The sequence below is a fragment of the Gemmatimonadota bacterium genome (assembly GCA_030747075.1).
Taxonomy (GTDB): domain Bacteria; phylum ARS69; class ARS69; order ARS69; family ARS69; genus ARS69.
Genome location: JASLLL010000011.1, coordinates 1 through 82,053, shown reverse-complemented (window position 1 = coordinate 82,053; position 82,053 = coordinate 1). Strand labels below are relative to the sequence as shown.

Annotated in this window: 67 protein-coding genes and 1 pseudogene; 39 read left to right on the top strand and 29 right to left on the bottom strand. The window is 64.9% G+C overall.

What is annotated here, in order from left to right; genetic code table 11:
- Positions 1–108: 108 nt before the first annotated feature.
- From QF819_05615 to gltA, 4 genes are all read left to right on the top strand, one after another.
- Positions 109–1,239 (top strand): bifunctional chorismate mutase/prephenate dehydrogenase, encoded by a 1,131-nt coding sequence (locus QF819_05615; protein ID MDP6802640.1) that lies wholly within the window; start codon positions 109–111, stop codon positions 1,237–1,239.
- Positions 1,236–2,384: a pyridoxal phosphate-dependent aminotransferase gene (locus tag QF819_05610; GenBank protein ID MDP6802639.1), complete on the top strand. Its 1,149-nt coding sequence runs from the start codon at positions 1,236–1,238 to the stop codon at positions 2,382–2,384. The genes QF819_05615 and QF819_05610 overlap by 4 nt, the downstream gene beginning before the upstream one ends.
- A 232-nt stretch (positions 2,385–2,616) precedes the next feature.
- Positions 2,617–3,507 carry a sulfide/dihydroorotate dehydrogenase-like FAD/NAD-binding protein gene (locus QF819_05605; GenBank protein ID MDP6802638.1) on the top strand — a complete coding sequence of 297 codons (891 nt, stop codon included), beginning with the start codon at positions 2,617–2,619 and terminating at the stop codon, positions 3,505–3,507.
- Positions 3,504–4,985: an NADPH-dependent glutamate synthase gene (gene gltA, locus QF819_05600; protein MDP6802637.1), complete on the top strand. Its 1,482-nt coding sequence runs from the start codon at positions 3,504–3,506 to the stop codon at positions 4,983–4,985. Before QF819_05605 ends, gltA begins: the two co-directional genes overlap by 4 nt.
- A gap of 83 nt (positions 4,986–5,068) precedes the next feature.
- Here gltA and QF819_05595 read toward each other — a convergent pair whose 3' ends face one another.
- Positions 5,069–5,746, bottom strand: a complete 678-nt coding sequence (locus QF819_05595; GenBank protein MDP6802636.1) for a hypothetical protein — start codon at positions 5,744–5,746, stop codon at positions 5,069–5,071.
- A 183-nt stretch (positions 5,747–5,929) separates the two neighbouring features.
- On the opposite strand from QF819_05595, the gene QF819_05590 reads away from it, so the two are divergent.
- The 3 genes from QF819_05590 to QF819_05580 are packed head-to-tail and all read left to right on the top strand — an operon-like array spanning position 5,930 to position 9,930.
- Positions 5,930–7,711: an SLC13 family permease gene (locus tag QF819_05590; GenBank protein ID MDP6802635.1), complete on the top strand. Its 1,782-nt coding sequence runs from the start codon at positions 5,930–5,932 to the stop codon at positions 7,709–7,711.
- A 15-nt stretch (positions 7,712–7,726) separates the two neighbouring features.
- Positions 7,727–9,139 (top strand): aminotransferase class V-fold PLP-dependent enzyme, encoded by a 1,413-nt coding sequence (locus QF819_05585; protein ID MDP6802634.1) that lies wholly within the window; start codon positions 7,727–7,729, stop codon positions 9,137–9,139.
- Positions 9,103–9,930 carry a class I SAM-dependent methyltransferase gene (locus QF819_05580; protein ID MDP6802633.1) on the top strand — a complete coding sequence of 276 codons (828 nt, stop codon included), beginning with the start codon at positions 9,103–9,105 and terminating at the stop codon, positions 9,928–9,930. The genes QF819_05585 and QF819_05580 overlap by 37 nt, the downstream gene beginning before the upstream one ends.
- Here QF819_05580 and QF819_05575 read toward each other — a convergent pair.
- Both QF819_05575 and QF819_05570 read right to left on the bottom strand, forming a co-directional pair.
- On the bottom strand, positions 9,882–11,072 hold the full coding sequence (locus QF819_05575; GenBank protein MDP6802632.1) for a hypothetical protein: 1,191 nt from the start codon (positions 11,070–11,072) through the stop codon (positions 9,882–9,884). The genes QF819_05580 and QF819_05575 overlap by 49 nt on opposite strands.
- Before the next feature lie 22 nt (positions 11,073–11,094).
- Entirely contained in the window at positions 11,095–11,535 is a 441-nt protein-coding gene (locus tag QF819_05570; GenBank protein ID MDP6802631.1) for a hypothetical protein, read from the bottom strand.
- 163 nt (positions 11,536–11,698) lie between these two features.
- Between QF819_05570 and QF819_05565 the strand changes: the two genes are divergently transcribed.
- From QF819_05565 to QF819_05555, 3 genes are all read left to right on the top strand, one after another.
- A complete protein-coding gene (locus QF819_05565; GenBank protein ID MDP6802630.1) occupies positions 11,699–12,463 on the top strand; it encodes an RNA methyltransferase in 765 nt (254 codons plus the stop codon).
- An 89-nt stretch (positions 12,464–12,552) separates the two neighbouring features.
- Positions 12,553–14,691 carry a tetratricopeptide repeat protein gene (locus QF819_05560; protein ID MDP6802629.1) on the top strand — a complete coding sequence of 713 codons (2,139 nt, stop codon included), beginning with the start codon at positions 12,553–12,555 and terminating at the stop codon, positions 14,689–14,691.
- 86 nt (positions 14,692–14,777) lie between these two features.
- A complete protein-coding gene (locus QF819_05555; GenBank protein ID MDP6802628.1) occupies positions 14,778–15,383 on the top strand; it encodes an HNH endonuclease in 606 nt (201 codons plus the stop codon).
- 19 nt (positions 15,384–15,402) lie between these two features.
- Here QF819_05555 and QF819_05550 read toward each other — a convergent pair whose 3' ends face one another.
- The 16 genes from QF819_05550 to QF819_05475 form a co-directional block, all read right to left on the bottom strand.
- On the bottom strand, positions 15,403–17,082 hold the full coding sequence (locus QF819_05550; GenBank protein MDP6802627.1) for a glutamine--tRNA ligase/YqeY domain fusion protein: 1,680 nt from the start codon (positions 17,080–17,082) through the stop codon (positions 15,403–15,405).
- A gap of 341 nt (positions 17,083–17,423) precedes the next feature.
- Positions 17,424–19,658, bottom strand: a complete 2,235-nt coding sequence (locus QF819_05545) for a TonB-dependent receptor (protein ID MDP6802626.1) — start codon at positions 19,656–19,658, stop codon at positions 17,424–17,426.
- A gap of 1 nt (position 19,659) precedes the next feature.
- Entirely contained in the window at positions 19,660–20,472 is an 813-nt protein-coding gene (locus tag QF819_05540) for a class I SAM-dependent methyltransferase (protein ID MDP6802625.1), read from the bottom strand.
- A gap of 32 nt (positions 20,473–20,504) precedes the next feature.
- On the bottom strand, positions 20,505–21,929 hold the full coding sequence (locus tag QF819_05535) for an MATE family efflux transporter (protein ID MDP6802624.1): 1,425 nt from the start codon (positions 21,927–21,929) through the stop codon (positions 20,505–20,507).
- The gene (locus tag QF819_05530; protein MDP6802623.1) at positions 21,907–24,336 is read right to left on the bottom strand and encodes a sigma 54-interacting transcriptional regulator; all 2,430 of its coding nucleotides are present in this window, start codon (positions 24,334–24,336) and stop codon (positions 21,907–21,909) included. Before QF819_05530 ends, QF819_05535 begins: the two co-directional genes overlap by 23 nt.
- Complete coding sequence (locus tag QF819_05525; protein MDP6802622.1) at positions 24,333–24,644, bottom strand: hypothetical protein; 312 nt, start codon at positions 24,642–24,644, stop codon at positions 24,333–24,335. The genes QF819_05530 and QF819_05525 overlap by 4 nt, the downstream gene beginning before the upstream one ends.
- A 369-nt stretch (positions 24,645–25,013) precedes the next feature.
- Positions 25,014–25,637 (bottom strand): hypothetical protein, encoded by a 624-nt coding sequence (locus QF819_05520; protein MDP6802621.1) that lies wholly within the window; start codon positions 25,635–25,637, stop codon positions 25,014–25,016.
- 116 nt (positions 25,638–25,753) lie between these two features.
- Positions 25,754–27,649, bottom strand: a complete 1,896-nt coding sequence (locus tag QF819_05515; GenBank protein ID MDP6802620.1) for a GNAT family N-acetyltransferase — start codon at positions 27,647–27,649, stop codon at positions 25,754–25,756.
- Between the two features lie 155 nt (positions 27,650–27,804).
- Positions 27,805–29,040 (bottom strand): glycosyltransferase family 4 protein, encoded by a 1,236-nt coding sequence (locus QF819_05510; protein MDP6802619.1) that lies wholly within the window; start codon positions 29,038–29,040, stop codon positions 27,805–27,807.
- Positions 29,037–30,140 carry a glycosyltransferase gene (locus QF819_05505; GenBank protein MDP6802618.1) on the bottom strand — a complete coding sequence of 368 codons (1,104 nt, stop codon included), beginning with the start codon at positions 30,138–30,140 and terminating at the stop codon, positions 29,037–29,039. The genes QF819_05510 and QF819_05505 overlap by 4 nt, the downstream gene beginning before the upstream one ends.
- Positions 30,137–31,120: a glycosyltransferase family 2 protein gene (locus QF819_05500; protein MDP6802617.1), complete on the bottom strand. Its 984-nt coding sequence runs from the start codon at positions 31,118–31,120 to the stop codon at positions 30,137–30,139. The genes QF819_05505 and QF819_05500 overlap by 4 nt, the downstream gene beginning before the upstream one ends.
- A complete protein-coding gene (locus tag QF819_05495; GenBank protein ID MDP6802616.1) occupies positions 31,117–32,514 on the bottom strand; it encodes an O-antigen ligase family protein in 1,398 nt (465 codons plus the stop codon). Before QF819_05495 ends, QF819_05500 begins: the two co-directional genes overlap by 4 nt.
- Positions 32,515–32,520: 6 nt before the next feature.
- Positions 32,521–33,414: a sulfotransferase gene (locus QF819_05490; protein MDP6802615.1), complete on the bottom strand. Its 894-nt coding sequence runs from the start codon at positions 33,412–33,414 to the stop codon at positions 32,521–32,523.
- Entirely contained in the window at positions 33,411–34,625 is a 1,215-nt protein-coding gene (locus tag QF819_05485) for a GNVR domain-containing protein (GenBank protein MDP6802614.1), read from the bottom strand. Before QF819_05485 ends, QF819_05490 begins: the two co-directional genes overlap by 4 nt.
- A 9-nt stretch (positions 34,626–34,634) precedes the next feature.
- Positions 34,635–36,182 carry an SLBB domain-containing protein gene (locus QF819_05480; protein MDP6802613.1) on the bottom strand — a complete coding sequence of 516 codons (1,548 nt, stop codon included), beginning with the start codon at positions 36,180–36,182 and terminating at the stop codon, positions 34,635–34,637.
- 70 nt (positions 36,183–36,252) lie between these two features.
- Positions 36,253–37,443 (bottom strand): helix-turn-helix transcriptional regulator, encoded by a 1,191-nt coding sequence (locus QF819_05475; GenBank protein MDP6802612.1) that lies wholly within the window; start codon positions 37,441–37,443, stop codon positions 36,253–36,255.
- A 247-nt stretch (positions 37,444–37,690) separates the two neighbouring features.
- Between QF819_05475 and QF819_05470 the strand changes: the two genes are divergently transcribed.
- From QF819_05470 to QF819_05460, 3 genes are read left to right on the top strand one after another with little or no spacing between them, the layout of a single operon-like run.
- The gene (locus QF819_05470) at positions 37,691–38,191 is read left to right on the top strand and encodes a hypothetical protein (GenBank protein MDP6802611.1); all 501 of its coding nucleotides are present in this window, start codon (positions 37,691–37,693) and stop codon (positions 38,189–38,191) included.
- Complete coding sequence (locus QF819_05465; protein ID MDP6802610.1) at positions 38,184–38,390, top strand: hypothetical protein; 207 nt, start codon at positions 38,184–38,186, stop codon at positions 38,388–38,390. Before QF819_05470 ends, QF819_05465 begins: the two co-directional genes overlap by 8 nt.
- A 52-nt stretch (positions 38,391–38,442) precedes the next feature.
- Positions 38,443–40,278, top strand: a complete 1,836-nt coding sequence (locus QF819_05460) for a DegV family protein (protein ID MDP6802609.1) — start codon at positions 38,443–38,445, stop codon at positions 40,276–40,278.
- Here the strand turns inward: QF819_05460 and QF819_05455 are convergent.
- The gene (locus QF819_05455; protein ID MDP6802608.1) at positions 40,275–41,072 is read right to left on the bottom strand and encodes a DUF72 domain-containing protein; all 798 of its coding nucleotides are present in this window, start codon (positions 41,070–41,072) and stop codon (positions 40,275–40,277) included. The two genes, QF819_05460 and QF819_05455, sit on opposite strands and share 4 nt — an antisense overlap.
- On the bottom strand, positions 41,065–42,402 hold the full coding sequence (gene hflX, locus QF819_05450; protein ID MDP6802607.1) for a GTPase HflX: 1,338 nt from the start codon (positions 42,400–42,402) through the stop codon (positions 41,065–41,067). Before hflX ends, QF819_05455 begins: the two co-directional genes overlap by 8 nt.
- Before the next feature lie 239 nt (positions 42,403–42,641).
- Here hflX and QF819_05445 point away from each other — a divergent pair, with 239 nt between their 5' ends.
- Positions 42,642–43,925, top strand: coding sequence for a right-handed parallel beta-helix repeat-containing protein (locus QF819_05445; GenBank protein ID MDP6802606.1), 1,284 nt, complete (start codon positions 42,642–42,644; stop codon positions 43,923–43,925).
- A 94-nt stretch (positions 43,926–44,019) separates the two neighbouring features.
- Here QF819_05445 and gyrA read toward each other — a convergent pair whose 3' ends face one another.
- From gyrA to dnaA, 6 genes are all read right to left on the bottom strand, one after another.
- Positions 44,020–46,473: a DNA gyrase subunit A gene (gene gyrA / locus QF819_05440; GenBank protein ID MDP6802605.1), complete on the bottom strand. Its 2,454-nt coding sequence runs from the start codon at positions 46,471–46,473 to the stop codon at positions 44,020–44,022.
- 48 nt (positions 46,474–46,521) lie between these two features.
- Positions 46,522–48,483, bottom strand: coding sequence for a DNA topoisomerase (ATP-hydrolyzing) subunit B (gene gyrB / locus QF819_05435; protein ID MDP6802604.1), 1,962 nt, complete (start codon positions 48,481–48,483; stop codon positions 46,522–46,524).
- Between the two features lie 13 nt (positions 48,484–48,496).
- Entirely contained in the window at positions 48,497–49,018 is a 522-nt protein-coding gene (locus QF819_05430) for a DUF721 domain-containing protein (protein MDP6802603.1), read from the bottom strand.
- A 130-nt stretch (positions 49,019–49,148) separates the two neighbouring features.
- Positions 49,149–50,291 carry a DNA replication and repair protein RecF gene (recF, locus tag QF819_05425; protein MDP6802602.1) on the bottom strand — a complete coding sequence of 381 codons (1,143 nt, stop codon included), beginning with the start codon at positions 50,289–50,291 and terminating at the stop codon, positions 49,149–49,151.
- Between the two features lie 41 nt (positions 50,292–50,332).
- Entirely contained in the window at positions 50,333–51,451 is a 1,119-nt protein-coding gene (gene dnaN, locus QF819_05420) for a DNA polymerase III subunit beta (protein MDP6802601.1), read from the bottom strand.
- Between the two features lie 380 nt (positions 51,452–51,831).
- Positions 51,832–53,232 (bottom strand): chromosomal replication initiator protein DnaA, encoded by a 1,401-nt coding sequence (gene dnaA, locus QF819_05415; protein MDP6802600.1) that lies wholly within the window; start codon positions 53,230–53,232, stop codon positions 51,832–51,834.
- A gap of 612 nt (positions 53,233–53,844) precedes the next feature.
- On the opposite strand from dnaA, the gene rpmH reads away from it, so the two are divergent.
- The 20 genes and pseudogenes from rpmH to QF819_05315 all read left to right on the top strand — a co-directional run bounded on the left by rpmH (position 53,845) and on the right by QF819_05315 (position 72,883).
- Positions 53,845–53,979, top strand: a complete 135-nt coding sequence (gene rpmH, locus QF819_05410; protein ID MDP6802599.1) for a 50S ribosomal protein L34 — start codon at positions 53,845–53,847, stop codon at positions 53,977–53,979.
- A gap of 17 nt (positions 53,980–53,996) precedes the next feature.
- Positions 53,997–54,398, top strand: coding sequence for a ribonuclease P protein component (rnpA, locus tag QF819_05405; GenBank protein ID MDP6802598.1), 402 nt, complete (start codon positions 53,997–53,999; stop codon positions 54,396–54,398).
- Positions 54,395–54,604, top strand: coding sequence for a membrane protein insertion efficiency factor YidD (yidD, locus tag QF819_05400; GenBank protein ID MDP6802597.1), 210 nt, complete (start codon positions 54,395–54,397; stop codon positions 54,602–54,604). The genes rnpA and yidD overlap by 4 nt, the downstream gene beginning before the upstream one ends.
- A 22-nt stretch (positions 54,605–54,626) precedes the next feature.
- Positions 54,627–56,375 carry a membrane protein insertase YidC gene (gene yidC / locus QF819_05395; protein MDP6802596.1) on the top strand — a complete coding sequence of 583 codons (1,749 nt, stop codon included), beginning with the start codon at positions 54,627–54,629 and terminating at the stop codon, positions 56,373–56,375.
- 3 nt (positions 56,376–56,378) lie between these two features.
- Positions 56,379–57,740, top strand: coding sequence for a tRNA uridine-5-carboxymethylaminomethyl(34) synthesis GTPase MnmE (mnmE, locus tag QF819_05390; protein ID MDP6802595.1), 1,362 nt, complete (start codon positions 56,379–56,381; stop codon positions 57,738–57,740).
- Positions 57,741–57,747: 7 nt separating this feature from the next.
- Positions 57,748–59,574, top strand: coding sequence for a tRNA uridine-5-carboxymethylaminomethyl(34) synthesis enzyme MnmG (mnmG, locus tag QF819_05385; GenBank protein ID MDP6802594.1), 1,827 nt, complete (start codon positions 57,748–57,750; stop codon positions 59,572–59,574).
- Positions 59,571–60,212: a class I SAM-dependent methyltransferase gene (locus tag QF819_05380; GenBank protein MDP6802593.1), complete on the top strand. Its 642-nt coding sequence runs from the start codon at positions 59,571–59,573 to the stop codon at positions 60,210–60,212. The genes mnmG and QF819_05380 overlap by 4 nt, the downstream gene beginning before the upstream one ends.
- Before the next feature lie 595 nt (positions 60,213–60,807).
- Positions 60,808–61,590, top strand: a pseudogene (locus QF819_05375) (AAA family ATPase).
- An 80-nt stretch (positions 61,591–61,670) separates the two neighbouring features.
- Positions 61,671–62,561 (top strand): ParB/RepB/Spo0J family partition protein, encoded by an 891-nt coding sequence (locus QF819_05370; GenBank protein ID MDP6802592.1) that lies wholly within the window; start codon positions 61,671–61,673, stop codon positions 62,559–62,561.
- A gap of 140 nt (positions 62,562–62,701) precedes the next feature.
- The gene (locus QF819_05365) at positions 62,702–63,460 is read left to right on the top strand and encodes a peptidoglycan DD-metalloendopeptidase family protein (GenBank protein MDP6802591.1); all 759 of its coding nucleotides are present in this window, start codon (positions 62,702–62,704) and stop codon (positions 63,458–63,460) included.
- Positions 63,461–63,566: 106 nt separating this feature from the next.
- Positions 63,567–63,977, top strand: coding sequence for a polymer-forming cytoskeletal protein (locus tag QF819_05360; GenBank protein MDP6802590.1), 411 nt, complete (start codon positions 63,567–63,569; stop codon positions 63,975–63,977).
- A 281-nt stretch (positions 63,978–64,258) separates the two neighbouring features.
- Positions 64,259–65,443, top strand: a complete 1,185-nt coding sequence (locus QF819_05355) for an isocitrate/isopropylmalate family dehydrogenase (GenBank protein MDP6802589.1) — start codon at positions 64,259–64,261, stop codon at positions 65,441–65,443.
- 83 nt (positions 65,444–65,526) lie between these two features.
- The gene (gene spoVG, locus QF819_05350; GenBank protein MDP6802588.1) at positions 65,527–65,823 is read left to right on the top strand and encodes a septation regulator SpoVG; all 297 of its coding nucleotides are present in this window, start codon (positions 65,527–65,529) and stop codon (positions 65,821–65,823) included.
- 197 nt (positions 65,824–66,020) lie between these two features.
- Positions 66,021–67,670, top strand: coding sequence for a thrombospondin type 3 repeat-containing protein (locus tag QF819_05345; protein MDP6802587.1), 1,650 nt, complete (start codon positions 66,021–66,023; stop codon positions 67,668–67,670).
- 35 nt (positions 67,671–67,705) lie between these two features.
- Positions 67,706–68,371 carry a flavin reductase family protein gene (locus QF819_05340; GenBank protein MDP6802586.1) on the top strand — a complete coding sequence of 222 codons (666 nt, stop codon included), beginning with the start codon at positions 67,706–67,708 and terminating at the stop codon, positions 68,369–68,371.
- Between the two features lie 30 nt (positions 68,372–68,401).
- Positions 68,402–68,902: a hypothetical protein gene (locus QF819_05335; GenBank protein MDP6802585.1), complete on the top strand. Its 501-nt coding sequence runs from the start codon at positions 68,402–68,404 to the stop codon at positions 68,900–68,902.
- Positions 68,903–69,455: 553 nt separating this feature from the next.
- Entirely contained in the window at positions 69,456–71,438 is a 1,983-nt protein-coding gene (locus tag QF819_05330; protein ID MDP6802584.1) for a S9 family peptidase, read from the top strand.
- Positions 71,435–71,995: an HD family hydrolase gene (locus tag QF819_05325; GenBank protein ID MDP6802583.1), complete on the top strand. Its 561-nt coding sequence runs from the start codon at positions 71,435–71,437 to the stop codon at positions 71,993–71,995. The genes QF819_05330 and QF819_05325 overlap by 4 nt, the downstream gene beginning before the upstream one ends.
- A complete protein-coding gene (locus QF819_05320) occupies positions 71,992–72,342 on the top strand; it encodes a Smr/MutS family protein (GenBank protein MDP6802582.1) in 351 nt (116 codons plus the stop codon). The genes QF819_05325 and QF819_05320 overlap by 4 nt, the downstream gene beginning before the upstream one ends.
- 85 nt (positions 72,343–72,427) lie before the next feature.
- A complete protein-coding gene (locus QF819_05315) occupies positions 72,428–72,883 on the top strand; it encodes a DUF2203 family protein (protein ID MDP6802581.1) in 456 nt (151 codons plus the stop codon).
- On the opposite strand, the gene QF819_05310 is transcribed toward QF819_05315, so the two are convergent.
- Entirely contained in the window at positions 72,880–74,709 is a 1,830-nt protein-coding gene (locus tag QF819_05310) for a sulfatase (protein ID MDP6802580.1), read from the bottom strand. The genes QF819_05315 and QF819_05310 overlap by 4 nt on opposite strands.
- 183 nt (positions 74,710–74,892) lie before the next feature.
- On the opposite strand from QF819_05310, the gene QF819_05305 reads away from it, so the two are divergent.
- Complete coding sequence (locus tag QF819_05305) at positions 74,893–75,720, top strand: fibronectin type III domain-containing protein (protein ID MDP6802579.1); 828 nt, start codon at positions 74,893–74,895, stop codon at positions 75,718–75,720.
- A 352-nt stretch (positions 75,721–76,072) separates the two neighbouring features.
- Positions 76,073–77,014, top strand: a complete 942-nt coding sequence (locus QF819_05300) for a PorV/PorQ family protein (protein MDP6802578.1) — start codon at positions 76,073–76,075, stop codon at positions 77,012–77,014.
- 16 nt (positions 77,015–77,030) lie between these two features.
- Here QF819_05300 and QF819_05295 read toward each other — a convergent pair whose 3' ends face one another.
- Positions 77,031–77,840: a UDP-2,3-diacylglucosamine diphosphatase gene (locus tag QF819_05295; protein ID MDP6802577.1), complete on the bottom strand. Its 810-nt coding sequence runs from the start codon at positions 77,838–77,840 to the stop codon at positions 77,031–77,033.
- 186 nt (positions 77,841–78,026) lie between these two features.
- Between QF819_05295 and QF819_05290 the strand changes: the two genes are divergently transcribed.
- The 3 genes from QF819_05290 to QF819_05280 all read left to right on the top strand — a co-directional run.
- On the top strand, positions 78,027–79,535 hold the full coding sequence (locus tag QF819_05290; protein ID MDP6802576.1) for a Do family serine endopeptidase: 1,509 nt from the start codon (positions 78,027–78,029) through the stop codon (positions 79,533–79,535).
- A gap of 24 nt (positions 79,536–79,559) precedes the next feature.
- A complete protein-coding gene (locus QF819_05285) occupies positions 79,560–80,420 on the top strand; it encodes an RNA polymerase sigma factor RpoD/SigA (GenBank protein MDP6802575.1) in 861 nt (286 codons plus the stop codon).
- Positions 80,421–80,633: 213 nt separating this feature from the next.
- On the top strand, positions 80,634–82,053 hold a 1,420-nt coding region (locus QF819_05280; protein ID MDP6802574.1), incomplete at its 3' end, for a formylglycine-generating enzyme family protein.

Below are 82,053 nucleotides of genomic sequence, written 5' to 3'. Positions count from 1 at the left end.
CTCCCCGCGCGCCAAGCACGCACGACCACCCCACGCTGGGCATCCCCGCGGCGATCGGTTAGCCTCCCCGCACGCCGGGCGCCGGTCCCCCCGGCCACCGGAGGCCCCATGACCCGCCCCGATTTCGAAGACGCGCTCTCGAAACACCGCCGGGAGATCCAGTCGCTCGACGGGGAGATCCTCCGCCTCATTGCGAAGCGCGGAGAGATCGCCCACGAGATCGGGATGCTCAAACGCGACGCCCGCATTCCGCTCCGGAACTACGAAGTCGAGTCTCGTGTCGTCACCCGTCTTCGGGACCGCGCCCGCGAGTTGGGGCTCGACGGGTCCGTCGGCGAGGAACTCGCCGTCTTCCTCATTCGCCGGGCGGTGGAAACCCAGTCCCCGCTGGTGGACAGCCTCCACGACGGCGACCGGCGGCGTGTGCTCGTCGTCGGCGGGTGCGGCGGCATGGGCCGCTGGGTCTCGCGCTTCCTCCATGTGCAGGGGCATACCGTTCGCGTCCACGACCCCGCCGATGCCGAAGGCGGGTTCCCGCGCGTCTCCACGCTGGCCGAAGGCGCCGCCTGGGCCGAACTCACGCTCCTCGCCGTCCCGATCGGCGCGACGGCCGCCGCGCTCCACGAGATCGCCTCCCACAATCCCCCCGGAGTGGTCGCGGAGATGTGCAGCGTGAAGTCACACCTTGTCGACGATCTCTCCGCGCTCCGGGAACGCGGCGTCCGCGTGGTTTCATTCCATCCCATGTTCGGTCCGGGAGCGCGTGTCCTCAGCGGCAAGCAGGTGCTCATCTGCCGCGCCGGCCACGCACGGGACGAAGCGATCGTGGAGGAACTCTTCACCGCGACAAGTGCGCAGGTGGTCCCCGTCGACCTCGCGGAACACGACCGCCACATGGCCGCGGTTCTCGGCATGGCGCACCTCCTCAATGTCGGTTTCGCCCGCGCGCTCGACCTCTTCGGGTTGTCGTTCGCGGAACTCGCCGCCGTGAGCGGCGTGACATTCCGTAGACAGGCGGGAACCACGCGCGAGGTCGCCTCCGAGAACCCGCGCCTCTACTACGAGATCCAGGAGCGCAACCCGCACACGAAAGAGGTTCTGCGGACGCTGATCGACGCGTTCGAGGAGATTCGCCGCTCCGTGGACGAAGGCGACGCCGCACGCTTCGAGGCGATCATGGACGCCGGGCGGTGCTTCTTCGAATCGGAAGGCTCCCCGCCCGCCGAGGCCGCGCCATGATCGAGGGACCGCCGCGCCGCGGCATCGATCTGGTGTGGAACGCGCTCCCGCCGAACGCCCCGCACAACCTCCTGGTCGGCGCTCCCTGCTTCGATCCGCCGGGCGAACTGCGCGACGCCCTCGCCCGGGCCGCGCGGGTCCGGAACTGGGATTACTCGAGCAGCCAGGGGTCGGCCGCGCTCCGCGACGCCATCGTCCGTCTGCGCGCGCGGCGCGGGGAAGAGTGGTCGCCCGGGCAGGTGTTCGTGACGCAAGGTTCGAAGCTGGCCGTGCTGGCCGTGCTCGGCACCCTCCTCCGGCCCGGCGACGAAGTCGTGGTCCCGACGCCGGGATACGGACCCTATCGCAGCGCGCCGCCGCTGGTCGGGGCCACCGTCATTCCGGTGCCGCGTTCGGCTCCCGACTTCGCGTTCGATGCAGACCGGATCGCGTCCGCCTTCACCCCGAAGACGCGGGCCGTCATTCTGTCGTCGCCGTGCAACCCCACCGGAGCCATCCTTCGCGCCGAAGAGGAACGCCGCCTCGCCGAGGCCGTCCGCGCGCAGGGCGCGTATCTGGTCATGGATCTCGCGTATGAGAACTTCCGCTATGCGGGCGGGCGCAACGAAGCGCCCCCGCCCTCTCCCGCGCCCGGCGCCGACGGCGACCCCGTCATTCGCATCCACAGCTTCTCCAAGACATTCGGCGTGTGCGGGTGGCGCATGGGGTACACGCTGGCCGACGCCGAACTCGTGCGTGCCTTCACGGCGTTCCAGGCCGCGCACCTCAACCCGCCCAACACGATCGTCCAGGATGCGCTCGTGTCCGCGCCGGAAGTGCCCGACTCGTTCCTTGCGTCGGCGCGGCAGTGCGTGCGGTCCCGCGTGGATGCCCTCCTCTCGGCGCTCTCCGACACCGCACTTCCCGCTCCGGACCCGGAGGGTGGATTCTGTCTCTTCGCCGACGCCACGGAGGCCATGCGTCTCACCGGCGCGGCGGACGCATTGTCCTTCTGCACGCGCCTCGCGCGGGAGGCCGGGGTCGGCTTCACCCCGGGGACGGATTTCGGCACGCCCGGCCATGTGCGCATTTCCGCCACGGGGCTTGCCCGACCCGCCGACGCGCCGGACCTCGCGGACCGACTCCGGCGGTTTCTTTCGGCATAGACCCCCCGGATTCGCGCGGGAGGCCCGGTCACCCCCCCGGCCGCCCGGGCTCTTCGCTCGCGCCGCCACGCCCCCTCCGCCCTGTTTCTCTCCTGCCCGGCTTGCCTTTGGCCGCGAAACGGATATCATCCGTGGACTGGATTCCCCACCTGCATGGTCCAATCGGCGCATGGTGAGAGGTGCGGGCCAGACACCGTCACCTCATGACGCATCGAACCAGGGAGCGTGAGCCGTGCCCAACAGGATCGTCACCGCCAGAGAGCTGGCGGAGAATGTGATGCTCTTCGAGATTGAGGCGAGACACATCGCCGAACGAGGACAGGCCGGACAGTTCGTGATCCTCCGCGTGTCCGACCGCGGCGAACGCATCCCGCTCACCATTGCCCATCGGAATCCGGAGCGCGGCACCATCACGCTGGTCGTGCAGCAGGTCGGAAAGACCACCGACGACATGAACCTCCTGCGCGAAGGCGACGAGATCCTCGACCTCGCCGGGCCTCTCGGCAAGCCGACGGAAATCCCCGACGGAGGCAAGACCGTGGTGTGCGTCGGGGGCGGAATCGGCATCGCTGTCGTATGGCCGATGGCTGAAGCGTTCCGTGCCGCGGGAAACCGCGTGGTCTCGGTGCTCGGCGCACGGGAGAAAGGCCTTCTCATTCTGGAAGACGAGGTCCGCGCCGTCAGCGACGACCTCATCATTACCACCGACGACGGATCCTATGGAAAGCACGGTCTCGTCACGAACGCGCTGCAGGACATGATCGACGCCGGAGAGAAGATCGACGAAGTCGTCTGCATCGGCCCGGTCATCATGATGAAGTTCGTCTGCAAGACCACCGAACCGCATGACATCCCGACGCTGGTCTCGCTGAACCCGATCATGGTCGATGGCACCGGAATGTGCGGAGCCTGCCGGGTCACCGTGGGCGGGGAGACCCAGTTCGCCTGCGTGGAGGGACCGGAGTTCGACGGGCACCAGGTCGACTTCGACGAACTGATGAGCAGGCTGGCCTACTATCACGAGGAAGAGGCCCTTGCCCGGGAACGCGGGCATCGGTGTCGTCTTGCGGCTCTCGCGGACAGACCGTCCGGCGCAACCGGCGAACAGGTGGGGACAGAATGACCGACAAGAAAAAGCCCGCGAAGCGAAAGTTCAACAAGTCGAAGAACAAGACTCCCATGCGGGAACAGGCTCCGGAAGAACGCGTGAACAACTGGCGGGAAGTCCCGCTGGGTTACTCGCCGGAAGAGGCCACGGAAGAGGCGCGACGCTGCATCCAGTGCAAGGACAAGCCGTGCATTCCGGGGTGCCCCGTGGGCATCGACATCCCCGCGTTCCTGTCTCTCGTCGCGGACTCAAACTACGAGGGCGCGCTCCGCAAGATCAAGGAGAAGAACTTTCTCCCCGCCATCTGCGGCCGCGTCTGCCCGCAGGAAGATCAGTGCGAACTGGTCTGCACGCTGAACAAGCCGAAGCAGGGCCGCGACCCCGGCGGGATCGGCCGCGTGGAGCGCTTCATCGGCGACTGGTCGCTCGAGCACGGCGTCGGCGGCACCCCAAGCGTCGCTCCCGCCACCGGGAAGAAGGTCGCCATCATCGGGTCGGGCCCGAGCGGCCTGACCGCCGCAAGCGATCTGATCCAGCTGGGCCACGAAGTGACCGTGTTTGAGGCGCTGCACAAGCCGGGCGGAGTGCTCTTCTACGGCATCCCCGAGTTCCGGATGCCAAAGGCCATTCTGGTTCGCGAGATCGAAGGCCTGAAGGAGATGGGCGTCGAGTTTGTCATGAACTATCCGGTCGGCAAGGCGGAGTCGCTCCACTCCATCCGCGACCGGTTCGACGCCACCTTCATCGGCACCGGCGCGGGGCTCCCCTGGTTCCTGGGCATTCCCGGCGAGAACCTCAACGGCGTGTACTCGGCCAACGAATACCTGACGCGCATCAACCTGATGGGCGCGTACAACTTCCCCGAGAACGACACGCCCATCAAGAATGTCCGAAGGGTCGCCGTGATCGGCGCCGGGAACACCGCGATGGACTCCGCGCGCACTTCAAGACGGCTGAACCCGGAGAAGGTCCACCTGATCTACCGAAGATCCCGCCTGGAGATGCCCGCGCGGATCGAAGAGATCCACCACGCCGAGGAAGAGGGCGTGGATCTCAACCTGCTTCACTCTCCGATCGAGATTCTCGACGACGGCCACGGCGCGGTCGGGGGAATCAAGTGCCAGGAGATGGAACTGGGCGAACCCGACGACTCCGGCCGCCGCCGCCCCGTCCCGATCGAGGGGCAGACCAAGGTCTTCGATGTGGACACGGTGGTCATGGCCATCGGGCAGGGTCCGAACCCGCTGCTGGTTTCCGACTGCCCGGAACTGGAGCGGGACGAAAGGCGCGGCACGATCATCGTCCACGCCGAGACGATGCAGTCATCGCTTCCGGATGTGTTCGCGGGCGGGGACATCGTGACCGGCGGAGCCACGGTGATCCTGGCCATGGGGGCCGGGCGGACGGCGGCGACGGCCATGCATCGCTACCTGACCACGGGCAACCCGGAAGCGCCCCCCGAGGAAACCGAAACGGCCGAATCGGAAGCCTGATTCCCGGCCGGGCTTCCCGCTCGCGGTGGAGCGCACGCACGATCCGGGTGTCGTTCTTCCGGGGTGCCCGCACGCCCGCAGACTCAGGCCGACCCGCTCCCCGCGTCGCCCGGGGGGTTCTGGCGGCTTCCGATTTCCCGCCACCACTCGTCGCGCTCCGTGGGCGGGCCATGGCTGGTGATCTCCGAGAGCACCGCGTCGAAGACATCGTGGAGCGTGAAGCCTCGCCGGAGTTCCCGGCGGAACATGCCCTGCGCGCGGCCTCCGCCGTCCGTCCCGGCTCCCGCCCCGATTCCGGTCGCGCCCTCCGCCGGGATCTCCATCACAAAGCGCGGTTTCAGGAGGATGGGCAGGTGGCCGATGCAGAATGTCGGGATGGCCTCAATGGAGTACGCCTCTTCCTCGCGGTGGTTCCGTCCCACGAGTACCGGGTTCAGGTCGAACCGATCCTCGATGGAGAGCCACTCCCAGCAGATCTCCAGATAGTCGAGGTCGCAGATCTCCTCGTCCGTCGCCGGGCGCTGCACCTCTTCGACGAAATCGTCCAGAAGTTCCGTGAACAGTGGGCGAAGAAAGTCGCGGTGCCGCTCCGCCAGCAGGAGAAGGTCTCGCAGCGTGACCGCATCGTGCGTGCGAACCGCCATCCTGAGAAACGACGGAAGCTCGTCCGTGACATCGCGCATGTGGCTGCGGCCCGTTGCCGAATCCCAGACCGGCGCGCGAAGCACCCCGCCCGGAAGCAGCATGGAATGGACACTCATCGGCCCCTCCTCCCCCGTTCGTCCACCCGGACCCCGGTCGCGGGCATTCTGCCCTCAACCCGCCCTGAATGCAAGGAGTCCCCGGCCCGCACTCCTCTCCAGTTGCGAAAATCGCCGCGCACCCCCATGCTCAACCCGCTTGTGGGGCTTCGCCCGCCACCCGTTCCCGGGGGGAGGTGACCGATGGACCAGTGGATCTTTCTCGCCATCCTGATCGGCGGCGTGGTGCTCTTTCTCACCCGCGCGCTCCCCTATGAGGCGACCGCGGCGCTCATCATCGCGGCACTCGCCGGCACGGGTCTCCTGACGCCCGCGGAAGCCCTCTCCGGCCTGTCCAGCCCCGCCACCGTCACGATCGCGGCCATGTTCATTCTCTCGGCCGGTCTCATCCGAACCGGGGCGCTGGAGTTTTTGGTGGAACTCCTCCGCCGGGGCGCACGCCGAAGCGTCATGCGCCTCGGTGCGTTTCTGGCGTCGCTGATCTCGCTGGCCAGCGCGTTTCTCAACAACACGCCCGTCGTCATCATGATGGTGCCGGTCACGCTGGAGTTGTCGCGACACTTCAAGATCAAGCCGTCCAAGCTCCTGCTCCCCGTCAGCTATTTCGCCATTCTCGGCGGCACCTGCACGCTCATCGGAACCAGCACGAACCTCCTCGTCCACGAAGCCTACCGGGCGCATGGCGGCCCCGGCTTCGGGATCTTCGAGTTCGCGCCGCTGGGACTCTGCTTCCTGGCCATCGGGTTGCTGTACATTGCGCTCTTCGCCCGGAAGATCCTCCCGAACCGCGCGCCGCTCGCGACGCTTCTGCCGGAAGACCGCGGCGCCACCTTCGTCACCGAACTTCTGGTCGGGCCCGCCGCCGATCTCGTCGCGTCCCCCATCCGCGATATCTTCCCGCCCGACTCCACCGATGTGCGCCTTCTGGAAATCGTCCGCGGTGAGCAGGTTCTCTTCGCCGGGCAGGCCATGGACGAGTCAGTGCAACCGGAGGACTCCCTCATTGTCGAAGGGACGCCCGCGGGCATCACGCACTTTATCGACCGGCACGGCCTGCGCGTGGCCAGCGTTGTGGAAGACGAGAAGCGCGTGGAGGTGCGCTCCATGGACCTTTCCATTGCGGAGGCGGTCGTGTTGCCGGATTCCCCCTTCGTGGGGGTGCAGGTGAGTCGACTCGGGCTCAACCGTCTCTACGGCGTCAAGGTCATGGCGATCCAGCGGCACGGGCGCCAGCACCGCTACCACATCCGCGGCATGCGACTTCAGGGCGGCGATGTCCTCCTCCTGCAGGCCGACCGGCGCGGCCTCGGGGCGCTTCGCGAGACCGGTTCCGTCATGGTCGTGGAGGGGGTGGACCGGATGGTCGTCAACGCCAGGCGCGCACCCATCGCCATCGGAACGCTGGCGATCGTGGTGGCGCTCGCCGCGTTGCATGTGGCACCGCTGTCCGTACTGGCGGTCGGCGGCGCCGGGGTGCTCATGGCCACGCGCTGCCTCCGCCCGCGTGAGGCGATGGACGCGCTCGATCCGCCGGTGCTGCTGTTGATCGTCGGGTCCATTCCGCTCGGTGTCGCCATGGAAAAAACCGGCGTTGCCGCATCACTCGTCGGTTGGACGATGGGAGTGCTCGGTCCCCTGGGACCGGTCGCCGTTCTCTCGGGCTTCTACGCCGTGACAAGCCTCCTCACCTCTTTTCTGTCCAACAACGCCACCGCGGTGCTCATGGCCCCGGTCGCCTTCGGAGTCGCCGAGGCGCTCGGCGCCGACCCGCGGCCGTTCCTTCTCGCCATCGCGTTCGGGGCTTCCGCGAGTTTCGCCACACCCATCGGATACCAGACAAACACCATCGTCATGGGGCCGGGCGGGTACACCTTCGCCGACTACATCCGCTTCGGGCTTCCGCTGAACCTCCTGCTATGGGTGGCGGCGACGATTCTCATTCCCGTCTTCTGGCCACTCTTCTAGCCCGCGAGGATCCTCTTGAAGCTGGACATTCGCTGGATTCGGGACGAGTTCCCCATCTGTCGACAGAAGTTTCCTCTGCCCGGACACGACGCCCCGCAGCCGATCCGCTACTTCGATCACGGAGCCAGCACGCACCCGCCGCGCGCGGTCATCGACACGCACCGCGAGTTTGTGGAGAAGTACTACTCCAACATTCACCGCGGGCACCACAACCTGAGCATGATCGCCAGCGACCTCTTCGACCGGGTGACGGAAACGGTCGCCGGGATGGTCGGCGCGGATCTCTCCGAGAAGACCGTCTTCCTCACGACGAACACGACCGCCGCGCTGGATCTCGCTTCTCACGCCGTGGCCAGTCTCGACGGCGTGGTGCTGACCACACTGTTGGAGCACCACTCGAACGACCTTCCTTATCGTGCGCGCGGGGAGACCCTCCTCGTCGGGGCGACTCCGGAAGGGGCGCTCGACATGGAGGACATGGAGCGGAAACTGACGAACCACCCGGTGAAGCTGGTCGCGGTGACCGGAGCATCGAATGTCTCCGGGTGGATGCCCGACATCCACGAGATCGCCCGCCTTGCGCACGAACACGGCGCGCTCATCTGTGTGGACGCGGCGCAGCTTCTGGCACACAAGCGCATCGACATGCGCCGCGCCTCTGACCCGGAGCACATCGACTTTCTCGCGGCGGCCGGCCACAAGGCCTACGCGCCGTTCGGGTCGGCGTTTCTCGTCGCGCCCCGCGACTTCATGGACACCGTGCCGCCGTATCTGCCGGGGGGCGGCACGGTGCTCGCCGTGACCCATGACGATGTCGTCTGGACCACCGGCCCGGATCGCCATCTCGGCGGCACACCCAACATTCCCGGCGCCATCGCCATGGCCCGCGCTCTGCGTTTCCTCCAGGACACGGGCCTCGATGCGGTGCGCGAACACGAACTGGATCTCACGCGGCGCCTCCTGGCCGGGCTTGCCGGGATCGACGGCGTGAATGTCCTCGGCCCCCCTTCCCCGGACGAACGCCTCGGGGTGGTCGGGTTCAACATCGACGGGATTCATCACGATCTCGTCTCCGCAATCCTCAACCACGAAGGCGGGATCGCCACGCGCAACGGGTGCTTCTGCGCGCATCCGTATCTGCATCATCTGCTGGGCCTGGACGATGTCGGCGATCTGGTCGACAGCCTCCGGCGCGGCGACGAAGACCCCCTGCTCCCCGGCGCGGTCCGCATCAGCATCGGGCTGTTCAATACGGAAGAGGAGATCGATCTTGCGCTGGAGTGGGTGGAGCGGATTCGTGACCGCAAGTGGTCCGGTTCCTACGACCTGGAGCGCGGGAACTTCTGTCGGCCGGTCTTCTTTCGCTTGCAGGGAGACGGACACCAGACCGAGTGCCCGACCTCAAGAAACGCGGGCGGTTCATCCTGACCGCCACGCCGCCCGGACTGGCGCGTCCGGAGTTCGATGCCATGGCCAAGTGGTACGACTTCGACTACGACCGCCGCGTCCGAAAGGACATCCCGTTTTATCTGGACTGCGCCCGTGAAGGCGGGAACCCCGTGCTGGAACTTGGCGCGGGAACCGGCCGCGTGACACGCCACCTGGTGCGGGCGGGCTTTGCCGTCACCGGGTTGGAAGTCTCCCGGCGAATGCTGGAACGAGCGCGCGTGCGCCTTTCCCGCCTGCGCGAAGCACGCGGATCCTGGACGCTTCTCGAAGGCGACATGGCAAAGACTGCGATCCGGAAGCGTTTTGCCACGGTCCTCGTCCCGTTCCGCGCATTTCATCATCTGTACACCGTCGACCGGCAACTCGCCGCCCTCCGCCTCATCCGCACGCACCTTCGCCCGGACGGGTTGGCCGTCATCGACCTCTTTCATCCGGACATCCCCGAGTTCGAGCGGCTCAACGGGCGACTCGTGGTCGCTTACGACCGCAAGGGTCCGGAACCCGGGACGCGCGTTGTCCAGCGGTTCCGCATGACTTGTGACTTTCCACGCCAGATGGGAGCCATCGACTACTACTGGGATGTCTATCAAGGCCGTCGCAGGCTTTCCCGAGACCATGCGCCCATGCGTTGGCGCTGGTTTCACCGGTATGAGTTCGAGCATCTTCTGGCGCGCGCCGGATTGCGGACGGCGCGGGTCGTCGGAGACTTTGACGGCCGTCCCTACGACTCCGATTCCGAAGAGATGGTCTTCTTCGTGAACCGCGCCTGAGCGAACACCCGGCGAACGCGATCCGGGCGAATCGGCCGCCACCCTTCCAGCCACGCAAACACGACCCGAAGCATGACCCACGCGGGCAGCACAAAGTCGATCGCGTAGCGGCCCACCCCACCCGTGCGCGGTTCCCATCGAAGCAGGAGCGCGCACGCCAGGTAGAGCGCCCCCGGGCCGGTGACGAGCGTTCGCCCGGTGGGAAGTGCGCGGCGAATCGCCAGCGTCACGGCAAGAAGCGCCGTAGAAAACACGAGCGCGGGAACGGCCAGTTCCTCGCGAAAGAGGTCCGGCGCGAAGGAAAGGCCCGCAACGAACGCCAGTGGCGCGTCGTGGAAGAACCACTCCCGGCGGCCCGCTGTGGAGGCGATCGTCTCCCCCGTGCGCCCGAGTGCAATCCCGAAGCCCAGCATCACAAAAGGCAGCCACAGCAGGAGCCTCGGAACCTGCCACGCCCCCCAAAGGAGCATCGTCGCAAGGACGAGTCGCCCGCTGACGCGCGCGCGACGCACCAGCAACAGGTAGACAATGGCCGCCGCCAACCCCAGCGCCCCCGATTCGCCCAGCACCAGAAGCGGATTGCGCCAGAGAACCCGCGCACTGTATTCCTGCGCCCACCGCAGGGGCGGCATGGACGAGTACACCACGCCGACAAGAAGCACCGAGACCAGGAAGATCGCGCCGACATTCGCGGGCGGTGCGCTGCGGAAGTCCCGAAGCGCCAGCAACGGGAACGGGGCGAGCGCCACGGCCAGCGGCACGAAAAACGGCAGCAGCGTCTTGCTGGAACCCGGGTCCGCAAGAACATCCGGAAGTGCCAGGACCGCCACACCCAGCGCCATGGCGGAAAGTGCGACCGGCGGGACCATTCCCCACAGGATCGCGTGGGGTGGGCGACGGAGCATTCCCTCGCCAAGGCGATGCCCGACCACTCCCAGGAGAACGCCGGTATGCAGCACGATCCCGGGCATGGTTCGCGAGAGAGTCTCGAACGAAAGAACTTCCGCGCCCGCGCGACCCAGAAGAACTCCCGCGCAGAGCGTGACGCCCGTGGCGGGGAGGCGAAGCAGTCGGGCGAGGGCATAGACCGCACCGCCCGATGCGGCCAGCACTACATAGAGGAGAATCCCCTGAAAGTCCAAGGCGGCTCCGCCGGAAAGCAGACTAGTAGTACGACTGGCTCTTCAGTTTCTGGTGTTCGAGTTCCATGCGCGCAAGCCTCGCGAACAGACGCTGCGCCTTCGGCGTGCTGGAACCCCTGGCCATGCCCTTGTAGAGACAGAAGAGGCACACATCCAGGTTGTTGGCCTGTTCCAGAACATCCTCCGCGGTGGCGTCCGCCTGGAACCTCAGCCCCTGGAGGTAGGTTCGCGGGTCTTCGATGTCCGTATCGAACTGCACCCATTCGTCGAGAGTGGCCACATGGTCCGGCGTTTCCTTCTCCATCGTGGAGAGCGCATCCGCGAGTGCCTGCTGGTGCTCGGAGAGAAAGTCGATGAGCACCTTCGCTCGCCCGTCTTCCACAGTGTCCTTCGCGTCGGCGAGACGCTGGCCGAACTCCGAGTGGAAGGTCTCGACCTTCGTCAGGATTTCTCGAATGGTCATGAACGGCATGCGTTCGCACCCCCCTGGTTTGCGGACGGCGGGGTCCGCCCACGGAAGCGGATTGTCGCACACCCCGCCCGGGGGCGCAAAGGGGACCGCGACAGTTCCACGCTCCGCACGCGGGTGCTACCATGTCCCGACCGTGCAGGAGTTCGGGGGGGCCATGAAGTCGAAGGTGGTGTTCATTCTCGCAGGAACGCGCTCCCCGGGGAATCTCGGGGCCGTGTGTCGTGCAGCCAAGGCCTTCGGCTTCCCCGAGGTACGCCTCGTGGACCCTCGGATGGATCCCGCGGACCCCGAGGCCGTTCGCCTCTCGCACGGCGCCGAGGATGTGCTGGAAGGCGCACGCGTCTGCGACTCGCTGCGCGACGCGCTGGACGGGTGTTCGCGAAGTTGCGCCACGACCGCCCGTCCGCGCGACTGGTCGCGGCCCGTACTCGATCCTGGGGCCATGGCGTCCCGCGCCGCCGATTCCCCTGCGCCACTCGGGCTTCTCTTCGGGCCGGAGGATCGCGGGCTCACGAACGAACAACTCGCGGCTTGCGACGAAGTCGTCTCCATCCCGCTCCCGAGCAATCCGGGAGCCACGCTCAGTCTTCCGCAGGCCGCCACAATCCTCGCGTCCGAACTGTCGCGCGCGTACGGCCACTCAACGATTCACCCCCCCGCACGGAGTGATCGAAGCGCGCGAGGGGCGCGTCCGTTGAACTCCGCGGAACGGAACGAACTCCTCGGGGAAGTGGAGTCCACACTGCGCGAAATCGGCTTCCGTCCCCGACCGAACGAGACGCGGTTTCGCGGATCTCTTCGCGACTTTCTCGCTCGCGCCGGCACGACCCATGGCGATCGTCTCCTTCTGCGATTCGTTCTTGCCCAGACCGGGAAGTGGAAGCGGCGCATCGCGGGGAACTCCGGGGAGTCTCCGTGAGTCGGAAGAGAAGGAAGCGCGAGGGACGACACCAGTCCGCCGGACCGACTCCACCCCGCCGGACCGCAATCCCCCGCGTCGGGCCGGGAGTGCTGCTCGTTCTGGGCTGTCTGGCGTTGTTCGCCCTGCATACGCATCTCTTCCGATTCACGCAGGACGACGCATTCATCTCCATTCGATATGCGCAAAACCTCGTGGACGGGCACGGCCTCGTGTTCAACCCCGGGGAGCGCGTGGAGGGATACTCCAACTTCTCGTGGACACTCCTTCTGGCGCTGCTTCTCCGCCTGGGCCTTCCCGTGACCACGGCGGCCTCCGCGCTGGGAAGCGCGTTCGGGGTCGCCACGATCGCGGTCGCGGCCCGGTTCGCGTGCCGCCTGGAAGGGCGCTGCGGTCCGGCCACAGTGGCGACGGCGGCGCTTCTGGCATCGAACACCGCGTTGGCGTTCTGGGCCGGGGCCGGGTTGGAGACCGCGCTCTTCGCTTTCCTGGTCACCGCGGGGCTGGAGCGGGCCTACGCGCCCGGGGTGTCCCGCCGTGGGCGCGCGCTGGCTCCCGCGCTTCTTGCCATGGCTTCGCTCACGCGCCCGGATGGGCCGCTTGTTTTTGCCGCGTGGATGGCCCTGCGTGCGCTCGACACCGCCACGCGCCGAGGCCCCTCGCGCGACGACCGCACCTGGCGGGGAGTCGTGTTCGATCTGGCCGTATTTGTCGCGGTCCTCCTTCCCCACGCCGTGTGGAAGTTCGCGTATTACGGCGACCTTCTCCCGAACACCTACTACGCGAAGGCCGGGTCGTCGGGAGAGTATCTGGCTCGCGGCGCGTCCTATGCCGTGGATTTCTTTCGCGCGCACGGCGCATGGGGAATCGCGCCGCTGCTCGCGCTGTGGGCCGCGCTTCGCGGAGGTCGAGATTCCATCGAAGCCCGGCTTCTGGCCGTCTGGGTGGTCTTCGCCGCTTACATCGTCCTCATTGGCGGCGATGTGCTCTATGTCCACCGGTTCTGGCTCCCCGTCCTCCCTGTTGGGTCCATCCTGACGGCTCTGGGAATCTGCCGCGCCGGGGAACTCCTCTCGCGGCGATTCGCGCCCGGGCGGCCACGCACCCCCGCGCTCGTCTCGGCGGCGCTTCTTCTCGTGATCGCCGGAAGTTCCTTCGCCATCACGCTCGCCCCGGTGCGCGACCGGCGAACGCAGGAACTTCTCTTCGTTCGGAGAATGCGCCAGAACGGCGAGTGGTTCCGCAAGCGCTTCGCGCCGGACTTCGTGCTTGCGACACCCACCGTCGGGGCTGTCGGGTATTACTCCGGCCTTCCGATCATCGACCTGCTCGGGTTGACGGACGCGGAGATCGCGCACCACCCGGACCCCATCCCCGGCCTCTCCGACACATGGCGCGAGATCAAGTACAACGCGGGCAGCGTTCTGGCTCGGCGGCCCGACGCGATTCTCTTCTCCACCGGCCTTCGTCCCAGTTCTGGAGCGGAGAAGGCGTTCTTCCTGTACGAAGAGTTCTTCCGCAGCTACTTCCCCTACTACTACCGGTCCACGCCGGGGCGCGTGAACATCGAGGCCATCTATCGCTTGCGGAGCGACGCTCCCGGCCCGGCCGACACATCGCGCCTCGCCTCCCCCGATCTGACCTTCGTCAACGAGTACTGCGACGGGCTTCTGGCCAACGGGGCAGGCCGGGGCAAGGAACGCGCCATCGAACACTTCCGAAAGTCGGACGAAGCCGCACCCGCCGCGTTTCTCTGGGCACGCGAATGGTGGGCGTCGGAGCGGGTCGACATGGGTGACCCGGCCGCGTTCCCTGTGCTCCGTGAGCTGGCAAGCCGTGACGAGCATCTCCTGATGGCGCAGTTGCGGATCGCGCAGAACGACCTTTCCAATCGGGAGTACGCTTCTGCCGAAGCGCGGTATCGTGCGGTGGCGGAGCTGGATCCGGACGACTCGCTCCCCTGGATCGGTCTTGCCGACACCTTTCGCCTGCGCGGCGATCCCGAATCCGCGCTTCCGTTCGCGGAGAAGGCCATACAGCTGTGGAATGTCGATCCGGCACATCTGGTTCTCTACGGGAATCTCTCGGCACAGCTTGGCCGCTTTGATCCCGCCGAGTGGGCGTATCGGCGAGCGCTGCTCGTCGACCCCCACTGCCGTCCGGCGATCGCGGGCCTCACGGCAGTGGCCACGGCGCGGGAGCACGCACGCAACCGGCCCGACCGGTAACCGGCCCGATTGCCGCGCACGCCCACTTTCACACAAGTGTGTTATACTGAGTCCGCATTGCACGCTCATCAGCGAACGGACAGAATATGAGCAACCCTTCCGCAGCGCTTGAACGGCCCGCGCTGGTACTCAACCGAAACTGGGTACCCATCCACCAGACGACGGGCCGCCACGCCCTCGTCCTGCTCTACAAGGCCGTGGTGCGTGCGGTGAACCCGGTTGACTGCTCGCTGCATCGCTTTGGGTCGTGGTCGGATCTTCGCGTGAGTGATGACGCCGCTGTGGTTTCGTCCGTGTCTTTCCGAATCATCGTCCCGGACATTGTCGTACTCGATTCGTTCTCGAAGATCCCCAGACGGCGCGTCCCGTTCAACCGCCGAAACCTCTTCGAGCGGGACCGGTCCACCTGTCAGTACTGCGGAAAGCACGAAGATCCGGAGACCATGACGATCGACCACATCCTTCCGCGTTCACGCGGAGGGACTTCTTCCTGGAAGAACTGTGTGATCGCGTGCGTGCACTGCAATCTGAAGAAGCGAGACCGCACCCCCAGAGAAGCCGGGATGCTCCTCGCCAGGACTCCGGTGCTTCCCACCTGGTCGCCGAAACTGCTCATGCGCCGGTTGCCGCGCCTGGCCTCATGGGAGCGCGTGATCGGTGAAGCTTACTGGAGCGTGGAACTGGAGCGGTAGGCTGCGCGGCGGAACGAACCTACGACGACGCCGACAGCTTCGCCCAGCTGTCACGAAGCGCGGCCGTCCGGTGAAACACGGGACTCCCCGGGCGCGAATCCACCGGGTCCGCGCGGAAGTACCCGTGCCGCATGAACTGGCAGGTGAAGCCCGGTTCCACTTCGCCGAGAGACGGCTCCAGCCTGCAGCCTGAGAGCGTCTGGAGCGAATCCTCGTTCAGGTGTTCCGTGAAGTCGGCATCCCCCGCGGTCGGGTCCGGTTCCCGGAACAGGCGGTCGTAGATGCGCACCTCGGCCTCCACGGATTGCGCCGCCGACACCCAGTGCAGCGTTCCGCGCACCTTGCGCCCGTCCGGGGACGCCCCCCCGCGTGATGCGGGATCGTAGGTGCAGCGAAGCTCCAGCACTTCCCCGGTATTCGGATCTTTCACGACTTCCCGGCAGGTCACGAAGTACGCGTGCTTCAGGCGCACCTCCTTCCCCGGTGCCAGTCGAAACCACTTGCGCGGCGCGTCTTCCAGAAAGTCCGTTCGCTCCACATACAGTTCCCGCGAGAACGGGATCTCCCGGCTTCCTGCCGCCTCGTCCTCCGGATTGTTTTCCGCATCGAGCATTTCCACCTGATCGTCGGGGTAGTTCTCGATCACGACTTTCAGCGGACGCAACACCGCCATGACGCGCGGCGCGGTGCGGTTCAGTTCTTCGCGCAGGCTGTTCTCCAGAAGCGCCATGTCGACCAGGCTGTCCCGCCTCGCGACTCCGATTTCCCCGCAGAAGTTCCGAATGGAACTGGCGGTATAGCCGCGCCGTCGCAAGCCGGAAAGGGTCGGCATTCGAGGGTCGTCCCATCCGGTCACATGTCCGCCGCTCACCAGTTCCGCCAGTTTGCGCTTGCTGGTCACGGTGTAAGCCAGATTCAACCGCGCAAACTCAATCTGGCGCGGGTGGTGCACGCCCAGCACTTCCAGAAACCAGTCGTACAGCGGCCGGTGGACCTCGAACTCCAGCGTGCAGAGCGAGTGCGTGACTCCTTCGATGGAATCCTCCAGCCCGTGCGCCCAGTCGTACATGGGGTAGACATGCCAGGCATCGCCGGTCCGGTGGTGCGGCGCATTTCGGATTCGGTAGAGCGGCGGATCGCGCAGGAGCATATTGGGGTGTGCCATGTCGATCTTCGCGCGGAGAAGGTGGGCTCCGTCGGGGAACTCCCCGGCCCGCATTCTCGCGAAGAGGTCCTCGCTTTCCTCCGCCGGACGGTCGCGATGCGGACTGTGCGTCCCCGGTGCCGTCACCGTTCCCCGCGTCTCGCGAATCTCCTCCATGCTCCGGCTGTCGACATATGCGTGCCCTTCGCGGATCAACCGAACCGCCAGTTCGTACATCTGCTCAAAGTAGTCGGATGCAAAGAGCGGGTCCTCGTCGCGCGCGAAACCAAGCCATCGGACATCGTTCACCATCGACTCGACAAACTCTTCCTCTTCGGAGATCGGATTGGTGTCGTCAAAGCGCAGCACACACCGTCCGCCAAACTCCTCCGCAATCCCGAAGTTCAGGCAGATCGATTTGGCGTGGCCAATGTGCAGATGACCGTTCGGCTCCGGTGGGAAACGCGTGCGCACACGATCACTCGCAAGCCCGTTCTCGATGTCCTTCGTGATGGCCGAGCGGATGAAGTCGCTGGCACTGTCCTGGCCGGTCATGTCACACGCCTCCGGGTGAGTGAAGGCGCGGAGCGTACGAACTGGACCCGGCGGTGTCCACCCCCGCAACCGCGCCACCCGCTACTGCTCCGCGCGGTTCCCCGGGGCGCGCCACTCCACCGGCGGAATCGGGCGCGGTGGCGTGGGGTGGGCACCGAGGCGAGTTCCGCAGCGCGCCGGGACCGGACGCGTGCCGCGTGTCTCCCGGCGAATCTCCCGGCGTGCGAGGACTGTCTGAGCCCGCGGGGTCCACCCCCGCCACTGCGCCACCCGCTACCGCGCCACCCGCTACTGCTCCGCGCGGTTCCCCGGGGCGCGCCACTCCACCGGCGACAGCTCCCCTATCGTCGCGCGGACAGCTCCAGCGTCAGCGTGCGCCCCGGTTGCGGGTACGCATTCGCTTCCGGGCGATCCGCATACCGCGAGTCCAGCACATTGGACACCGTGACATCCATCGTCCACCGGGCGCCCGCCAGGGGACGACCCATGTCCGTCCGCAAGCCAATATCCCACCGCGCATACCCGGGATGCCCGGCTTCGTCTCCGCCCACACCGGTTTCGCCCAGGAGCGTGGAGTACCACCTTTCGTCCACGCCTCCCGAGGGGGGCGTTTTCGCACTTCCAGCCCGCACCGATGCACGCGCCGTCATGCTCTTCCGAAGCCGCCATTCTCCCCCAAGCCGAAACTCTCCCGAAGGGATGTCGGGCAGTGGGTTTCCCTGGCCGTCCGCACCGTACACAAACGCATAGCCAGCCAGCACCCGCCCCGCGCCCCCGTCCGGAGTCCACGACCAAGCCGCTTCGACACCGGCCAGTCTCCCTTGTGTCCGGTTCTCGTGGCGAAGCGTGTCTCCCGCGACATCGACCGGAAGTTGCACGATGAGGTCGTGCGCCAGCATCCCCCACACCGCTCCCTCCGCCGACCATGCACCGGACTCCCAGCGAAACCCCGTTTCCGCGGACCATGCGGTCTCGGGTTCCAGATCCGGGTTGGCCAGACGGTATCCGCCGGGTCTGTCCCCCTCGAACACCATCTCCGACAGCCTCGGAGCGCGAAACGACCGTGAAAGTCCCGCGGTCCCGGTCCACGCGGGAGCAAGCGGCCACACCACCGACGCGGTGAGACTGGGCGCAAGCCAGGTGGCGTCGTCCCTGTCGCGGGCTGCCCGCTTCGCAAGGTCCGCACGGGCGGCGAGCAGCACTTCGGTCGCGGGGTGCGGGTTCCACTTTCTCGCCGCGAAGACCCCCATGTCGGTGCGCGATCCGTCACGCACGAGGTCCCGGGTGGTCGCGCCTCCGGGCACGCCTCCCGCAAACGGAACCACCGTCTCGGCCGCATCGACATCCCTTCGAAAGAACGCGTCCAGCCCGCCCAACCACGCGCCACGCCCCTCCCATCGCTCTACAAGAACGGACGCGGAGCCATCCCACGATTCGTTTCGGAGGTGACCGGTCTGCGTGCGTGTTCCTTCGTCATCAAACCGTTCACCCCGGTTTGTGGTCCACGACCGATGAACGCCTCCGGCGATCTCCGTTCGGGAGTCGTTCTCTTCCCGTGCGAAGCGGCCGGAGATCTGCCGGTGCCCTTCCTCTTCGATGGTATCGAGCCGGTTGGGTTTCGTGGTGGAGCGCCCGACTTCATCCGCATTCGTGCAGATTCCGGCGATGCGAAGCGTCCCGCCCGCGACACTTCCCGAGACGATGCCCGCTCCGCCGGTGCTTTCCAGTCCGGAGTTGGTGGCGCGGCCAGCTGGATCGCCGCTGCCTGACGGAAAACGATAGTCCAGGGCGGTCCGCCGAAAAAGCGCGCAGGTCGCGGCCCACCCCGGGGTAATCGGCCCGCCGATACGCGCGGTCGCAAGCCTCCCCGCGAGACTTGTGGTGAGCGCGGCCCGCGCCTCCGCGCTCCATGCGTCCGGCGGGTCGGGCAGCCCTGCCCGGACCACGCCGCCCATGGCGCCGCTTCCCCACGCCACGCCCGCCGCACCTCGCACGACCGCAACGCTGCCGACCAGCGTTGGATCCAGAAAGCTCGCGCTTGGACCGACCCCCCGGTCTGAAGACTGGCGCATGCCTTCCAGCAACACGACCGACCGGCCGCGTCCCATCCCGCGAATCGTGGGGGCCGCCGTGAATCCATCCCGGCCGACCGCTCCCACGCCGGGCAGTTGCGCGACGGCCTGCGTCAATGACGGTGAACCCGCCGATGCCTCCCGCACGAAACCCGGACCGGGGCGATCCACGCGCGACATTGTGACCTCTCCGGTACGCCGGAGTCGATCCGCTTGAACGCTCACGGGTGCCATTCGAAACACCCGTGGCATGAGCGACACCTTGAGCGTGGTGCCGCAACGGGTCGCCTGAACGAAGGGCGCGTGATCGGGAGACCGAAACTCCAGAACGGGGTCACCCGCGCCGACGGTCACTTTGAACCGACCGTCGCCGGTCGTCGTCGCCAGTACCGTATCGCGGACCGCGTCCACGACCGCCACGCCACCGAGCGGCGATCCGCCTGTTTCGACCACTTGCCCGTCCAGCGTGCAGACCGCGACCACAACTCCCGCAAGAAGCAACATGTCATTCGCCCCCGGTGCGCCGGGCCATCATCACCAGGTCCGGGGAGCACTCGGGATCGTACGGCACCTCCGCCATTGTTCCGAATGCGGAGAAGTCCGAGAAGCCCGCCCGTGTGAGTGCGTCTTCCAGTTCGGCGCGCACCCAGCCCCGGTGCGTCACGCATCGCGCGGATCGCAACCGAACCGGCTCTTCCGAGTCGGGCCGCAGCGTCAGCGTCACCGGGTAGAAGTCCACGGTTCCGTCATCCTTCGGGTCGAGAAACCGCGCGAACACAATCTCCCCGTCCCCCTCCTCTTCCGGAAGGGGACGAAACCCCGGCGCAAGATCACGCACGCGCTTCTCCAGAATCCTGCGGTAGTTCAGGAGCTGGAACAGAAAGAGCCCCCCGGGCGCAAGAGCGGCGGCGATCCCCCGGAAGGTGGCCAGAAGCTCCTCTTCCGTGCGATGGAATGCCAGCGTGTTCCCGAGACAGATGGCCGCGCCAAACGGAGCGTCGGGGAGGCCGCCCGCTTCGGCTGCCGCACGCACTTCGAAGCGAAGCGAGCCGCCGCTTTGTGCGGCGCCCTCCAGTTCGAGCGCGTCGTCAATCATGTTCGTCGCGATGTCGATCCCGACCGCATCCCAGCCCTGCCCGGCGAAGTGCGCGGCGTGTTCGCCCGTTCCACACCCGACATCCAGGAGGCGCCGAGGCGAGGCCTGCCCCACGGTGGCGCTCAGAAAAGGTGCTTCTCTACGAATGCGTTCCGGCCATGCGATCACCCGACGGTACTCGGTGCGCTCGAATGTCCGGGATCGATCATCGTTCGGTGCCATCGGTTCTCCCTGTCAGGGGGCGGAACATTGTCTCACACAACTTCCGCTTCTGGAACCGGCCGAGGTTCCTCCACTCTCAGAACTCGCTTCCACGCGCCGCCTTGAAACCTTCTCGCGAAGAGAATCGCCTGGGAGAAGACCCACGCGCAGATCCCGATCCATCCGCCTTCCACGCCCAGCCCGAAGACATGAATCAGGACCAGCGTGACCGGGAGGAAGAAGAGCCACGAAGTCAGTATCCCGGCCTTCATGACGAATCGTGTGTCCCCCGCGCCGCGAAGCGCCCCGTTCAGCGTCACGCACACGCCGTCGCCCAACTGGAAGACCGCGCCCCACAGAAGAAGGCGTGCCCCCAGTGAGATCACTTCGGGGTCGCCGTTGAAGAGCGCAACCAAGGGCGTGCGGAAGGTCAGGAAGATCACTCCCATGAACGCCATGTACACCGCCCCGACCCGAACGGTCGCCCACCCTGCGCGTTCGGCAGAGTCATCGTCCCCGGCACCGAGGTACTTCCCCACCAGTGTCTGCCCGGCGGTTCCAATGCCGTAGCCGGGCATGAATGCGGCACGCACCACGGTCAGCGCGATCAGGTTTGCGGCCACGGGGGTGGGGCCCATGCTGGCCACGGTGAAGGTGAAGACCGTCCATGCCCCGACATCCAGCAACCAGTGGATGCCGCTCGGGAACCCGACCCGGACGGTCTTGCGAAGGTAATCCAGCCGGCTTCGGACAAAGTATGCGGGTGACGGGCGCCCACGCGCGCGCATTCGTGCCGCAATCAGCGCATTCGCCAGTGTGTGGGCCGCAGTGGCAATCACCGTTCCGAGTGCCGCCCCCCTCGCGCCCATGGCGGGAATCCCGGCGCGCTCCCATCCGAGAATCAGCACAAGGCTGATCCCGACATTCAGGGCGTTCTCGGCCACCGTCACAAACATGGGCGTCCGCGTGTCTCCGATGCCGCGGAACCATGCGTCCGAAGTGCGCGACAGGTAGAAGAACACGCACCCGATCATCCGGATGCGAAAGTACGCCGACGCCGCCGGGATGATCTCGGGCGTCGTTCCGAGAAGCTCGAAGAAGTAATCCGAACCGAAGGCGGTCAGGGCGGTCGGGATGGAGAACAGGAGCGCAAGATGAAAGCCCGCGGAACCGTAGGCGGCGGCCTTCCCGGCGTCGCCCCGGCCGGTCGCCCGCGCGACGAAGGTCTGCACCATGTCCAGTATTCCCAGAAAGAAGCACATCACGGTGAAGAGAAAGGTCATCGCGATGCCCACGCCGGCCTGCGCTTCGGTCCCGACGCGCCCCATGAGGATTGTGTCCGCCGTGCCGAGCAGCGTGATCGAGATCATGTTGATGACGGCGGGCCACGCGAGGTGAAGAACTTCGCGGGTGCGGCCTCGGGCTTCCGGGGGTGGAAGGGCGTGGGGCGGTGGGCTACTCGGCCCGCTTCCTTCCACGGACCCCCTCGATCTTCAAACGAGCCATCTTCTTGCCCAGCCCACGGTATGAGACGCCCAGTATCTCCGCCGCGCGTTTCCGAACGCCGCCGGCCTTCTCCAGGGCGGCAAGTATCTCCTCGCGCTCGGCACTCTCCAGGCGGCCGGACAGTGGCGCTCCCGAGGCACCCTCCCGGGCGCGACGACTGATGGGCGATCCCGCCGGTGCGCAGCGGGACAGCTCCGCCGCATCGACCTCCACCTCATCCTTGCCGGCATTCAGGGCCACCGTGCGATGCAGGAGTGCCTTCAGTTCCCGAACATTCCCCGGCCAGTCGTGCCGGGTCAGAAGGCGCCACGCGGAGTCGGAGAGCTTCGGAACGCTCATGCGCTCCACGCGGCAGATTTCTTCCAGCAGAATCCCGGCCAGCAGCATGGTGTCTTCGGTTCGGAACCGCAGTGCGGGAACCTGGATCACGCCCGCGGCCAAGCGGTGGTAGAGGTCTTCCAGGAACTCGCCCTTCTCAACCAGTTCATAGAGGTCGCGGTTCGTTGCGCAGATGAGGCGCGCTTCCACGCGAATACGCCGTGTCCCGCCGACCGGGCGAATCTCCTGCGAGTCGAGCACATGCAGAAGCTTGGCCTGGAACTGGAGGGTGGTCTTGTCGATTTCGTCGAGGAAGACCGTGCCCCGGGCCGCTTCGCGAAGGATCCCGGGATGCTCGCGCTCCGCACCGGTGAACGAGCCTTTCTTGTGCCCGAAGAGTTCCGACTCCTGAAGGTGTTCCGGCATGGCCGCGCAGTTGATGGGGAAGAGTTCGCCCTCTTCGCCGCGACCCACCTCGTGGAGAAGTTCCGCAACCAGCGTCTTTCCGGTGCCCGTCTCTCCCATGAGAAGAACGGGAAGGGTGGTGCGGCCGAGTTGGTCGCATTCCTTCAGCATATCGAGAAACGCCGGTGCGCTCCATTTCGTGGCGAGGAGCCGAGCACCCCTGGCTCGCGGAGCGACCGCCTGGCCCAGCCCCAACCCCTGTGAATCCAGAAGTCGGCGTTCCGCTTCCACGGTGAGCCGGGAACCCGCCTTGGCACCCATGCGATCGAAGAGTCGTCGCGCGGCGGCAAGGTGGCGGCTGCGGTCGGGGCGGTACGCCGTGCTCTCGGTGGCGCAGGCGGCCAGCGCGCAGTCGAAGGCAAGGTGGGTCCGCGCCTCTTCGTAGGGCACCCGGAGAATCTCCAGGCTGGTGAGACACTCGTCCAGATCCGCTCGCGCTTCTTCCAGGTGGCCTCGCGCCGCATTCCACAATCCGCGTGCCCGCAGCGTCAGGGCTTTGTCCTTGGCTTCGCCCGACTTTGCGCAGAGCACCACGCCCTTCTCAATCCAGGAGATGGCGCCTTCCTGATCTCCAAGCTCCAGAAGTGAGGCCCCGATCCTCCACGCCAGTTCGGAGACCAGGTCCCCTTCGGGTGCAATGGACACGGCAAGGCTCCAGGCCTTGCGATATCCGGCCAGCGCCGAGGCGGTATCTCCGGCTTCGGTGTCCAGGTCAGCGAGGTCTTCCAGGACAAGAACGAGGTCTCTCTTGCGCTCGCCGTCCTTCGCCAGTGGCAGTGCGCCTTCCGTGAGTTCGCGGGCCTCGTCGAAGCGTCCGGCTTCCCGGAATGCACGCCCCACGGCGAGGCGGCCACTCACAACCTGATTGGAGGTTTCCGCCTCTTCGGCGCTCGCCAGCGCGCGCATCCCGTACGATGCCGCAAGGTCCAGTTGCCCGGAGAGGCGCGCCGCAATCGAAAGATCCAGGCAGCGGCGCACGATTCCCGACTGGTGGCCCAACCGCTCGGCAACCCCGAGCGCGTCGCGTCCATGCCGGAGCGCGGCGTCGTACTGGGCACTCTGGATGCAGGCGATGCTCATGGCGGCGTGTGCAAATCCGATTTCCGCTTCCAGTCCGGCCTGTCGGGCTTCGGCAAGCGCGCAGTAGATGCACTCCAGCGCTGCGTCCATGTTGCCTGTGCGAAGGTGGGTCAGCCCAAGCCAGCGAAGCGCGGAGGAAAGACCTTCGTGGTCCCCCACCGCACGAAGTCCGGCCACCGCCACGGAACAATGCTCGGCTGCGCTTGCGTAGTCCCCTCGTACGAAGGATGCGTATCCACGCACCGCCCCCAGACGGTGAATGGCGCACTCGGAAACCCCCGCAAGCCCCAACCCCTGTTCCACGCAGTGGTCCGCGTCTTCCGCCCGCCCCAACGCCGCATTGCAGAAGGCCAGGCGCTTCCACAGTTCCGCCGTCGAGTCCGGTCCAAGGCCCACCCCTGATTCCAGCACCTCAAGCAGTTCCTCGCGAGCATAGGAGTACATTCCGCGGCTGTAGTGCAGCTCCGCGCGCCGTACCCCCTCTACAAGGGAAAGCTCTGTGAGGCGTGGAATCATCTCCGGGCAGCCCCCTCCATCTCGATCCCGACCGACGCGGCCCACGCCACGAACCGGTTCCAGAGATCGTCCATTTCATCGCTGCAGGCGTCCTGGAAGTCCGCCCAGAGCGCGAGATTTCCCTCGTCGCCGGTACCGTCCCCGTCACCGCCGCCCGTGCCTCCGAGATCGTCGAGGAATGGGAGAATGTCTTCGGGGTCGGTCGGCTCGCCATATCCGCTGATGTCTCGTCCGTCATCATCGGTGGCGAGTACCGGTGAAACGAGAAGCATCCCGAACGCGAGAAGCAGTGCAAGAAGCATTATCAAGTGTGTTGGGACTCTTCGCTGGCGCATCCTCTTTGTGCCGCCTTTCTCTTTCTGTCGAACTCCGCATCCGGACAGACCCTCTCGGCCCGGAACACAAAGTCCTGTGTGCGGAAGGTCACTCCTCCCGGTGGATCGACTCTGTGACCTCGCCACTCCACTCTTGTTTGTGAAGCCGCTCGGCACCCAAGTTCAATCAACGGCCCGCCAGGGGGGGGGAGGAGGAACCCACGCAACCGATCATCACGCCAGGAACCGGGGGGAAGGGGAAGATTCCTTCGCGCTTACTCAGCCTAACAGGCAGCGGCCGCAAGTGTCAAAGGTACGGAGCTTTGTGGGGATAGCTGTGCGCTAGACCCTCCCCACAGGGCGCTATTCTGTGGCCGGAAGTGCGGCCCCTTCGGTCCCCTCGAGTGTGCCCGTTCCATCCAGCCTGCCAAGCACGGCCTCCGCCAGTCGGCCAATGGACCGATCTGTGGTCTTCACCACGGCAAGACGCGCCCGGGCCGCTTCCTCCCGGCCCTTGCGAAGGTCCTGGCATGCAAGCACCCATGAGTACTGGATATCGAGCATCTCCTCCGGGTTCGGGTCCGCCATCTCCCCGAGGGACTTCCCGATCTCATCTCCGCGGCCAAGATTGTAGAGGGCGGCGGCCCTCAGGTTCCGGAAACGCTCCGGCCAGTATGGATCCTGCTCCCCCACCTGTTCGAAGTAGCCCCGTGCTTCCTCCAGGTGGCCGTCCACCTCTTCCGGGCGACCCCCCTGGTAGGCAACCAGTGCCTGACCCCACGCAAAGCGCAGGTACGCGCGGTTCTTCTTCCCGACGGGTTCCTCGAGGCTTTGCGGGCACAGGAACCCCAGATCGACGAGTGTGATGGTCTCCGGGGCAAGGGTGCGGACGAACAGCGCCCGGGGATCGGACGATTCGCCGGACCCGGTGCAGGAGACGGTCCCCGCACAAAACACTGCAAGAGAGAGAAGGGTCGCGAGTCGCATGGCGGAATTCCTCCCCGATTCAGGGTGGTGTGAACGCGGATCTTACCGCAGGAGTGCGCCAGGAGGAACCCACCGTTCCGGACTCCGGATTCTGCCAGGGCCCACGAACGCTCCGTCTACCGGCGATCCTCCTGTGTCGGCGGAGGCGCGGCCGGGACATCATCGCCGAACTTGTATCGGATGGTGACGGTATTCTCGTCCTTCCGGTAGGTCATGGGGTGCCCCATCGACCGATGAAGTTCGAGCATGGCCGTATTGTTTGCCAGCACCTCGCTCTTGAAGCCGCCGATCCCGCACGATTGCGCATGGGTGAGAAGTGCTTCCAGAAGGTGCCGCCCCATTCCACGACGACGCCATTTTTCCCCCACGACGATCGCGGTTTCCGCGTAGTTGCTCCGGGGATTGAGGTCGTACCGGCCGACGGCCACAAAGCGTTCGGACCTTCCCTCCTGAAGAAAAATACCGAAGGCCATGCGGCGTTCGTAATCCAGGCGGCACAGGTGGGCGGCCTCTTTGTGTCCGAGTTCCGTCTTCGCCATGAAGTACCGGTGATAAACGGTCTCTGGATCGTGGCTGTAGAAGAACTCCTGCAACGGACGCTCATCGGTGGCCTTGAGCGGGCGCACGAGGAACTCCTGTCCGCCGAACTCCTGCACCGTTTCGCGCTCCACCGGGTACAGGTTTGTCTCCTGCTTCCACGCGGCCTCGTCCGCGTACACATAGTGTTTCCGCTTTACGAAGTTCAACAGATCCTTGCGGAAGTTCGGGTGCGCCACGCTGATGAGCGCCAGCGCGCGTTCCCGGATCGTCTTGCCGTGCAGATACGCAACGCCCCACTCCGTCACGACATAGTGAACATCTCCGCGGCTTGTCACGACCCCCGCACCCTCGTCCAGGCGCGGTACGATCCGGCTGATTTCTCCGCCCTTCGCCGTGCTGGGCAGCGCGATGATGGGCTTCCCTCCGCGACTCATGGCCGCTCCACGCACGAAGTCCACCTGTCCGCCGATGCCGCTGTAGAAGCGATACCCGAGGCTGTCCGCACAGACCTGCCCGGTAAGATCCACCTGAAGCGCGGAGTTCACCGCCACGGTTCGGTCGTTCCGGGAGATCACGCGCGGATCGTTCACGAAGTCCGACGCGTGATACTCAATGGACGGATTGTCGTTCACATAATCGTAGAGCTTTCGCGTGCCCATCGTGAAACTGACGACCGACTTTCCCGGGTGAACCGCCTTCCGGCTGTTGTCCACATTGCCGTTCTCCAGAAGCGCCAGCAGTCCGTCGCTGAACATCTCCGTATGAACTCCGAGGTGCGACTTTTCCCCCAGGAACCGAAGAACCGCGTTCGGAATGCTCCCGATTCCAAGTTGCAGGCAACTCCCGTGGTCCACGAGTTGCGCCACATGGCCGCCGATCTGTATGGAAACATCGTCCGGGGTCTCCGGGACGGGGAGTTCCAGAATGGGGTCCGAAACCTCCACGCAGGCGTCAATGTCATCCAGATGGATGATGGTGTCCCCGAAAGTGCGCGGCATGTTCGGGTTGATCTCCGCAATCACATGGTGGGCTGTCCGGACGGCCGCCTGCTGGATGTCCACATGGATGCCCAGACTGCAGTATCCGTGCCGGTCGGGCGGGGACAGTTGCAGCAGCGCAACATCGATCGGTCGCTGGCCCGAGGTGATCAGTTCCGGAATCTCGCTCAGGAAGATCGGGGTGTAATCCGCGCGACCCTCCCGGACCGCCTTGCGGACATTCGAGCCGATAAAGAACGCGTTGTGGCGAAAGTGCCCGAAGAAGTCCTCGTCGACATACCCCGCGATGCCCAGTGTCAGGAGGTGGACCACCTCGATGTCTCGAAGGCGACCCGCCTGTTGGATGAGTTCCTGCACGAGACACTGCGGTTCCGCGCACCCTGACCCGACAAACACACGACATCCGGACAGTACATTGTGGAGGGCCTCCTGCGCGGTGACCACTTTGCTGCGATAGAGTTCCTGTGTGTTCATCCTGCCCCTCCCCGGGAAGAACCGGGCGCGGTCCGGGACTCCGTGGCGACCGGGTGTCCCGGACCCCGGAGCGCTGCTCCCGAAACCCCGCCCGACCGAATCTACGCGTCTTCGCTACCATGGCAAGGGAGGAGGCCGCCTGTTCGGGACCGCAATCAGAAACCCGTTTCCTCTCGCAACACCGACTCCAGTTTCCGGGCGAGGGCCGAACGGGAGTGGTGCTTCAACACGAACTCCCGGCCGTTCTTCCCCAGACGGACCCTTCGCTCGGCATCCGAGCGAAGTCGAAGGATCGCTCCGGCCAGCGCCTCCGGATCTTCGGGGGGCACCGCGACTCCCGCACGGGCTCCGGCAAGCATCTCCGCCGCTTCGCCCTCGATGGCCAGAAGCACCGGGCACTCGCACGCCATGTAGTTGAACATCTTCGCCGGGAGGGTTCCGGTTGTGATTCCAAGCTTTCTTCGCGTGTCGATCCCCACATCCGCACGCGCAAGAATGTGCGGAAGGTCGGCTTCCGGCACTTCGTCGAAAAACGAGACCTGATCCAACCCGCGCCCCCGCGCCCTCTCCACCAGCGCGGCCTTTCGGGGGCCGCTTCCCACGAACACAAAGCGGATCGTGCGTTCCTCCCGCAGGATCTCCGCCGCGTCCTGGATCGTCTCCAGCCCGTGGGCCAGGCCGTGCAACCCGGTGTAGACAACCGCAAAGTCGTCCGGTTCCAGATCGAGCGGACACTCCTCGCGGCGCTTCGCCCGGGAGTGCGGACGGAAGAGGTCCGTGTCCGCGCCATTCGGGATGCTGATGATCCGCGCGTCCGGCACGCCCTTTTCCTGCAGAGCCGTCCGGATTCCCTCCGTGACCGCCACCACCCGCCGGGAGTGTCGATAGCACGCCGCTTCGAGTCGCTCCGCCATCCGGCACGCGAACCCTTCGCGCAGTTCTCCCAACTGCACCGCCGACTCGGGCCACAGGTCGCGCACCTCCATCACCATCGGGATGCGGCGTAGGGCGCGAACGACCAGCGCGGACGCCCCCGCGAAGAGTGGCGGGGAGGTGACATAGACGACATCGAACCGGCCGCGCGCCACGGCCACACCCGCAAAGGCCGCCATCACCATGAAGCTCAGGTAGAACAACATCCTGCGGACAAAACCCGGGCGGGGCGACGCGAGAACCCGCACGCGCAGGATGTCGATTCCGTCCAGCGTGTCCCTCTCGAAGAGCTTGCCGCGATACCCGGGCGGAATGACTCCGGTCGGGTGGTTGGGAAACTCGGTCAACATGGTGACCCTGTGTCCGGCCTGTACCAACCCGCGCGCCATGGCGTGTGCCCGGGACTGGGTCGCGCCCACTTCGGGCGGGAAGTACTGGGAGATGTAGAGAATCCTCACTCGCCCTCTCCGTGTGAACGCCCGACGAGTTCCAGCGCGTCTTCCATGGTGGAGATGCAGTCTTCCCAGGCAAACCGGTCGAGCACCCATTCGCGCCCATGGCGACCCATGCGGGCACGCAGGCCCGCGTCCGTGCAGAGCTGAATGAGGGCGGTGGCGAGCGCGTCCACATCTTCCGGTTCAAGGAGGATGCCGGACCGGCCGTCATCGACCGTTTCCGGAAGCCCCCCCACCCGCGAGGCGACCACGGGAACCCCGCACGCCGCGGCCTCCAGAACCGCAACGCCCAGGCCTTCGCGACGGCTCGGCGCCACGAACACATCGAAGCCGTGCAGTTCCTCCGGAATCCGATCGTGGGAGATGCGCCCCCGAAACTCCGTTCGGTCAGAGATGCCCAGTTCCCGCGCCAGCGATTGAAGCGCCGCCGCTTCCGGTCCGCCCCCCACGACCCGAAGCCGCATGCGGTCTCCGGCCGGATCTCGTGTCCGGCGAAGAGTCTCCACGGCCCGCGCAAATCCCCGGAGCAGCAGGTCAATCCCGTAGACCGGCTTGAGCGATCGCACCGTCCCCACCGTGACGCTCCCGCCCGGCTCCGCTTTGGTGCGTGGCGAGAAACGACCCACATCCACGCCGAAGGGGGTCTGCGTTGCGGGAACCCCGGGGGCAAGATCGCGAACGCCGCGCAAGAGTGCCTGGCTGGTCGCGAAGATCCGGTCGGCCGAGGCCAGGTTGGCGCACAGGATCCGGCGGTGAATCCGGGACCGGTTCGGGAAGTACTCGATGTCGCTGCCCCACACAGACAGGGCGTGCGGGTGAAAGCGCGACAACCTCCCCAGTGTTCCGTATCCGCTGGCGAAGTGCGTGTTCAGGACTTCCGGCCTGATCGTCCGGAGGGCCGCGCGGACGCTTCGCGCGTTCAGCACATATCCGGCGGGCGCAGGCACGGGAAGGGGATGTATGTGGACTTCCGGGCGCAGGGACGGAGAAGGCGGATGCATGCTGATCAGGTGGATCTCCCGCCCGCGCGAGGCCAGCGCGTTCGCCCAGCGAACGACATGGACCGAGCCCGCCGACCCGAGAAGTGCGATTCGACGGATCATTCCGTGACCCCGCTTCGAAGGCGATCCGGATGGGCGTTCTGCGCGCCCTCCACTGTCGACCAGCGAAAGCCCCGCAGTGCGTCGCGAAGGTCCCGGTAGATCCGGGCGCGCTCCGGAGAGTTCCCGCGGCCGCCCAGAATGCCGAACTTCGCGTCGGCGCGGTAGAGGTGCGCGCGAAAGCCCAGTCGCCACAGCCACCGAAAGCGCAACCGACTCTCCGGCACTCCGCGAGATTCGATGAAGTACTGGTAGTCGGACAGCACCCGGGCGGCAAAGGGTGCCGCCTCATTCTGGCGGGTGGACGCCCCCCCTTCGTGAGCGAACCGCGCATCCGGCACCACCCCCACGCGCCCCCCCGTCGCCCGCGCACGGTCGCACCACTCCACATCTTCCTGGTAGAGAAAGTAGTCCTCGTCCATGGGACCGAGCGCGACGAGGTTCGTGCGAAGAACGGCCATGGCCGCCCCCGAGACCAGGTCCGTCGAGATCACGCCGCTCTCCCCGGCGATCACGCGGCGGACTTCCGCGCTCCTCCTGCGCGGGAGAAAGAACCCCTCCCGCAGAATGTCCCGAACCTCCGGGCGGCGACGCGCGCTGCAGCGATTCACCGCGCCGCTTCTGTCCACAATGGTGCCGCCCAAGAGGAAGTACTCCGGGTGGCTGCGGGCTGCCGAAGCCAGCCGGGCAACCGCCCCCTCCCCGGGAACCACATCCGGGTTCAGGATGACAAAGACATCGCCCGTGGCTTCGCGGAGACCCCGGTTCACTCCGGCCGCGTACCCGCGATTCTCTCGCTCGATGAGCACACGCACACCCGGAATCCGACGCTGGGCGGCAAGCTGTCCGCTGCCGTCGTCCGACCCGTTGTCGACCACGAGAATCTCGGACTCCTCCGCGCACGGACCTCTCGCGAGGCGCTCCAGGTGCCCGGCGAGTTCCGATCCGCCGTTGTAGTTCACCAGAATCAGCGAGACCGTCACGCACCCCCGGAGGTTGTCGTGGCTTCGTGCATTCGCTCCGCCATCGCGAGAAGAAACCACAGGAGGTAGTTGCTGCTCTCGTCACCCACGGGAATGACCATCCCCTGCACAAGAAACGCCGTGCCGCCCAGTATCAGCGCGGCTCTCGGCCATTCTTCCGGGCGCGACCTCCCCGGCGGTGGCCGACCCTTCGCCACATTCCTCGCGAAGAGCACAAAGAGTGCCACCATCAGCGCAAGCCCGGGCACGCCCATGGCCAGCGCGCGCTGAAGAAAGAGGTTCTCCGCGGTCAGCGCGACACTTCGAGCGTGGGAGGTGCGGTAATCCTGATCCAGACTTCGCGAAATCCCCCCCCATCCCACTCCGCGAACCGGGTGGTCCCGAACCACCTCCGCCACCTGGTGGTAGGTGATGATCCGGGCCATGGCGGAAGTGGACTTCCCGCTGAACACCTGGTCGAGTCGCCGGTAGAGAGCGTCCGGCGCGGACACCGTCCAGACGAGCACCAGTGCGGGCAGGATCACCAGAAGGCGGCGGCGCGAACCCAGCACGCTCCAGACCGCCACCGTCGACCCGACGGCCACGGCGCCGCCCACGGAGTAGGTGTGCTGGTTGCATGTGGCCGCGGCCACCACAACCGCGCCCAGGAACACGCGCCCCCAGACTCCCTGTCGACCGGACAGAAGCCCGAGCGCCAGCCCGAACCCCACGGACAGCGCATGCGAAAAGTGAAGCGCGTGATCGTAGGTGGAGAAGATGCGGAGCTTCATGTCGCCGGTCCCGGCATCGTAGGCGGCGTGCGCGGTCGCCCACCCCACATACGCCCCCGGCGTCACCGGCAGCGAGGCCTGATAGAGCCCGTAGGTCATGGCGACGGACAGCCCGCCGAGAAACGCCAGCAGCGATTGCCTGGCGTCCCCTGCCGTACGAATCTCGCTCTTCGCAATCACGAAGACCGCAAGTTGCGCCGCCATGCGGTGGACCGTCTCCAGTCCGTGAATGGGTTGCGGCGCTCCGTAGAGCCCCGCCGTGCTGATCGCGAGAATCGCAAGGCCGATGCGAAGTGTCGTGCTTCGCAGGAAGCCGGACAGGCCTTCCCGCCAGAGAGTCGCCCCGAGAAGCGTGAAGAGCAGAACATCGCCGTAGTAGAGGGTGATCGTCCCCAGCACATCCGAACCCAGCGGTTGCCTGAGCGGAATCGTGATCAACGCAAGCAGCCACGCGCCCCGGCGAAGGCCGACTTTCCAGATCAGTGCGCCGGACATCGCAAGCGTGAGAACCAGAAACGCCGTCTTGGCCGGAAAGAAAGCGACGCTGGTGGCCAGCGCCGCCATCAGCGTTGCGGCGATCACGCCTCGCCCGGCGGCCCCCGACAACATTCGTTCGCCGGTCATTTCGAATCAGCCTCCGGAAAAGTCGGGCCAGGGCATGGAGCGTCCAAGGACCTCCTCTAATCGTCGAACCTCCGGAAGGTACTTGTCGCGGAGCAGTTTCCGGGCGGCCGGGTCCGGAGACGGCTTGCCTCCCGTGCGCAAGAGCAGCCGATACCGAAAGAACTTCCTCACGCGGGACGGCAACCTCCGTCGAAGCCCCACCCATCGCGAACTCCCCAGCAGGCGGGCGAACGCCCGGTTCCTGGGTGCGCCATAAGCATTGTGTGCCGTGTCCAACCCTTCCGCGCTCACCCCGCCGGGGTCAATCCCGAGGAACTCACAGACTTCGCGCAGGGTCTGTTCCGTATCCCGCGTCATCTCCTCGAACACGAGGACCCGAACGCGATCCTCTCCGAATGTCTCGCGAAAACGAATCACGGCATCGCAGTACATCCCCAGTTCCACATAGAGCCGGGAGACGCCCCACCCCTTTTCCGTGCGGCGTTCATCCCGCGCGAGGGCTTCTGAAAAACTACCGCTCTCCAGGCCTTCCCGAACCCCCATCAGGTAGTGTGAGAACGCCCGCTCAATCGGGTTTCTCGCGATGAGGATGATCTTCGCGTCGGGGGATTTCCGGTGAATCCGGCGCGGGGCGTTGGGATCCCACGCATAGGAAGTGCTGGACTCTCCGACAATGGTCTTGCCGTTCGCCCCCGCGAAGAGGCGGCGGTACGCGACAGGGTCCGTCACCCGGAGCACCAGTCCGCGCGGGTCTGTTCCGGCATCGGAGAAGAAGTGCGGTTCCTTCGGTTCCGACATGTGAACTTCCGGGTGCCCGGCCAGGTGCCTGTGCAAAGAGGTCGTTCCCGAACGCGCCGCTCCGACAATAAAGAGGTTCGGCCAGCCGTCCTCGTCGATCACGATTGCGGCGACCCCGAGGGCGGGTCGCCCGCACCCCCGACCGCCCACGACCGGAATGACAGAAGCGCCTTGACGGGAAGAAGGTCCTCCATGGGGCCTCCGGCCAGTTGGGTTCGGGCCGTTTCCGTGACCAGCGCCACCCCCATGGTGCCCAGCAGGGCCAGCACGCAGGTCAGTACCACGATCAGGCTCCGTCGGGGTCTGGCCCTTTTGACGGGAGGAATGGCTTCGTCGAGAATGTCCACGGTTCGGAGGTCCCGCGCCTCCTGAATGCGCGCTTCCTCCAGTTGTGTCGTGAGAAAGGCGTAGACCTTCTCGCGAACCATCGCCTCCCGGGTCAGGTCCGCAAACCGCGCCCCAATGGCCGGGATGCCGGACAACGGAAGCAGTGCGCCGGACGCGCCGTGATCTTGCGCGCCCGTGCCCTCCAGGGCGTTCCTCTGCCGGGCGACCTCGCGGAGGCGTGCGTCCACTTCTTCCACGCGCATCTCCCCGGGAAGCGCATGGTCGGACAAGACTCCCCGGGTGATCTCCAGTTGGGCCTGCTGCGCCTGAAGTTCCGCGATGGCCTCGACGGTGACCCGTGTCTGTTCCGCCAGCGCGATCGCGCCGTGCTCTTCCTGAAACGCGCGAAGGTCGGAGGAAGCGGCCTCCAGTCGCGTCCGGCTCTCCGCGAGACAGCCCTCCACAAACTCCCGCGTTCGGCGGGCGTCTTCCACGCTGGCCCGGCGATTGTGCTGATCGAGCAGTTCCAAGAACAGGTTCGCCATGTCCGCGGCGCGTTGCCCGTCCCTGTCCTCCACGCGAACCTCGAGCATCCCCTCTGCCGTGGTGCGTACCGTGATGTGCTTGCCGAGTTTCTCCGTGGCGTGCTGCGGCGTTCGGGACCCGTAGACCTCTGTCAGGTCGAAGCGGTCGACAACCTTCGCGCGCACGCTGCGGCTCTTCAACACACCCAGCGCGATGTCTGTCTCCGGGGTTCTCGACAGCAGGCTTCGCGACGCCATCCCGCCGCCGAACTGATCCAACAGGCCCATCATCAGCGACCCGCCGGGCGAGCCCTTCTCGGGCGGCATGCAGGTTGCGGTCGCTTCATACCATCGCGGCAGGAGAAGACTCACCACCACAGACACGACCGCCGCAACCGCCGTCACCGCACAGACAAACCGCCGCCACGCGAAGAGCACCGAGCCGAGGGATTCCTGATCCACTGCGCCCTCCTAGTTGCCGGTGGCTTGATGGATGACGAGATACACGGTCGCCACCGACGCGGCAAAGCGGACCGTTTCCTGCGCGGTCTTCCACCAGTCCCGCTCCGGCTTCTCGGGTACCCAGATGACATCGCCGGGCAGCAGTTCCCCCGCCTTCCGGGACGGGACCCATTCTCCCGTGGCTCCGCGAATCACGCGGATCCGGCTCCGGCGCGCGCTGGAGGAATACCCTCCCGCGCGGTTCACATACCACGCCAGCGGCTTGCTCTTCACCCATGTCACGCGTCCAGGGCGAGCCACCTGGCCGGCGACCTCGATCGTCTCCGTCTTGCGGGGAATCGCGACGCGGTCTCCGTCGCGAAGGAGAATGTCCTCTCCCTTGTCTCCCGCCAGCAGTTGTTCCATGTCCACCACGAGAAGGCCCGGCCGTTGGCGTGACTTCGTCTTGAAGTACGCGTACTCCAGTTCTGTCATCTCCTCGATGGGAACCTGCTTGAGGCGTTCGTACTCCGCGTCGACGATGTCGCTCCTGGCAATGCGCACCACCGTGGCGTCGTGAAGAGAGGCTTCCGGCGTGAAGCCGCCGGAGCGACGGAGAACATCCGAGAGCAGGTCGGTGCCCTCGTTGATTCCGTAAAGCCCGGGCGACAGAAACTCGCCCTCCAGTTCGACATTGCGGGTCTCGTGCCAGTCCGGCCGGAACCGGATGTAGACCTGGTCGCCCTCGCTCAGGGTTCGCGCAAACCCCTGCGCCCACGGGAGAAGTTCCGATCGCGTGCGTGTTCCGTCCAGAAAGCTCCGGACCTCAATCGAATCCGCCCGCACTTCCCGGGACACGCCACCCGCGAGACCGACAAGCCCCTCGACGGTTTCACCCGGGACAAACTCATACGCGTTCGGCTCTTCGACCGACCCGTGAATGGACACCTGTCCCTTGGCGAAGGGAACGAGGATGACATCTCCGTCGAGAATGGGGGGATTCACATCCAGGTCTCCCAGCGCCTCATAGCGCGCCAGGTCCACGCGGCGTTCCTCGCCACCGGGCCGGGTAATGCGAATGTTGCGCCGGCTGCCGCCGTCGAGTACACCGCCCGCCGCGTTCACCAACCTGCCCGCGCGATCGAGTGCGGTGCCGATGCGCGGACCGGGGTTGGCCACCGCGCCGAGAACATGCACTTCAATCCGGCGAAGCCCGGTCAACGCAATGCTCACCGCCGCCTCGCGATACTGTTCCCCGATGCGGGAGAGCGCCGCGGCGCGCGCCCCCGTGAGCGAAAGGCCCGCCACCGGAACGACCGCGATGCCCGGCAGGACAAGGTTCCCTTCCGGGGTCACGGCGGCTGCCAGCGAGACCACCTCTCCGGCGCGGATGGTGACCGTGAAGAGGTCGCCCGGACCCACCATGTAGACATCCGGGTCGATCGGGCCGGACAGGGCACCCTCGCGCACTTCCACGGCGGGCGGCGGCACCGGGGTCGGGTCGGGGATGTCCGTGGCGACTGCGGGAGCGACCAGAAGCAGGGCAACCGCCAGAGCGTGAAGAATCGCGCGGGTCATGGACGCGTACCCTGCCTTTCCGGAGTCTTGCCAACAAGAGCGGCAATATCCGGGGCGCCTCCGCGCGGTGTCAAGGCGCATCCCCGCCTCGCGCCGTAGGGCCAAGCCATGCGCCGTGGATTCGCCCGAGGAAGGTGAAGGCGGGTTCCGGGAACGGCACGGTTCCGTCGGTCGTCGTCTCTTTCGGGTCCTCTGCGCTGGGGTGCCGAAGGGGGGTCCGGACAAGCCGCCCGTCGAGAAGCGCAAACCGCCGGGCGCAACCGCCGTCCAGTGGGCCCGCATCGGACGAAATGTGGAGTCTCCCGGAGTGGTCGCGAAGAAGATAGCGGTGGTCCAGACTCCAGAGTTGCGGCCCTCGCGATGGTGCCGTCACCAGGTGCGTGCGTGCGAGAATCCCGTCTGTCGGGACATCCGGCCCCGGGTAAAAGTGGACTTCGAAGTGTTCGGCCAGCGCCTCGTGCGGGTGGGTGATCCTGCCCGGACGAAAGGTGTCCGAGTCTCCGGGTTCCAGTTCGGCGCGATCCCGCTCTCCCAGAAGCCGACCCGGGGCGGTGTCCAGCGCCTGCGCCATCGCGGCAAGGTGCCGAAGGCTCGGCTTCCTGCGCCCGGAGAGCATTTGTGAGAGATACGATTCACTGATGCCGATGCGACGCGCCAGTTCCCGTCGCGTCAGGCCGCGCTTTTCCAGGAAGAGCGCCAGATTCCGGTGGAACGGCTCCAGCGCGCGCGACCGGTAGAACTCCTGCAGAGCGCCTTCGTCCAGCGGGTCGGGAAGAACATCCGCGTCCGCGCCGATCCCCACAGCCACCTCCGCCCCGCCGGAAGAGCCGCGGCCCCTCGGGCGAACCAGCGTCCTCGGGCGGTGCGCACCCCCGGAAGGCGCGGGTCCACCGGGCGCGGCGGCCACCCCTCCGCGAAGCATCCGCCGAAGGTCGGCCGCCCGCGTGGCCCAGAGCGCCCAGTCGCCGACACTCCCCTCCGCGGAGGTCGACGCCTCCCATTCCGACTCCAGCGACTTCGCCACGGCGTCGCCCGCCGCACCGGAGAGTTGTGGACGAAAACCACCCCCCTTCGCGAAGGCCGCCTCCGTGAGTCGCACAGCCGCTCCCGGCGCCCCCGCACGAAGCAGTGCTTTCACAAGCGCCTCCAGGCGCGCGCCCGCGGTGTTTTCGTCATCCAGAGCCTCGCCCAGCCATCGGGCGAACTCCCGCTCGCCCCAGGAATCCCGGATTGCGAGTGATGCGGTCTGCCGGATATCCAACGGTGTCCTCCTTGCGCGATGCAGGCTACCACCCCCGGCACACCTCCACCACCCCGACCTTGACGGCCTCCCGGGCACCCCATATTGTACTTTCACGGTCCGTGCGGGAGTTTTCGCACTGGCAATCCAGCCCTGCGCGGACCTGCCCCCCGGTCGCGCCGCGCCGGGCGGCCGTTTCCCGGGTGGTTTGCTTTTCGTTGCGCGATCTTCCGCGTGGAAGTGTGTCTCTGGTTGTGGGGGGCGGCGGATGTCCGTTCAGTCGGAACATGTCTTTACGCGGAAGGAGTTCGAGGCCCGCATTCTGGGTCCCTTCTTCCCGCCGGAGTGCCCGTGGGCGGAACTCGGACGATCACTTCTGGAGTTCGGTTGGAGCCTCGACGGGCGTTGCCACACCCAAGACTGGCACGGCAGGGTGGACCGGCTCGCGGTGTTCAGTCTTCCGTTCCACCTTCGTGCGGAGGAGGTTCCGAAGAATTATCTGGGCATTTACCGCTGGGGGGCGGAAGATCCGGGCGTACGGGTGGAGGCTCTTCTGGCTTCCCGCGTGCAGGATCAGGAGATCGCCCGCTATGATCCGGGAGGACGGTTTCTCCGCAACGAGAAGGGGCACCCCTGGGCGTTCATGAAGGAGCGCGGGGAGTTCGACTACATGGTGCCGCTCATTCTGGCGGCACGGAGCGCCAAGCTGATGACCGAACGCCGGGGAGGGCCCCGGCGCGGTTGGGACGAAGGGGAGTTTCATGAGTAGCGACCGACCCACCCGACGCAAATCCTGGATTCCACCCGCACCGGACTCTGAGGTCACGGATCCTGAGCCCGAGGATCTGCAGGAGGAACCCGCCGATTCCCCGTTGGGGCGGCTGTCTGTGGTCTGCCTGGACGGAACCGAGCGGGTTGTGAACGCCGTCCCCATGCCCGAATCGGTGACCGGCCCACGCGCCCACTGACCTCGCGCTCGCTGCTTGTCGGCGGGCCGGACACTCGCGTACCATCCCGCCCATGCGTATCCGTTATGTCGATGGGGACAGGTTCCGCAAGGCGGTCCTCGCGGGGGCGGAGGGAATCCTCCACACCCGGGACCACCTGAACCGCATCAATGTCTTCCCGGTCCCCGACGGGGATACGGGAACGAACATGGCACTGTCGCTTTCGGCCATTGCCGGTGCGCTGCGCGATTCCCGCGACCGAAACCTGGACCGGGTCAGTCGCGCGGTGGCGGAGGCGTCCGTCCTTGGCGCAAAGGGAAACAGCGGAACCATCCTTGCGCACTGGTTCCTCGGCATGGCACAAGGTCTCTCCGGGAACGCGCGGATCGGCAGTTCGGAACTGGCACGCGCCATGACGGATGCCACCGACGCGGTGTACGGGGCGCTCGACGATCCCGTCGAGGGCACCATTCTCACCACCATGCGCGCAGCCAGCGACGCCGCACAGAAAGCGTCCGATGCCGGGCAGGATGTTCTGGGCCTTCTCGACGAAGTGACTGCCGCCGCTCACGAGGCACTTGCGCAGACGCCGGACCTCTTGCCTGTGCTGCGCGAGGCGAAGGTGGTGGACGCGGGCGCACAGGGATTCGTGAACTTCCTGGACGGCGTTCGAAACCAGATTCTCGGGAAGCCGTCGCCGGGCCTTTCGGAAGAGGTTCTCCACGAGGCCATCGTCCATCCGAAGGGAGACCATGGCGATCTCGCGGAGAGGTTCTGCACGGAAGTGGTGGTGCGCGGCGGCGGCTACCACCCGGAGAGGCTTCGCTCCCGTTTCTCGGGGCTCGGGAGTTCGCTTCTGGTGGCCGCGACACCCACGCTCTTCAAGCTGCACATTCATACGAACCACCCGGAAGAGGTCTTTCGCATCGCGGGGCGCCTCGGCACCATCGAAGAGCGGAAGGTGGACGACATGTCACTCCAGAGCCGTGACAGCGCGGTCGGCGGGATCGCTCCGATCGTGTCGCTGGACCAACAGGGCGAGACCGTCGCGATTGTCTGCGATTCCACGGGCGACCTTCCCGAGGAGGTCCGTCAGGAACTGGGAATCGAGATCGTGCCTCTACAGATTCTCTTCGGCGACGAGGTCTTCCGCGATCAGGTGGACCTTTCTACCGATGAGTTCTACCGCAAGCTTCGGGACGAGGGCGGGTCTCCCACCACCAGCCAGCCCCCCCCCCGCGCATTCGTGGAAGCGCTGGAGAGAATCCGGGCCGACCGCGAAGTGGTGGTGCTGGCAATCTCGGGGAAGTTGTCCGGTACGGTTCGGTCGGCGAAAAGCGGGATCGCGCTCATGCCGGAACGGCGAGTGGAACTCTTCGACAGTCGGAGCGCAAGCCTGGGGCTTGGGATGCTCGCAATGAACGCGGCGCGGTTGGCCAGGCGGGGCGCCTCCGTCGACGAGATTCTCCGATGGTTGCGCGCCTGGCGGGAGGAGACCGGAATCGTCTTCACGGTGGCAACGCTGGAATACCTCCGGCGCGGCGGGCGCGTGAATGTCGCGCAAAGCCTGATCGGGAACCTGTTCGACATGCGACCCGTGTTGTCGCTCATCAATGAAGAAGTGCGATCGGTGGCACGCGGCCGAGGCGACGCCGACGCACGCACGAAACTCGTGAGCGAACTGCGAGAACGACTCCCCGAGGGCGCGCGCATTCGTCTGGGGATGGTCGGCGACATGGACAACGAGACCGTGAAGTATGTGGAGCAGAGGATGCGAAAGCAGTGTGAGGTCGTGGAGGTCCTGCGCGGCAAGTTCACCGGCGTGGTCGGCGCGCACACGGGCCCCGGCACCTGGGGTGTGGTTCATCAGCGCGTGACGGACGACGACCCGTTGCTGACCGACCGCTAGCCGGTACTCACCAGTTCCTGCATCACGCGGGCGTTCTCGGCGGCCTGCCCCGCGTAGCAGTTGTTGAAGAAGACAAAGGTCCGGTCTGCCTGGCCCGCCGCGTGACGGATCTTCTTCGCCCAGTCAGTGAGTTCCTTGTCCGAATAGAGATAGTCGTACCGGTCCTTCCCGGACCGCCCCCACCATGCGTCCCGGTTTCGGCCGTGAAGTCGGACATAGCCGGTTCCGTTGGTGACTTGATGAACCGGCGGAAGAAGTCCCGGAAGGTTCGGCTCGTCCGCCGAGCACCACCCGAGCCGGTGATCTTCCATGAACCGGTATACCGCCTCCCTGGCCCACTCTTCCCGGCGAAACTCCACAAAGAGCGGGATCTCGGGCAGGCGACGCCGAAGGTCCGCAAGGTGCCGGCGGCTTCGCGGGGTATTGCGGAAGCGCCACGGGAACTGAAGCAGCACGCCGGAAAAGCGTCCCGCTTCCCGCATGGGCTGGAGCGCGTCGACAAAGGGGTCGCAGATGGCCCCGCTCTTCCATTCGGCGGGGTCGTGCGTCATGCCGCGATACGCCTTTACGATGAACCGGAACCCGTCCGGCGTGCGGTCCACCATGCGCCCGAGTAGCTTCGTGTCCGGCATGCGGTAATAGGTCGTGTTCACCTCCACGACGGAAAACCGGGTCGCATAGTGGGGAAGCATGTCCGTGTTGCGTGTGCCCGGGGGGTAGAAGGGTCCCTTCCAGTCCGGGAAACTGTATCCGGAGGTGCCGACAAGAACTTCCGGGCGCGGCGCATCAACCATGGCCCACCGGTCGGTGGTCCCGGGGTCCCGGGTTCCCCGAGAAGAGTTCCGGGGCGTCGTCGGCAAAGAGAGCCCGCAGTTTCTGCCACTCCTCCGGCGGGGCAATCACGGTGAAGCGCACTTCTTCCCCGGAGCGATCCTCCGCCAGCACATTCGTTCCGGAGCGAAGCCGTGCGAGAAGCCTGCCGCAACTCACGGGGACCGGTCCTGATGCGCGAATCCAGTCGCGGCTGATTCGCTCCCGGATCGCGCGGCACACCTCGCCCAATCCGTCTCCGGTGAGCGCGCTGGCGTGGACCGTGTCCGGTTCCGCCGGATCCTTCCCGCACAACCCCGGCCACGCGTCCGGTTTCGCAATGTCCATCTTGTTGAAGATAGTGAGGGTCGGGATTTCGCCCGCCCCAATCTCCCGCAAGACCGACTCCACCGCCTCCGACATTTCCTCCGCCACCGGAGACGCGGCGTCCACCACATGGAGGAGCAGGTCTGCCGAGGACACCTCTTCGAGCGTGGCCCGGAACGACTCCACCAGCGTGTGGGGAAGCCGTCGAAGAAAACCCACGGTGTCCGTGAGTGTTGCCCGGTACCCGGGACCGAGCGGAAGAACGCGTGTCGTGGCGTCCAGCGTCTCAAAGAAACGATCACGGGTCGGCACCTTCGCCTTGGTCATGGCGTTCATGAGGCTGCTCTTTCCCGCGTTCGTGTAGCCAACCAGCGCAACGCGGAACGGGCCGTCATGAAGCCTCCGCCTGACGGGTCCCTGCGCATCCATACTGCGGAGCTTCTTCTTGAGGTTGGCCAGTCGGCTCCGGATGCGCCGGCGGTCCACTTCGATCTGCGTCTCCCCGGGTCCGCGCGTTCCGATCCCGCCGCCGAGCCGCGACAGGTGCTCCCAAAGGCGCGTCAGGCGCGGGAGCATATACTCCAACTGGGCCGCCTCTACTTGAATGCGCGCGCGGGGGGTTCTGGCTCTTCGCGCGAAGATATCCAGGATGAGTTCCGTTCGGTCGAGGACCTTCAGGTGCGTGGCTTCCTCCAGATTGCGCGCTTGGGCCGGGGAGAGGTCGTGGTCGAGAAGCAGGAGGTTCGCTCCCGCCTCGCCTGCCTTTTCGGCAATCTCCGCCGCCTTTCCCGCACCGATGAATGTGCGCCCGTCCACCCGGCTGCGGCTCTGGAGTTCGCGCCCGACCACACGCGCACCGGAGGCGCGCGCCAGTGTGGCCAGCTCGTCGAGGCTCTCCTCACAGGCGGACCGATCCACCGCCGGAAGTCGAAGCCCCACGACAATCGCCGCTTCGTCCGGTTCTGATTCTGTGGACCCTCGACCCACCGGTTGCTCCGGCGGGCGATCTCGCTCCGAGCGACGCCTTCTTCCCAACAGTGCCCCCTGTTCGCGCGCGTCTTCGTGGACTTGACATCGCGTGGATCGTACTTGAAAGTCGGTGCGGTTCACTGGTTTCGACGCTAGCAGAGCGTTTCAGGCAGTGTCAATGCGCGGCCCTGTCGGGGCAACCGGCACGCGCCGCCGCAATCATGGAACATGGTGTCCGCAGACAGGAGTCGAGCAAGATGCCGACATTTCAGGCCTACCGCATCCTTCGGGGGACCGCGTTCGTCGTCCTCGGCCTCCTGCCGCTTGCGGCGAGTGCGGCCACTCTGCATGTCCCGGCGGACTATCCCGCCATTCAGGACGCCATTGAGCACGCGGAGTTCGGCGACACCGTTCTCGTGGAACCCGGAACCTATCAGGAGAATCTCTTCCTGAAGGACGGCCTCATTGTGAAGTCGGTGGCGGGTCCGGATGAGACGATCATCACCTACGGCGGCCCTTCGAAGAATGAAGCGGTCGTGCTGGCGCAAAGTTGCAGCAACTCCACCCAGTTGATCGGGTTCACTGTGACCGGGGCGGATCTTGCCAAGCGGGGAATCCTGCTGAATGCGGAGACGGAGATTGTCATCCAGCATGTGAAGGTCACGGCTTGCACTTACGGGATCGCCATTCATGGGCGCTCCAACCCGTTCCTGCACTGGTGCGATGTCAGCGCCTGCACGAAGGCGGCCCTGTTCGTGCAGTATGCCACCGCCGATGTGAAGTACTGCACCTTCACCGGTTGCGAAGCGTTTGGTGTGTACATCACCGGCACCTCGGAAGCGTTGTCCTTGAAGGAGTGCGCGTTCTCGGACAACTTGTTCGTGGGGATTCAGGCCTCCGATGCGGAGTTCTCCGTGGAAGGCGGCTCGGTGAACGGAAACGGGGACACAGGCATTCTCGCGCAGAGTTCGTCAGTCATCGTCACCAATGCGACCATCGAGGACAACATCAATGTCGGCGTCGTGTTCGAAGATGCTGGCGGCGTGATCGATGGATGCTCCATTGCCAGAAACAGTTTCGGTGTCGTGGCGTCCGGCAAGAGTGCGCCTTCGCTCGTACGAAACACCTTCCTGGACAACCCCAGTTATCACCTGGGCATCGAGGGAACCGCCACGCCGACGATCGGCGGGGACCTTGACAGCGCAAACGACTTCCTGGGTGAGGCCAAGTTCCTGCTCCAGTCGTCTTCCACCGAAGATGTCGTGGCTACCCACAACTACTGGGGCAAGCCGTGTGTTCCAAAGAAGCGCACGAGCGCCACGGAGGGGGAAGTGGCGACCTCCCCGTGGGCCTCCAAGGACCACAGCCGAACCTGGGACGACTGCGCGGCGTCCCGACAGGCCAACGCAAAGGCGAAGAAGGCCGCAGAGGCCGCGGCCGCGAAAGAGGCGGCTGAAAACGCTCCCCCGGACAGCACCGTTGGTGCGGCGAGCGTGGACGGTGCGGGTGCCGCCCCGGGCACCGAGACGGCTGACGGCTGACGGCTGACGGCTGACGGCTGACGCTTGGTCGCCGACTCTCAACGCCGCGTGGCTCTCTCTACAATAGTCCGCCGGTCAGTGACCCGTTCGGGTCTCAGGCTTGAGTGTCCTCGTTGCTGTTCTCGGAAACCGCTCGCGCCACACTGACCACAAGATCCTCCGGGCCGGGCTTCATGAGTCGGACGCCCTGTGTGTTCCGCCCGATCTCCGAGATGTTGTCGATGGAGAGCCGGATCACCACGCCCACCTTCGTGATGATCATGATCTCGTCGCCCGACACAACCTCTTTGATGCCCACCATGGCGCCGTTTCTGGTCGAAGCCTTGATCGTGAAGATGCCCTTCCCGCCACGGCGCGTAATCCGGTAGTCCGAGAGCGCTGTCCGCTTGCCGAAACCGTTTTCGGTCACGACGAGAATGCTGGAGACCTCGTCCCGGATGCACACCATGCCGACCACATGCTCGCCCCCTTCAAGCTCCACGCCGCGAACACCACGCGCCGTGCGCCCCATGGCGCGAACATCCTTCTCGACAAAACGAATGGCCTTCCCGCCGCTCTTTGCCAGGAGAATATCGTGGTTTCCATCGGTAATGGATGCGCCAATCAGTGTGTCTCCCTCGTCCAGGCCGATCGCAATGATCCCGGCCTTTCTCGGCCGCGAGAACTCGGTCAGGAAGGTCTTCTTGATGGTGCCGTTGCGGGTCGCCATCACCAGGAAGTGGTCCTCCGTGAACTCCTTCACGGGAACGAAGGCGCGGACGGCCTCTCCCTTTTCAAGCGGAAGCATGTTGATGATGGCCTTGCCGCGCGCAGAGCGCCCACCTTCCGGAATCTGGTGGACCTTCAGCCAGTGACAGCGGCCCCGGTCCGTCAGGAAGAGAATGTACTGGTGCGTGCTGGCGACGAAGAGGTGTTCGATGAAGTCCTCGTCCCGCGTCTTCGCACCGGTAATGCCGCGGCCGCCACGACCCTGTCTGCGGTAGGTGCCGGTCGGGAGGCGCTTCACATAACCGTGGTGACTGATCGTCAGGACCATGTCCTCTTCGGCGATGAGATCTTCGATCCGGAACTCTCCCTCCGCGTCGATGATCTCCGTGCGGCGTTCGTCTCCAAACGCCTTGCGCACTTCCGAGGTCTCTGTCTTCACCACCTGAAGAATGTTTGTTCGTGAAGAGAGGATCGTGTTCAGTCTTTCAATCAGTTGGAGAAGTTCCACATACTCGGTCTCGATCTTGTCCCGCTCCAGGCCGGTGAGGCGGCCGAGGCGCATGTCGACAATGGCCTGTGCCTGAACATCGGAGAGTTTGAACTTCGTCGAAAGTGCTTGCTTTGCTTCATCCGGCGTCTTGGACGCTCGAATGGTCTTGATGACGGCATCGATGTGGTCCAGGGCGACCTTCAGCCCTTCCAGAATGTGCGCTCGCTCTTCCGCCTTCCGAAGTTCAAACTCCGAGCGCTTCTGGACGATGACCACCCGATGTTCAATGAAGTGCGTGAGCATCTTCCGAAGCGTCAGGACTTGCGGGCGTCCGTTCACAAGCGCAATCATGTTGGCCCCGAAGGTGTCCTGAAGTCGCGTGTGCTTGAACAGTTGGTTCATGACCACATGCGCGTTTGCGTCTTTCTTGAGAACAATCACGATCCGCATCCCGTCCCGGTCGGATTCGTCTCGAAGGTCCCGGATTCCGGTGATGGTGCCGGCCCGGACACAGTGCGCAATCTTCTCGATGAGTTCCGACTTCTTCAGTTCGTACGGGATCTCCGTAATGATGATCGTCTCTCGCCCGTCTTTTCCGTCGGTCTCGATACTGGCGCGCGCGCGCAGGATGACCGACCCGCGGCCCGTCAGGTAGGCTTCCCGGATTCCCTCGCGGCCATAGATGATGCCGCCTGTCGGAAAGTCCGGTCCGGTTACCAGTTGGAGAAGGTCCTCGTCGTTCAAGTCGGGGTCGTCGATGAGTGCGTCTATGGCTGCACACACCTCTCCGGCATTGTGGGGCGGAATCTTCGTGGCCATCCCGACCGCAATCCCGTGGACCCCGTTGGTAAGCAGGTTTGGAAAGCGGGCGGGGAAGACGGTGGGTTCGGTGCGGGTTTCGTCGTAGTTGGGGACGAAACTGACCGTCTCCTTCTCCAGGTCTTCCATCATCGCCACGGCGGGTTTCGTCAGCCGGGCTTCCGTGTACCGCATGGCGGCCGGATTGTCGCCGTCGACTGAGCCGAAGTTCCCCTGCCCGTCCACCAACTGGTAGCGAAGGCTGAAGTCCTGCGCCATCCGGCAGAGCGTGGGATACACGACGCCTTCGCCGTGCGGATGGTAGTTCCCCGAGGCATCGCCCGCGATCTTCGCGCACTTTCTGTGTTGCGAGCCGGGATTCAACTTCAGGTCATGCATGGCCAGAAGAACGCGTCGCTGAGAGGGCTTCAGGCCGTCCCGGACATCCGGAAGCGCCCTGGAAACGATGGTCGACATGGCGTAGTCGATGTACGAGGTTTTCAGTTCGTCCTCGATGTCCACCGGTATGATTCTGTCTCGTCCTACGGCCATGAGGGCACCTCTGGCGGCCGCACCCCGGGGCATGGTCCGCCTTGTTGTCTAGGCATCAAGATTCTGAACTCGATCCGCGTTCTCTTCGATAAACTTCCGACGAGGCTCCACGACTTCGCCCATGAGCAGAGCGAACATATTGTCCGCTTCAGGACCGTCTTCCAGGCGGACGCGACGCATCACCCGACGCTCCGGATCCATCGTTGTTTCCCAGAGTTGGTCCGGGTTCATCTCTCCAAGGCCCTTGTAGCGCTGGACATGAATCCCGCGCGCTTCCTTCTTTCCGGCCGTGAGTTTCTTCACATACCGGTCTTTTTCCTCTTCGGAGAAGGCGTAGAGTTCTTCCTTGCCCTTCTTCACGCGGAAGAGGGGGGGCGCCGCAATGTAGAGGTGTCCCTGCTCCACCAACGGCACCATCTGCCGGAAGAAGAAAGTCATGAGCAGTGTTCGGATGTGCGACCCGTCCACATCGGCATCGGTCATGATGATCACCTTGCCGTAGCGGATCTTGGACACATCAAAATCTTCCGCAATCCCGGCTCCGATGGCCATGACCATGGCCTGGACTTCCTTGTTGGCGAGGATTTTGTCTACGCGGTTCTTCTCAACATTGAGAATCTTCCCGCGGATCGGAAGGATGGCCTGCGTGCGGCGATCCCGGCCCTGTTTTGCGGTGCCCCCTGCCGAATCTCCCTCCACGATGAAGATCTCGCAGTCATCCGCGTTCTTCATTGAACAGTCCGCCAGTTTTCCTGGAAGTGTGGAGTTCTCCAGCGCGGTCTTCCGGCGGGTCAGGGCGCGGGCCTTGCGGGCCGCATCCCGGGCGGTGGCGGCGGCCACTGCCTTGGAGATAAGCTTGCGGCCGATCGGGGGGTTCTCCTCAAGGAAGTTGCCCAGGTGTTCCCCGACAATCTGCTCCACCAACCCCTTCACATCCGAGTTGCCAAGTTTGGCTTTGGTCTGCCCCTCGAACTGCGGGTCGGTCATCTTGACGGACACGATGGCGGTCAAACCCTCGCGGGCATCGTCTCCGGAAATGTCCTGAATGCTGTTCTTCCCGGCTTTCAGGAGATTGTTCTTCTTCGCGTAACCGTTGATGGTCCGGGTCAGGGCCGCCTTGAAGCCTGAGAGGTGGGTCCCCCCGTCGACGGTGTTGATGTTGTTCGCAAAGGAGTAGATGATCTCGCTGTAGCCGTCGTTGTACTGAATGGCTACCTCCACTTCCACAAAGTGCCCGTCTCCGGTCTCCCGCTCTCCGGTGAAGTGAATGGGCTTCTTGTGCAGCACCACGCGGTTTTCGTTGAGATAGGTGACATACTCGGAGAGACCGCCCTTGTAGAGGAACTCGTGGGACTTGCCGGAACTCTCCTCCAGAATGGTGATGGTGAGACCGCTGTTCAGGAAGGCGTGTTCGCGGAAACGAGCGGAGAGGCGATCAAAGTGGAACTCTGTTGTCTCGAAAATCTCCGGGTCCGGCGCAAACAGAATGCGCGTACCGTTCTTCGCGGAAATCCCGATTGTCTTGAGCTCTTCCTCCGGCTTTCCGCGTTCGTAGCACTGAAACCACTTCTGTCCGTCGCGCGAAACTTCCACTTCCAGGCGACTGGACAGTGCGTTGACCACCGACACGCCCACACCGTGAAGACCGCCGGACACCTTGTAGGTTTCTGAGTCGAACTTCCCGCCCGCGTGAAGCGTGGTCATGATGACCTCGACCGCCGGTCGGCCCTCTTCCTTGTGCGTGTCGACGGGAATGCCGCGCCCGTTGTCTTGTACGGAGACGGTGCCGTTCTTGTGAAGCACCACATCCACCCGGTCACAGAAACCTGCGAGCGCTTCGTCGATGGCGTTGTCCACCACCTCATACACCAGGTGATGGAGCCCCTCCGTTCCGGTGGATCCAATGTACATGGCGGGCCGAACACGAACCGCCTCCAGTCCCTTCATGACCTGGATGCTGTCAGCCCCGTACTCTGTATTGCCGTTTCCGGTTTTCTTCTTGTTTGTCACAGTCTCTTCCACGTCAGCAATTCTCTTCCACTTTGGGTGGAATCCGCCCCGTTGCCGATTCCGACCCCCCGTCCCTCTCCCTGCGCGCCTTGTCGGATTCACGAGCAATCCGGCGAAGTTGCTTTCTGTGCGCATCCGCATCAAACATGGGGACTGTTCGAGGCTCCTCCGCGAGATCCTCGGCGATGCCTTCGGTTTCCGCAGTGCTCCGGACAACCGGGCGAAGGGGTTCCGGGTGCGGGGATTCGCTTGCGTCCCCTTCCAGAAACACCAACTCCCGCGCGACCACGCGCCCTGCCGCCTTGTTGAACTTTTCGAGTATGTTCTTTCTGTGGAACACCAGTTCTTGTCTGAGTGCCGCCCCCTCCGCCACCACAATCAACCGCCCCCCGGCGACACGCAGCGGCCGGGTTCTCTCGGCAATCCCTCTGCCCACACACTCCGTCCATGCTTCCAGTGCGCGGGTTTCCGCAAACCGCCGCCCCAGAGCTCCGGCTTCCCCGAGAACTTCGAGTACTTCCCCGACCCGTTTCATCGCCGGAATCTCCTCCCGACGGGACCGTGCCTGGGGGGCGTCCCGGAACCCCTTTTGCTCAAACTCTGTGGCAGAATACGACATTTGCGCAAAGCGCGGGACCCTTTATTTCCACGGGTTCGGGCGTTTTTCACGACTCGCTTTCCGCCTCTGCTTCCTTCTCAAGAACCGCCCCGTCCAACACACGATGCACGAAGAACTTCCGGTCTTCCAGTTCCGCCAGCCAGCCTTCCCTGGCGGTCGCCATGAGAATCTGTCCTTCCATTTCCACGCGGGACAAGAACCCCTCCGCCGCGCGGTGATCCAGTACGGCAAACATCTCGTCCACAAGCAGAATGGGCTGTTGTCCGGCAGACTCCCGAACGAGTTCCGCCTGGCACAGCTTCAGAAACATGGCGCCCAGTTGCTGTTGTCCCAACGACCCGAACCTCCGAAGGTCCCGCCCGCCAAGTGTCAGGTGAATGTCGTCCCCTTGGGGTCCCTTCGTGGTGTACCCCTGTGCGAGGTCCTTCTCCCGCGTCTCGCGGAGCGCCTGGCGGAATGCCTCCGCGGGGCTCTCTCCCTCCCAGCAAATAGCGGGCCGGTAGGAAACGCCCAGAGACCCCGCATCCGGGAAGGAGCCTCTCGAAAGCGGCCCCAGGGTTCCAGACACCCGGCCCACCAGGTCCGCTCGTCGGAGGAACAGCCTCGTTCCGAGCTCCACTACCTGTTCGTCCCAGGGTTCTCTGTGTCTGGCAGCCTCTGTGCGCCCCCGGGACTGGACAAACAACCGTGACAGCGTTTCGTTCCTTTGGCGGATGGCGCGCTGATAATCGCGAAGGAGTTGCATATACTCGGCCGACACTTGACAGCCGATGATGTCCAGATACCGGCGGCGCACCCGCGCACCTTGCTGCACCAGTTCAACATCTGCCGGAGCGAAAGACACCACCTTCACGGCGGCAACCAGGTCTGACCCCCGAGCCGGTTCCTTGTCGATCAGGATTCGCTTGCGACGGCCTTCGCGGTATTCGATCTCGATGCGAACGGAGGTGTCGGAGGAGGAGGAGACAAGCCGGGCCCCCACGCGGAATCCCGACGCGCCATGCCGAACCATGACCGTGTCCCGTGAGGCCCGCATGGACTGGCCGCTACCCAGAAGGTGCGCGGCTTCCAGAATGTTCGTCTTCCCGTGCCCGTTGGGTCCCACGAACACATGGTGTCCGGGGGTCAGCGCGAGCTCCAGCGACTCGTACCCGCGAAAGTCCGTCAACGACAGATGTGCCAGCCTCATCGCGGCCGCCCGTCATGCAGCCCGCGTCGCGTCAACGCCAGCTAGTCCACAAGCCGGAGAGGCATGATCAGGCAGAGGTAGTTTTCCTCTTCGCCCTGTTCCAACGGCTCGACAAGCCCCGCGTTCAGCGGCGTCCCGAGCGAAAGAAGCACCTCTTCGGTTTCCATGTTGCGCAGAATCTCGTTCAGGTAGACCGCGTTGTATCCGGCACTCATTTCCTCTCCGCCGTACTGAGCGATCACATGGTCCTCCCCTTCGCCCACATCCTGTGTGCGTGCGGAGAGCACGACCTCGTCCGGCCGGATCGTCAGGCGAACCTGGTGCGTCAGCGTGTCGGACTGAACGCTCACCCTCTTCAGGGCTTCCGAAAGCGCCAGGCGGTTCATGACCACCTTCTTGTCGTTGTCTTTCGGAATGACATCCTGATACTTCGGGAAAGGCCCTTCAATGAGGCGCGTATGCAGGGTCGTTCCTTCGAATCGGAAGATGGCGTGATCCTCGGCGATCTTCGCTTCGAGGTTCTCTTCCACGGTGTCCCCGGTCAGGCGAAGCACCTGCTGAAGTGCCTTCGTCGGCACAATGACCGACAGTGCCGGGCTGATGTCGAGTTTCGCGGGAACGCTGATTCGGGCAAGCCGATGCCCGTCGGTCCCGACCATCGTCATGGTGTCGCCACCGACTTCCCAGAGCACGCCGGTGAGCGCGCGACGGGTTTCATCGCGGGACACACAAAAGACGGTCATGCGAATGACTTTTCGAAGTTGCGCGGTGGAAATCGAAACGCCCTTCTTAAAGCCCATGCCCGGAACTTTCGGGAACTCCGACGCATCCATTCCGAAAATGCGGAAGTTCGCCCGACCCGCGACGATAAGAACCGCGGACTTGTTCACTTCGATGACCACATCCGCCGACGGATCCAGCAGTTTCACAATCTCGGAGAATCGGCGAGCCGGGAGGGTAATGGCTCCTTCGGTCGTGATCTCTCCATCCATCACGGTGGAAATGGCCAGGTCCAGGTCGGTGGCGGTGAGGCGAATCTCTCCGCCCTGGGCCTGAAGGAGCAACTGCCCGAGGACCGGCATGGTGGTTTTTTGCGGAACGACGCTGAGTACGCGATCCACCGCGGACGCGAGCGCACTTTGTGAAATACGGAGTTTCATGGATCCCCTGCCTTCGGAGGAGGTCTGGGAGCGCGTGCTCTTGCTTACGGTCTCGGGCATCGGTTCACTCCCGGAATCCGAGTGAGAATAAGGAAGAATCTCCCTGATTGGAGGATTCGTCCACAGGCTTTCTTCTTCTAGTGTGCCTGATTAAGAGAACAGCAGCAGTAGTAGGTTCGGTGGATACGGGGACAACGCGGGAGGGGAACGAGAGGAACTCCCGGCCCGCAAGGGATTTCGCATTTTCTGCGGCGGTTCCGCACTGTGGATGAGTGGTGGACGCGAGTGGGCAACCCTGCGGGTTGTCCACAGGCGCGACGATATACGCAAGGTATCCCCGACGATATCCTCCGGTCATCCACGAGCAGAAACGCGTCATGTCAGTTCCTCAGTGAGGCGGCCAACCGCCCTATGGTGCGGTTGAGTTCCGGGTCCGAAGAGGAGGATTTTGCAACGCGATCGCATGCGTGCAGAACCGTGGTGTGATCTCTTCCGCCGAATCGGTTTCCGATTTCTGATAGAGACAGCGAGGTCAACTCTCGGGACAGATACATGGCAACCTGCCTGGGATGCGCGAGAGATCGGGTTCGCTTCTTCACCTTCATGGCCTCTTCGGGAATCCCGAAGTGATCCGCGACAGTCTTCTGAATGTCGTCCACGGAGACGCTGCGATCCGGCTTTTTGAGGAAGTCCTTCAGAACCTCCTTCGTGAGATCCAGATTGATTTCGCTGTCCGTGAGAGAAGAAAAAGCCAGAAGACGAATCAGCGATCCCTCCAGTTCCCGAATGTTGGATCGGACATTGGACGCGATAAACTCCATGACATCGTCGGGGATCTGCAGACTGTCCTCTTCGGCCTTCTTTCGGAGGATGGCAATGCGGGTCTCCAGATCCGGAGCCTGAATGTCCGTGACGAGCCCCCACTCGAAGCGGGACACAAGCCGCTCTTCCAGCGTGGGAATCTCCTTGGGCGGGCGGTCACTGGTCAGAACGATCTGTTTGTGCGCGTCGTAGAGTGCGTTGAATGTGTGGAAGAACTCCTCCTGGGTTGACTCCTTGCCCTGAAGGAAATGGATGTCGTCGATGAGAAGTACATCCATACAGCGGTACTTGTTGCGGAAGTGGACGGTGCGACTCTGCTGGATGGAGACGATCATCTCGTTCATGAAACTCTCGGCGGAGACATAGTGCACCACCCCGCCCGACGCGGACGAGGTGCGAATGTGGTTGCCGATGGCCTGCATGAGGTGAGTCTTTCCGAGTCCGGAACCGCCGAACACGAAGAGCGGGTTGTAGGCGGTTGCGGGGTGCTCGGCCACAGCCCGGGCCGCCGCGTGGGCAAACTGATTCGACTTGCCGACAACAAAACTGTCGAAGACATATCGCGGATTGAGGGGCGTGGAGTTCCCGCCGGAGAGGTTGTTCGCAGGAGGAGCGCTTGAGGTGGAGAGGACGCGGGACATGTCCGACTGATAGCGATCCACCTCGGGGTCCGGCGCTACTTCCACCGAAGCGGAACCGTCGTCGTCTTCCGAAAGAACGGTAAAGGCCAACGACTTTCCGTCAGCCAGGCGCGTCCGGGCGGAATCGTGCAGGAGCTTCCCGTACTTCTCCTCCACATATCGAAGGTGAAAGCGGCTGGGAGCCTGCAGGAGAAGCCGGGAACCGGAAGCATCCACAGGCTTGAGCGTGCGAATCCAAGTGTCGACGATGGCCTGCGGAAGATGCGAGGCCATGTCGAGGAGGATTCCATTCCAGGGATCAAGGGGGGCAGAGGTCATCGATCGGTCTCCAACGCACCCACCGCGGAGATTCACCGGGGAAGGCGCGGTTCTTCGGGTTTTCAAAGTGCAACGCGTTTCGGGAGCGCCAGGAGACCGGCAAGCCAGGATGCAGAGAGTCGACACACCCGAAACACGTTATCCACAGGCGTGGATAACCACGCAAGTGAATGTCCCACTGTCAGGTGGGAGAAAAACACCCCCGGCGGGAGAGCGCGTTGTCCACAATGTGGAAATCGTCGCATCCCGTTGCGGGGACATGGATTATGCTGGATACCCGATGAGCCTGTCAACGGGGAAACGGCTGGTTTTTTGGCAATTATTGACAAAAGGAGACCAGGACCCCGCGGCAGGTGCGGGTGGAGAGGGCGGAAGAACTTCACCCCAGAGAGGGTGGGTTTTGGTGGTCACGCCACACCCCCAGAGGGGTGATGTTCGGGGGGGCCATTCCGGGGAGGCCGGGATTCAGAGAGTGTCCCGCAGAGACGAAGGAAAGGAGAAGCGGGCCTCAAGTGCGCTTGACACCCGAACCCCATCCGCGCGAAACTGCCGGGCCGATTGCCCCCCGTGCGGGGCAAACCATCGAACACGCGAGCACCCGGAGGATTCACGATGAGCGTGACCTTTCAACCAAGCCGAATCCGCGCCAAGCGGACGCATGGCTTTCGGAAGAGAATGGCGACGAAGGCAGGCCGCCTGATCCTGAAGCGGCGCCGGGCCAAAGGCCGCAAGCGCCTCTCCGCCTGACCCGACAGGGTTTGCGCGTGAGTCTCGGCGTGGATTCGTGCGGGCGGGATCCCGAGAAGCCCGCGGGTCTTTCCCGAAGAGAGAGGATCGCAAAGAACGCAGACTTCACGCGGATTCTGCGTGACGGGCGGCGGGAGAGAACCCGAACGCTGACAGCGTTCTGGGTGACAGGAGAGATTGGTTCGGAGGAACCGAACCGGGTTGGAGTGGCCGCCGGCAGGCGGTTGGGGAATGCGGTCTTGCGCAATCGTCTCAAGCGCCGTCTCCGGGAAGCCTATCGAAGCAACAAGGGGATCCTGCCGTGGCGGGGAGTCTCGATCATCTTCGTCGCAAAACGGGAAATGATGACGGCGACTGCGGACGACGCGAACCGGGACATGGCTCGCGCACTAGGCGAAATGCGGCACTCTCTCGGCTGAGCGTTGTGCCACTGAGACTTGTTGTGGCGATCTACCGCGCAGTCGTGTCGCCACTTTTTCCTCCCACTTGCCGGTTCCACCCGAGCTGCTCCCGCTATGCTGCCGAGGCGTTGAAGCGCCACGGCTGGCGGGGCATGCTCATGAGCGCAAGACGAATACTCCGGTGCCACCCTTGGCATCCGGGTGGTGTTGACCCGACCCCCTGACGGGGAGCGCAAGGAGAAGGAAGTGGGCCAGGACGGACAAGAGAAGCGGGCGTTCTTCGCGATTCTTCTCGCCATGGCGGTTCTGTTTGTGTGGAGCGTGCTGTTTCCCATGCAGGCTCCGCGGGAAACACCACACGAAGAGAGCGCGGCTACCGGGACGCACGAGCAGGTTGAAACGGAAGAGTCCCGAACCGTGCAGGAGGAACCCGCGCCATCCGCCGTGCTGGTGGAGGGTGGTCTCGGCACACCATCCGGCCTGTTGGTGTCGAACGAGAACACGCCGACACCGCGCGCCCCGGGAAACGACCCGTCACCCGTGCGCGTGGAAGTGGTCGGGGAGAACATGCGGGTTGTTCTGGATGGGTTGGGGGCCCGAGCGACGGAAATCACGCTTTTTGACTTCGAAAAAGCAAAGGGTGTGCCGGTGCAACTCATACCGGAACACGGGTCGGGCGCGTTGGGATCGATTCTGTCGGTCGGCACGAGAGAGATCTCGCTGGATCGCCATGTGTTTCGCCTCTCGTCGGATTCGGGACAGCGGCAGGAGGGTGAGCGGAGGATTGTCTGGGAACTTGCACTGGACGGAATGACGCTCCGCAAAACCTATGTGATCCCTCCCCGCGGATATTCGTTTCGTGTGGAACAGGAAATCGTCGACGGCGGAGAGACGGTCACGGGTTGGGGACTCTCCTGGGCGGGCGGAATCGGCGTGACGGAGGAGAACCGTCGGTCCACACGGGGCGCCTATTACCGCGGGTCCGTTCTGGCGGAAGGCAAAGTGCAGCGCCTTGATGCGGGCAAGGTCGAGGGCAATCCTCGCGACTTCCCCGGACGAACCTGGTTTGTGGGCGTGCAGAACAAGTACTTCCTGGGCGCGATCGTGCCGGACAGCGATGCGCGCGGGCCGGCACGACTCTGGGCCGTGGAGGTGGAAGGGGCGCGGGATGTGGGGTCCGCCGTCGCGGGGAGTATCCGGAGCGAGCGGCAGACGGGCATTACGGCCGACCACGCCACCTACAACATTTATGCCGGACCGCTGGACTACCAGGGGTTGTCCGCGATCGGGTCCGGACTCGAAGGAACCGTGGACATGGGGAACAAGTGGACCCGTCCCCTGTCGAAGATCATCCTTGCGTTCCTGATCTGGCTGCACGGGTTCATCCCGAACTACGGCGTGGTCATCATTCTCTTTTCCACACTGACGAAAATCCTCTTCATCCCGCTCACACACAAGAGCACCCAGTCGATGAAGAAGATGTCCTCGCTGAAGCCGGAACTCGACGCGCTGAAGGAAAAGTACGGGGGGGACAAGCAGAAGGTCAGCGAAGAGACGATGAAGATGTACAAGAAGCACGGCGTCAACCCGCTTGGCGGCTGCTTCCCCATGCTTCTCCAGATGCCGATTTTCATCGCGCTCTACAGCGTGCTTCTGCACACGATTGAGATTCGCGGCGAGCCCTTCGTGGGGTGGATCCGGGACCTTTCACAACCGGACATTGTCTTCGACCTGCCCGCGGCGCTTCCCATGATCGGAAGCGGTGTTCCGATTCTCCCGATCGTCATGGGGATCACTTCGTACTTCCAGTCGAAGCAGACGATGGCGGATCCCAGCCAGAAGGCGATGGTGATCTTCATGCCGCTCTTCATGACGCTCATCTTCTTCACATTCCCGTCGGGGCTGGTTCTGTACTGGCTTGTGAACAATGTGCTCACGATCGCGCAGCAGGCGATGTTGAAGGTGAAGCCGAGCGTGCCCGCAACCGAGAGTTGACCGATGGGGCCGGAAGATACGGTCGCGGCCATCGCCACAGCGACCGGCGAGTCCGGGATTGCCGTGGTGCGCGTTAGTGGGCCGGAGGCAATCGCCATTGCCGGGAAACTCGCCGGGCGCGCGGACGGTTTTCACCGGACCGCCAGCCACACCGTGCACCACGCATGGTTGCGCGACGAAACAGGGCGCCTTCTTGACGAAGCCCTGGTGACGGTCCTTCGCGCACCAAAGACCTACACGGGCGAAGATGTGGTGGAGTTCGGCGTGCACGGCGGAACGGTGGTGGCGCGCCGCGTGCTTCGCGCGGTGCTTCGTGCGGGTGCGCGACTTGCGGATCGCGGGGAGTTCACACGACGCGCGTTTCTGGCAGGCCGTGTGGACCTCTCGCGCGCAGAAGCGGTCGCGGACCTGATTGCCGCCAAGACCGACCGGGCGGCCGATGCGGCGCTGTCGGGAATCGCGGGTGGGCTTGCGCGCAAGACCGAAGAGATTGAAGAGCATCTGCTGGACGCACTGGCGCGAGTCGAGGCGAACATCGACTTTGTGGAAGATGCGGGGGCGGCGCCGCGTGGGGAAATCGAAGAACAACTGGACCACGCGACCACTGCGATCGCGGACCTCATCGAGAGGGCGCCGCGGGCCCGGCGCTTGCGTGACGGTGCGTCGGTCGTGCTGGTCGGTTGCGCAAATGTCGGCAAATCGACGCTCTTCAACGCACTGCTTGAGACCGACCGCGCGCTCGTGTCAGAGACCCCCGGAACCACGCGAGACTTCCTGGAAGCGTGGTGTGATTTCGGGGGTGTGCCGACCCGACTGATTGATACAGCGGGACTCCGGGAGGACACGGAAAGCCCCATTGAGACAGAGGGGGTTCGCCGCGCCCGATCGCTGGGGACGGAGGCGGACCTTCGCCTTGTGCTCGTGGAGGCCGGCAAGGTGTGGGCGGCCGAAGACGAACGACTGTGGCAGAGCGAGACAGCGTCGGCGTCCCTGCTTGTCAGAACCAAGAGCGACGTGTGCAGCGTAGGTTCCGCCACGGCGCACCCACCCCGGGGTATTCTGGTCTCCGCGCAAGAGGGGCAGGGGTTGGGGGCGCTACGAGAGGCGATCGCGGACCGGCTCCTGGAAGGCGTCGGTCGGGAACCGGAAGACGACATCTTCCCGGGCGAACGACACGAAGACGCCCTCCGTCGATCGCTGGCATCAGTAACGCGGGCGCGGGAGACGCTGACCCGCGGGGGCGCGGAGGAGTTGATTGCCTCCGATCTGCGGGACGCCGCAGTCGCGATCGGGGAAGTCACGGGAAAAACGGTGGACGAAGAGGTGTTGAACCGCGTGTTCGAACGATTCTGTATCGGCAAGTGAGGAAGGAATGGGCGAGCACGACACACAAGCGGACATTGTGGTGGTCGGGGCCGGCCACGCGGGCATTGAAGCGGCCCTGGCCGGAGCGCGTTCCGGGTGTCGGGTGGCACTGCTCACCCTGGATCGAGCGAATATCGGGCGGATGTCCTGCAACCCGGCGATCGGCGGGCTTGCCAAGGGGCATCTGGTTCGTGAAATTGACGCACTCGGCGGCCAGATGGGGCGCGCCATCGATGAGGCCGGAATCCAGTTTCGAATGCTGAACACGGGGAAGGGGCCGGCTGTCCGGGGGCCCCGGGCCCAGGCCGACCGCCAGCACTACGCCAGCGTGATGACCCGCGCGATCAGCGAGAATCCGCGGATTGAGGTTGTGGAAGGAGAAGCGGGGTCGATCGAGAGAGGGCCGAACGGAGAGGCCACTGGTATTCGCATGGCGTGCGGCCGCCAGATCCGGTCCGGAGCGGTGATTCTGGCGACCGGGACATTCCTTGGGGGCCGGATCTTCCTCGGAAACCAGGAGATGGCGGGGGGGCGTCGCGGAGAACCGGCCTCGAACCCACTTGCGGCCTGGTTGAGGGCGACCGGATTTCGAGTGGGCCGCATGAAAACCGGCACACCCCCACGCATCCTCCGTTCCGACCTGGACCTTCAACACCTTCGGCGGCAACCCGGAGACGAAACGCCCCGCCCCTTCTCCCACTTCACAACGGGTCTTTCCGAGAGACAACAGGTGGACTGCTATCTCTCAGGCACGACACCCAAGACCCACACGATCGTTCGCACTCACCTTCGGGAGTCACCGCTCTATTCCGGGCGGATTCAGGGCACCGGCCCCCGCTACTGCCCCTCTCTGGAGGACAAGGTGGTGCGGTTCCCGGACGCGGAGAGCCATCAGATCTTCCTGGAACCAGAGGGAAGCAACACAGACGAGATCTACCTGAACGGCATCTCCATGAGTCTGCCGGAAAGAATCCAGACGTTCGTACTCAGAACGATTCCCGGAATCTTGCCGAAGACCGTGCCGTACAGGCCGGGGTATGCGGTGGAGTATGACTTTGTGGACCCGACAGAACTCCACACATCTCTGGAGACACAGAGAGTGCCAGGCCTCTTCCTTGCCGGACAGATCAACGGAACCACCGGATACGAGGAAGCGGCCGCCCAGGGATTGGTGGCCGGCGTGAATGCGGCGCGCAAGCTCGCAGGGAAAGACCGGTGGGTTCCAGGGCGAAACGAGGCCTACATAGGAGTTCTTGTGGACGACCTCACCACCAAGGGGACCGAAGAGCCCTATCGCATGTTCACATCCCGGGCCGAATATCGACTGCACCTCCGGCAGGACAACGCAGACGAACGCCTCCTCTCTCACTCGCGGGAACTGGACCTCTTGACCGCAGAGGACCGGAAGCGCCTGGAGCGTGGAGTCGAGAGAGCAAGGGCGCTGCAAGACCTTCTTCAGCGTACCCGTCGGGGGGGGCGGACGCTTCTGGAGGCGTTGGCGAGGCCGGGGAGTTGCGTGGCGGATTGGATGGAGGAGATTCCGGAACTGGGACAGTATTCGCCCGATGAACAGGAACGCGCGGAAGTGGTGGGACGCTACCAGGGCTATTTGAAGCGAGAGAGAGAGCGGGTCCGTCGCTTTCGGGGGCTGGAGGCTCGCGCCATCCCCCCCGGTGCCGACTTCCGGGGAATGCACGGGATCAGCACAGAAGGTCGAGAGAAACTCACCCGAGTGGGGCCCGCCACCGTAGGGCAGGCATCGCGGATCCCCGGGGTCTCCCCGGCGGACATCGGTGTCCTTCTGGTGGCCCTTCGACGAGGAACCGCGCCATGACCCCGGCGGAGGTGGCGGCGCGCCTTGGGGGGCTGGTGGAGCGAGCCGGAGGTGGCCCCGACGGATGGCAGGAGAGAATGGCCACCTACGCCAACCTTCTGGCCGAAACGAACCGGCAGATCAACCTGGTGTCACGACGGGCCGCCGAAGACCTTCTCGGGAGCCAACTGGTCCCCTGTCTGGCCATACTGGATCTCTTTCCCCCTGACTCCACCCTTCGCGTGCTGGACGCGGGCACCGGAGGCGGCCTGCCGGGGATTCCGCTTCAGATCCTCCGCCCACACATTCGACTCGACCTGGTGGATGCCACCCGAAAGAAGGTCCGCTTTGTGGAGGAAGCGTTGAGCGCCCTTGGGCTGAAGGGTTCCTGCGCCCACCACTGTCGCATCGAAGCCCCCACAGCGGCGCTTCTGGACCGCGCACCCTTTGATCGAGTTGTGTCACGAAGCATGGGGGGGCGACCCGCGCTGATCGGGGGCACTCAACCGATCCTGGCCCCCAAAGGGGAACTGTGGGTCTTTGCAAACCCCACCGACCCTCATGTGCGTCCCTGGTCGGAGACAGACGGAACGGTGCGCACGGGCCTTCTTCGGCTCATACCGGCGCACCCCAAATCCAGCCAGACGCACCCTGAGTAGGTGGGTTGGTTTGGTTGTGTTCTGAAGATTGTTGTTTTTCTCCACCCTCCCCACCAACTCCCCTTATTGAGCGAACCTCCATCCGGGTCGCAGGTTATGCAGGCCCGGCAATGACTGACCCTGCCTGGAATCCGACCGAGGAAAGCCCGGGTTGGGAGTCTTCAGGTAGACTGGGGATCGATTCCGCCTCGCCCCCGCGCCCAGACACCCACCCGGGTGGGGGACGGCTGGGGGCCGCCTGGCGCACGGAAGGTCCGCGCCCGGGGTCCCCAAGAGCCCAGTTCGTTGGGTTGTCGTAAGATACGCAAGCGAAGAGACAAGCAGCAGGACCGACGAACCACCCTGGCCGGGCACGCCTGGACCCCATTTCCCAACAACAATCTTCAGAACACAAGGGAAAGAGAGGGACCCTCCCAATGCGTCGACCCCACGGCAGTGTTTCACGTGAAACTCCCACAGCGATCCGGGACGATGTTTCACGTGAAACCCCCACCCCCACAAGTTCCTCCCACGAAGAGCAGTATCGGGTTTCCCGCCGCAGGAGGTTGGGGTATCGTGCGGACCAACTCCCCAGCGAGGAGCGTGAGAGGTGGAGATGACGGGAGAAGCGCAACGCCCCCAAGGGCGCATTGTGGCGATCACAAACCAGAAGGGCGGCGTTGGCAAGACCACCACGGCCGTCAACCTGGCGGCATGCCTGGCCAGCTCCGAAAGGCGCGTCCTTCTGGTGGACATGGACCCGCAAGCCAACGCCTGCAGCGGCCTGGGTGTCTTTGATCGCGACGAGACACAGGGGATTTACGAGGTGTTGATTGACGAAAGTCCACTAGCCGAGTCGATTCGCCCCTCGGAGATTCCCTACCTGGACCTGGTGCCCTCGGGGGAGAAGCTGTCCGGGGCGGAGATTGAACTGGTGGGGGTTCTTGCGCGGGAGCACCGACTGCGCGCCGCCATGGCCGGGATCACGGCCGAGTACGACTATGTTTTTCTGGATTGCCCGCCATCCCTTGGCCTCCTGACGGTCAATGCCCTCACTGCGGCCACCTCGGTTCTCATTCCCATCCAGTGCGAGTACTACGCACTGGAGGGGTTGAGCCAACTCTTGAACAGCGTGAGGCTTGTGCAACGGAGCCTCAATCCGGACCTTGAGATTGAGGGGGTCCTGTTGACCATGATGGATCGCCGCCTGAACCTGTCCCAACAGGTTGCGGACGAGGCCCGCCGGTATTTTGGGAGCAAGGTGTTTGACACGGTGATTCCCCGAAATGTCCGCCTGGGCGAGGCTCCCAGCCACGGCAAACCCATCATTCTCTACGACATTCTGTCTCCCGGGGCGGTGAGTTATATGAAACTCGCGGGGGAGATCATTGAACGAGGTGCCGGAACCAGGACGGTTTCGGGCGATTATCACCAGGAGACCGCCCCGACCGCGGAAGCGTCAGGGGACGGAGGGAAGCCATGATAAAGAAGGGCCTGGGGCGTGGACTGGAGGCGTTGATTCCAGAAACTTCCGCGTTTTCCTCCCGCGAAGGGGATCTCGTTCTTGCGCTGTCGGTGGATAGAGTTGTCCCCAACCCAGACCAGCCTCGCCGGGATTTCGACGAAGAGGGGCTGGAGCGCCTGGCGGAGAGCATTCAGGAACGCGGAGTTCTTCAGCCAATTCTGGTCAGAAGGGTGGCGGAGGATCGGTATGAAATCGTCGCGGGAGAGCGAAGGTGGCGAGCCGCAATGCAGGCTGGCTTTCGTGCGATTCCTGCGATTGTGCGGGAAACCTCGGATGAGGACCTTCTCACGCTGGCACTGATTGAGAATCTGGTTCGGGAAGACTTGAACCCCATGGAAGAGGCGCGCGCCTTCCAGAAGCTCCAGCAAAGCACCGGGTGGACACAAGAAGAGATCGGGAGGCAGGTGGGAAAGAGCCGGGTCCATGTGGCCAACACTCTCCGCCTGTTACAATTGCCAGAGGACCTGCAGGCCGAGGTGGGGTCGGGGGTGTTTTCTGCCGGGCACGCACGGACCCTCCTGGCGTGTGAGACGGAAGAGGAATCACGCAGCCTCGCCGCACGCATCCGCGCCGGGAACATGACCGTTCGGGAGGCAGAAGCGTCCGTTGCGGAGAGCGCGGCACCACTTGCGAAGAGGCCGAAGCGCAAGCGCACAGTGCGATCGGTCTCTCCGGAGATTCAGGAAATGGAAGAACGCCTGCGGCGAGTCTATGGAACCCCTGTCCAGATTCATGAGCGGAAGGGAAGGGGGCGGGTTTCGCTGGAGTTTTACTCCCTCGACGACATCACTCGCCTGACGGACCTGCTGCTGGCCGCAGAAAACCATCCGGCCTCGCTGGCCTGATCACAGAACCCACACGGTTTCGGCGCGGGTGGGCTTGGTAGTATAAAGAAAGACACATAACGGGGTGACCGAACCGGGGTTCGCGCCACCTCCCAATGGCTCCACCGGGGTTCCACCGGTGGCTGAGGGCACAAAGACCGATGCGCACAATGTTTCGCCGGAAGATCTCCATTCTCGTTGCGCCACACGGAGGGGGCGGTGGGTGGTCCGTTGTGGTTCCCCTGCCCCTCGCGGTGGGTGCGGCCCTGCTCTTTGCGGTACTGATCGCCGGTGGGTTTGTGGGTGCCCTGGTCGGGTGGGACGGACTGGCACGGGGTCGCGAGAATGCCCACCTGGCGAGGGAGGTGGCGCGCCTGGAGGAAGAGGTTCGGCGCATAGGGGTGCTGGACAGAGAGTTGGTGGAGTTGCGCGAGTTTGAGACTCGCGTGCGGCGTTGGGCCGGGATTGGAAACGCCGAGTATCTTCCAGACACAAGAGAACCCGGCGCGGCTCCAGGCTGGGAGGCAGAGGACAGGCTTCTGGCGGAGATCCCCCTTTTCCCGCCAGTGACCGGGTGGGTTTCCAGGGGGTTTGAGCCCGGACTGGACGGGCATGCCGGTCTGGATTTTCCAGGGGAAACGGGCGATCCCGTTCGGGCGTCAGCGCCCGGAGTGGTTCGATCCGCCCGGTGGGACGACACCTTTGGGGAGGTGGTGGTGCTGGACCACGGAAACGGACTGACCTCCACCTACGGCCACAACGACACGCTGCTTGTCGAGGTGGGGGACCTTGTTTCTGCGGGAGAAGAGTTGGCGCGACTTGGCAGCACAGGTCGCTCGAGCGCGCCGCATCTTCATTTTGAAGTACGCGCTGGCGAACAACCACTGGACCCGCGTCGACTGCTTGCGAGCGTGTGGTGATCACACATCACACCGACAGTTGGGTGAAGTTGTGGGGCGCGGGAACGAAGGAACCATCCAGTTCAAACGGCACGAAACAGAACCACTCACCAGGGAGGCCAAGACGATGTTTGATCGGAAGATGAACTCCCCCACGCCCGAACGCGGCGGGGCTGCCACCACCGACTCTCAGACTGCGCCCTCAACGAAGTCGGCACCGGTGGCCGAGACAGTCCTCGGAGAAGGGGCACGCTTCAAGGGAACAGCAGAGATTGCGGGATCCGTCCGGATCGAGGGTCGCGTGGAAGGGGAAATGCGCGCCGGGGACTCGGTTGTGGTGGGTCGGACCGGAAGTGTCGAGGCTTCGATCACTACCCGACGGGCTGTGTTGGGGGGTAGATTCCAAGGGAAGATCGACGCCGAAGAGCGAGTGGAGATGAAGGCGGGAAGCCGAGTGGAGTGCGACATTGTGGCACCCAATATGGTGATGGAGAACGGGGTTTACTTTAGAGGAAACTGTAGGGTTGGGAAGAAGTAGCGGAACGGCCCACTCCTCCCGTCCAGAACTTCATGCAAGGCATGGAGTTGCGCGCGTGGTGGATATGTGGATAACGGTCGGCATGGCGGTGGTGGTTGTGTAACAAACACAAAATCAACCACATAGCACAAACCAGCTCACGGGTTTCAGGGCGCTTATCCCCAAGTTCCCACAAGAAGACAAGTTGGGGAAGGCCAGGTGCAAGGAGCGGGATTGTCGAGTCGGGAACCCGGGATAAAGACCCCAGGGACGGCAAGGAACAAGACAGGACAGGTGGTGAGATGAAGAAGACCTATTCGCTGGTTGTGTTGCCGGGAGACGGCATCGGTGTGGAGGTGACGGCGGAGGCCATGAAGGTGCTCCATGCCGTCGGAGACGCATCCGGTGTGTGCTTTGACCTGGAGGAAATCGAGTGTGGCGGGCACTACTACGCCGAACACGGAGTGGAGTGGCCGAGCGGCAGCCTTGAGAAGTGCCGGGCGGCGGATGCCATATTCCTGGGCGCCGTGGGACACGAAGAGGACGGCCTTCCGGTCTTCACGAAGCCGGGACAACCGTACGACACCCCCCAACTCGCTGGATATGCGCAGGTGATCGGCAACCGGATGGAACTGGACCTGTACGCGAATGTGCGGCCCGTTCGCCTCTACCCGGGAGTCTCCCACAAGGTGCACGGAGAACTGAAGGGTGTCTGGTCATCGGAGAAGGTGGACTATGTGGTCGTTCGAGAGAACACAGAGGGCGCCTACACCGGAGAGACGCACGAACTGAGCGCGAACGAAGGTGGCCCCGGCAGGGAAACGCCCATTCGGATCACCGAGGCCGGGACGAAGCGCATTGTCCGTTACGCCTTTGATCTGGCGCTTCGCCGGGCCACAGAGCGCCAGGGAAGCCCCTCAGACAGAGCGGCACTCGTGACCTGCGTCGAAAAGTCGAACATCATCGGTGCGCATCGATACTTCCGCGAGATCTTCCACGACATCGGCGCGACCGAATACCCGGAGGTGCCCCGGGACACCGCCTATTTTGACGCGTTCTGCATGTGGCAGGTGCGCAACCCGGAGTGGTTCGATGTGGTCGTGGCTCCCAATCTTGTCGGCGATGTGGTCTCGGACCTCGGGAGCGCCACCCAGGGCGGGATGGGTGTTGCGGCAGGCGGGAACATCGGAGAGCGGCACGGGATGTTCGAGCCCATCCACGGCAGCGCCCCCAAGCACGCCGGGCAGGACAAGGCCAACCCGATTGCTGCGGTCCTCGCACTCCGAATGCTCCTTGGCTGGTTGGGGGACCAGCATACCGACGAGAGACTGCAAGAGGCCGGCCGTCGCGTGGAAGGCGCGGTGGCAGAAGTTCTTCGGGACGGAAACCACCTGACCTACGACCTCTCCGAAGACGGGCGGGGCGCAAGTTGCTCGTCGTGTGGAACCGCCCTCGCGGAGGGAGCTGTCACAAATGTGCAATGGTGACCAAACTCCCCTTGAATACAAGCGGCATTCCGAGGATACTGCCTACTCTGCCGGGCGCGTTCCCCCCATCCGGAGTCTCTTGCGTGGAAATCACCGAAGTCCGTGTCAACCTGCAACATGAAGAGGTTCTCAAGGCCTTTGTGTCCATCACGCTGGACGATTCTTTCGTCGTGCGTGGACTGAAGGTGATCGAGGGCATGGACGGCCGGTTTGTTGCCATGCCAGCCCGCAAGAAAAGAGACGGCACCTTTCAGGACATTGCGCACCCCATCAACCGGGAGATGCGTGCCTACCTGGAGGAGTGTGTTCTTTCCGCCTACGAAGACGCTGCGCAGGAGGGCATTCTGGAACCCGAAGGTGTTGCGGAAGAGGCCCTCTGAGTTCCCCCCCCCCTCAAACACCGCCCCCCGTACCGCACCAGCCCCACGAACGCTGGATCCCGTTGACACAAGACAAGTTGTCGTGCACATTGGCCGGGCTGTGCCCGTAGGAACGCGCAGGGACCCACCGGGGTTGGTCCTCCGGGCGGGAGAACAGCGCCCACCGGGGGCTTTGCGGCAGGAAAGCGGGGTAACGCATGATGTTCGCACGCGGAGCGGGGGTGGCCCTCGCGCTGGGAATGCTCGCTCCTGCGGGGACGGGTGCTGCCATCGTTCAGGTGGATGTGCGGGAGCGCATCTTCGAGGTCACGCCCTACCTTGGCGGACTCTTCCTTGACACCCACAGCGGGTACGCGTCAGCTGGCGGACTCACGGGCGTTCGCGCTCAAATCAACAACTCGCCCCACTGGGGACTGGAAGCGACGCTCGGCCTCGGGCCCGGATTCACCCAGGAGTGGACGGAAGGCCGCCTGGATTCCTATCGCTATTACCCCACATACAACAGCCAGGGGGACGCAGTCGGCCTGGTGTTCACGGACCTGCAGACCACCGAGACCCCCCGCACCAGAAACGCCACGCTTCTTGCGTTCGGCGGGTCCGCCCACCTCAATCTCCTGACAGGAAAGATCCGCCCCTTCCTGACGCTGGGGGCCGGGTTCCTGGACGACATCAGCAACAGGGACGAAGACCCGGTCGGGCCGCTGTCGAATGGGTATGTGGAGTTGGGATTCGGGATGCGCGTTCACCGAACGGACGGTCTTGCCGTGCGCCTGGATGTGAAAGACCACATCATGCGAAAGGACAACCTTCCGCGCCGCAACGGCCAGGCCGCCTACATTGCGGCGCTCAAAGACCTGGCATCACAGGGCGGGGCGGACGGAGTCCTCGGCACGGAACCCTTCGACCCCTTCGACCACAGCGGGCGCCGGTGGCTTCACCACATTGGCGTGACGCTCAGCGTCTCGTTTCCTTTCGGGTGGGTTTGGAAGGACGAGGATGTCGACTTGGTTGCCAACCGCTTTGACGAATGCCCCGGCACCGTGGCCGGGGTCGTTGTGGACCCCGTGGGGTGCGGGATTGATTCCGACGGAGACGCCATTTTCGACGGACTCGACCAGTGCGTCGGCACGCCACTTGGCGCCATTGTCGACTTGCAGGGCTGTCCCAGCGACATGGACGAGGACGGCATTCTCGACGGAATCGACCTCTGTGATGATACCCCCGCCGGCGCGTTTATCGACGACGGGGGTTGCCAGTATGACACGGACGGAGACGGCATTCTCGACGGGCTCGATGTCTGCAACTCAACCCCCACCGGATCCGCCATCGACGATCGTGGCTGCATGAACGACCCCGACGAGGTCGCGCTCCTGAAGGACGGCGCCATTGTTCTTCGCGGGGTGGAGTACGATGGGCCGACAGAGGACATCAACCCGGTTGCGTTCGCCCGGATCAACCAGATTGGGACCATGCTTCGCAAGTGGACCACCCACGACAAGCACCCGCTCCTCATCGAAGTGGGCGTGTACGGAGGCTCCAGTCGTTCGGAGTGGCTGGACATTCGCCGTGCGGGGAACATGGTGCAGTATCTCGTGGAGAAGTATCAGGGCATCGCGCCCAACAACATGGTGTCACGCGGACACGGAAGCGTACCCGAGGAGTCGGATCGAGAACTGCGGATCGAGTTTCGCGTGATCGGCCCCGGAAACGCCCCCGAGGAGTACCTCCCGCCGGAAGAGACGGTGGAGTCGCCGGCAGTGGTTGAGGGCCCCGTCGATGGCATGGAAGACGACATGGAGGCCCCGGAGGATATCCCGTTCCCTGGACTCGATGACGATCTCGAATAAACGCGGGTGAAGTCGCGCCCCGGTGGGGGAATCGCGTGACACAAAGACTCGACCCCTCTCAACACTCCGCATCCGAACTCTATCGTCTGATGGCGGATGTGATTGCGCCCCGCCCCATCGCTCTGGTGACGACCGTATCCGCGGCCGGGGTTGTCAACATGGCGCCGTTCTCCTGGTTTCAGGCGGCCGCATCCAGTCCGCCCCTGCTCACGCTGGCGGTGGCGCGCCCGCGACCCGACCACCCGAAGGACACGGCGTACCACGCGATCGAAAGCGGCGAGTTCACCGTGAGTGTCGTCACCGAAGAACTGGCGGGCGCAGCCAATCTGGCTGCGGGAGATTTCCCGTCGGATGTGTCGGAGGTGGCGGTGACCGGCGTGGAGACGGTGCCCTCCGAACGCGTGGCCCCGCCCCGCGTCGCGAACTCTCCCGTGGCGATGGAGTGTCGCCTGGAGAGACACCTCGCGCTTGCGGGGGGCAGCATTGACTTCCTGATCGGGGAAGTATTGCTGTTCCATGTGGACGAGGGGGTGCTGGAGCAGGGCGCCTCACCGGAAACAATGCCCCTTGTCGCCCGCATGGGAGGGAGGGCATGGTGTCGCACGCGCGACCGATTTGATCTGGACCTCCCGCCGAAAGCCTGGGCGCGAGGCATGACGGCGGATTGCGCGAAAGGCGCGCGCCCGCCGGATCCGGAGTGACTGAGGGCTGACCACAAGAGGAGGGAACCGGTGAGTTTCGCACGAACCTCGGGATGCGCCATTCTGTCCGCTGCCGCACTGTTGCTTCAGGCCGGGCCGACCACCGCAACTCCCCCGACGATCCTGGCCTACGGAATCCGCGCCGGTCTCTCCAGAGGCCCGGACCAGGTCACTGCTGGCGGGTTTGCCCGCCTCGGGCCGGTGGGGCAGAAAGGCTGGCCCGCGAAGTTTCACCTTCGCCCCGGACTGGATGCGGGCGTCGGGGACGGCGCGTTTTCCATGACCGCAACCGCGGATTTCATCCACCCGGTGGATGCGCCCTCCCTAGCGGTCCTGCCCCATCTTGGCGTCGGACTGACGCTCGACCATTCCAGATGGAAGGATTCCGGCACACGAACCGGCCTGGGGGTCTCCATTCTCGGCGGCTTGGGGGTGGATCTTGCGCCATTCAAGCGGGGTACGGTGGAGGCTCGGGTCGGTCTCGGGCGAATCACAGATCTCCGGCTCTCGGTGGGCGTCAGTTTCTCATAAACCGTGCAAATAACGGTCAAACCGAGAGCGCAACCGGACGATATCCCCCATGACGGTGGAGGGGTTCCACGCTCATCCGCGTTGCACCATTGCGGAATCCCTGCCCGTCCACGCAACACCCCTCCCAGGGGTGGATCTGTCGAAGCGCCCCCCCACAGGAGAAGCGGTCTCCCACATTGATGCCGCGCGCGGGGCCACCCGAGGTAATCCCAAGGACGAGTCAGGCCAAGTGCCCACGAACCGCGAACATCGCAGGAGACCGCAATGTCCTGTGGAGGGGTTGGGGGAGGGCGGCCCTTTACCGGCGACCTGTCCGGGACGCGGTAATCGTCGCCCCCCCGTACACCCACTCCTCGCCGGGCACCTTCTGCAGGGTCCGTGCCAGCGGGGCGACGCAACAATCCGCAACCCACCCCCACAGATTGATCGGCGCGGAGTGCTCGGCGTTGCAGAGTGATCGCCGGGTGTGCATTCTGCGGCACCCCACGCCGGAGAGTGGTACTCTGCGCGACAACCCCTTGACCGTTGCGCAACCTTCACCGGGAGCCAACTCATGGCCCGCAATGTCCGAGTCGACGATGTATTCCGGCAGATTCTCCCTGCGCCCCCCGCCGTTTCTCCGGACGGGACCCGCGTCGTCTTTCCCGTCACGCGTCTTGATCGAGCAAAGAACCGCTATGTCTCCCACCTCCACGAAATGCCCGCGGGCGGCGGGCGCTCACGCCCACTCACGCACGGTACGGTCTCTGACGGCGCTCCCGTCTGGAGTCCGGACGGGAGTCGTGTCGCATTTGTGTCGGATCGTGGAGAGTCACCCGGCATCTGGATCCTTCCGATGGATGGCGGTGAGCCCCGCGAACTGTTCAATCCCGGTGGTGGGCCGGTTGGCGCGCTGTCGTGGTCGCCCACCGGGAAGGAACTGGTCTTTCAGCACATCCGTGTCGAGAAACTCACCGACGAAGAACGCACGAAGCGCCCCGCGTTCAAACACATCACCAGCCTCTGGCACAAAGAAGACGGCTTCGGCTGGTTCCGGGGCGAGACCTGGACCCTCTGGCGCGTGTCCTTCGCGACCGGCAAGGCGAAGGCGCTCACCCCCGGCGACACGCACGACCACTCACCCCGGTGGAGCCCCGACGGGAAGCGGATTGCGTTTTCCTCCGCCCGGGGGAAGGACCGCGATCGCTACCCGGACCAGACGGACATTTTCGTCATGGATCGCACGGGCCGGAATGTTCGCTCCATCACTCCCGGGACCGGCTCCCGCGAAGTCCCGCGCTGGAGTCTCGACGGGAAGCACATCTACTGGATCGGGTACCGTGGCGGTCCGGGTGAGTGGCTGCGGCATGAGAGTGAGATCTGGCGTTCGCCCGCATCCGGAAGAGGGCAGCCGCAACCGCTGAACCCCGGGCATGACCGCTGGCCCATGAACATGGTGGGCACGGACACGAACGGCAGCGGGTTTGGCGTGGTGCTGGAACCGTACATGGACGGTGACGAAGAGCGCGTCGCGTTCGGTTCCGACGAGGAGGGCTCCTACCGCATCTACTCCGTCCCGGCCCGGGGTGGCGCCCGCCCCCGGCTGGAGGTCGGCGGGAAACTCTCCGTGCTCGGGCTCTCCGTTCCGGCCGAAGGCTGCGCCGTGTACCTCGCGACGACGGCCTCCGACCTCGGCGAGTTCCACAGCGTTTGCCTGAACGGGACCGGTGAGACCAGACGCCTCACGAAGATCACGCGCCCGTTTTTCCGCCCGCTTCGGTATCGCAAGCCGGAAGAGTTCCACATTCGAAGCGGCCCCCACGACATGCAGTGCTGGGTGGTGAAGCCGCCGGGGTATCGCAAGGGGCGCAAGTACCCCTGTCTCATTCAGGTCCACGGAGGCCCGATGACCCAGTACGGCGAGACCTGGTTTCACGAAATGCAGGTGCTTGCCGCGCAGGGCTGGGTCGTGGCGTACTGCAACCCGCGCGGCAGTTCCGGACGCGGGATGCGCTTCATGAACTGCATCGACGGCAAGTGGGGCCGCTCCGACTGGAACGATATCCAGAACCTCACCAACCACATGGCCCGGCGCCCGTATGTCAACGCCCGCCGAATGGGCATTCTCGGCGGAAGCTACGGCGGCTTCATGACGACCTGGGCCGTCGGCCACACGAACCGCTACCGCGCCGGGGTGACCCAGCGTCAGGCGGGGGACTTCTGGGTGCACTATGGCTCCAGCGATTACGGGCACTACCGCCGGTTCTCCTTCGGCGCAAATCCCTGGGAGGACCCGGACACATACCATCGCGCTTCCCCCAACTTCTTCGTGAAGAACATCCGAACGCCGCTTCTCATCATTCATTCCGAAGGTGACCTCCGCTGCCCGATCGCGGAGTCGGAGGGGCTCTTCACAGCGATGAAAGTGCTCGATCAGGCGCCGTGCGAAATGGTCCGATTCGAAAACGAGTTTCACGGACTCTCCCGCTCCGGGAAGCCGCTCAACCGCGAAGAGCGGCTGAAGCGGATCGTGGACTGGTTCGAGAGATACCTGTGACGCCGCCGAACAGAGCGTGGGTCGAAGACCTGCTGAACCTCAAGCGCACGCCGCGCACCGGGTGGTTTCGTGTGGGGGTGGATCGTCCGGAGTCTGTCGCCGACCACAGTTTCTCCGCAGCGCTGCTCGCGTGGCGGCTTGCGCGGGACGGCGGGGGGGGACTCGACGCGGGGAAGGTGCTGCTCATGGCGCTGCTGCACGACTTTCACGAAGCTCAGATGACCGACATCCCCACTCCGGCGAAGAAGCACTTCCCGCCCGAAGCGATCGCCGGTACGGAGGCCGCCGTCATCCGGGAACAGTGGGGCGATGATCCCGCCTCCCGGGAACTCCTGCGCGAACTGGAGCAGGGGGAGTCGGCGGAAGCGAAACTGGTGTGGGCCGTGGACCACCTGGAGTTTCTACTGCAGGCCATTCGCTATCGTCGAGCGGGATACCGCGACACGGCACCCATGTTCGTCCGGATGAAGGACGGACCGGCGTGGACTCACCCGATCACGCGGCCCGTGCTGGAAGACTACCTGGCCGACCTCTCCGACGATCCGGAGACCCCGTGACCCGGCCGGAGGACCCCGGCGAGGTGGAGGTCCCCATCACGGGCGAACTGGACCTGCACACCTTTCACCCTTCCGAAACAAAGGACCTGGTGACCGAGTATCTGCGTGCCTGCCGGGAGCGCGGGATTCTGGAAGTGCGCGTGGTTCACGGAAAGGGAACCGGCGCCCTCCGTGAGACGGTTCATGCCGCGCTTCGGGGGATTTCGTTTGTGAGGGACTTTCGTCTGGCAGGCGAGGCTGCCGCCGGATGGCTGCCCTTTGACGGGGTGGGCCGCCGGGGCGGTTGGGGCGCAACGATGGTGCGCTTGTGGGGCGCAGACGACGAGCCACGCGAAAAACACCGCTGAGACAGGAACATATTCCCGCCAGCGAGGGTTTCACATGCACCCCCCCCCAGTCTCCCCCCGTCCCTTCGGAGCTGGAGGTGACGACATGGAAACCCGACCTGACCCGCGGATCTTCTCGATCCCCGAAGCCAACCGTGCGCTCGGTTTCCTTCGCGCGGCCCTTCCCCGGATTCACGGCATGCTCGAGTCCATCGAGGGCGTGGAGACCCGTCTCTCTGTACTGGGACTCATCTGTGGTCGCAGCGTGATGCCCGGGAATCCCGACCTCGGCGAGTACATGGACACTCGCACGCGATACCACCGGAACATCGATTGTCTCGACCGGCTCGTGTCCGGGCTGGAAGGGCGCGGTTATCTGCTCCGCGATGTGGCGGACGGGGTGGTTCACTTCTGCGCGCTCCGGGGGAAGCAGCCGGTGCTTCTGTGCTGGTGCCAGAAGGAGAGCGAGGTCTGCCACTGGCATGACCTGAAGGAGTACCGCAAGAACGGAGAGAGGGCCGCACGCCACGACATGTGTTCGTGGAAGCGCGACAAGGGCTAGCGGATGTATCCGAGTGCCTTCAGCTGCTCCACAAGTGCGGGGTCGAGGTGGTCGCTCGCGTCGCGGGCGGCCATCGCTCCGGCGGATCCGACGCGCGCCACCCATTCCAGGAGCTCCACGCGAAGCGACTCCGCCAGTGCGGCTTCCCGGGCCGCGAGGTCCACGGCTTCGGCGGGGTCCGCATGCAGATCGAAGAGGCGGATGGTGGTCGCTCCGGCGGGGAGGACCGCTTTCCAGCGGGCGGTGCGCAGGAACTTCTGCTCCTCGCCGTACAGCACCGCTTCCCCGAAGGCGGCGGTCGCGGGAGGCATGGAGGTCAGATCGTTGCCCCGGAACGCGGGGTGGGTCGGGAGCGGCACTTCCGCCACACCCGCCGCCGTCGGCGCAAGGTCCACGATGCGGCCCAGCCCGCGAGCCACCACCGGCGCACCTCCCTTCGCCGGGCGGATGATCAGCGGCACGCGGACCACCTCGTCGAACATGGCGTGTCCGTGGCCATACCCGGCGTGGTCCCACAACTCTTCCCCGTGGTCCCCGGACAGGACGATCGCGGTCGTCGCCAACTCCCCGCGCCCCTCCAGGAATCGCCATACCCGCCCGATCCCCGCGTCCGTGCGCGCCACTTCACCTTCGTAGAGGCGGGCGATTTCCGCGCGCCCCCCGTCGCCTCCCGGGAAGCTCCCGGCACGGATCTCCTCCACGGTCAGCGAAGCACCCACATGCACCGGCGGCGGACCGAACAGTCGGTCCCACGGAAATCCCGGCCAGTTCGGCAGGTGCGGATCGAAGTAGTGCAGCCACAGGAACCACCGCCCTTCGCCGGAGTGTACCCACCGCATTCCGCTCGCGGAGAGAGTCTCGGCACAATCCAGCGCGAAGAACCTCAGGAGCACCTTCGTCAGCGCACGACAGATCCGCATTCCGGACAGGTCGGCAACCGGCTCGACACGCTCCGCGACATCGAAGGTGTCGAACCCGCGTGAGAGGTTCCCCGTGGCGAGCCACGGGTTCGAGACGATGGCCCCGGTGCGCATGCCCGCGTCCCGGCATGCCTCCGCGAGCGTCGGCACATCCGCAGACAGCCCGGACAGCTCCTCCAGCATTCTGTGCTCACCCGGGTGGCTTCCCGTCAGGAGGCTCGCCAGCGAAGGAAGCGTCCACGGAGACGGGGCCACACAGACCGGGTAGAGGGTTGCGCGCCGGGCGATCCGATCGGTGTGGGGCGTTCGAGCCGAGGGATTCCCGCACATGCCGAAGGAGTCGGTGCGAATCGTGTCGATCGTCAGGACCAGAAGGTTCGGCCCGGAGCCGGAGCCTTTCGGAGCGGACCCCGGGGCAAGCCGGAGCGCCATCGGCAGCAGGAGAAGCGCGGCCAGAGGAGCGACGCGCAGGAGTGCCCGATTCGCTCGCCCCCCGCGCCCCCGGAGCGGAACCCCGATCGCCACCGCGCCGAGAGCCCCCCCCGCCGCGAGGGCGGCCACCAGGCCCAGGGCCACCGCCGCGTCGGCGGCGTCCCACGGGAGGCGCTTGTAGAGGAGTTTCCCGACAGCGAGAACACCCGGGAGGCACGCGAGCCACACCACTCCACCCGCCAGAGCGCGGGAGGCGCGCCACGCGGGCGCGACAAGCAACGGCAGCGCGGGCAGCAGTCCGGCCAGCGCGAGCACCGCGCCCAGTGATGCCGCCGCCGGAAGCCGCGCGAAGGGGAGCGCTCCCCCGGCGGCGAGGAGCCCGTCCGCCAACCCCGCGACCGCGCCGAGCAGGATCGCCAGCGTGGCGAGAACGCCGGATCGTCGGGCCCGTTCTGTGATCGCGGGAGGAAGCAAGGTTTCACCCGGTGTGCGGGGAGATTGATCGTCGCTTCACGGTAGGAGATGCCTTTTCCACCGTCAACGCCGCGCATGCACATCGAGCCGTGGTGCATCCGACCGCCCCGCCTGACTGGACATTCCCGCGTTCCATGTTCACTATTCAGCCCAGCCCGACGCGGGCGGAAAGGTGAACTCCCCATGAGACGGATTCGAATCGCGTTCGTTCTCCCGCACCTGCTTGCGGGCCTGCTCTTCGCGGGCTGCGAAGACAACACCCTGTCCACATGCGACATCCCGCCCGCGGTGCCCACCGGGGTCATCACGGTGACCGGAGACGGCGAAGTGACGATCTTCTGGAATCCTGTCTGGGAAGAGGATGTGGCCGGGTATGGCGTCTACCGGTCGGCCACGCTCGACGGCGCGTATGTACGAATCGCCACTCGCGAAGGCGTGGCGACCGATTACCACACCGACTCCAATGTCGTGAACGGAACGACCTACTTCTATGCGGTCGACGCCTACGACCTCAACGGCAACGAGAGCGCCCTTTCCTACGAGGACGCGTTCGACACCCCGCGCCCGGACGGAACGGGGATTCTCGTCATGGCGCGGGAAGAAGTGCCCTCTTCCTCCGCGCTCGACTTCTCCCTCTACGGGACGGCGGGGTTTGTGACCTCCCACATTGCGGCCTATGCGGACCTGGTGGTTCTTCGCGACAGCGGCGTGCTCTACGCCGTGGGAACGGTCATCGGCGGTTTCCCCAACGACATCCAGGACATGGGCTACACCTACACCATGGACGAGATCTCCTGGGCACCCGCGGAAGGCTGGTCCATCTCCCCGACCGGCGTGGAACTGATCCCCGGGCACACTTATGTGGTGTGGACCTGGGATTCCCACTTCGCGAAGTTCCGCGTAACGGAGGAGTACTTCACAACCCCGGGGATTCCGGCAGGCGTCCAGATTGACTGGGCCTACCAGACCGACCTCGACAATCCGGAGTTGTCGCCCGCTTACTCCCCATAGAACGACACAAAAAGCGTGGAACCCGCCGCCCTTTCGAAGGGTATGATGATGGACGCCGCTTCGCGCGAAGCGCGCACAGTGTCTGCCGAGAGAGGGCGGAACGAACCGCCCGCGAGGTTTCCGACACCGGATTCCTTGTCGGAAGGGACCGCAAAGCTGATCGGGGAACAGGGGCCCCGGGACTGCGGCGGCACCCGACTCTTTCGGTCCGGGGGAGGAGGCGACTCCTCCCCCTTGTTATGGGCGCCGGTTTCATGCGTTTGACAGGATCTTCCCGCGAACCCTATACTGCCGCCGCCTTTCCGCCGAAGATCGGGGGGGGCTCTCCGGGGCCGGAAAGCGAGGGAGTAGCATGATGCAACGCTTTTTCTGTCGCGGCGCGGGCGGTTCGGTCCGGATCGCGTTCGCCTGCGTGTCGATTGCCGTTCTCTCCCACACCCCGGCGAGTGCCGCCTCTCCCGGAGACACCGGCCTTGCGTTCCTGAAAATCGGCGTGGGCGCGCGGGCTGCGGGCATGGGCGAGGCCTATGTCGCGGTTGCCCAGGACGCCACCTCCCAGCACTGGAACCCGGCGGGCATCGCCACCGCGCGTGGGCTGGAAGTCCACGCCTCCCACAACGAGTGGATCTCCGATGTGCGCTACGAGTGGCTGGCCGCCGTCAAGGGACTTCGCGGCCATGCCGTGGGAGTTCACATGGCGCTGCTCAGCATGGGCGAACTGGAAGGCCGCGACGCCAACGGCGACTTCACCGAGAACTTCCGCGCGTGGGACATGCTTCTCGGGCTGACCTATGGCCGGAGGATTTCAGAGTCACTGGAGATCGGCCTGACCGGGAAGCTCCTCCACGAGCGAATCCAGGGCTTTGGCGCGTCCGGCGTGAGCATGGACTTCGGCGCCCGGTACCGGACGCCCGTCCGGGGACTCGTTCTCGCCGCGACCGCCACGAACATCGGCACACCCATGAAGTTCGAGCACGACGAGTTCGTCCTGCCCGCCGGAATGCGTGCCGGACTGGCTTATCGTACGCGGCGGATCCTCGAAGGGCTGATCCTGGCGGCGGACGCGGTCATGCCGAACGATGCGGACCTGCGGGGCCACCTCGGGATGGAACTTCGCGTCCACGAAATGGTCGCCCTTCGGGGTGGCGTCAAGCTCAACCACGACGAAGAGATGGGAACCGCCGGACTGGGCGTTCACTACGGCCCCTACCGGTTTGACTACGCCTACACGCCTTTCACCGAAAGTTCCAGTCTCGGGGATGTCCACCGCGTGTCCATGACCTGGAACCGCTGACCGACCCCGGAGGGGATCAGCCTGCGGGGTCCGCGTCCGTATGCCCGCCGGTGCGCGTGCTCCAGGGGTCCGCATCGGCCCGGGGGGCACCTGAACGCCAGTCCTCCCATGTGAACTCGCCGTCCTCCAGTCGAAGTGCCGAGAACAGCGACATCCAGTCACCCAACACAAAGAGGCGTCCACCCGGGCGCGTTTCCGTGTGGCGAACATGAAGGTGGCCCATGAGGAATGCGTCGTGACCGGAGGCCAGCGCGCCATCCACAAACTCCGCAAGCGGCGCGTCGATGCGGAACTCACGGCCAGTGAAGTGTGTGCGGCTCACGCGCGAAAGGTGCGCCCCCAGACTGTAGGCGAGGTCGGGATGCACACACCTCAAGAGGCCGATCACGACGCGGTTCCGAAGGACGCGCTTGAGAAATGCGTAGCCGGCATCCCCGTGCGGCGCGATGCCATCCCCGTGGGAGAGATAGAGACGGAACCCCTGATGCTCGACACGGACCGGGTCGCGGAGGATCGACATTCCGGCCGCCTCGCGGAAGGTCCGCCCGACCCACCAGTCATGGTTGCCCCCGACGAAATGGACCGGCACCCCCCGATCGGTCAAGTGCCGGATTTCACGGAGCACACCAAAATAACGCACCGGCATGACATGGCGATATTCAAACCAGAAGTCGAACAAGTCCCCGAGAATGTAGACCGCCTCCGCCTGAAGATCCCCGGCTCTTCGCAGGAAGTCGAAAAGCCGCTCTTCGCGGAGACGGTCGGCATCCGGCCCCTCAGAGGACCCCAGATGCGCGTCGGAAACGAAGAACACGGGGCGGGCCATCCGAGCCTCCTGAGGGTCGAGAAAGGTGCGAAGGGAATGAAAGCGGCCCCTCACACGGGAATACGCTCCATGACTTACGGGAAAAACACCCCGGATGGCAACTTTTCTTCCATTCGGGTGTAACAGAACCACGGGCAGACACACACACCATCGGAGGGAACCCCCTCCACGGAAGGACCGATTCTCATGAGCAGACCCATCTCCCGCATTTCGGCAGCACTTCTTCTTCTGGGAGCCGGCGTGCTGGTCGGGTTGGTGATCTCGGTGCGTGTGGACATCGGTCCGGCCTCGGTGGATCGCTCCGAGGCGATCGCGCAGACCGTCCTGCCGGTGGGGCTTCCGGTTGCCTCACCCCATGCGGCCAGCCCGTTTGTGGCTGTGGCCGGGCGGATTGTGCCGTCCGTGGTGGCCATCGCCACACGAAAGAAGGCCGTGGAAGGCGCGGGAGGCTTTCACCACCCCTGGGGCCGGGGATTCGGGCTGGAGGAGATGTTCCCCAACGCCCCGAGGCAGCGGCAGCAACCGCCGGACCACCCGGGCGGTTCGGGATCCGGGTTCGTCATCGACCCCGACGGATACATCCTGACCAACAACCATGTGATTCAGGGTGCCAGCGAAGTCACCGTGCGATTCGCGGACGGGACTGAACTGGACGCGAGAATCGTCGGTCAGGATCCGGAAACGGATGTGGCCGTGCTTCGGGTGGATCCTTCCGGCATGGACGGGGGGTTGGTGGCGCTGACAATGGGCGACTCGGAGCAGATCCGGGTCGGCGACTGGGCGATCGCCGTGGGGAACCCCTTCGGGCAGTTGCAGGGAAGCGTCACGGTCGGCGTGATCAGCGCGAAGGGGCGGACGGACCTGAACATCATGGGCGGCACGCCTGTCTACCAGAGCTTCATCCAGACGGATGCGTCCATCAACTTCGGGAACTCCGGCGGTCCGCTGGTGAACATCGAAGGGGAAGTCATCGGCATGAACACGGCCATCAACGCGGCCGGGCAGGGGATCGGGTTTGCCATCCCCGCGAACATGGCGCGGAGTGTCGCGCAGCAACTGATCGACGGCGGCCGGGTCGTGCGCGGCTATCTGGGAATCCTCCCGCAGGAACTGACGGAGGAACTGGCCGAGAGCATGGACATCGCGGGGACGGAAGGCATCCTCATCGGGCAGGTCATTGAAGACACCCCGGCGGATCAAGGCGGACTCCACACGGGCGACATCATCACAAAGATGGACGGCCGACCCGTGTCGGAAGTGAACGACTTCCGCCTGCGTGTGGCGGAGCAACCGGTCGGGAGCCCGGTGAAGTTTTCCGTCCTGCGTGACGGGAGGAAGAAGACCGTAAAGGTGGTGCTCGACGAGCGGCCCGGATCTCCGGCGAAGAGCATCCCCGAGGAGGAAGAGGACGCATCCTGGGCCGGGATCACCGTGGACGAGATCAGTCCGGAAGAGGCGCGGGACTTCGGAATGTCCGGCGACGCGGTCGGCGTCTTTGTGGTGGGTGTGGCGCCGGGGAGTGCGGCTGACGGCGCAGGCATCCAGACCGGCGATGTCATTCTGGAAGTGGGCAACATGGAACTGGACCGCCTCGCCGACTGGGCGAAGGCGGTGGAGAAGTATCGTGACAAGCGGGCCGTGGCCATTCTCCTCAAGCGAGGGGACCACACCCGCTATGTGGGCCTCAAGCCCTAGACCATCCCCGAAGAGGATCCGATCGTGGCGATCAGCACAGCAGCAGCGAACAGAACAGACGAACCCTCCCTCGATATCTACCTGAGGGACATTCGCCGCACCGACCTGCTCACCCCGGAGGAGGAGCGGGAACTGGCGGTCAGAATCCGGGCCGGAGACGCCGCCGCCCGCGACCATCTCATCTGCGCGAACCTGCGGTTTGTGGTGCGGGTGGCCCGAACATTCACCGGCCGGGGGCTCTGCCTTTCGGACCTGATCAACGAAGGGAATGTCGGGCTGATTCGAGCTGCGGAGAGGTTCGACGAGAACCGCGGGTGCCGCTTCATCTCCTACGCAATCTGGTGGATCCGGCAGGCAATCCTCCAGGCCATCTCCGAGCAGACGCGCGTGGTGCGACTTCCCATGAACCGGGTCGGCAAGGCTCTGAAGGTCTACCGCCGGGGGAACGAACTTCGGCAGGAACTGGGCCGGGACGCCACCGCGGAGGAGATTGCCGACAGCATGGATCTGACACCGGCCGATGTTCGCAAGCACCAGATGCTCAACCAGCGTCATGTGTCGCTGGACGCTCCCACTTCCGCAGACCAAGACTCTACCCGACTCATGGACCTGATCACGGACGACCGGGATACCCCACCCGACGATCGAGTGGTGGAAAAGGACATGAGGGGTGATGTCCGGTCGGCGGTCAAATCGCTGGACCCACGGGAGCAGAAGATCCTCCGCGACTACTACGGCATCGACACGGGCGAGGGCGTGACGCTGGAGACGATCGGAAGGGACCTGGGCATCACACGGGAGCGCGTACGCCAGATCAAGGAGCGTGCGTTGCAGAAGATTGCCGATCTTCCCGAAGGGCCGCATCTGCACGGGTACCTGAACTGACCCGGGGGCGATCCTCCCACCCCACCCCCCACATTCGCTCCGGCTGGCCCCGGGGAGGGCTGGCCACGCTCTGGGGGGGGCTGGCGGGCGCCAGGCGCCGCACTTGACGCGCCGGGGGCAACTTCTGGTATCATTCACCAACATATGGACAGAAGCCTGCAGGTGATGTCCGAATCCGGGTCCTGCCCCAAGCACCCCCCCCGAAGGTGCCCCGTGAGCAGAGTACTGCCAGTCTTGCCGTCGCGCCTTCTACCATCGCCGGTCGCCCTGTTCCTGATCGCCGCGCTGGCGGCCGGGTGCTCCCGGCCTTCCGATGACACCCCCACCGGCATCCCCGTTCTTCAAGAGGAAGGGCCGTCGAGCATTGTCTCCGGCTCGATGGACTGGGATGCGGGCGTGGACGCGGTCGGGTCGTTTGTTGCCGTCACCGGAGGGGAACACGCCGTGGTCCTCCGGCCCGGGGATCTGGTAGCGCGGGACGAGTTCGGAACCGTTGTGTGGAGGGTCGCGCCGCTCGCGGTCGCCCCCGAGGTGATCGGCCGGACAACCTCTTTCACCGGGGCGTATGGCCCGGGCGTGGATCTTCGGGTTCCTGCGCCGCGCCGCGACCTTTCTCTCCCGGTGCGCTTCGCGTCCGATCCGGGGCTTCCCGGGTCGGCCGTCACGCTCGCGGTCGAGACGATCGTGGAACACGATCCCGCCTGGACCGTCTGCGCGGACGGCGTCGAAGTGCTGTCCGCGGCGTTGTCGGGTGCCGAGAACGAGGTCTCCTTCCGAAGCGCCGGGGGTGTCGCGTTCCACATGGGGCTTCCCGTGGCCGGGGACGCTTCCCGCGCGTCGGCATCCTGGACGACGCTGGGGGTGTCGGTGGAGGCGCCCGGGAGAGCGCGCGTGTCATCGGGCGTCTCGGCGGCATGGCTGGCATCGGCGGAGTTCCCGGCCGCACTTTCGCCCCGCATCCGGACCGGGGGGTACGCGCCGATGATCGCGACCTTCCACCTGGCTCCGGCCGTCCCGGGCGGTTCCGCCGCAAGCCTCGCCGTGACCTATACCGACCAGGTTCACAGCATGCTCGATGTCCACATCAACTGGGGAGACGGCGTGGGCGAGCTGTTTCAGGACAACCAACCGGTGCATCGGATCCACGAGTACTGCGAATCGGGCACTTACCGTGTGCGATTCCGCATCCGCAACCAAGCCGGACTGGCCCAAAAGAGCGGCTTGGTGGATGTGACGGTCGGTCCGTCCGCCGCTCCGGGCTTCGTGCTGATTCCGGCGGGGAGCTTCACCATGGGAAGCCCGGTGACGGAACTGGGCCATAGTTCAAACGAGACGCAGCATACGGTGACGCTGACGCAGGACTTCTACATGTCCACGCACGAGGTGACGCAGACCGAATACCTCACAGTGATGGGGACGAGTCCGTCGCACTTCTCCGCGTGCGGGGGGAGTTGCCCCGTGGAAAATGTCAGCTGGTACGACGCGGTGGCCTACTGCAACGCGCTTTCGGCAAGCGAAGGGCTGACCCCGTGCTACTCGGGAAGCGGATCGGGGACGGTCTGCGACTGGAACGCGAACGGGTACCGCCTTCCGACGGAAGCGGAGTGGGAGTACGCGTGCCGCGCCGGGACGG

Bases quoted from the DNA above. Each gene is read 5' to 3' on its own strand.
- QF819_05505 (MDP6802618.1), bottom strand. From the start codon at position 30,140: ATGATCCGTCGAATCGCACTTCTCGGGTCGGCGGGCTCGGTCCATGTC.
- mnmG (MDP6802594.1), top strand. From the start codon at position 57,748: ATGGGCGAGCACGACACACAAGCGGACATTGTGGTGGTCGGGGCCGGC.
- QF819_05540 (MDP6802625.1), bottom strand. From the start codon at position 20,472: ATGGCACCGAACGATGATCGATCCCGGACATTCGAGCGCACCGAGTAC.
- QF819_05515 (MDP6802620.1), bottom strand. From the start codon at position 27,649: ATGAACACACAGGAACTCTATCGCAGCAAAGTGGTCACCGCGCAGGAG.
- QF819_05470 (MDP6802611.1), top strand. From the start codon at position 37,691: ATGTCCGTTCAGTCGGAACATGTCTTTACGCGGAAGGAGTTCGAGGCC.
- QF819_05445 (MDP6802606.1), top strand. From the start codon at position 42,642: ATGCCGACATTTCAGGCCTACCGCATCCTTCGGGGGACCGCGTTCGTC.
- QF819_05290 (MDP6802576.1), top strand. From the start codon at position 78,027: ATGAGCAGACCCATCTCCCGCATTTCGGCAGCACTTCTTCTTCTGGGA.
- QF819_05380 (MDP6802593.1), top strand. From the start codon at position 59,571: ATGACCCCGGCGGAGGTGGCGGCGCGCCTTGGGGGGCTGGTGGAGCGA.
- QF819_05355 (MDP6802589.1), top strand. From the start codon at position 64,259: ATGAAGAAGACCTATTCGCTGGTTGTGTTGCCGGGAGACGGCATCGGT.
- dnaN (MDP6802601.1), bottom strand. From the start codon at position 51,451: ATGAAACTCCGTATTTCACAAAGTGCGCTCGCGTCCGCGGTGGATCGC.
- QF819_05465 (MDP6802610.1), top strand. From the start codon at position 38,184: ATGAGTAGCGACCGACCCACCCGACGCAAATCCTGGATTCCACCCGCA.
- QF819_05615 (MDP6802640.1), top strand. From the start codon at position 109: ATGACCCGCCCCGATTTCGAAGACGCGCTCTCGAAACACCGCCGGGAG.
- QF819_05460 (MDP6802609.1), top strand. From the start codon at position 38,443: ATGCGTATCCGTTATGTCGATGGGGACAGGTTCCGCAAGGCGGTCCTC.
- QF819_05570 (MDP6802631.1), bottom strand. From the start codon at position 11,535: ATGACCATTCGAGAAATCCTGACGAAGGTCGAGACCTTCCACTCGGAG.
- QF819_05495 (MDP6802616.1), bottom strand. From the start codon at position 32,514: ATGACCGGCGAACGAATGTTGTCGGGGGCCGCCGGGCGAGGCGTGATC.
- QF819_05365 (MDP6802591.1), top strand. From the start codon at position 62,702: ATGCGCACAATGTTTCGCCGGAAGATCTCCATTCTCGTTGCGCCACAC.
- QF819_05300 (MDP6802578.1), top strand. From the start codon at position 76,073: ATGATGCAACGCTTTTTCTGTCGCGGCGCGGGCGGTTCGGTCCGGATC.
- dnaA (MDP6802600.1), bottom strand. From the start codon at position 53,232: ATGACCTCTGCCCCCCTTGATCCCTGGAATGGAATCCTCCTCGACATG.
- QF819_05545 (MDP6802626.1), bottom strand. From the start codon at position 19,658: ATGTTGCTTCTTGCGGGAGTTGTGGTCGCGGTCTGCACGCTGGACGGG.
- QF819_05590 (MDP6802635.1), top strand. From the start codon at position 5,930: ATGGACCAGTGGATCTTTCTCGCCATCCTGATCGGCGGCGTGGTGCTC.
- QF819_05360 (MDP6802590.1), top strand. From the start codon at position 63,567: ATGTTTGATCGGAAGATGAACTCCCCCACGCCCGAACGCGGCGGGGCT.
- rpmH (MDP6802599.1), top strand. From the start codon at position 53,845: ATGAGCGTGACCTTTCAACCAAGCCGAATCCGCGCCAAGCGGACGCAT.
- QF819_05480 (MDP6802613.1), bottom strand. From the start codon at position 36,182: ATGACCCGCGCGATTCTTCACGCTCTGGCGGTTGCCCTGCTTCTGGTC.
- gyrA (MDP6802605.1), bottom strand. From the start codon at position 46,473: ATGGCCGTAGGACGAGACAGAATCATACCGGTGGACATCGAGGACGAA.
- QF819_05345 (MDP6802587.1), top strand. From the start codon at position 66,021: ATGATGTTCGCACGCGGAGCGGGGGTGGCCCTCGCGCTGGGAATGCTC.
- QF819_05295 (MDP6802577.1), bottom strand. From the start codon at position 77,840: ATGGCCCGCCCCGTGTTCTTCGTTTCCGACGCGCATCTGGGGTCCTCT.
- QF819_05330 (MDP6802584.1), top strand. From the start codon at position 69,456: ATGGCCCGCAATGTCCGAGTCGACGATGTATTCCGGCAGATTCTCCCT.
- QF819_05555 (MDP6802628.1), top strand. From the start codon at position 14,778: ATGAGCAACCCTTCCGCAGCGCTTGAACGGCCCGCGCTGGTACTCAAC.
- QF819_05565 (MDP6802630.1), top strand. From the start codon at position 11,699: ATGAAGTCGAAGGTGGTGTTCATTCTCGCAGGAACGCGCTCCCCGGGG.
- QF819_05530 (MDP6802623.1), bottom strand. From the start codon at position 24,336: ATGATTCCACGCCTCACAGAGCTTTCCCTTGTAGAGGGGGTACGGCGC.
- gltA (MDP6802637.1), top strand. From the start codon at position 3,504: ATGACCGACAAGAAAAAGCCCGCGAAGCGAAAGTTCAACAAGTCGAAG.
- QF819_05430 (MDP6802603.1), bottom strand. From the start codon at position 49,018: ATGAAACGGGTCGGGGAAGTACTCGAAGTTCTCGGGGAAGCCGGAGCT.
- QF819_05305 (MDP6802579.1), top strand. From the start codon at position 74,893: ATGAGACGGATTCGAATCGCGTTCGTTCTCCCGCACCTGCTTGCGGGC.
- QF819_05315 (MDP6802581.1), top strand. From the start codon at position 72,428: ATGGAAACCCGACCTGACCCGCGGATCTTCTCGATCCCCGAAGCCAAC.
- QF819_05550 (MDP6802627.1), bottom strand. From the start codon at position 17,082: ATGACCGGCCAGGACAGTGCCAGCGACTTCATCCGCTCGGCCATCACG.
- QF819_05370 (MDP6802592.1), top strand. From the start codon at position 61,671: ATGATAAAGAAGGGCCTGGGGCGTGGACTGGAGGCGTTGATTCCAGAA.
- mnmE (MDP6802595.1), top strand. From the start codon at position 56,379: ATGGGGCCGGAAGATACGGTCGCGGCCATCGCCACAGCGACCGGCGAG.
- QF819_05455 (MDP6802608.1), bottom strand. From the start codon at position 41,072: ATGGTTGATGCGCCGCGCCCGGAAGTTCTTGTCGGCACCTCCGGATAC.
- QF819_05520 (MDP6802621.1), bottom strand. From the start codon at position 25,637: ATGCGACTCGCGACCCTTCTCTCTCTTGCAGTGTTTTGTGCGGGGACC.
- recF (MDP6802602.1), bottom strand. From the start codon at position 50,291: ATGAGGCTGGCACATCTGTCGTTGACGGACTTTCGCGGGTACGAGTCG.
- QF819_05610 (MDP6802639.1), top strand. From the start codon at position 1,236: ATGATCGAGGGACCGCCGCGCCGCGGCATCGATCTGGTGTGGAACGCG.
- QF819_05595 (MDP6802636.1), bottom strand. From the start codon at position 5,746: ATGAGTGTCCATTCCATGCTGCTTCCGGGCGGGGTGCTTCGCGCGCCG.